Source organism: Aeromicrobium sp. Root472D3 (assembly GCF_001426485.1).
Classification (GTDB): Bacteria; Actinomycetota; Actinomycetes; order Propionibacteriales; family Nocardioidaceae; genus Aeromicrobium.
Window position 1 is genome coordinate 169,578 of the sequence record NZ_LMET01000002.1, and the last position, 110,970, is coordinate 280,547.

115 protein-coding genes, 1 other RNA gene and 2 pseudogenes (2 of these 118 running past the window's edge) are annotated in these 110,970 nt (G+C 71.4%); 68 read left to right on the plus strand and 50 right to left on the minus strand.

What is annotated here, in order from left to right; translation table 11 throughout:
* The 6 genes from ASD10_RS15540 to ASD10_RS15565 form a co-directional block, all read right to left on the minus strand.
* On the minus strand, positions 1-43 hold the beginning of the coding sequence (locus ASD10_RS15540; RefSeq protein ID WP_056610996.1) for a bifunctional 3'-5' exonuclease/DNA polymerase. The gene continues 1,613 nt to the left of window position 1, outside the view; only the first 43 of its 1,656 coding nucleotides appear in the window; the start codon lies at positions 41-43; its stop codon lies off the left edge, out of view.
* A gap of 124 nt (positions 44-167) precedes the next feature.
* Positions 168-776 (minus strand): hypothetical protein, encoded by a 609-nt coding sequence (locus tag ASD10_RS15545; protein WP_056610999.1) that lies wholly within the window; start codon positions 774-776, stop codon positions 168-170.
* Positions 773-2,116: an MFS transporter gene (locus tag ASD10_RS15550; RefSeq protein ID WP_056611002.1), complete on the minus strand. Its 1,344-nt coding sequence runs from the start codon at positions 2,114-2,116 to the stop codon at positions 773-775. Before ASD10_RS15550 ends, ASD10_RS15545 begins: the two co-directional genes overlap by 4 nt.
* A 38-nt stretch (positions 2,117-2,154) precedes the next feature.
* Positions 2,155-2,571, minus strand: coding sequence for a hypothetical protein (locus ASD10_RS15555; RefSeq protein WP_200938336.1), 417 nt, complete (start codon positions 2,569-2,571; stop codon positions 2,155-2,157).
* Positions 2,568-2,903 (minus strand): HNH endonuclease, encoded by a 336-nt coding sequence (locus tag ASD10_RS15560; protein WP_235502046.1) that lies wholly within the window; start codon positions 2,901-2,903, stop codon positions 2,568-2,570. The genes ASD10_RS15555 and ASD10_RS15560 overlap by 4 nt, the downstream gene beginning before the upstream one ends.
* A 48-nt stretch (positions 2,904-2,951) precedes the next feature.
* Positions 2,952-3,494 carry a hypothetical protein gene (locus ASD10_RS15565; RefSeq protein WP_056611005.1) on the minus strand — a complete coding sequence of 181 codons (543 nt, stop codon included), beginning with the start codon at positions 3,492-3,494 and terminating at the stop codon, positions 2,952-2,954.
* 99 nt (positions 3,495-3,593) lie between these two features.
* Between ASD10_RS15565 and ASD10_RS15570 the strand changes: the two genes are divergently transcribed.
* Entirely contained in the window at positions 3,594-4,007 is a 414-nt protein-coding gene (locus ASD10_RS15570; RefSeq protein WP_056611009.1) for an iron chaperone, read from the plus strand.
* A gap of 20 nt (positions 4,008-4,027) precedes the next feature.
* A complete protein-coding gene (gene rnhA / locus ASD10_RS15575) occupies positions 4,028-4,483 on the plus strand; it encodes a ribonuclease HI (protein ID WP_056611012.1) in 456 nt (151 codons plus the stop codon).
* A gap of 40 nt (positions 4,484-4,523) precedes the next feature.
* Here rnhA and ASD10_RS15580 read toward each other — a convergent pair whose 3' ends face one another.
* Positions 4,524-4,769 carry a hypothetical protein gene (locus tag ASD10_RS15580; RefSeq protein ID WP_056611015.1) on the minus strand — a complete coding sequence of 82 codons (246 nt, stop codon included), beginning with the start codon at positions 4,767-4,769 and terminating at the stop codon, positions 4,524-4,526.
* 119 nt (positions 4,770-4,888) lie between these two features.
* Here ASD10_RS15580 and ASD10_RS15585 point away from each other — a divergent pair, with 119 nt between their 5' ends.
* A complete protein-coding gene (locus ASD10_RS15585; protein WP_056611018.1) occupies positions 4,889-5,074 on the plus strand; it encodes a hypothetical protein in 186 nt (61 codons plus the stop codon).
* 65 nt (positions 5,075-5,139) lie between these two features.
* Here ASD10_RS15585 and ASD10_RS15590 read toward each other — a convergent pair whose 3' ends face one another.
* Together ASD10_RS15590 and ASD10_RS15595 are read right to left on the minus strand one after the other, a co-directional pair.
* Positions 5,140-7,266 carry a DEAD/DEAH box helicase gene (locus ASD10_RS15590; protein WP_056611021.1) on the minus strand — a complete coding sequence of 709 codons (2,127 nt, stop codon included), beginning with the start codon at positions 7,264-7,266 and terminating at the stop codon, positions 5,140-5,142.
* Positions 7,267-7,577: 311 nt separating this feature from the next.
* Entirely contained in the window at positions 7,578-8,828 is a 1,251-nt protein-coding gene (locus ASD10_RS15595; RefSeq protein ID WP_157432683.1) for a YibE/F family protein, read from the minus strand.
* 9 nt (positions 8,829-8,837) lie between these two features.
* On the opposite strand from ASD10_RS15595, the gene ASD10_RS15600 reads away from it, so the two are divergent.
* Both ASD10_RS15600 and ASD10_RS15605 read left to right on the plus strand, forming a co-directional pair.
* Entirely contained in the window at positions 8,838-9,587 is a 750-nt protein-coding gene (locus ASD10_RS15600; protein ID WP_235502053.1) for a phosphotransferase, read from the plus strand.
* Positions 9,588-9,594: 7 nt separating this feature from the next.
* Entirely contained in the window at positions 9,595-10,026 is a 432-nt protein-coding gene (locus ASD10_RS15605; RefSeq protein ID WP_235502055.1) for a cupin domain-containing protein, read from the plus strand.
* Positions 10,027-10,029: 3 nt separating this feature from the next.
* Here the strand turns inward: ASD10_RS15605 and ASD10_RS15610 are convergent, their stop codons facing one another.
* A complete protein-coding gene (locus ASD10_RS15610; protein ID WP_235502056.1) occupies positions 10,030-10,746 on the minus strand; it encodes a YqjF family protein in 717 nt (238 codons plus the stop codon).
* 116 nt (positions 10,747-10,862) lie between these two features.
* On the opposite strand from ASD10_RS15610, the gene ASD10_RS15615 reads away from it, so the two are divergent.
* Entirely contained in the window at positions 10,863-11,726 is an 864-nt protein-coding gene (locus ASD10_RS15615) for a bile acid:sodium symporter family protein (protein ID WP_082556337.1), read from the plus strand.
* A 2-nt stretch (positions 11,727-11,728) separates the two neighbouring features.
* On the opposite strand, the gene ASD10_RS15620 is transcribed toward ASD10_RS15615, so the two are convergent.
* The gene (locus ASD10_RS15620) at positions 11,729-12,970 is read right to left on the minus strand and encodes an FAD-binding protein (RefSeq protein ID WP_056611033.1); all 1,242 of its coding nucleotides are present in this window, start codon (positions 12,968-12,970) and stop codon (positions 11,729-11,731) included.
* Positions 12,971-13,032: 62 nt separating this feature from the next.
* Between ASD10_RS15620 and ASD10_RS15625 the strand changes: the two genes are divergently transcribed.
* Entirely contained in the window at positions 13,033-13,977 is a 945-nt protein-coding gene (locus ASD10_RS15625; RefSeq protein ID WP_056611036.1) for an NADP-dependent oxidoreductase, read from the plus strand.
* A 32-nt stretch (positions 13,978-14,009) separates the two neighbouring features.
* Positions 14,010-14,279, plus strand: coding sequence for a hypothetical protein (locus ASD10_RS18925; RefSeq protein WP_056611038.1), 270 nt, complete (start codon positions 14,010-14,012; stop codon positions 14,277-14,279).
* Positions 14,280-14,297: 18 nt separating this feature from the next.
* Here the strand turns inward: ASD10_RS18925 and ASD10_RS15635 are convergent, their stop codons facing one another.
* Positions 14,298-16,379: a prolyl oligopeptidase family serine peptidase gene (locus ASD10_RS15635; protein WP_056611040.1), complete on the minus strand. Its 2,082-nt coding sequence runs from the start codon at positions 16,377-16,379 to the stop codon at positions 14,298-14,300.
* A 59-nt stretch (positions 16,380-16,438) separates the two neighbouring features.
* Between ASD10_RS15635 and mshB the strand changes: the two genes are divergently transcribed.
* The 3 genes from mshB (at position 16,439) to ASD10_RS15650 (ending at position 19,903) form a co-directional block, all read left to right on the plus strand.
* Complete coding sequence (mshB, locus tag ASD10_RS15640) at positions 16,439-17,347, plus strand: N-acetyl-1-D-myo-inositol-2-amino-2-deoxy-alpha-D-glucopyranoside deacetylase (protein WP_056611042.1); 909 nt, start codon at positions 16,439-16,441, stop codon at positions 17,345-17,347.
* Positions 17,348-17,353: 6 nt separating this feature from the next.
* Positions 17,354-17,695, plus strand: coding sequence for a hypothetical protein (locus ASD10_RS15645; protein ID WP_056611046.1), 342 nt, complete (start codon positions 17,354-17,356; stop codon positions 17,693-17,695).
* A gap of 84 nt (positions 17,696-17,779) precedes the next feature.
* Entirely contained in the window at positions 17,780-19,903 is a 2,124-nt protein-coding gene (locus ASD10_RS15650) for a VanW family protein (RefSeq protein ID WP_056611050.1), read from the plus strand.
* 18 nt (positions 19,904-19,921) lie between these two features.
* Here ASD10_RS15650 and ASD10_RS15655 read toward each other — a convergent pair whose 3' ends face one another.
* Positions 19,922-20,881, minus strand: a complete 960-nt coding sequence (locus ASD10_RS15655) for a GNAT family N-acetyltransferase (RefSeq protein WP_157432684.1) — start codon at positions 20,879-20,881, stop codon at positions 19,922-19,924.
* A gap of 116 nt (positions 20,882-20,997) precedes the next feature.
* Here ASD10_RS15655 and fdxA point away from each other — a divergent pair, with 116 nt between their 5' ends.
* Together fdxA and dapC are read left to right on the plus strand one after the other, a co-directional pair.
* A complete protein-coding gene (fdxA, locus tag ASD10_RS15660; protein WP_056611057.1) occupies positions 20,998-21,321 on the plus strand; it encodes a ferredoxin in 324 nt (107 codons plus the stop codon).
* A gap of 5 nt (positions 21,322-21,326) precedes the next feature.
* Positions 21,327-22,439 carry a succinyldiaminopimelate transaminase gene (gene dapC / locus ASD10_RS15665; protein ID WP_056611060.1) on the plus strand — a complete coding sequence of 371 codons (1,113 nt, stop codon included), beginning with the start codon at positions 21,327-21,329 and terminating at the stop codon, positions 22,437-22,439.
* A gap of 120 nt (positions 22,440-22,559) precedes the next feature.
* On the opposite strand, the gene ASD10_RS15670 is transcribed toward dapC, so the two are convergent.
* Genes ASD10_RS15670 through ASD10_RS15680 form a run of 3 tightly spaced genes read right to left on the minus strand, consistent with a single transcriptional unit; the run spans position 22,560 to position 25,522 of the window.
* A complete protein-coding gene (locus tag ASD10_RS15670; RefSeq protein WP_157432685.1) occupies positions 22,560-23,384 on the minus strand; it encodes a hypothetical protein in 825 nt (274 codons plus the stop codon).
* A gap of 9 nt (positions 23,385-23,393) precedes the next feature.
* Positions 23,394-24,338, minus strand: a complete 945-nt coding sequence (gene dapD, locus ASD10_RS15675) for a 2,3,4,5-tetrahydropyridine-2,6-dicarboxylate N-succinyltransferase (RefSeq protein ID WP_056611066.1) — start codon at positions 24,336-24,338, stop codon at positions 23,394-23,396.
* A 41-nt stretch (positions 24,339-24,379) separates the two neighbouring features.
* Complete coding sequence (locus ASD10_RS15680; RefSeq protein ID WP_056611069.1) at positions 24,380-25,522, minus strand: LCP family protein; 1,143 nt, start codon at positions 25,520-25,522, stop codon at positions 24,380-24,382.
* A 161-nt stretch (positions 25,523-25,683) separates the two neighbouring features.
* Here ASD10_RS15680 and ASD10_RS15685 point away from each other — a divergent pair, with 161 nt between their 5' ends.
* A complete protein-coding gene (locus ASD10_RS15685) occupies positions 25,684-27,147 on the plus strand; it encodes an LCP family protein (protein WP_056611071.1) in 1,464 nt (487 codons plus the stop codon).
* 214 nt (positions 27,148-27,361) lie between these two features.
* Entirely contained in the window at positions 27,362-28,732 is a 1,371-nt protein-coding gene (locus ASD10_RS15690; protein WP_162248870.1) for an LCP family protein, read from the plus strand.
* A gap of 62 nt (positions 28,733-28,794) precedes the next feature.
* Here the strand turns inward: ASD10_RS15690 and ASD10_RS15695 are convergent, their stop codons facing one another.
* The 4 genes from ASD10_RS15695 to ASD10_RS15710 all read right to left on the minus strand — a co-directional run bounded on the left by ASD10_RS15695 (position 28,795) and on the right by ASD10_RS15710 (position 32,043).
* The gene (locus ASD10_RS15695; RefSeq protein ID WP_235502058.1) at positions 28,795-29,628 is read right to left on the minus strand and encodes an ABC transporter ATP-binding protein; all 834 of its coding nucleotides are present in this window, start codon (positions 29,626-29,628) and stop codon (positions 28,795-28,797) included.
* Positions 29,618-30,514: an ABC transporter permease gene (locus ASD10_RS15700; RefSeq protein ID WP_056611076.1), complete on the minus strand. Its 897-nt coding sequence runs from the start codon at positions 30,512-30,514 to the stop codon at positions 29,618-29,620. Before ASD10_RS15700 ends, ASD10_RS15695 begins: the two co-directional genes overlap by 11 nt.
* Before the next feature lie 81 nt (positions 30,515-30,595).
* Positions 30,596-31,261 carry a TIGR03089 family protein gene (locus ASD10_RS15705; RefSeq protein ID WP_056611079.1) on the minus strand — a complete coding sequence of 222 codons (666 nt, stop codon included), beginning with the start codon at positions 31,259-31,261 and terminating at the stop codon, positions 30,596-30,598.
* Positions 31,258-32,043 (minus strand): 2-phospho-L-lactate transferase CofD family protein, encoded by a 786-nt coding sequence (locus tag ASD10_RS15710; protein WP_056611080.1) that lies wholly within the window; start codon positions 32,041-32,043, stop codon positions 31,258-31,260. The genes ASD10_RS15705 and ASD10_RS15710 overlap by 4 nt, the downstream gene beginning before the upstream one ends.
* A gap of 118 nt (positions 32,044-32,161) precedes the next feature.
* On the opposite strand from ASD10_RS15710, the gene ASD10_RS15715 reads away from it, so the two are divergent.
* The 3 genes from ASD10_RS15715 (at position 32,162) to ASD10_RS15725 (ending at position 36,798) form a co-directional block, all read left to right on the plus strand.
* A complete protein-coding gene (locus ASD10_RS15715) occupies positions 32,162-32,416 on the plus strand; it encodes a WhiB family transcriptional regulator (RefSeq protein WP_056611083.1) in 255 nt (84 codons plus the stop codon).
* A gap of 201 nt (positions 32,417-32,617) precedes the next feature.
* Positions 32,618-35,428 (plus strand): glycosyltransferase family 2 protein, encoded by a 2,811-nt coding sequence (locus ASD10_RS15720; protein WP_056611086.1) that lies wholly within the window; start codon positions 32,618-32,620, stop codon positions 35,426-35,428.
* Positions 35,425-36,798: a DUF5719 family protein gene (locus ASD10_RS15725; protein ID WP_056611089.1), complete on the plus strand. Its 1,374-nt coding sequence runs from the start codon at positions 35,425-35,427 to the stop codon at positions 36,796-36,798. Before ASD10_RS15720 ends, ASD10_RS15725 begins: the two co-directional genes overlap by 4 nt.
* A gap of 10 nt (positions 36,799-36,808) precedes the next feature.
* Here the strand turns inward: ASD10_RS15725 and ASD10_RS15730 are convergent, their stop codons facing one another.
* On the minus strand, positions 36,809-37,291 hold the full coding sequence (locus ASD10_RS15730) for a metallopeptidase family protein (protein WP_056611092.1): 483 nt from the start codon (positions 37,289-37,291) through the stop codon (positions 36,809-36,811).
* A gap of 48 nt (positions 37,292-37,339) precedes the next feature.
* Here ASD10_RS15730 and ASD10_RS15735 point away from each other — a divergent pair, with 48 nt between their 5' ends.
* The 12 genes from ASD10_RS15735 to secA all read left to right on the plus strand — a co-directional run bounded on the left by ASD10_RS15735 (position 37,340) and on the right by secA (position 51,115).
* The gene (locus ASD10_RS15735; RefSeq protein WP_056611095.1) at positions 37,340-37,669 is read left to right on the plus strand and encodes a DUF3499 domain-containing protein; all 330 of its coding nucleotides are present in this window, start codon (positions 37,340-37,342) and stop codon (positions 37,667-37,669) included.
* Positions 37,666-39,030, plus strand: coding sequence for a phosphomannomutase/phosphoglucomutase (locus ASD10_RS15740; RefSeq protein WP_200938337.1), 1,365 nt, complete (start codon positions 37,666-37,668; stop codon positions 39,028-39,030). Before ASD10_RS15735 ends, ASD10_RS15740 begins: the two co-directional genes overlap by 4 nt.
* Positions 39,031-39,083: 53 nt before the next feature.
* Entirely contained in the window at positions 39,084-39,254 is a 171-nt protein-coding gene (locus ASD10_RS18470) for a Trm112 family protein (RefSeq protein ID WP_082556339.1), read from the plus strand.
* Positions 39,255-39,387: 133 nt separating this feature from the next.
* Complete coding sequence (ahcY, locus tag ASD10_RS15745; RefSeq protein ID WP_056611098.1) at positions 39,388-40,815, plus strand: adenosylhomocysteinase; 1,428 nt, start codon at positions 39,388-39,390, stop codon at positions 40,813-40,815.
* Between the two features lie 118 nt (positions 40,816-40,933).
* A complete protein-coding gene (gene mtrA, locus ASD10_RS15750) occupies positions 40,934-41,632 on the plus strand; it encodes an MtrAB system response regulator MtrA (protein ID WP_056611101.1) in 699 nt (232 codons plus the stop codon).
* Positions 41,633-41,642: 10 nt separating this feature from the next.
* Positions 41,643-43,172, plus strand: a complete 1,530-nt coding sequence (gene mtrB / locus ASD10_RS15755) for an MtrAB system histidine kinase MtrB (RefSeq protein WP_056611104.1) — start codon at positions 41,643-41,645, stop codon at positions 43,170-43,172.
* The gene (locus ASD10_RS15760) at positions 43,169-44,923 is read left to right on the plus strand and encodes an LpqB family beta-propeller domain-containing protein (protein ID WP_056611107.1); all 1,755 of its coding nucleotides are present in this window, start codon (positions 43,169-43,171) and stop codon (positions 44,921-44,923) included. The genes mtrB and ASD10_RS15760 overlap by 4 nt, the downstream gene beginning before the upstream one ends.
* A 58-nt stretch (positions 44,924-44,981) precedes the next feature.
* The gene (locus tag ASD10_RS15765; protein WP_056611111.1) at positions 44,982-45,638 is read left to right on the plus strand and encodes a ComF family protein; all 657 of its coding nucleotides are present in this window, start codon (positions 44,982-44,984) and stop codon (positions 45,636-45,638) included.
* A gap of 114 nt (positions 45,639-45,752) precedes the next feature.
* The gene (hpf, locus tag ASD10_RS15770; RefSeq protein ID WP_056611115.1) at positions 45,753-46,382 is read left to right on the plus strand and encodes a ribosome hibernation-promoting factor, HPF/YfiA family; all 630 of its coding nucleotides are present in this window, start codon (positions 45,753-45,755) and stop codon (positions 46,380-46,382) included.
* Positions 46,383-46,424: 42 nt separating this feature from the next.
* On the plus strand, positions 46,425-47,087 hold the full coding sequence (locus ASD10_RS15775) for a response regulator transcription factor (protein ID WP_235502060.1): 663 nt from the start codon (positions 46,425-46,427) through the stop codon (positions 47,085-47,087).
* Positions 47,088-47,106: 19 nt separating this feature from the next.
* Positions 47,107-48,324 (plus strand): winged helix-turn-helix domain-containing protein, encoded by a 1,218-nt coding sequence (locus ASD10_RS15780; protein WP_056611118.1) that lies wholly within the window; start codon positions 47,107-47,109, stop codon positions 48,322-48,324.
* Positions 48,325-48,397: 73 nt separating this feature from the next.
* A complete protein-coding gene (gene secA / locus ASD10_RS15785) occupies positions 48,398-51,115 on the plus strand; it encodes a preprotein translocase subunit SecA (RefSeq protein WP_200938352.1) in 2,718 nt (905 codons plus the stop codon).
* Positions 51,116-51,265: 150 nt separating this feature from the next.
* Here secA and ASD10_RS15790 read toward each other — a convergent pair whose 3' ends face one another.
* Together ASD10_RS15790 and ASD10_RS15795 are read right to left on the minus strand one after the other, a co-directional pair.
* Positions 51,266-51,760: an Rv3235 family protein gene (locus ASD10_RS15790; protein WP_056611125.1), complete on the minus strand. Its 495-nt coding sequence runs from the start codon at positions 51,758-51,760 to the stop codon at positions 51,266-51,268.
* Positions 51,757-52,380 carry a LysM peptidoglycan-binding domain-containing protein gene (locus ASD10_RS15795; protein ID WP_157432687.1) on the minus strand — a complete coding sequence of 208 codons (624 nt, stop codon included), beginning with the start codon at positions 52,378-52,380 and terminating at the stop codon, positions 51,757-51,759. Before ASD10_RS15795 ends, ASD10_RS15790 begins: the two co-directional genes overlap by 4 nt.
* Positions 52,381-52,488: 108 nt before the next feature.
* Between ASD10_RS15795 and ASD10_RS15800 the strand changes: the two genes are divergently transcribed.
* The gene (locus ASD10_RS15800; protein WP_157432688.1) at positions 52,489-52,992 is read left to right on the plus strand and encodes a hypothetical protein; all 504 of its coding nucleotides are present in this window, start codon (positions 52,489-52,491) and stop codon (positions 52,990-52,992) included.
* Here the strand turns inward: ASD10_RS15800 and ASD10_RS15805 are convergent.
* Entirely contained in the window at positions 52,976-53,227 is a 252-nt protein-coding gene (locus ASD10_RS15805) for a helix-turn-helix domain-containing protein (RefSeq protein WP_056611133.1), read from the minus strand. The genes ASD10_RS15800 and ASD10_RS15805 overlap by 17 nt on opposite strands.
* 108 nt (positions 53,228-53,335) lie before the next feature.
* Here ASD10_RS15805 and ASD10_RS15810 point away from each other — a divergent pair, with 108 nt between their 5' ends.
* The 4 genes from ASD10_RS15810 to ASD10_RS15825 are packed head-to-tail and all read left to right on the plus strand — an operon-like array spanning position 53,336 to position 56,911.
* Positions 53,336-53,995, plus strand: a complete 660-nt coding sequence (locus tag ASD10_RS15810) for a hypothetical protein (protein ID WP_157432689.1) — start codon at positions 53,336-53,338, stop codon at positions 53,993-53,995.
* A 1-nt stretch (position 53,996) separates the two neighbouring features.
* Positions 53,997-55,145 carry a hypothetical protein gene (locus ASD10_RS15815; protein ID WP_056611135.1) on the plus strand — a complete coding sequence of 383 codons (1,149 nt, stop codon included), beginning with the start codon at positions 53,997-53,999 and terminating at the stop codon, positions 55,143-55,145.
* A 40-nt stretch (positions 55,146-55,185) separates the two neighbouring features.
* Complete coding sequence (locus ASD10_RS15820) at positions 55,186-56,586, plus strand: wax ester/triacylglycerol synthase family O-acyltransferase (protein WP_056611136.1); 1,401 nt, start codon at positions 55,186-55,188, stop codon at positions 56,584-56,586.
* Between the two features lie 28 nt (positions 56,587-56,614).
* A complete protein-coding gene (locus ASD10_RS15825) occupies positions 56,615-56,911 on the plus strand; it encodes a hypothetical protein (RefSeq protein WP_056611137.1) in 297 nt (98 codons plus the stop codon).
* Here ASD10_RS15825 and ASD10_RS15830 read toward each other — a convergent pair.
* From ASD10_RS15830 to ASD10_RS15855, 6 genes are all read right to left on the minus strand, one after another.
* Complete coding sequence (locus ASD10_RS15830) at positions 56,908-57,393, minus strand: DUF2505 domain-containing protein (RefSeq protein ID WP_056611138.1); 486 nt, start codon at positions 57,391-57,393, stop codon at positions 56,908-56,910. The genes ASD10_RS15825 and ASD10_RS15830 overlap by 4 nt on opposite strands.
* Positions 57,390-58,130: a PspA/IM30 family protein gene (locus ASD10_RS15835; protein WP_056611139.1), complete on the minus strand. Its 741-nt coding sequence runs from the start codon at positions 58,128-58,130 to the stop codon at positions 57,390-57,392. Before ASD10_RS15835 ends, ASD10_RS15830 begins: the two co-directional genes overlap by 4 nt.
* Before the next feature lie 107 nt (positions 58,131-58,237).
* Positions 58,238-59,467: a bifunctional glycosyltransferase family 2/GtrA family protein gene (locus ASD10_RS15840; protein WP_056611140.1), complete on the minus strand. Its 1,230-nt coding sequence runs from the start codon at positions 59,465-59,467 to the stop codon at positions 58,238-58,240.
* Positions 59,464-61,512 (minus strand): glycosyltransferase family 39 protein, encoded by a 2,049-nt coding sequence (locus ASD10_RS15845; protein ID WP_082556340.1) that lies wholly within the window; start codon positions 61,510-61,512, stop codon positions 59,464-59,466. The genes ASD10_RS15840 and ASD10_RS15845 overlap by 4 nt, the downstream gene beginning before the upstream one ends.
* Positions 61,513-61,576: 64 nt before the next feature.
* The gene (locus tag ASD10_RS15850) at positions 61,577-63,016 is read right to left on the minus strand and encodes a cell wall metabolism sensor histidine kinase WalK (protein ID WP_056611142.1); all 1,440 of its coding nucleotides are present in this window, start codon (positions 63,014-63,016) and stop codon (positions 61,577-61,579) included.
* 1 nt (position 63,017) lies between these two features.
* Positions 63,018-63,734, minus strand: coding sequence for a response regulator transcription factor (locus ASD10_RS15855; RefSeq protein WP_304439569.1), 717 nt, complete (start codon positions 63,732-63,734; stop codon positions 63,018-63,020).
* A 129-nt stretch (positions 63,735-63,863) separates the two neighbouring features.
* On the opposite strand from ASD10_RS15855, the gene ASD10_RS19250 reads away from it, so the two are divergent.
* On the plus strand, positions 63,864-64,256 hold the full coding sequence (locus ASD10_RS19250) for a hypothetical protein (RefSeq protein WP_200938338.1): 393 nt from the start codon (positions 63,864-63,866) through the stop codon (positions 64,254-64,256).
* Between the two features lie 104 nt (positions 64,257-64,360).
* Positions 64,361-64,717 carry an Lsr2 family protein gene (locus ASD10_RS15865; protein ID WP_056611149.1) on the plus strand — a complete coding sequence of 119 codons (357 nt, stop codon included), beginning with the start codon at positions 64,361-64,363 and terminating at the stop codon, positions 64,715-64,717.
* Positions 64,718-64,739: 22 nt separating this feature from the next.
* Here the strand turns inward: ASD10_RS15865 and ASD10_RS15870 are convergent, their stop codons facing one another.
* From ASD10_RS15870 to ASD10_RS15880, 3 genes are read right to left on the minus strand one after another with little or no spacing between them, the layout of a single operon-like run.
* On the minus strand, positions 64,740-65,354 hold the full coding sequence (locus ASD10_RS15870) for a hypothetical protein (RefSeq protein WP_157432690.1): 615 nt from the start codon (positions 65,352-65,354) through the stop codon (positions 64,740-64,742).
* Between the two features lie 40 nt (positions 65,355-65,394).
* Positions 65,395-65,910, minus strand: a complete 516-nt coding sequence (locus ASD10_RS15875; protein WP_056611155.1) for a DinB family protein — start codon at positions 65,908-65,910, stop codon at positions 65,395-65,397.
* A 45-nt stretch (positions 65,911-65,955) separates the two neighbouring features.
* Positions 65,956-67,161: an MCE family protein gene (locus ASD10_RS15880; protein ID WP_082556342.1), complete on the minus strand. Its 1,206-nt coding sequence runs from the start codon at positions 67,159-67,161 to the stop codon at positions 65,956-65,958.
* A 200-nt stretch (positions 67,162-67,361) separates the two neighbouring features.
* Here ASD10_RS15880 and ASD10_RS15885 point away from each other — a divergent pair, with 200 nt between their 5' ends.
* From ASD10_RS15885 to ASD10_RS18485, 5 genes are all read left to right on the plus strand, one after another.
* Complete coding sequence (locus ASD10_RS15885) at positions 67,362-68,000, plus strand: ATPase, T2SS/T4P/T4SS family (RefSeq protein WP_082556376.1); 639 nt, start codon at positions 67,362-67,364, stop codon at positions 67,998-68,000.
* 90 nt (positions 68,001-68,090) lie between these two features.
* Entirely contained in the window at positions 68,091-68,822 is a 732-nt protein-coding gene (locus ASD10_RS18480) for a YfbU family protein (protein ID WP_082556343.1), read from the plus strand.
* A gap of 513 nt (positions 68,823-69,335) precedes the next feature.
* Complete coding sequence (locus ASD10_RS15895; protein WP_157432691.1) at positions 69,336-69,575, plus strand: hypothetical protein; 240 nt, start codon at positions 69,336-69,338, stop codon at positions 69,573-69,575.
* Between the two features lie 695 nt (positions 69,576-70,270).
* Positions 70,271-71,320: a DUF262 domain-containing protein gene (locus ASD10_RS15905; RefSeq protein WP_082556344.1), complete on the plus strand. Its 1,050-nt coding sequence runs from the start codon at positions 70,271-70,273 to the stop codon at positions 71,318-71,320.
* Positions 71,321-71,636: 316 nt separating this feature from the next.
* Positions 71,637-72,389: a hypothetical protein gene (locus tag ASD10_RS18485; RefSeq protein ID WP_082556345.1), complete on the plus strand. Its 753-nt coding sequence runs from the start codon at positions 71,637-71,639 to the stop codon at positions 72,387-72,389.
* Between the two features lie 391 nt (positions 72,390-72,780).
* Here the strand turns inward: ASD10_RS18485 and ASD10_RS18490 are convergent, their stop codons facing one another.
* The gene (locus ASD10_RS18490; protein WP_082556346.1) at positions 72,781-74,181 is read right to left on the minus strand and encodes a recombinase family protein; all 1,401 of its coding nucleotides are present in this window, start codon (positions 74,179-74,181) and stop codon (positions 72,781-72,783) included.
* A gap of 34 nt (positions 74,182-74,215) precedes the next feature.
* Here ASD10_RS18490 and ASD10_RS15910 point away from each other — a divergent pair, with 34 nt between their 5' ends.
* The 7 genes from ASD10_RS15910 to ASD10_RS15935 are packed head-to-tail and all read left to right on the plus strand — an operon-like array spanning position 74,216 to position 77,974.
* On the plus strand, positions 74,216-74,824 hold the full coding sequence (locus tag ASD10_RS15910) for a CpaF/VirB11 family protein (protein WP_255355154.1): 609 nt from the start codon (positions 74,216-74,218) through the stop codon (positions 74,822-74,824).
* Positions 74,812-75,672: a type II secretion system F family protein gene (locus ASD10_RS15915; protein ID WP_056611165.1), complete on the plus strand. Its 861-nt coding sequence runs from the start codon at positions 74,812-74,814 to the stop codon at positions 75,670-75,672. The genes ASD10_RS15910 and ASD10_RS15915 overlap by 13 nt, the downstream gene beginning before the upstream one ends.
* The gene (locus tag ASD10_RS15920; RefSeq protein WP_235502064.1) at positions 75,669-76,583 is read left to right on the plus strand and encodes a type II secretion system F family protein; all 915 of its coding nucleotides are present in this window, start codon (positions 75,669-75,671) and stop codon (positions 76,581-76,583) included. Before ASD10_RS15915 ends, ASD10_RS15920 begins: the two co-directional genes overlap by 4 nt.
* Positions 76,584-76,596: 13 nt before the next feature.
* Entirely contained in the window at positions 76,597-76,758 is a 162-nt protein-coding gene (locus tag ASD10_RS19255) for a hypothetical protein (RefSeq protein ID WP_200938339.1), read from the plus strand.
* Between the two features lie 3 nt (positions 76,759-76,761).
* Complete coding sequence (locus tag ASD10_RS15925; protein ID WP_056611168.1) at positions 76,762-77,142, plus strand: TadE/TadG family type IV pilus assembly protein; 381 nt, start codon at positions 76,762-76,764, stop codon at positions 77,140-77,142.
* Positions 77,139-77,564 carry a hypothetical protein gene (locus ASD10_RS15930; protein ID WP_056611170.1) on the plus strand — a complete coding sequence of 142 codons (426 nt, stop codon included), beginning with the start codon at positions 77,139-77,141 and terminating at the stop codon, positions 77,562-77,564. Before ASD10_RS15925 ends, ASD10_RS15930 begins: the two co-directional genes overlap by 4 nt.
* Before the next feature lie 11 nt (positions 77,565-77,575).
* Entirely contained in the window at positions 77,576-77,974 is a 399-nt protein-coding gene (locus tag ASD10_RS15935; RefSeq protein WP_056611173.1) for a pilus assembly protein TadG-related protein, read from the plus strand.
* Positions 77,975-77,979: 5 nt separating this feature from the next.
* On the opposite strand, the gene ASD10_RS15940 is transcribed toward ASD10_RS15935, so the two are convergent.
* Together ASD10_RS15940 and ASD10_RS15945 are read right to left on the minus strand one after the other, a co-directional pair.
* Entirely contained in the window at positions 77,980-78,540 is a 561-nt protein-coding gene (locus ASD10_RS15940; RefSeq protein ID WP_056611176.1) for a hypothetical protein, read from the minus strand.
* Positions 78,537-78,968: an HIT family protein gene (locus ASD10_RS15945; protein ID WP_056611179.1), complete on the minus strand. Its 432-nt coding sequence runs from the start codon at positions 78,966-78,968 to the stop codon at positions 78,537-78,539. Before ASD10_RS15945 ends, ASD10_RS15940 begins: the two co-directional genes overlap by 4 nt.
* Before the next feature lie 36 nt (positions 78,969-79,004).
* Here ASD10_RS15945 and ASD10_RS15950 point away from each other — a divergent pair, with 36 nt between their 5' ends.
* Positions 79,005-79,187 (plus strand): DUF5302 domain-containing protein, encoded by a 183-nt coding sequence (locus tag ASD10_RS15950; RefSeq protein ID WP_056611183.1) that lies wholly within the window; start codon positions 79,005-79,007, stop codon positions 79,185-79,187.
* Positions 79,188-79,224: 37 nt separating this feature from the next.
* Positions 79,225-80,331: a peptide chain release factor 2 gene (gene prfB / locus ASD10_RS15955; protein WP_056611187.1), complete on the plus strand. Its 1,107-nt coding sequence runs from the start codon at positions 79,225-79,227 to the stop codon at positions 80,329-80,331.
* Between the two features lie 139 nt (positions 80,332-80,470).
* Here the strand turns inward: prfB and ASD10_RS15960 are convergent, their stop codons facing one another.
* The 9 genes and pseudogenes from ASD10_RS15960 to ASD10_RS19380 all read right to left on the minus strand — a co-directional run bounded on the left by ASD10_RS15960 (position 80,471) and on the right by ASD10_RS19380 (position 91,097).
* The gene (locus ASD10_RS15960) at positions 80,471-82,567 is read right to left on the minus strand and encodes an iron ABC transporter permease (RefSeq protein ID WP_056611190.1); all 2,097 of its coding nucleotides are present in this window, start codon (positions 82,565-82,567) and stop codon (positions 80,471-80,473) included.
* Positions 82,568-82,595: 28 nt separating this feature from the next.
* On the minus strand, positions 82,596-83,606 hold the full coding sequence (locus tag ASD10_RS15965; RefSeq protein WP_056611193.1) for an iron-siderophore ABC transporter substrate-binding protein: 1,011 nt from the start codon (positions 83,604-83,606) through the stop codon (positions 82,596-82,598).
* Entirely contained in the window at positions 83,603-84,436 is an 834-nt protein-coding gene (locus ASD10_RS15970) for an ABC transporter ATP-binding protein (protein WP_304439573.1), read from the minus strand. Before ASD10_RS15970 ends, ASD10_RS15965 begins: the two co-directional genes overlap by 4 nt.
* A 42-nt stretch (positions 84,437-84,478) precedes the next feature.
* On the minus strand, positions 84,479-85,108 hold the full coding sequence (locus tag ASD10_RS15975; protein WP_157432694.1) for a hypothetical protein: 630 nt from the start codon (positions 85,106-85,108) through the stop codon (positions 84,479-84,481).
* Positions 85,109-85,180: 72 nt separating this feature from the next.
* The gene (locus ASD10_RS15980) at positions 85,181-86,188 is read right to left on the minus strand and encodes a sugar phosphate isomerase/epimerase (RefSeq protein ID WP_056611200.1); all 1,008 of its coding nucleotides are present in this window, start codon (positions 86,186-86,188) and stop codon (positions 85,181-85,183) included.
* A gap of 22 nt (positions 86,189-86,210) precedes the next feature.
* Positions 86,211-87,386 (minus strand): Gfo/Idh/MocA family protein, encoded by a 1,176-nt coding sequence (locus tag ASD10_RS15985; protein WP_056611203.1) that lies wholly within the window; start codon positions 87,384-87,386, stop codon positions 86,211-86,213.
* Positions 87,387-87,496: 110 nt separating this feature from the next.
* Positions 87,497-88,500: pseudogene (locus tag ASD10_RS15990) on the minus strand (substrate-binding domain-containing protein); the annotation flags it as partial.
* 57 nt (positions 88,501-88,557) lie between these two features.
* Positions 88,558-89,568: an ABC transporter permease gene (locus ASD10_RS18495; protein WP_157432695.1), complete on the minus strand. Its 1,011-nt coding sequence runs from the start codon at positions 89,566-89,568 to the stop codon at positions 88,558-88,560.
* Positions 89,565-91,097, minus strand: a complete 1,533-nt coding sequence (locus tag ASD10_RS19380; protein ID WP_082556347.1) for a sugar ABC transporter ATP-binding protein — start codon at positions 91,095-91,097, stop codon at positions 89,565-89,567. Before ASD10_RS19380 ends, ASD10_RS18495 begins: the two co-directional genes overlap by 4 nt.
* Before the next feature lie 109 nt (positions 91,098-91,206).
* On the opposite strand from ASD10_RS19380, the gene ASD10_RS16005 reads away from it, so the two are divergent.
* The 12 genes and pseudogenes from ASD10_RS16005 (at position 91,207) to ASD10_RS16050 (ending at position 100,066) form a co-directional block, all read left to right on the plus strand.
* Positions 91,207-92,403 (plus strand): ROK family protein, encoded by a 1,197-nt coding sequence (locus tag ASD10_RS16005; RefSeq protein WP_200938341.1) that lies wholly within the window; start codon positions 91,207-91,209, stop codon positions 92,401-92,403.
* A 56-nt stretch (positions 92,404-92,459) separates the two neighbouring features.
* Positions 92,460-93,149, plus strand: coding sequence for a cell division ATP-binding protein FtsE (gene ftsE / locus ASD10_RS16010; protein WP_056611212.1), 690 nt, complete (start codon positions 92,460-92,462; stop codon positions 93,147-93,149).
* A gap of 18 nt (positions 93,150-93,167) precedes the next feature.
* Positions 93,168-94,082 (plus strand): permease-like cell division protein FtsX, encoded by a 915-nt coding sequence (gene ftsX / locus ASD10_RS16015; protein ID WP_056611215.1) that lies wholly within the window; start codon positions 93,168-93,170, stop codon positions 94,080-94,082.
* Between the two features lie 106 nt (positions 94,083-94,188).
* On the plus strand, positions 94,189-95,511 hold the full coding sequence (locus ASD10_RS16020) for a M23 family metallopeptidase (RefSeq protein ID WP_056611218.1): 1,323 nt from the start codon (positions 94,189-94,191) through the stop codon (positions 95,509-95,511).
* Positions 95,508-95,990 carry an SRPBCC family protein gene (locus ASD10_RS16025; protein WP_056611221.1) on the plus strand — a complete coding sequence of 161 codons (483 nt, stop codon included), beginning with the start codon at positions 95,508-95,510 and terminating at the stop codon, positions 95,988-95,990. The genes ASD10_RS16020 and ASD10_RS16025 overlap by 4 nt, the downstream gene beginning before the upstream one ends.
* 23 nt (positions 95,991-96,013) lie before the next feature.
* Positions 96,014-96,220, plus strand: a 207-nt coding sequence (locus tag ASD10_RS19385) for an SsrA-binding protein (RefSeq protein WP_235502065.1), incomplete at its 3' end; no start/stop codon positions are given.
* Position 96,221: 1 nt separating this feature from the next.
* A pseudogene (locus ASD10_RS19390) lies at positions 96,222-96,427 on the plus strand (SsrA-binding protein); the annotation flags it as partial.
* On the plus strand, positions 96,427-97,308 hold the full coding sequence (locus ASD10_RS16035; RefSeq protein WP_056611227.1) for an amidohydrolase family protein: 882 nt from the start codon (positions 96,427-96,429) through the stop codon (positions 97,306-97,308). The pseudogene ASD10_RS19390 and the gene ASD10_RS16035, both read left to right, overlap by 1 nt.
* Complete coding sequence (locus ASD10_RS16040) at positions 97,305-98,720, plus strand: MFS transporter (RefSeq protein WP_056611229.1); 1,416 nt, start codon at positions 97,305-97,307, stop codon at positions 98,718-98,720. The genes ASD10_RS16035 and ASD10_RS16040 overlap by 4 nt, the downstream gene beginning before the upstream one ends.
* A gap of 157 nt (positions 98,721-98,877) precedes the next feature.
* Positions 98,878-99,247: a transfer-messenger RNA gene (gene ssrA / locus ASD10_RS18500) on the plus strand.
* A gap of 184 nt (positions 99,248-99,431) precedes the next feature.
* On the plus strand, positions 99,432-99,782 hold the full coding sequence (locus ASD10_RS16045) for a hypothetical protein (RefSeq protein ID WP_056611232.1): 351 nt from the start codon (positions 99,432-99,434) through the stop codon (positions 99,780-99,782).
* Positions 99,779-100,066 carry a 4a-hydroxytetrahydrobiopterin dehydratase gene (locus tag ASD10_RS16050; protein WP_056611234.1) on the plus strand — a complete coding sequence of 96 codons (288 nt, stop codon included), beginning with the start codon at positions 99,779-99,781 and terminating at the stop codon, positions 100,064-100,066. The genes ASD10_RS16045 and ASD10_RS16050 overlap by 4 nt, the downstream gene beginning before the upstream one ends.
* A 15-nt stretch (positions 100,067-100,081) precedes the next feature.
* On the opposite strand, the gene ASD10_RS16055 is transcribed toward ASD10_RS16050, so the two are convergent.
* Genes ASD10_RS16055 through ASD10_RS16065 form a run of 3 tightly spaced genes read right to left on the minus strand, consistent with a single transcriptional unit; the run spans position 100,082 to position 106,139 of the window.
* Entirely contained in the window at positions 100,082-100,705 is a 624-nt protein-coding gene (locus tag ASD10_RS16055; RefSeq protein ID WP_082556349.1) for a vitamin K epoxide reductase family protein, read from the minus strand.
* A gap of 36 nt (positions 100,706-100,741) precedes the next feature.
* A complete protein-coding gene (locus ASD10_RS16060; RefSeq protein WP_056611240.1) occupies positions 100,742-101,521 on the minus strand; it encodes a DNA-formamidopyrimidine glycosylase family protein in 780 nt (259 codons plus the stop codon).
* Positions 101,514-106,139, minus strand: a complete 4,626-nt coding sequence (locus ASD10_RS16065) for an ATP-dependent helicase (RefSeq protein ID WP_056611243.1) — start codon at positions 106,137-106,139, stop codon at positions 101,514-101,516. The genes ASD10_RS16060 and ASD10_RS16065 overlap by 8 nt, the downstream gene beginning before the upstream one ends.
* 113 nt (positions 106,140-106,252) lie before the next feature.
* Here ASD10_RS16065 and ASD10_RS16070 point away from each other — a divergent pair, with 113 nt between their 5' ends.
* Genes ASD10_RS16070 through ASD10_RS16080 form a run of 3 tightly spaced genes read left to right on the plus strand, consistent with a single transcriptional unit; the run spans position 106,253 to position 108,477 of the window.
* The gene (locus tag ASD10_RS16070; RefSeq protein ID WP_056611246.1) at positions 106,253-106,939 is read left to right on the plus strand and encodes a hypothetical protein; all 687 of its coding nucleotides are present in this window, start codon (positions 106,253-106,255) and stop codon (positions 106,937-106,939) included.
* Positions 106,940-106,942: 3 nt separating this feature from the next.
* Positions 106,943-107,401: a hypothetical protein gene (locus ASD10_RS19260; RefSeq protein ID WP_056611249.1), complete on the plus strand. Its 459-nt coding sequence runs from the start codon at positions 106,943-106,945 to the stop codon at positions 107,399-107,401.
* A gap of 56 nt (positions 107,402-107,457) precedes the next feature.
* Positions 107,458-108,477, plus strand: a complete 1,020-nt coding sequence (locus ASD10_RS16080) for a DUF3048 domain-containing protein (protein WP_157432696.1) — start codon at positions 107,458-107,460, stop codon at positions 108,475-108,477.
* A gap of 24 nt (positions 108,478-108,501) precedes the next feature.
* Here the strand turns inward: ASD10_RS16080 and ASD10_RS16085 are convergent, their stop codons facing one another.
* A complete protein-coding gene (locus ASD10_RS16085) occupies positions 108,502-109,161 on the minus strand; it encodes a TetR/AcrR family transcriptional regulator (protein ID WP_082556350.1) in 660 nt (219 codons plus the stop codon).
* 140 nt (positions 109,162-109,301) lie between these two features.
* Between ASD10_RS16085 and ASD10_RS16090 the strand changes: the two genes are divergently transcribed.
* Positions 109,302-109,814 carry a hypothetical protein gene (locus tag ASD10_RS16090; protein WP_056611255.1) on the plus strand — a complete coding sequence of 171 codons (513 nt, stop codon included), beginning with the start codon at positions 109,302-109,304 and terminating at the stop codon, positions 109,812-109,814.
* Between the two features lie 99 nt (positions 109,815-109,913).
* Here the strand turns inward: ASD10_RS16090 and ASD10_RS16095 are convergent, their stop codons facing one another.
* The gene (locus ASD10_RS16095) at positions 109,914-110,681 is read right to left on the minus strand and encodes a MerR family transcriptional regulator (RefSeq protein WP_056611258.1); all 768 of its coding nucleotides are present in this window, start codon (positions 110,679-110,681) and stop codon (positions 109,914-109,916) included.
* Positions 110,682-110,746: 65 nt separating this feature from the next.
* Between ASD10_RS16095 and ASD10_RS16100 the strand changes: the two genes are divergently transcribed.
* Positions 110,747-110,970: the 5' portion of a YqgE/AlgH family protein gene (locus tag ASD10_RS16100; protein WP_157432697.1), read on the plus strand. 337 nt of this gene lie beyond the right edge of the window; the window shows 224 of its 561 coding nt (coding positions 1-224); the start codon lies at positions 110,747-110,749; the stop codon falls past the right edge of the window.

Genomic DNA, 110,970 nt, shown 5'->3' on the forward strand with positions numbered 1-110,970 from the left:
GCACGCGGTCGCCGGGAAGGCGGGACAGCGACGGCCGGCTCATGGGCGTCCTTCGGGTCGGGGCACGGACGGTCGGGAATCTACCCCGCGCCACGGACACCCGACCGAGCGACCGGATCCGTGCAGAACGCGCGAGATCCGTCACCGCCACGCAGGCGGCTCCGGTGTCAGACGAGGTCGCGCAGGCGGGCCCTCAGCGAGTCCTTCACGGCCTGCGTCACGGCGGTCTCGATGCGGTCGTTCAACGCCGACGGGTCGTCGACGTCGTCCAGCACGGCGCGGACGTCGAGCTGGTCGATCGTGCGGTCCAGGACGTCGTCGGTCTTCAGCGCGCCGTCGATCACGGAGTCGGGCAGCGCCCGGATCACCCGTTCGAGCAGGCCGTTCAGGTCGGCCGAGTCGAGCACCTCGTCGACCAGTGCCGACGCCTCGGGCAGCGTGCCGTCGGCCTTCATGCGCGCCACCGCCGACCGCAGGCCGTCGCGGAGCGCGTCGACCTGGGCGCGCGTCGGCTCGTCCGAGCGGGCGAGCTGCAGGGTCAGCGACTCGCGGCTGGTGCCCAGCGTGCACGCGGCGTCGTCGAGCCCGATCAGCACGAGCCGCTCGGTCAGGCCGTCGATGCCGTCGGCCTGCGTCGTGACGGGACGCTCGACGCAGGCGTCGGCGGGCCGCAACGGCTCGTACGTCCCGCCGCCGTGCGCGAGCTGGGCGCCGATCGTCGCGACGACCAGCAGCACGGCCACGAGCGGCAGGCCGATCCAGCGCGGCGCCCTCACGACGTCCTCCGGCGTCGCGGCAGCACGACGGTCAGCAGGGCCGCGAGCGCGATCGCGGCCCCGATCAGGAACGAGTCGCGGAACGCCCGGTTGGCGGCCCGCTCGAGCTGGTCGTCGAGATCGCGCTCGAGCCGCGCGAGCGCCGGACGGTCCGACGCGTCGACGTCCAGCCGGGCGAAGGCCGGCGCCAGGTCGGGCACCTGGCCTCGCTGGCCGACGAGGGCGTCGCCGAGCGCCTTGGCGACCGCGATCCGGTCGTCGGCCGGGAGCGGCGCGTCGATCACGAGCGCCGTGACGGCCTGCTCGGCGGGTGCCTGCGCGTCCTGCAGGTCGGAGGTGAAGACGGGGGTCAGCACCGCGAGACCGACGACGACCCCGAGGTGCCGGGCACCGATCGTCCAGCCGGCATGACGCGCCCGCGGCAGGCGCAGGTCCATCGCCTGCGACGTGAGCCGGTCGACCGTGAGCCCCAGGCCCAGCCCCACCAGCACCTGCGGGGCGACGGTCCAGGCCAGGTCGGACGACGGCAGCAGCGCGAGGCCCGCGAGGCCGCCGGCGACCAGGAAGCAGCCGACCCCCACCTCGACCGTGGCGGGGGGACGGAACGGGCGCACCAGCACGGGTGCCGCGACCGCGGCGACCGCCACGACGGACACCGTGACGGCGGCGGTCGCGGGCGAACGTCCCCAACCCTCCACGAGCAGCAGCACCAGCAGGAACAGTGCCGCCGTCAGTGCCGCGGACATCAGCGCGAGGGTCACGTTCGCGCGGACGGCGGGGCGGTGCCGGTCGGTCGGGCGGGCGGGTCGGTCGGACGACGCGAGCGCCGCCGGCACCGCGAGCAGCGCGAAGGGGACCTGAACGACGAAGATCGCCTGCCACGAGATCGCCTGCGTCAGGAGCCCGCCCGCGACGGGCCCCGCGGCCGTGCCGACGACGCCGGCCGTCACCCACGTCGCGACGCCGCGGCGCTCGCCCCGTTCGGTGACGAGCTGCTCGAGGCACCCGACGAGGGCCAGGGCACCGCCCAGCGCCTGCACGCACCGGGCGAGCACCAGCACCTCGATCGAGCCGGCGACGGCGCACCACGCCGAGGCGCCCGCGAACACCGCGATGCCCACGGCGGCGAGCAGGCGCGGCTGCGTCCGCTCGAGCACGAGGGCAGCCGGCACGGCGGCGAGCCCGAGCACCAGGTTGTAGGCGATCAGCACCCACGCGACCTGACCGACCGTCGCGTCGAGGTTGAGCAGGATGTCGGGCAGCGCGAGCGTCACGACCGCCGAGTCGGCCAGCACCATCGCGACCGTCACGGCCAGCAGGGGAGTCACGGCACGACGCACCCGACCATCCTCGCAGCGGTGCGGACGTGCCGCGACCCTCAGGCCAGCAGCGCGGCGACGAACGCCGCCGCCGTCGCCGCGAGCCGGACGCGGTCGGCGACGAGCAGCCGCCCGACCTCCCGGTCCGACGGTCCGTCGCGCCCCAGACGGCCGTGCGCGGGTGCCGCCACGGCCGCGGTCGTCCCTGCCGCGACCGCATGACCTGCCAGGGCCGCGAAGGTCCACGCCGTGTGCGGGCCGGCGACCAGCACCCAGACGCAGGCGGCGGCCACGACGACGTACAGCGGTCCGACGACGTACGAGATGCGCCGCGAGTGCGCCGCGTGCACCTCGTGCCACCGGTCGGCAGTCGTCGACGCGAGCGCGGGGTACACGACGACCGTGACGACGGCCTGGAAGCCGAGGTGGAGACCGCTCGCGGCGAGCAGGGCCTCGGTGGCGGTCAGCCCGGTCATCGCAGCATCCCGACGACCTCGACCTGCCGCAGCAGGAACGTCCGCTCGTCGAGCTTCTTGCGGCGCATCCACGTCGTGACCTCGAGATTGCACTTGCTCGCGTTGCACGAGGCGCAGGCCGGCACGACGTTCGTCAGGGTGTACCGACCGCCTCGGGAGATCGGCAGCATGCAGTCCTTCTGCAGCGCGGCGCCGTCGCCGCCGCAGTAGGCGCAGCCGCCCCACGCCTCCATCAGCGCGTACCACTGGTCGGCGCTGAGGTCGTGCTCGACCGCGGCCATGCGGCGCTTGCGGCGTCGCGCGTGGGTCGCGGCCTTCCTGCTCGTCGGCACGGGGTCGATCGTACGGGCCCGCCGCGCCGGGAGACGACACCGCGGCGGTCAGTAGACCGGCAGGTCGGACTTCTCCTTCTCGCCCAGCGAGTCCTCGGTCGTGATGGTCCTGCGGCCGAGATCGACGTCCAGGCGCCGGACGGGGTCCCCGACCCTCGCCCGGTCGGTGCTGCGCCACACGCGGTCGTCCACCAGGTCGACCGTCGTGGACCACGAGCTCATGGACGTCGTCGTCGAGAACCGCAGGTCGACGTTCAGGTAGTCGCCGCCGAAGTACCGGCTGGCGAGCCGGTCGGGGTCGATGCGCACGACGTAGGCGCCGTCGTCGCCGGTCGTGACGGTCGGCAGGTCGAGGGTGTCGACGACCCCGCCCTCGGGGACGTCCGAGGTGTCCTCGGGCCACAGGGTCGCGACGACGAAGGCGCCTCGCAACGGCTTGCCGTCCATCGAGACGACCCCGTGCAGCGCCACGGTGCCGGTGTCGGGGCCGGCGGTCGCCACCGGGGTCGGTGGGGCGTCCGAGCCGCAGCCGCCCACGACGAGGACCGACACGAGAAGGGCGGCGAGGAAGAACCGTCGGGGGCCGGGCATGGCCGTGATCCTCCCACGTGCGGAGTGCGCGCGGTGCCGATCGCGGAGAAGGGTCGCAGGACCCGGGTCCTGCGACGGCCGGCTGACTATGCTCGGCGCATGCCCGCCCCCAAGGTCGCCAGCGTCGAGGAGTTCTTCGCGCGTCTCGACGACGTCCAGCGCCCCCACGTCGAGGCGCTGCGGGCGCTGAGCCTCGAGGCGGCGGAGGGCACCGAGATCGTCGAGGCGCTGAAGTTCAACGTCCCGGCCTATGCCGCGCAGACCATGGTGTGGACGCTGCAGGTGTTCAAGAACCACTGCTCGGTGCGGTTCCCGGTGGCGTTCTTCGTCGACCGTCGCGACGAGGCGATCGCGGCCGGCTACGACGCGATCGAGGGCGCGCTCAAGATCCGCTGGGACCAGGAGGTCCCCGAGGCGATCGTCCGCCGGCTCCTCGCCGAGCGCGTCGACGACTACGAGGCCGGCCACACGGCGTGGTCGACACCCGGGCAGCGCACCCGCCCGAAGACGTAGGCCCCTGCGAGGATGGTCCGGTGACCGAGGCACCCGTGATCATCCACACCGACGGCGGCTGCACGCCCAATCCCGGCCCGGGCGGCTGGGGGGCGGTGCTGCGCCAGGGCGAGCACGTGCGCGAGATGTTCGGCGGCGAGCCCACGGCGACGACCAACAACCGCATGGAGCTGACCGCGCCCATCATGGCGCTCGAGGCCCTGCGACGTCCCTTGACCGTGCACCTGCACACCGACAGCACCTACGTGCGCAGCGGCATCACGCAGTGGGTCGCGGGGTGGGAGAGGAACGGCTGGCGCACGGCGTCGAGGCAGCCGGTCAAGAACGTCGATCTCTGGCAGCGCCTCAAGGCCGCGTGCGACCGGCACGAGGTCGAGTGGTTCTGGGTCAAGGGCCACTCGGGCGTGCCCGACAACGAGCTCGCCGACGTCCTCGCGACCAAGGGCATGGTCGAGGCGATGGCGCAGACGGGCTGACGTCCGCGGTCGGGCATCCGAGCCTGCCCGACCGGGCCGCTCAGCTGCTGGCGTTGTAGACGAGGGCGCCGAGGACCATCCCGATGATCGTCGCGGCGATGCCGCCGATGCCCGCCCACAGGCCGAGCTTCTTCTCGCCCTGCGAGTACCCGACGAAGCCGAGGACGGCGCCGATCGGGCCGAGGATGATCGGCAGGAAGACCAAGGCGATGGCGTCGAGGACGAACGCCACGATGACGAGGACGCGCGCCGTGCTCGACGCGGGGGCGGTGGACGGGTTGGACATGAGGACCTCCTGGGTGCGACGGCGGGGTCTCGCCGTGTTGAGAGGGTCAATTCCCCCGAATCGCCGTCGTCAAACCCCGGGGGGCGTCTGGCCGTGCCCTGGCGGGGTACCTCACGACCATGACGACAGATCCCACGCAGGCCCGCAACGACAACACCGACGAGACGACCGAGGAGGACGGACAGCTGGCGAACCCCGGCCCCGTCCCGGTCGAGGCCGAGGACGCGTCCGACACCGGCGAGGGTCGTCCCGGCGACCTGACGGCCGAGGCCGGGCCCGACCAGGACGCCCACCCCGACCGCTGACCCGAGCGGCTCGCGCACCACGCTGGGCCCGTCCAACGCTCGCGTTGGACGGGCCCAGCGGTGCGTCAGGAGCGGGCCTGGAGCGCCTCGGTGAGCATCGCGACGAGCGCCTCGAGCTGGACGTCGGCGGACGACGAGATCTCCTCGTCCGAGCCGTCGAGCGCCCGGGCCGCCAGGCTCGCCTTGCTGTCGATCAGCTCGGCGATCTTGCCGTCGATCGTCTGCGCCGCGATGATGCGCCACGCAGTGACGGGCTCCTCCTGACCGATGCGGTGGACGCGGTCGATCGCCTGCGTCTGCTCGGCGTCGGTCCACGACAGCTCGGCGAGCACGACGTTGGACGCGACCTGCAGGTTGAGGCCGACTCCAGCGGCGGTCAGCGAGCAGACCACGATCTCGACGTCCTCGTCCTGGACGAACGCGTCGATGTTCGCCTGGCGCGTCTTCGCGGTCTGGTCGCCGCGGATCGAGGCGAAGCGGATGCCGCGACGCGTGAACGTCTCCTCGGCGACGTCCATGACGTCGATGTGCTTGGCGAAGAAGACGACCTTGCCGACGTTGCGCGACAGCTGGGCCGCGTAGTCGGCGGCGAGGCCGGCCTTGGCCTGGCCGATGCGACGCATCATGCCGAAGACGTTCTGGCCGGTCTTCTCGTCGTCGGCGTCCTCGCGCTCCCAGCGCGCGACGCTGCGGACGAGGTCGTGGTCGATGCCGTCGACCGTGACGCCCGACGTGCGGTTCTCGAGCGCCGAGTCGTAGCGGGCGACCAGGCGGCGCGCGAGCTCCTGCTCGGCCTCGCGGATCGACCGGCCGACGGCGTCGTCGAGCTCGACGGGCAGGTCGGCGATGCGGCGCGCGGGGATGTCGGCCGCGACGTCGACCTTGCGACGGCGGACGATGCCCATGCTGATGACGTTGGTGCGCGCCGACGAGTAGAACCCCGAGTCGGCCGGCGTGAGGCCGGTGTCCTCGAGCCGCTCCATGAGCTCGGCCAGGGGCTTCTTGTCGTCGATCCAGCCGAGGAACTGCCAGATCGCCCGGAAGTCCTCGATGTCGTTGATCAGCGGGGTGCCGGTCAGCGCCATCAGCAGCGGGCGCACCGTGCGGTGGCGGATGCGCTCGGACAGCTCGAGGGCGTGCTTCGAGCGCTGCGAGGTGCGGTTCTTGATGAAGTGCGCCTCGTCGACGACCATGCCGCGGAAGCCGAACTCGCCGAGCCAGCCGACGTGCCGGTCGAGCACCTCGTAGTTGACGACGACGATGTCGGCGAAGCCGTCGATCGAGTCGCCGTCGCCGTGGATCACGGTCGCCTTACGGCTCGGCGTCCAGATGTCGGCCTCGCGGGCCCAGTTGGTCTTGACGACGTTCGGCACGACGACCAGCAGCGGGTACGCGTCGGCGGCGTGCGCGGCCAGCAGGGCCTGTGCGGTCTTGCCGAGGCCCGGCTCGTCGGCGAGCAGGAACGTGCGGTGCCCCTCGGCGGCCGCGGCGACGACCTGGGCCTGGTGTGGCATGAGCTCGAGGCCGCCGAGCGTCATGAGGAACCCGGGCTCGGGCAGCGGCATGCACGACGACGCGCCGCCGTACTCGAACGCGCGGAACAGGGGGCCGAGCAGCTCCCACGTCGACAGGCGCTTGGGGCTCGCGGTGCGCTGGCCGACGGCGGAGAAGTCGGGCGCGAGGAACGGGTTGGCGAGCTGGCGTGCGACGACCGACTGCGGGACGACACGCCGCTCGGTCACGACGGCCGGGGCAGCGTCGGACGAGTCGGCGACGGGTGTCTCGACACCGGCGGCCTGCAGCATCTCGCTGCGTAGCGTGTCGGCGGCATCGGTGAAGACCGCGTTCTCGTCGAGCAGGGGGTAGACCGTGGGGTCGAGCGCGACGGTCTGGGCGAGGATCGTCGCGACGCCGTCGAGGCGCTTGAGCTGCTCGGCGCGGTGCGCCTCGCTGGCGTCCTTGTCGGCCTTGACGCGTGTGCGCTCCTCGCGGACCAGCACGGCCACGACCTGGAACTTCGTGCGTCCGGCGGGGGACAGGGGGCCACGCTGGGCCTTGGCCTCGACCTCGCGGACGGCGCGGGCGAGCACGCGGATGATGTCGCCCTTCTCGAGCGGTCGCTGGCCTGCGCCCCGCGCCTGCCGGGGGGCGGTGCGGGTCGTGCCGGACTGGCGCTGGCCTCGTCGAGCCAAGAGATCCTCCTGTGGAGTGCCGGACGTCGGTCCGGCGGTACGGCGGCACCGTCCTGCCCGTGGGCCGTGACGCACGACGTCCGGACGTCGTGGCCGGTGCGTCACCCGTCGTCGACCGCCGGGAAACCTGCGTCCGGCGGCGTCGGTCGTGCGGTGGGCCCGGGACGGGCCACGCACGACGGCCCGTGAGCAGTCATCGTCCCTCGGGGACACGCTGCGGGTCGGTGTGTCCCCATGCTACCCCCGCAGTCGTCGCCGCGTCCGCGAACCTCGACGGAACGCCGACCGGGCTGACGAGCGCAGGGCGGTCGTCAGCCGCCGACGGGGCCCGCGTGGCTGCCGCCCGAGCGCCGCGCCGGCGCCCCGACGGGCTCGTCGGTGCGCGGCGGGGCCAGCCAGACCGCGAACAGCGTCGTGATCGGCACCGCGAGCACGAGCCCGATCGCCCCCACGAGCGTGCGGACGATCTCCTGGCCGATCTCCTCGGTCGTGGCGAGGTCGGCCAGCCCGCGCTGGTACGCCGTCGCGAGCAGCAGGATCGTCATGGCCGAGCCCGCGTAGGCGAACACGAGGGTGTAGACGCTCGACGCGATGTGGTCGCGCCCGATCCGCATCGCCGACGTGAACAGCTCGGCACCGCGGGCGGCGGGCTTGAGCGCCCGCATCTCCCACACCGCGCTGGCCTGCGTCACCGTGACGTCGTTGAGCACGCCGAGCCCGGCGATCACCATCGTGCCGGCCACGATCGCCGACAGCGAGATGTCGGGGACCGTCGCGATCAGCCGCTGGTCGTCCTCGGACCCCACGCCGCTGAGCTGCGACCACCCCGTCGCGGCGACGCCGATCGCAGCCGTCAGCGCGATGCCGACGAGCGTGCCGAAGAGCGCCGACGTCGTGCGGATCGAGATGCCGTGCGCGAGGTACAGCACGACGATCATGATGACGGTCGAGCCGACCACCGCCACGGCCAGCGGCGACTCGCCGGCCAGGAACGCCGGCAGCATGAACTTGGTGACGGCCAGCAGCGTCACGCCGATCCCGACCAGCGCGAACAGCCCGCGCCACCGGGCGATCGCCACCACCAGCACCGCGAAGATCGCGGCCAGTGCGACGAGCGGCACGCCGCGCTTGAAGTCGAGGAACTCGTACGACGCCTCCTGGCCGGCCGGCTCGATGCGGATCAGCGAGATGTCGTCGCCGGGCTCGATGCCGGCCTTGTAGCGGGACGCGTCGAGCTCGAACGTGCCGGTGCCGCCGGGCACCGTGGCCGTGACGCGGGCGCAGTCGCCGGCGACCTCGATTGAGCCGTCGGGACCCTCGCCGCCGCTGTTGCACCCGAACGGCTCGACCTTCGTGACGGTGGCGTCGACCGTGCTGACGCCCTCGCCGCTGTACGGGTTCTGGTCCTTCGGCACCTGGTCGGCATCGGGCCACAGCAGGATCATCGCGACGACCGCGATCGCCGAGATCGTCATGACGACCATCGACAGGCCGACCGCGAGGCCGCGACGGGGCGGTCCGGCATCGACGGGTGCGTGGGAGTGCGAGTGCGAATGTGCCACGATGACAGCGTGCCAGAGGATGCTGAACACCTGCCCGGAGCGGTCGGTGGGGTCACCCGCATCGGCCGCACGGTGCGTCGCCCGACGGGCCCGTGGACGCCCGCGGTGCACGAGCTGCTGACCTTCCTCGACGCCGAGGGCCTGCGCGGCGTCCCGGCGCTGCACGGCGTCGACGACGAGGGCCGCGAGGTGCTCGAGCACGTCGAGGGTCGCGGGGTGCCGGTCGACGACGAGGTCGTGCTCGACACGGTCCTCGAGGAGGCCGTGACGTGGCTGCGCGACTTCCACGACGTCGTCGAGGGGTTCCGTCCGTCCGGGGTGCGGACCTGGCGCGGGGGCGATGCCGAGCTCGCCGCCGACCAGGTCGTCTGCCACAACGACCCCGGCGCGTACAACTGGATCATCCAGAGCGGGCACTTCGTCGCGATGATCGACTGGGACATGGCCGGGCCCGGACGCGCGATCGACGACCTCGCCTTCATGGCCTGGACCGCGATCCCGCTGTACCGCGAGATCCCGGTCGAGGACGTCGCCCGTCGCCTCGACATCCTGGTCGACGCCTACGGCGAGTGGGGCCCGATGACGGTGCTCGAGGCCGTCGTCGAGCGCATGTCGACGGCGTCCGACCGGATCGAGGCGGGCCAGGCCCGCGGCGACCAGGGGTTCGTCAACCTCGGGCGCGTCGGCGAGCCGCAGCGCACCCGCGACCGTGTCGCGGCCTTCCGTGCGCGAATCCCGGCGATCGAGGCGGCACTGTGAGCCGGTCGTGACGCAGCGTCCGCCGCTCGCCGAGATGCTCGACCTGCAGCCCCACCCCGAGGGCGGCTGGTACCGCCGCACCTGGGCCTCGGACGTCGAGGTGACCCTGCCGGACGGGCGGGTGCGACCCACGGCCACGACGATCCTGTTCCTGCTGCCGTCGGGGGAGTCGTCGGCGTGGCACCGGGTCGCCTCGGACGAGCTGTGGATCGCCCAGCAGGGCTCGGTGCGGCTCGAGCTCGGCGGCACGGGCGGGCGTCCCGCGGCGACGGAGGTGGTCGTGGTCGGGCTCGATCTCGGCGCCGGGGACGCCGCACAGGTTCTCGTGCCCGCCGGTGTGTGGCAGCGCACCGTCCCGTCGTCGACCGACGCGCTGGTCGGCTGCGTGGTCTCGCCGGGCTTCGACTTCGACGACTTCGAGCTGGCCGACGACGCGTGAGGCTCAGCCGCGCACGAGGCGCGGCATCCCGAACGCCGTGCGGACGCCCCGCGAGTGCAGCACCGAGTCGGGTGCGCGGCCGACGACCCCCGGCAGTCCTGCCGCCGCGACCAGGTCGTCGTCGAGGTGCTCCAGCTCGGCACGCCGCAGCGGCCACGGCTCGTGGTGGTTCGGGATCCAGAGCGTCCGGCCCATCCAGCGGGTGTGCAGGCCGAACCGGGCGGTGACGAACTCGTCCGCGGCCGACGGCCGGGTGATCGGGTCGCCCACGCGGACGCGCATCGTGCCCCCGGCCCCGTGCGGTCGCGGCCAGCGCCGGTGGGTCGTGTACTCGATCGTGTCGCCCTGCCTGGCGATGCTCATGCGCGCCCAGGTGTAGGGGGTGGCGAAGGCCAGGCGGGCGCCGATCGCGACGGCCAGCCGGACGGTCTCGAGGGACCGGAAGACCACGCCGTGGCGACCCTGCGCGTCGACGGAGTAGAGGCGGACGTTGGTCTCGGCGAAGTCGCCGAAGTAGGGCACGGCCGGTCCGCGGCCGAAGCCGGCGTGCCGCATGTCGAACGGGATCAGGCCGACGTACGTGACACCGTCGAGGACGTCTGGGCGCGTCAGCGGCGGCAGCAGCGGCGCGACCAGCTCGGGGTCGACCGCCCAGTGCACGAACGAGATGCGGGTCCAGTCCTGCTGCATGATGCGGGGGCCGCGGAGGGGTTCGGGCACAGGACTGAACGTGTTCACTTCTCGAGTATGGAGCCGTCCGGGCGTCCCGGCGCGGTGGACGGGCGCGGATCGCGTCACACGCGGGGTGTGACCGACATCACGTCTAGGGTGTCGTGATGGACTCCGCGCTCACGACCGTCGGCCTGCCGCTCGCCCTGGGCATCATCATGTTCGGCCTCGGGCTGTCGCTCACGGCCGACGACTTCCGTCGCGTCCGCCGGCAGCCCCGAGCCGTCGCGATCGCGCTGGTGTGCCAGCTGCTCGTGCTGCCCCTCGTGTGCTTCGGGCTGGTCGTGGTGCTTGACCTCGACCCCCTGCTGGGCATCGGCATGCTGCTGCTGGCGGCGTCGCCGGGCGGCACCAGCGCCAACCTGTTCAGCCACCTGTTCCACGGCGACGTCGCGCTCAACGTGACGCTCACGGCGATCAACTCGGTCATCGCGATCTTCTCGCTGCCGGTCATCACGAACCTCGCGATCGCCTACTACGACCGGCAGGACTCGGTGTCGCTGCAGTTCTCGAAGGTCGTCGAGGTGTTCGCGATCGTGCTCGTCCCCGTGCTGCTCGGGATGCTGGTGCGCTCGGCCAGGCCAGGGTTCGCCGGTGCCGCCGAGCGTCCGGTCCGCATCGGGTCGGCCGCGGTGCTCGCGATCCTCGTGATCGGCATCCTGGTCGACCAGCGCGAGCAGGTCGGCGAGTACGTCGGCGACGTCGGCCTGGCGACGGGGCTGTTCTGCGCCGCGAGCCTCGTGATCGGCTACGTCGTGCCGAAGGCCTTCGGCGTCACGGCGGCGCAGGCCATCGCGTCGTCGATGGAGATCGGCGTGCACAACGCGACGCTGGCGATCTACATCGCCGTCGAGGTGCTCGACTCCACGGAGGTGTCGGTGCCGGCCGCCGTCTACTCGATCTTCATGTTCGTCTTCGCGACCCTCTGGGGCCACGCCATCTCGCGCCGGGTCGCCCGCGAGCCGGCCTGACGTCAGAGGCCGAGCCAGCGGTCGGTGAGCTCGTTGGCGAACGTGCCGTCGGGGTCCCAGCGCCCGACCAGCGCCCGGAACTCGGGCAGGCGGGGGTAGGCGGCCAGCAGGCGCTCGGGCGTCGTCTCGAACACCTTGCCCCAGTGCGGTCGCGCCGCGAACGGGGCCAGGGCGTCGTCGAGCGTCGGCAGGAAGGCCTCGACCCCCTCGACGTCCATGCGCCACGTGAAGTGCAGCGCGACGCAGTCGACGTCGTGGCTGGGGCTCAGCCAGAGCCCGTCGCCGGCGACGGTGCGGATCTCGGAGACCAGCAGGATCGGCGCGAGTCCCTCGCGGAGGCCCCGCACCGCCCGGATCGCCTCGAGCGCGACGGTGCGCGGCACGAGGTACTCGGTCTGCAGCTCGTCGCCGTCGCTCGGCGTGAACTCGAGCCGGAAGTGCGGCAGGCGGTCCCACCACGGGCCCGGCAGGCCGAGCTGGCGGGTCGTGGCACCGGCGTCGACGTCCGGCAGGGGGTGCATCTCGCGGGTCGCGAGCGAGGCGCCGAACAGCTCGGTCACGGCGCCGTCGTCGACGCGCGACTTCGTCCAGACCTGGTGCGGCCCGCCGTCGGTCCAGTCGGTGAACATGCTGACGCTGTAGGCGCTCGAGGTGACGTCGTCGAAGTGCTCCTCGACGTCCGACCACGGCAGGTGCTCGAAGAGGTCCTGGCGCACCTCGAACCGCGGGACGACGTCGAGCGTCACGTGGGTCAGGATCCCGAGCCGTCCGAGGGAGACGACCGCGCCGTCGAACTCGTCGTCGCCCCGTCGCACGTCGACCAGCTCGCCGTCGGCGCGGACCAGCCGGATCGCGGCGACGGCGGCGGCCAGGCTGCCGTTGCGGTCACCCGAGCCGTGGGTGCCGGTGGCGATCGCCCCGGCGACCGAGATGTGGGGGAGCGAGGCCAGGTTCGGCAGCGCCCAGCCCGCGGCGTCGAGCTGCTCGACGAGCTCGCCGTAGCGCAGCCCGGCCGACACCGTCACGACGCGGGCGGGCTCGTCGACGCTGACGGTCACCGGCAGGTCGGCGACCGACACCTGCGCCTCGTCGGTGTCGGCGATGCGGTTGAACGAGTGACGCGACCCGACCGCACGCACGCGGGTCGCGTCGCGCACGACCTGCTGCAGCTCGTCGGTCGTCGTCGGGCGGTGGAGGGTGTGGGCGCCGTACGTCAGGTTGCCGGCCCAGTTGGTCGTGGTCACCGGTCCAGTGTGCGCCCACGGTCCGGACGGCGCGCGCTTGCCGCGAGGGGTTGACTGGACGCATGGCACCTCAGCGCAGCGGCACGGCACGTCGGTGGATGGCTCGCGAGCTCGGCTCGCCCGAGGGCTGGACGCTGGAGGAGCACGACCTGCCGGCCCCGGCCGCGGACCAGGTGACGATCGAGGTGCGCGCCGCGGGCATGAACCCCGCCGACGTCAAGCACGTCGCCGCGGGCACCGACGCCGGCCGGCTGCCGGTCGCGATCGGCTACGAGGTCGCGGGGGTCGTCGCCGCGGTCGGCTCGGCGGTCGAGGGCCGTGCGGTGGGCGACGAGGTCCTGGCCTTCCGGATCAGCGGCGGGTACGCGTCGGCCGTCAACGTCCCGGCAGCGGACGTGCTGGCGAAGCCGGCCTCGCTGGGGTTCGCCGAGGCGGCCAACCTGCTGCTCGCCGGTGCGACGGCCGCCGACATGCTGCGCGCCGCCCGGGTCGCCTCGGGCGACACGGTGCTGCTGCACGGCGCGTCCGGGGCGGTCGGCGTGAGCGTCCTGCAGCAGGCGCGGATGCTCGGCGCGACGGTCGTCGGCACCGCCAGCCCCGGACGGTTCGCGGTCGTGGAGGGCTTCGGCGGCACGGCCGTCGCGCACGGCGACGGGCTCGAGCAGCGGGCCCGCGACGCGGCGCCGTCCGGCTACGACGTCGCCCTCGACGCGGTGGGCACCGACGAGGCCGTCGACGTCTCGCTGGCCCTGGTTCCCGACCGCACCCGCGTCGTGACGATCGCGGCCAGGGCGAGGGCGCAGCAGGACGGCTTCACGGCGCTGGCCGGCGCCGATCCCGAGAGTGCCCGCTTCCGCGACGGCGTCCGCGCGCGGCTGGTCGAGCTGGCGGGCGGCGGCGAGCTCGTGGTGCCGGTCGCGCGCACGTACGCCCTCGACGACGCGCAGGCGGCCGTCGCCGAGCTGATGGGCGGCCACCCCGGCGGCAAGCTCGCGCTCGTCCCCTGACGCGGCCCGCGGCCGGGTCCTACGATGTGGGCATGGGCGAGGTCTACTTCGACGAGGACGACGACGCGGCCGAGCTCGTGGCCGCTCTCGACGCCGAGGGCTACTCCACGACGCTGCGGCGCGAGGCGTTCGCGGGCGAGGAGGACTGGGACGACCGCGCGTGGGTGCTGGTCGTCGAGCCCTTCGACGAACGGGTCGTCGACATGGTCGACGTCTACGGCGGCTGGCTCCCCGGCGATCCTCAGGAGACCGCGGCGGAACCGCCCCCGCTCCCGGGCCAGCCCCGACGTCTCAAGCACTGACGTCACCGCCGGGCCCGCTCAGACGCCGAGGTGGTCCTTCAGGAACTGCACCTGCAGCAGCTTGAGGTTCTCGGCCACGACCTCCTGGGGCGTCATGTGGGTGACGCCCGACAGCGGCAGGACGGTGTGCGCTTTGCCCGCCGCCAGCAGGGCGGACGACAGCCGCAACGTGTGCGCCGCGACGACGTTGTCGTCGGCGAGCCCGTGGATCAGCATCAGCGGACGCTCCAGCAGCGGTGCCAGGGGGATCAGCGAGTTGCGGTCGTAGACGTCGGCGTTCGTCGCGGGGTCGCCGAGGTAGCGCTCGGTGTAGCACGTGTCGTAGAGGCGCCACTCGGTCACGGGCGCCCCGGCGACCGCGGCGTGGAACACGTCGGGACGCTTCAGCACCGCGAGGGCCGAGAGGTAGCCGCCGTACGACCAGCCCGTGATGCCGACGCGCGACGTGTCGACGTCGTCGGGGTACGCCGCCGCGACGGCCTCGAGCGCGACGACCTGGTCGTCGAGGGTCGCCCCGGCGAAGTCGTGGTGGATCGTGTGCTCCCACGCGGGGCCGCGTCCCGGGGTGCCCCGCCCGTCCGCGACGACGACGCAGAAGCCCTGGTCGGCCAGCCACTGGGCCTCGAGGAAGCCGCGGGCCGAGGCGAGCACGCGCTGGGCGTGCGGACCGCCGTACGGGTCCATCAGCACGGGCAGCCGCACCGATCCGCGCTCGTGGCCGCGGGGGAACAGCACGGCCGTGCGGATCTCGTCGTCGCCGGCCCGCAGCATCGTGACCTGCGGCTCGAACGGTGCCGGCTCCGCCACGACCCGGACGCTCGTGGGCTCGGCGCCGTCGCGGTGCACCGTGACGGTCGTGCCGACGACGTCGAGCGCCGACCTGACCACGACGGTCGTCGGACCACCGACGACGGCGCCGTGCACCGCCGCGCCGCGGGTCAGCGGCTCGACGGACCCGTCGAGGCCGAACCGCACGACCTGCACCTCGGCGGGCTCCTCGGACGCCGTCGCCACGACGCAGTCGTCGTACACCTCGACGATCGACCGCACCTGCCAGTTGTCGGGGGTGACGGGCTGGCCGTCGACCGCGACGTGCCACGACGTCCCCGCCTCGACCGTGACGAGCCGTCCGTCGGGCGTCCACCGCGGGGCGGACGTCAGCTCGACCCAGAAGTCGGAGCGGGTCGTGCGCAGCACCGTCGTGGCGCCGGTCGAGACGTCGACCGACAGCACCTGCGACGAGACCTGGTCGCGGCTCATGACCTGCAGCAGCGGCGCCCCGTCGGCCGACCAGGTGACCCGGCCGAGGTACTCGTGCTCGGCGCGGTCCCAGACGATCTCGGTGCGGCGGCCGTCGAGGCCGACGTGCCACAGCGTCACGTCGGCGTTGGGCGTGCCCGCCGCGGGGTAGCGCTGGGCGACAGGCTCGCGCTCGGGGTTCTCCGGGTCGGCGACGAACCACGTCCGCACCGGCGCGTCGTCGAACCGCTCGACCAGCAGCGACTCGCCGTCGGGCGCCCACCAGAAGCCACGGAAGCGGTCCATCTCCTCGGCCGCGATGAACTCGGCCTGTCCCCACACCTCGGTGCCGGACTCCGGCGACACGAGCGCCCGCTCGTCCTCGCCGTCGACGCCGACGACCCGCAGGGCGCCGCCCGAGGCGTACGCGATGCGGCGGCCGGTCGGGTCGAGACGGGGGTCGATGACGGCTCCGACGCTGGGCAGGGCGTGCACGGCCCCGCCGTCTCCCAGGCGCACCGCCCACAGGCGTCCGGACAGGGCGAAGCACGCCCAGCGCCCGGTCGCGTCGACGTCGTAGGCCACGAGGCCGGCCGCCGACTCGCGACTGCGCTCGCGGCGCGATCGCTCCTCGGCCGAGAGCTGCTCGCCGTCGTCGCCGAGCAGCTCGGCGGGGTCGACCAGGACGGTCTCGGCACCGGTCGCGACGTCGTGCTCCCACAGCTGGCCCGTGCGGGTCACGCCGTCGGGGGTGCGGATGAAGCGCACCGTGCCGCCGTCGGGCGACACCGTGATCGAGCGGGGGACGCCGAGCGTGAAGCGCAGGGTCCGGGCGGCCAGGCGGGGGTACGAGACGGTCATGCGTCGAGTCAATCATTGTCGGCGTCGGCGGACGCGCTCCGGCCAGTAGCCTTGGGCCCATGACGACCCCCGACCGCCGCCTGCTGCTCGTCCACGCCCACCCGGACGACGAGTCGCTCAACAACGGCGCGACGATGGCCAAGTACGTCGCCGACGGGGCCCGGGTGACGCTCGTGACGTGCACGCTCGGCGAGATGGGCGAGATCCTCGTGCCCGAGCTCGAGCACCTCGCGGCCGACCGCGACGACGCACTGGGCGAGCACCGGGCCGGCGAACTGGCCGCGGCGATGGCCGAGCTCGGCGTCACCGACCACCGGCTGCTGGGCGGTGCCGGACGCTTCCGCGACTCCGGCATGAAGTGGGACGAGAACGGTCACGCGACGGCCGCCGACGAGATCCACGACAACGCGTTCTGGAACGCCGACCTGCTGGTCGCCGCGACCGAGCTGGCCGCGGTCATCCGCGAGGTGCGCCCCCAGGTGCTCGTGACGTACGACGACTTCGGCAACTACGGCCACCCCGACCACGTCCAGGCGCACCGCGTCGCGCACTACGGTGCCGACCTCGCCGCCGCGCGCTCGTACCGCCCCGACCTCGGCGAGGCGTGGGACGTCGCCAAGATCTACTGGGTCGCGATGTCGGCGTCGCGGTTCCGCGAGGGCCTGCGGGCCATCCGCGCGACGGGCGACACCACGACGTTCGAGGGCATGGACCCCGATCACCTGCCGCCGTTCGCGATCGAGGACGAGCACCTCGACGCCGTCATCGACGCCCCCGAGCACGTGCAGGCCAAGCTCGCGGCGATGAAGGCGCACCGCAGCCAGATCACCGAGGACGGCATGTTCTTCGCCGGCGGCATGGACATGGCGGCGGTTGTGTGGGGCAGCGAGTTCTACCGCCTCGTCAAGGGCGCCCGCGGGCCGGTCGGCGACAGCGGGCTCGAGGAAGACCTGTTCGCAGGTCTGTAGGCCGACGTGCTGCGTGTCGCCCTCGTCGTCGTCGGGGCCTACGACTGCCTGCTGGGGGCCGTCGTGCACCGGCAGGTGTGGGTCGCGGGGGGCGTGACGTGGCCGTGGGGGCTCGTCGCGACGGTCGTCGTCACGGCCCTCGTGACGGTCGCGGCCAACGACGCGACGCGCGTGGGAGGGGCGTGGCTGGCGATCGGCTGGGCGGGTGCGCTGCTGGCGTTGCAGTGGTCGCCCGGCGGCAGCTACCTCGTCGCCTCCGACGGTCTGGGGATGGCGTTCACGGCCGGGTCGCTGGGGGTCATCGTGCTTGCCGTGGCGGCGCGAACTAGGCTCGGACCACGATCGTGACGGGGGACGGACAGCCTTTCGCGGCACATCCCGCCGCTGTGGCCCCGCCCCGCGTGGCGAGATGCTGATCCAGGGGAGACACGCATGACCGACCAGACGCCAGACCGTCCGCGCGACGACGACGACGCGACGGCCGACGACGTGACGGTCGACCCGGAGTCCGGGTTGGTCCTCGAGAACGACGAGCTCGACCTGACCGCCGCCCCGCCCGCCGACGAGTCACCCACGCCCGCCGAGGAGTCGCCCACGCCCGTCGAGGAGTCACCGACGCCCGTCGAGGAGTCACCGACGCCCGTCGAGGAGTCGCCCGCGCCGGTCGGGCGCACCCCGGTCGAGGACGGTCCGGCGCCCGAGACCCGCGTGGCCCGCGACGACGACCTCGTCATCCCCGCCCACGCCGTCAGCGACGACTGGGACGACCGCCCCCAGGCATCCGCGACGTCCGCCGACGGCGGCGACCACGCCGGCGGCGGCAGCGGCATCGGCACCGGGTCGGGATCGTCCCGCCACTGGGGCCGGTACGCGCTGCTCGCGGTCGTCGCGCTGGTCGGCGCCGCCTACGTCACGGGCTACTTCCTGACGGGCACGCGCATGCCGTCCGACACGACGATCGCCGGCGTCGACGTCTCGGGCCAGTCGCCCGCCGACGCGCGCGCGACGCTCGAGCAAGCCCTGGCCCCCGTGGCCGATCGCGAGATCGACCTGACGTACGGCCGCAAGACGTTCGCGATCAAGCCCGCCGACGCCGGTCTGGCGCTCGACGCCGACCGGTCGGTCGCCGAGGCGGGCGGCGCCCGCAGCTGGGACCCGCGCGACATGGTCGCGCTGTTCGTCGGCGACCGCGAGCACGCCCCCGTGCTCGACGTCGACGACGCCGCGCTGGCGAGCTCGGTCGCGGCGATCAGCGAGGGCATCGACGAGGAGGTCGTCGAGCCGCAGATCACCTTCCCGAAGGCCACGCCCACGGCGCGTCAGCCGAAGGCCGGCCTGGTCGTGTCGCGCTCCGACGCCGCCGACGCGATCCGCGCCGCGTACCTCGTCAGCGACGAGCCGATCGAGGTGCCGACCGCCGCGGTCGAGCCGACGGTCGACGCCGACGGACTCGCGGCCGCCATGACGCAGATCGCCGAGCCGGCCGTCAGCGGTCCGGTGACGCTGAAGGTCGGCGACGCGTCGGTCGCGCTGCCGGTCACGGCGTTCGCTCCCGCCCTCACGGTGCAGGTGCAGGACGGCTCGCTGAAGCCCGTCATCGACGCCGAGGAGCTCGCCGGGCCCCTGACCGACTCGACCACCGGCATCGGCACCAAGGCCGTCGACGCGACGGTCCGGATCGAGGGCGGCAAGCCCGTCGTCGTCCCGGGCAAGGAGGGCCTCGGCCTGCAGCCCGAGGAGATGGCGACCGCGCTCGTCCCGGCCCTGACGCAGACCGGCGACGCGCGCTCGGTCGCGGTCGAGGCCAAGGTCGTCCAGCCGCAGTTCACGACCGCCGACGCCGAGGCGCTCAAGATCACCGAGAAGATCGGCGAGTTCGAGACGAAGTTCCCCTACGCCGAGTACCGCAACACCAACCAGAGCCGCGGGGCCGAGCTGATCGACGGCACGATCGTCAAGCCCGGCGAGACGTTCAGCTTCAACGACACGGTGGGCGAGCGCACCGAGGCCAACGGGTTCGTGACCGGCACCGTCATCAACGGCGGGGTGTTCCGCGAGGAGCTCGGCGGCGGCGTCTCGCAGGTCGTCACGACGCTCTACAACGCGGGCTTCTTCGGTGGCATGGACGACGTCGAGCACCACCCGCACGCGTTCTACATCGACCGCTACCCGGTCGGGCGCGAGGCGACGGTCTACTACGGCAGCCTCGACCTGCGCTTCAAGAACCCCACCGACTACGGCGTCCTGATCCGCGCGTACGTCAACAAGAGCACCCCGGGAACGCAGGGCGAGATGCACGTCGAGCTCTGGAGCACCAAGGTCTGGGACAAGGTCGAGGCCGACGCGTCACCGCGCCGCAACGGCCGGTCGCCCGGCACGCAGTACGACGACACCGACCGGTGCGTCGCCCAGGCGCCCATCGCCGGCTTCGACATCGACATCGTCCGCACGTTCTTCAAGGACGGCAAGGTCGCCAAGACCGAGACCGACACCGCCAACTACCAGGCGGCCGACCGCGTCATCTGCGGCAAGAAGCCCGAGCCGAAGGACGACTGACGCCGCCGGCGGCCGCCCTCACGCCGACGGCTCGCGGTAGACGTAGTCGTGGTGGTCGACGAAGCCGAACGGCCGGTAGAGCGCGAGCGCGGCCTCGTTGCTGCGCATGGTCTGCAGGTACGCCTTGTCGGCACCGTGCCCGACGGCCCACGCCAGGGACGTCTCGACGATGCGGCGCGCGAGCCCGCGCCGCCTCGCCTCCGGGGCCACCTCGACGGCCGACAGGCCCGCCCACTCGCCCGTGACGACGACGCGTCCGATCGCCTCACCCGGTGCGCCGATCGCGACGAAGCCGACGTGCGCCGGGGCCTCCATGACGGCGCGCGCGTCGGCGGGGTCGCTGACGCGTCCGTAGCGCGAGAGCCACGCGTCGTCGGCGACGGGGGAGACGCGCGCGTCGGCGTCGTGCGCGTAGGTGCCGGGCGGGGCGAGGTCGGCGACCTGGACGACCGCGCCGCCGTGGTACCCGTCCATCGGCGCCCACCCCGCGGCCGCCAGCAGCCGGTCGTGCTCCGAGCCGACGACGACCTGGGCCAGCGCAGGGGCCGAGCGCTCGCGGTAGAAGTCGCGCACCCGCGCGAGCGCGTCGTCGAACGGCATGCCGGGGGAGCCCGTCACGGCGACGGAGTTGGCGCGGCCCGTGAAGCGTCCGGCCGCGCGCAGCTCCCACTCGCCCAGCGGGACCGACTCGATCGCCGGCCAGCCGCGCGAGGTGATGCGGGTCAGCTCCTCGGCGTCGACCGCGACGGCCCGGCGGCGCCGCACCGGACGGTCGGGGACGCGCTTCCAGGTCGTGACGGTCGCCCGGTCGACGACGCGCGGGCGTCCGTCCCGCTGCTCGATCGTGAGCGAGACGTCGTCGACGGCCAGGACGTGCCCCACGACGTCGGTCATCTGCGGGCCGCCGGTCGGGCCGACACCGCCCGTCTCATGCCGCACGACGATGCGGGTGCCCACCTCGGGAGCGTCTAGAGTCATGGTTCAAGCCTTCCACGAGATGTGAGGCGGACCCAACTAGTCCCTCCGTCCGACCGGGCGGGATACTGGTCGGAGCTCGCCGCAGTAGCTCAAGCAGTCGTTTAGGAGACGCCCCCGTGACGTACGTGATCGCTCAGCCGTGTGTGGACATCAAGGACCGCGCCTGCGTGGACGAATGTCCCGTCGACTGCATCTACGAGGGCAAGCGGATGCTCTACATCCACCCCGACGAGTGCGTCGACTGCGGCGCCTGCGAGCCCGTGTGCCCCGTCGAGGCGATCTTCTACGAGGACGACACGCCGCCGGAGTGGAAGGACTACTACGACGCGAACGTCAACTTCTTCGACGACCTGGGCTCGCCCGGCGGCGCCGCGAAGCTCGGCGTGATCGACAAGGATCACCCGATGATCGACGCGCTGCCCCCGCAGAACCAGGAGTAGTCCGCATGGGCGCACCGGACGCATCGCGGGTGTCGACCCGGTTCCCCGAGTTCCCGTGGGACACGCTGGCCGGTGCCAAGGAGCGCGCGGCCGAGCACGTCGACGGCATCGTCGACCTGTCGATCGGCACGCCGGTCGACCCGACGCCCGACGTCGCGCGCGAGGCCCTCGTGGCCGCGGCCGACGCGCCCGGCTACCCGACGGTGTTCGGCCCCGAGTCGCTGCGGCAGGCCGCCGTCGACTGGCTCGAGCGGCGGTTCGGCGTCACGGGCCTGACGGCGTCGCAGGTGCTGCCGACGGTCGGCTCGAAGGAGCTCATCGCGAACCTGCCGATGCAGCTGGGCCTCGGGCCGGACGACCTGGTCGTCGTCCCCGAGCTCGCCTACCCGACCTACGAGGTGGGCGCGCGCTACGCCGGCTGCCGGGTGCTGGCCGCCGACTCGCCGGACGTGATCGCGCAGCACCGTCCCGCGCTGGTCTACGTCAACTCGCCGGCCAACCCGCACGGCCAGATCCTCGGCGCCGACCACCTGCGCGCGATGGTCGAGCTCGCCCGCGACCTCGGCGCCCTGCTGGTGTCGGACGAGTGCTACCTCGAGTTCGCGTGGGACGGCGAGCCGGTCTCGGTGCTGCACCCCGACATCTGCGGCGGGTCGTCCGAGGGCCTGCTCGCGGTGCACTCGCTGTCGAAGCGCTCGAACCTGGCCGGCTACCGCGACGCGTTCGTGACCGGCGACGAGTCGGTCGTCACCGAGCTGCTGGCGGTGCGCAAGCACCTCGGCTTCATGCTGCCGACCCCCGTGCAGGCGGCGATGACCGCGGCGCTGGCCGACGACGACCACGTCGCCGAGCAGCGCGAGCGCTACGCCGCGCGGCGCAGCGACCTGCGCGCGGCACTGGAGTCGGCGGGCTTCACGGTCGAGCACTCCGAGGGCGCGCTGTACCTCTGGGCGACGCGCGGCGAGCCGTGCCGCGACACGATCGCGTGGCTGGCCGAGCGTGGCGTCCTCGCTGCTCCCGGCGACTTCTACGGCACGGCCGGCGCCCGGCACGTGCGCATCGCCTTCACGGCCACCGACGAGCGCGTCGCGTCGGCCGTGCGGCGCCTCACCGCCTGACCCGCGTCCGTCGTCCACGGGCGGTGCTCCAGCGACCTGACGCCGCCCGGGGCGGTGAGCGAGCGACCCGTCCGGCCCCGGCACACGTCGCTCAGTCACCGCCCACGACGGGGGCCCGCGTCAGTTGGTCGAGACGCGGACGGTCGTCGATCGGGGCACGTCGCCCCGGGTCCACCCCTCGTCGGAGTCGGCGGACGTCCACCGGTAGCCGTCGAACGTCACCTCGGCGATGCCGAGGAACGCCGCCTGCCCGACGAGGTACTGCGCGATGGCCCACCCGCGGGCCTCGATGTCGGCGGCCCGACCGCTGAGCGGGTACGACGCGTCGTCGCCGTTGCGGACGACCGCGATGTCGCCGAACGCCTCGCGGACGTCCTCGACGACGGCCGTGGTGCTGCCGCTGCCGCCGGCGTTGACCTGGCACGTGAACCGGGCCGGGCTGTAGCCGCGCAGGGCCGAGGCGAGCGCACGCGAGTAGTCCTCGTGCTGCGCGTACGCCTGCGGGAAGCCCGATCGCTGCACCAGCTGCGCCGCGTCGTTGATGACCATGTCCTGGTAGCCGTCGATCTTGACCAGGGCGTCGTAGAACTCGCCGATCGCGTAGTGGGGGTCCATGATCTGCTCGACCGTGCCCCAGCCCTGCGACGGACGCTGCTGGAACAGCCCCACGGAGTCGCGGTCGCCGTAGTCGATGTTGTGGATCCTCGACTCCTGGAAGGCCGTGGCGATCGCGATCGTCGTCGCCCGCGGCGGCAGCCCCCGCTGCTGCGCGATCGCGGCGATCAGCGACGCCCACCGCCCCTGCTCGAGGTCGAGCTGGGCGCGCGTGTCACCCACCGTCGCGACGCAGAACTCCGCCCGCAGCGGGGCCCGGTCGCGCACGACCGTCGCGAACAGCACCAGGGCCGTCACGAGACCCGCCACGACGAACCAGCGCAACCTCACGCCGGCGCCCTAGTTGGCGTGCAGGGCCGCGTTGAGCTCGATGCCGGTGCGCTCGCCGCGCGGACGTGCCTCGAGCACGCCCGTCGCGCTGTCGACCAGGAACAGGATGCCGTCCTGTCCCGAGAGCTCGGAGGCCTTGACGACCGAGCCGTCGGGCGTCGTGACCTTCGAGCCGGCCGTCACGTAGGTGCCCGCCGCGACGACGCAGTCGTCGCCCAGCGAGATGCCGATGCCGGCGTTCGCGCCGATCAGGCAGTTGCGACCGACCCGGATGACCTCCTTGCCGCCACCCGACAGCGTGCCCATGATCGACGCGCCGCCTCCGACGTCGGAGCCGTCGCCGACCGTGACGCCGGCCGAGATGCGTCCCTCGACCATCGCGTGGCCCAGGGTGCCGGCGTTGAAGTTGACGAAGCCCTCGTGCATCACCGTCGTGCCCTCGGCCAGGTGCGCCCCGAGCCGGACGCGGTCGGCGTCGCCGATGCGGACGCCGCTCGGCACGACGTAGTCGGTCATGCGGGGGAACTTGTCGACGCTCGTGACCTGGACGTGCTGGCCGGCCGCGCGGGCCCGGGCGCGGGTCGCCTCGAAGTCGCCGACCGCGCAGGGACCGATCGACGTCCACACGACGTTGGCCAGCAGGCCGAACTGGCCGTCGAGGCTCAGCCCGTGGGGGCGGACGAGGCGGTGCGACAGCAGGTGCAGGCGCAGCCACACGTCGTAGGCGTCGGTGGGAGCGGCCTGCAGGTCGTCGACGCGGGTCAGCACGACGGCTCTCGTCACCTGGCGGACGGGGTCGTCGCCCTCGAGTGCCGTCAGCTCGGCGGGCTCCAGCCCGTTGTCGGGTGCTGCGCCCAGTCGGGGCTCGGGGTACCAGACGTCGAGCACCGTGCCGTCGGCGGTCAGGGTCGCGAGACCGTAGGCGTGGGCGCCGGGGTGTTCCTCGGAAGTCATGGGTCCCAATCTATCGAGGCGGTGGTGGGTCTCTGCCGCGGCTACGACTTCGGGAGACCGTCCTTGGTGCACAGCGAGCCGATCTCCGAGCTCTTGTCCTGGGCGATGAGCTTGAACATCCGCGGAGCACGTTCGGGGTCCCACGTCACGGCGAAGTCGCGCAGCGGCACGGTGCAGTTGAGGCCCTTGCCGCCCATCGACGACGACAGCGCGAGCGCGAACTTGCCGAGCGAGATCGGTCCGACGTCCTCGCCGATCGTCAGCGAGCCCGAGGCGCCGGAGGCGACGCTCAGGTAGCGCAACGGGTTGAGGACGGTCCAGGGCGACTTGGCCTCGCCGGCGATCGAGCCGAGCACCTCGCGCTGGCTCTGCACGCGCTGGATGTCCTGCGTCGCGTACGAGTGGCGGTTGCGCGAGTACGCCAGCGCGGTGCGTCCGTCGGCGGTCTGGCATCCCTTCTTGACGTCGAGCCCCGAGTCCTTGTCCTTGATGTTCTCCGTGGGACAGATCTCGACCCCGCCCAGGGAGTCGACGACCTTGACCAGGCCGCCGAAGCCGACCTCGACGTAGTCGTCGACGCGGATGCCGGTGTTGTCCTCGATCGTCTTGACCAGCAGCTTGGGTCCGCCGTACGCGTACGCCGCGTTGACCTTGGTGCGGCCGTAGCCGGGGATGTCGACGAGCGAGTCGCGCGGGATCGACATCAGGACGTCGGGCCCGGCACCGGTGTGCAGCATCATGATGGTGTCGGTGCGGCCGCGCCCACCGCCGTCGCCACCGGTCGACAGCTCCTTCTGCTCGGCCTTGGTCAGGCCGCGGCGGCTGTCGGAGCCGACCAGCAGGTACGTCGTGCCGGGCTGGTCGGCGGGACGGTCGCCGCCCGGGTCGGCGTCGACCTTGGCGATCTTGCCCCACGCCCAGATCGGGACGGCGACGAGGAAGACGATCCAGGCCAGCACCAGGATGCCGACGACGCGTCGCTTGGTGCGTCGCTTCTTCGGCCGGGGAGGCTCGCCGCCGGGCGTGCCGGCCGCCGGACGGCCACGGCCACCCGGCGGGGGGAGGTTGGGGGGCGGGAGCTGCGGCGGGGGCAGCTCGGAACCGTCCGCACGGGGCGCGGGACGCGTGGTGTCGTCCTCGCCGTAGAGCCACCCGTAGTTGCCCTGGGGGCGCTGATCTGACATGGAGACGACCGTACCGGACCCCGCGTCGCCGACGCCGCAGCCGACCGCGGGGCAGCGCGTCGAAATTGCGCGGCGCGTCGCGGCGCGCCCTCAACCTCCGATTGAGGGTTTGCGTGAATACTGATGCCACCTCAGCTCTTCCCCATCACCGCGAGGACCCCATGTCTGACGTTCCATCGAGTGTCCTGGGCGGGTCGTACGACCGCCCGGCCGACACCTCGGCCCGTATCCAGTTCCGTCGCGCCCTGACGCTGACCGCCATGACGCTCGTCATGCCCGGGTCGGCGCAGCTCGTGATGGGCAACAAGAAGGTCGGACGGATCAGCCTGCGCATCTGGCTCGCGTTCCTGGCCGTCGGAGCCGCGCTGCTGGTGGTCTCGCTGACCTCGCGCACGGGCCTGTTCTCGCTCATGACCAACCCGACCGTCCTCACGCTGGGGCGCTGGACCCTCATCGCCGGCGCGATCGCCTGGGTGGCCCTGATGATCGACGCGTGGCGCCTCGGGCGCCCGCTCGAGATGGCCCGCAAGCACCGTCTGTGGATGACGGGCCTCAACAGCGCCCTGTGCTTCGTCACGGCCGGTGTCATGTTCTTCGCGGCCCACATGGTCAGCACGTCGCAGTCGTTCGTCGGCACGGTGTTCTCGGCCAGCACGACGTCCGCCCCCGAGTCGGGCCGCTACAACGTCCTGCTGCTCGGCGGCGACTCCGGCCCGGACCGCAGCGGTGTCCGTCCCGACTCGCTGACGGTCGCGTCGATCGACAAGGACACCGGACGCACCGTGCTGATCGGCCTGCCCCGCAACCTCGAGGACGTCCCGTTCAAGCCCGGCACCGTCATGGACAAGGAGTTCCCGAACGGCTTCGACTGCGACGGCTGCTACCTCAACTCGGTCAACACGTGGGCCAACGACCACGCCGACCGCTACGGGACGAAGTCGCCCGGCATCAAGGCCACGATGGACGCCGTCGAGGAGATCACGGGTCTCAAGCTCAACTACTACGCGATGGTCAACATGAAGGGCTTCGCCAAGCTCATCGACGCCGTCGGCGGCGTGACGCTGGACGTCCGCGAGCGCACCGCGATCGGCGGCATCGGCTCGCCCGTGCGCGGCTACATCGAGGCCGGCAAGCAGAAGGTCACGGGCGACCAGGCCCTCTGGTATTCCCGCAGCCGGGTGCTGAACAACGACTTCTCCCGCATGGGACGCCAGAAGTGCGTCATCAACGCGATGGTCCAGCAGATGAGCCCCCAGAAGGTCCTGCTGAACGTCGGCAAGATCGCCAAGTCGGGCAAGGAGCTGCTCAGCACCGACATCCCGCAGAAGGACCTCGACGTCTTCATGGACCTCGCGCTGAAGGCCAAGTCGCAGAAGATCTCGACGGTCTCGCTGGTCCCGCCGGTCATCTACACCGGCAACCCCGACTACGTGAAGGTCCGCACCATGGTCGGCGCGGCGATCGACGAGGCCGAGGGCACCAACGCCGCGGCCAAGACCCACCTCGCGAGGGCGGCGCTCTCGGTGCCGCCGACCCAGGAGCAGCAGGTCGAGGCCAAGGCCGCCGCGAAGAAGAAGGACCCGATCGAGGCCAACCAGAGCTCCGACCTGGCAGCGGCCTGCTGAGGTCCCGGCTGAGGACTGGCTGAGATCCCGTGGTGGATGCGGTGACGAGAGCCCCCATCAGCGATACTGGGGGCTCCGCCCGGCGGCGTCCGTCCGCCAGGCACGATCACGAGGAACCATGACGCATCGGGCCAGTCTGCTGGGCCGCGGCTACCAGGACCGCCACCTGGACTCGCCGCGTGTCCGTTTTCGTCGTGTCCTCACGCTGTGCCTCATGACGATGGTCGTGCCGGGCTCGGCGCAGGTCGCGATGGGCAAGAAGATCATCGGCTGGACCGCGATCGTCGCGTGGTGCGCGGCGATCGCGGGAGCCGGCTACGCCTTCTCCACGTTCCGCACCGACCGGGCCCGGGTGCTGGGCTGGTTCACCGATCCCGACGTCCTGCTGGCCACGCGCGTCTCGATGGTCGTGGCGGTGCTGCTGTGGCTCGTGCTGTTCGTCGACGCCTGGCGTCTCGGCTCGCCCGTGCGCCTGACGTTCGTGCGGGCGGCGGTCGTGACGGTCGTCAACCTCGCGATCATCGGCAGCGTGGCGGGGTCGACGGCCTTCGCGTCGCAGCTCATCCAGGTGCAGCGCAACGTCGTCAAGACGGTCTTCCCCGAGACCGAGGTGACCCCGCCGCTCGCGGGACGCTTTAACATCCTGCTGCTGGGCTCGGACGCCCGCGCCGACCGCACGGGCGTCCGCCCCGATTCGATGACGGTGCTGAGCATCGACGCCGACACCGGCAAGTCGGTCATGGTCTCGCTGCCGCGCAACCTCGAGAACGTCCCGTTCCGCAAGGACTCGCCGCTGGCCGCGGTCTACCCGTACGGCTACAACTGCGGCGACGAGTGCCTGCTGAACGCGGTGCACACGATGGCGCAGGACCGCAAGGACCTCTACCCCGACAGCAAGGACCCGGGCCTCGACGCCACGATCGACGCGATCGAGGGCGCGACCGACCTGACGATCAACTACTACATCATGGTCAACCTCAACGGCTTCAAGGGTCTCGTCGACGCCGTCGGCGGTGTCGAGATGGACGTCAAGACCCGCATCGCGATGTTCGGCCACGACGACGCCTACAAGAACGTCTACATCGAGCCGGGCCGGCAGAAGCTCGACGGGCAGGAGGCGCTCTGGTACGCCCGCAGCCGGGTGCAGTCCGACGACTACGCCCGCATGGGACGCCAGAAGTGCCTGATGGCGGCGATGGCCGATCAGCTGAGTCCCGCCAAGGTGCTGACGAACGCGACCAAGATCGCGAGCTCCGGCAAGCAGCTGCTCAGCACCAACATCCCCCAGACCGAGCTCGGGCGCTTCGCCGACCTGGCCCTGAAGGCGCGGGGCAAGCAGATCCGCACGGTCTCGATCGTCCCGCCGCAGTTCAACACCCAGACGCCCGACTTCGACGCGATCCACGCCGCGATCAAGACCGCGATCGACGAGTCGGAGGGCGACGCCGCGAAACCCGCCGCCGGCGGCGGGACGGGCTCGACGACCGGCACGCCGACGACGCCGGCGCCGACCACCCCGACGACGCAGTCGCCCACCGAGGGCCGCGCGGCCAACAACGCCGAGGACCTGCAGACCGCCTGCTGAGCGTCAGCAGTCGACCTGCCGGCAGCGGGGGTCGCCACCCCGGGCCGAGCGAGCGCTGCGCGTCACTTGTCCTGGGCGGCGTGGTAGGCGGCGATGACCTCGTCGGGCTCGCCGTCCATCAGCAGCGTGCCCTGGTCGAGCCAGATGACGCGGCTGCACGTGTCCTTGATCGACTGCATCGAGTGGCTGACGAGGAACACCGTGCCGGCGTCGTCGCGGATCTCGCGGATGCGGGCCTCGCTGCGCTTGCGGAACGTGCGGTCACCGACGGCGAGGGCCTCGTCGACGATCAGGATCTCGTGCGTCGCCATGCTCGCGATCGCGAACTTGAGACGGGCCGTCATGCCCGAGGAGTACGCGCGCATCGGCAGGTCGATGAACTTCTCGAGGCCCGCGAAGGCCACGACGTCGTCGTAGCGGGCCTCGATCTCGTCCATCGTGAAGCCCATCGCGAGCCCGCCGAGGATGATGTTGCGCTCGCCGGACAGGTCCTTCAGGAGTGCCGCGCCGACGCCCAGCAGGCTCGGCCGCGACTCGGAGTAGATCGCGCCGCTGCTGGTGGGGGTGAGGCCCGCGATCGCCCGCATGAGCGTCGACTTGCCCGAGCCGTTGGTGCCGATCACGCCGATGCTGTCGTTCTGGTACGCCGTGAACGAGACGCCCTTGAGCGCGTGGACGGTGCGCATCTGCTTGCCACGGCCCTTGAGGCGCAGCGACTTGCGGTCGGCGGCGGACGGGCGCTTGCCCGTCGCGAACACGTTGTACTCGACGTGCACGTCGTCGACGATCACGACGGGGGCGCGGGTGCCCTTCGGGACGTGCACGGGCGGGTGGGCCATGCCGAGGTCGTCGAGGTCGTCGATCGGCCTGGACTGCTCGGTGGGGTCAGTCGACACGTCCGTACCTCTCCTCGGCGCGCCAGAAGAACCAGACCCCGAACGCCAGCACGCCGATCGTCCACAGGATCGCGTAGACCCAGTAGTCGGTGTTGGTGTCGTAGAAGGGGCCGTCGAGCAGCGCCGCGCGGGCGATGCTGAGGAACTCGTGGACGGGCTGGTAGTCGGTCAGGGTCACGAGCCACGGGTGGCCGGGCGTGCCCTCGGGGTTGGCGGCCGACGGCGGCTTGGGGCCGAACCGCTCCTCGATGCTGAAGAAGATGCCGGTCGTGTAGAAGAAGAAGCGCGTGATGAACGGCAGGAAGTTGTTGAGGTCGCGCCAGTGGACCGCGAGGCGGGCCGTGATCAGCACGATGCCGCACGTGAACGCGAAGAACAGGGCGAAGATCGGGATGATCAGCAGCCAGTGCCACGTGATCGGGTTGCCGGTGGCGACCAGGAACACGAGCATGATCGCGACGGTCGGCAGGAACTTCAGGAAGCGCTCGGTCACGGCGGCCAGCGGCAGCACCATGCGGGGGAACGCGAGGCTCTGCACCAGGGCCGAGTTGTTCGTGATGGCCCGTCCGCCCGCGGTCCACGACTGGGCGAAGAACTCGAAGACGAAGATGCCGATGATCAGGAACTCGACGAAGTGCGGCGGACGGCCCTGGGGGCCGATCAGGACGCCGAAGACCGCGCCGTAGATCAGCGCGTTGAGCAGCGGCTTGAGGATGACCCAGAACATGCCGAGCGAGTTCTGCTGGTTCTCGGACTCGATCCGGAACCTGGCCATCGAGAAGATGAACGACCGCCTGCGCCACACCTCGGTGACGTACTCGCGCAGCGAGGGGCGTCCGCCCACCTTGGTGAGGCCTGCGCTGGCGGCCTCGTCGGCGATTGTCATTGCGTGTCGGGTCCCTACTGTTCGGACGATCGTGGCCTCGGGAGGTACCGCGTCAGCCTCGGACGAGTGTAGAGGATCGATCTACGTCGGGGTTCCGCCCTCTTGGGCCGCCACGCGGGCCAGCTGCTCGGGCGTGGCCCCCGCGACGACGACCAGTGAGCCGCCGCCGAGGCACGCCGCGGCGAGCATCCGGGCGTCCCGGGCCGTCGGGCCCGGCGTCACGACGAGCCGGGCCGGGGACGGTGCCGTCCCGGCCAGGACGTCGGCATGCGTGCTGGTGCGTCCCTCGAGGTCGAGGGCGACGGAGTCGGCGGTCGGCGGGTCGAGGGCCACGAAGTGGTCGCCGTGACCCGGTACCTCGGCGCCCAGGTCGAGGAAGCCCGCCGGTGCCTCGGCGAACCGCCCGCCGAGGGGCCGCAGCGAGGCCGCCAGGCGGTGCGGCTCGTCAGCTTGCAGCTCGGGCCCGCTGACCCCGATCCCGGCGTCGTGGTCGACGACCGCGGCACCGACGTTCCAGGCCGTCAGGATCCAGACCATCGTGAGCCAGTGGCTCGGCAGACCCAGCCGGATGCGGGCGCCCGGCTCGACGTCGAGCTCGTCGACCAGGAAGTTGCTGGTCTTGGCGACCCAGTTCGCGGTCGTCGTCGTGCTGAGCTCGACGCGCTCGCCCGTCGACATGTCGTAGTAGGTCACGAGGGGCTGCGAGGGATCGGCCGCCGCGCGCAGCAGGTGGTCGAGCGTCCTCACGAGGCCACCACCTCGCGCAGCATCGCGACGACGGCCGTGACGTCCGCCTTGACGGTCCGCGCCTCACCGGGCACGTCGGCCCGCAGGCCCGCGACCCGCACCAGCTCGTCCGGCGCGGTGTCGTCGTGCTCGACGACCAGCACCTGCGCGGGGCCCCGGTCGTCGAGGGCGTCGAGCAGCCCCGGCGTGCGCAGCACGGGATCGATCGCCAGGGTGCGGCTCGACGGACCCAGCACCACGACGTCGCTGTCGCGCAGCTCGTCGGCGACCAGGGACGACACGCCCCACGCCTCGGCGACCAGCACCGTCTCGCTCGCGACGTGCGTCGACGGCGCGGCCAGGTACTCCTCGACGTGCACGGCCCGCGGCTGCTCGTCGTCGCCCTCGACCACGACGTGCAGCTCGGCCCGGTCGTCGCTCATCGGCAGCAGCCGGTAGCCCAGCCCGCCACGTGACGCCGCCGCCAGCGTCGCCTGCGACAGGGAGTAGCCGGTGCCCAGCAGCTCGGTGCGGACCAGGCGCGTCGCGACCGTCTGGTCGCTGGCCCGCTGCCACGCGGGGGAGTAGTCGATCGACCGCAGCTGGTCGGCCACCGCGAACGTCGGCGTCACGCCCGGCGGGCTGAGCAGGGCGTCCAGGTCGGGGCACGCCTTGAGCCAGGCCGACCAGTGGTCGCGGACGATCGGGGCGACGACCGTCAGCTCGTCGTCGGGCCCGAGGGCCGCCGCGAGCTCGTGCACGAAGGGTGCGCCGTCGGCGCCGGAGATGAGCGTGATCCGCATCGAACCATTGTGTCCTGACGCGGCACACCGCCGACCGGCGGCCACGACACGCCGCGAATCGCGTGGATCTTGCCAATCGGCTTGACATGTGAGAGGTCACGGGACTGTAATTCCACCTATGTCATTCGATCTGGAACTGTCGCACGAGCCCGATGAGGAACTCATGTGGCAGGAGCGTGCGCTGTGCGCCCAGACCGACCCCGAGGCGTTCTTCCCCGAGAAGGGCGGCTCGACCCGCGAGGCCAAGCGCGTCTGCCTGACCTGCGACGTCCGCGGTGAGTGCCTCGACTACGCCCTCGCCCACGACGAGCGCTTCGGCATCTGGGGCGGGCTGTCCGAGCGCGAGCGCCGCAAGCTCAAGAAACGCGCTTAGCGCGGCGTCGCATCCTGACTGGCGGCGTTGCTCGTCGGTCGGCGCACAAGACCGGTGCGCCCCTCCGGCTGGGGGCACCTCCCGCTTGCGGGGGACTTGCCAGTCGGGCGCGACCCCACGCCAAGCCGGGTCAAGTCCTCGACTACTGGTCGCACGCTCCATCCTGACTTCGATTGGGGAGATGGCCTAGGGTTGGCCGTTGTGGACGGGGTCGGTGAGGACGAGGTCGGCGCGACGCGCCACTGGCTCGACGACCCGCCCACCGTCGGTGCCGTGCTGGTCGCCCACAACGGGGCCCGCTGGCTGCCGAAGGTCCTCGCGTCCCTGACGCACATGTTCCACGCGCCCACCGCCTGGCGGGCCGTCGACGTCGGCTCGACCGACGGCAGCGCCGAGCTGCTCGCCGAGTTCTTCGGCGCCGATCGCGTGACCCACGCCCCCGCCGGCACCGGGTTCGGCGACGCCGTCCGGCTCGGGCTGTCCGATCTGCCCCAGACCGACTGGCTCTGGCTCCTGCACGACGACGCCGCGGTGCTGCCCGGCACGCTGTCGGGCCTGCTCGACACCGCCACCTCGGCCACCGACATCGCGATGGTCGGCCCCAAGATCCGCGAGTGGCCCTCGCTGCGTCGCCTCCTCGAGGTCGGCGTGACCGTCACGTCGACCGGCGCGCGCGAGACGGGCCTCGAGACGGGCGAGCCGGACGCGGGGCAGCACGACCGTCCCCGCGACGTCCTCGCCGTCAACACCGCCGGCATGCTGGTGCGGCGCGACGTCTGGGACGAGCTCGGCGGGCTCGACCCCGACCTGCCGCTGCACTTCGACGACGTCGACCTCGGCTGGCGCCTCGCCCGCGCCGGCTACCGCACCCGCACCGCGCCGACGGCCGTGCTGTTCCACGCCGAGTCCAGCCGCCGCGGGACCCGCCCGCACGCGCCGGGCGACCGTCCGCACTGGGAGCTGCGCCGCGCGGCGCTGCACACGCTGCTCGCCAACACCCCGATGCCGCACTTCGTGTGGCAGTACGTCCGCCTGTTCGTCGGCTCGCTCGTGCGCGTCGTCGGGCTCCTGGTCGGCAAGGACCCCGAGGCCGCGGGCGACGAGCTGCTGGCCCTGCGGTCGACCTACCTGCACCCCGTCCGGCTCCTGCGGGCACGCCGCCGCAGGGCCCGCACCAGCCGCCGGTCGCACCGCGCGATCCGCGACCTGTTCCCGCCGTACTGGCTGCCGTACCAGCACGGCTACGACGTCCTGCGCGAGACCGTGACGGCCCTCGTCAAGCCCGAGGCCGCCTCGTCGATCGGCCGCCGCTCGACCGCCGTCGAGCACGCGCCCGACGAGGCGGTCGACCTCGACGACGGTCCGTCGCTGCTGCTGCGACGGCCGTGGCTGACCGCCGTCCTGACGCTCGTCGTGCTGTCGCTCGTCGCGGGGCGCGGCCTGCTCGGGGGCGGCCTCGACGGTGGCGCCCTGCTGCCGGCGCCCGGGACGGCCGGCGGCTGGTGGGGCCTGCTGTTCGAGCAGCGTCACGACGTCGGCCTGACCAGCACGTCCCTGCCGCCGCTGTTCGCGCTGCCGCTGGCCGTCGTCGCGACCCCGGTCTGGTTCCACCCCGGTCTCGTCGTCACGGTCGTCATGGTGCTCGCCGTCCCGCTCGCCGCGCTCACGGCGCACCGGCTGGGCCGGCAGATCAGCCCGCACCGGCTGCCGCGTCTCGTGTGGGCCGTGTCGTACGGCCTGGCCGTCGTCGCGACGGGTGCCGTCGCCCAAGGACGCATCGGCACCGTCGTGGCGCTGATGGTCCTGCCGATCGTCGTCAACACCGCGTGGCAGCTCGCCGAGCAGCCGGGGTGGCAGCTGGCCCTGCGCCTCGGCATCTGGATGTCGCTGGCGGCGGCGTTCGCCCCGATCGTCCTGGTGCTCGGGCTCGCGGGCCTGCTGGTGCTGTGGTGGTCGGAGGGCCGCTGGGTGAGCCGTCAGCTGCTCGTCGCCCTGGTCACGCCCCTCGTGCTGCTCGGGCCGTGGCTCGCGCAGCGCGCGCTCCGTCCGTGGCAGATGTGGTGGGAGGCGGGCCTGCCCGTGCCGGGCAGCGCCTCGGTCGCCGACGTCGTCCTCGGACGCGCGGGAGGTCCCGGCGCCGCTCCCGGCGTGCTGACGGCCGGCCTGCTGGTGCTCGCGGTCCTGGCGCTCGTGCCCGCACGCACCCGCGCGGGCGTGCAGCTGGCCTGGACCGTCGCGCTGATCGGGCTCGGCGTCGCGCTCGCCGGCACGTTCGTGAGCTATTCGTCCGCCGACGGCGCCGCGTCCGTGACGGCCTGGGTCGGCGTGCCGACCGGGCTGTGGATCGGCGGGCTGGCGACCGCCGTGCTGCTGGCCGTGCCTGCCGTCGTCGACCGCGGGCGTCCCGTGGTCGTCGCCGCCGTCGTCGTCGCGCTCGTGATGCCGATCGGCACCGGCGTGTGGTGGATCGCCCGCGGCACGGCCGACCCGCTCGACGACGAGCCGCGGGCCGTCGTCCCGGCGTTCGTCGCCGACCGTCCGGGCGACACCCTCGTGGTGACGGGCTCGATCGCGTCCGGCGTCGAGATCGACGTCGTGACGGGTGACGGACCCTTCCTCGGCCAGGAGGCCGTCCCGCCCTCGTCCGAGGCGACCGAGCGCGTCGCCCGGGCCGTGCGCCGCCTGCTCGCCCAGTCCACCGGCGCCGAGGTCGAGCGGCTCGCCGCCGCGGGTGTCGACGCGATCTACGCGCCGCGGGCCGACCCCGAGCTCGTCCGTCGCATCGACGCGACCCCGGCCCTCGAGCCGTCCGGCAGCGACGACCCCGACTCGCGCGTGTGGACCCTCGAGTCGGCCCCGGCCGCCGACCGGGCGTCCGCACCGTGGTGGCACCGGCCGCTGACGGGCCTGCAGGTGCTGCTCTGGCTCGTCGCGATCGTGCTGACCGCGCCGGTGCGCCGACGCGCCGAGCCCGCCCCGCTGCCCGGCGACGTCGAGGAGGTCTCCGCATGACCCCGTCCCACGGACCGCTCGACGTCCTGAAGGCGGCGGCCTTCCCGCTGCTCGCCGCCGTCCTCGTGCTCGCCGCCGTGCTGGTGCCGGGCGACGACGGCGACGACGACGGTGCCCGCCGTCCGACGTCGGTCCCGGTGACGCAGTCGTCGTACGCGTGCCCCGCGGGCTCGATCATCACGGTGGCGTCGGGGCAGGTCGAGGCCGGGACGTCCGCGACGGCCGAGGTCCTGCCGTCCCGCACGCCCGCGGCGGCGCTCGCGGGCGCCGACGGGTGGCGCACGGCGGTCGTCGACGGCGAGGGCGTCGTCGTCGACCAGCAGGGCACGGGATCGGGGGCCGTCGGCTACTTCTCCGGCACCGCGCCCGCCTCGGGTGGCGGGGGCCTGGTGGTGGGCGCGTGCACGGGCATCGTCGACGACGCCTGGCTCCTCGGTCTCGGCTCGGGCAACGGTCACTTCTCGACCCTCATCCTGACGAACCTCGCGGGCTCGGCCGCCTCGGTCGACCTGTCGCTGTACGGGCCCGAGGGCCCCATCGACGCCGTCGACGCCGACGGCATCGTCGTCGAGCCGCACTCGGTGCGGCGCATCCGCCTCGACGAGCTGGCCGCGGGGGAGTCCGAGGTCGCGGTGCACCTGACCCGGCGCCGGGGATCGGTGTCGGCGGTCGTCAACGACACCTCGACGTCGGCGCCCCGGGGCACCGAGCCGATCTCGGCCGCGCAGTCGCCGCGTCGCAGCCAGGTCGTCGGCGGGCTCGTCGAGGGTGCCTCGGGGCGCACGCTGCTCGTGCTGAACCCCGGCACGTCGACCGCCCGGGTCGACGTCGAGGTCGTCGGGCAGAAGGGCACGTTCACGCCCGAGGGCCTCGAGCAGGTGTCGGTCGCGGGCGGCACGGTGCAGGCGGTCACGATCCCCGCCTCCGCCGGGGCCGAGCCGCAGGCGCTGCGGCTGACGTCCGACCAGCCCGTGTCGGCGACCGTCAGGTCGGCGCCGACGGCCACCGACGTCGCGTACGCGGAGTCGACTCCGGCGCTGTCGGGGCCGACCGTCGTCCCGGTCGCGCTGGGCGACCGCTCGTCGGTGCCGCAGCTCGTGCTGACGGCGGCCGGGCGCGCGGCCTCGGCCGAGGTGCAGGCCTTCGACGCGTCGATGGCGCCCGTCGGGTCGCCGACCACCGTGACCCTGGCCGCCGGGACGACGACCGCCGTGCGGCCCGACGTCGAGGGGGCGGCCTACCTCGTCCTGCGACCGACGGGCCGGGTCGTGGCCGCCGCCACCTACACCGACGGCGACCGGGTCAGCTCGCTGGCGCTGTCGGCGGCACCCGTGTCGGCGCAGGCTCCCCAGGTGCGGCCGGCGCGCTGAGCGTCGCCGGTCAGCGGGGGCGCGGGTCGAGGTCGTCGGGCGACATGTGCCACACCTCGGCGAGCCGGTCGAGGATCACCGACCACACGATCTCCTCGAGGTCGCGCTCGGTCACGCAGCGGTGCGTGATCGGGATGCGGAACACCAGGATGCGGTGACCGCCGGGTATCACGGAGACGATGCTGAGCGGCACCTCGTCGGTCCACTCGGGCGGCAGCAGGGGAGCCTCGTCGACGACGATCTCGACGTGGTCGGGCTCGACCGTGAAGTGCGGCTCGAGCGCGGTGCAGATCTCCTCGACGAGCAGGCCGAACGACTCCCGCGACGGGCGGTGGGTGGGGATGCTGTCGGGCGACAGCGGACCGGGCAGCGCGACGGGTCCGCGGGGCCCGCGACCACGGCGGTCTCGCATGCGTCCGGGCCGGGGACCGCTGACGACGCCTCCCCAGCGGGACGTCGGGCCGGAGGCCTCGCCGTCGGTGCGCGATGTCATGCGGTGAGCCTAACGCCGTGGTGCGGACCGGCCCGCTAGCCTCGCCACGTGGGAACAGTTCGACGGTGCACGCGCTCGACGTGCTCGCAGGCCGCGGTGGCGACGTTGACGTACGTCTACGCCGACCAGACCGCTGTCCTCGGGCCGTTGGCGACGTACGCCGAGCCGCACACCTACGACCTGTGCGAGGCGCACGCGCAGCGCATGTCGGCGCCTCAGGGGTGGAGCGTCCTGCGGCTCGCCCCCGACCCGACCGCGGCCGAGCCGAACCGCGACGACCTGCTGGCCCTGGCCGACGCCGTCCGCGAGGCGGGTCGCCCGCCCGCCGCGACGCCCGACGGACCACCTTCCCTTCGACTCGTGAGGCCTGATCAGTGATCGACCCCCGCCTGGAGCAGGTGGTCAAGGCGTACGACGTGCGCGGCCGCTCGCCCCAACAGCTCGACCCCACCCTGACCCGTGCCCTCGGCGAGGCCTTCGCGGTCGAGACCGGCATCGACGGCGGACGCGGCGCGGCCGTCATCGGCCACGACATGCGCGACACCTCGCCCGTGCTGGTCCAGGCCTTCTCCGACGGCGTGCGGGCCCAGGGCGGCGACGTCGTCGCGATCGGGCTGGCATCGACCGATCTGCTCTACTTCGCCTCGGGCGACCTCGACCTGCCGGGCGCCATGATCACGGCCAGCCACAACCCGGCCGAGTACAACGGCATCAAGCTGTGCCGGGCCGGCGCCAAGCCGATCGGCTACGACACGGGGCTGTCGGCGATCGCCGAGCACGCCACGACCCTGCTGCAGCGCACCCGGCTGCCCGAGCCGACCGGCTCGTACAGCGAGCGCGACGCGCTGAGCCGCTACGCCGAGTACCTGCACGAGATCGTGCCGGTTCCCGCGGGGCGTCGCCTGAAGGTCGTCGCCGACGCCGGCAACGGCATGGCGGGCCACACCGTCCCGTCGGTGTTCGCCTCGCTCGACGTCGAGCTCACGCCGATGTACTTCGAGCTCGACGGCACGTTCCCGAACCACGACGCCAACCCGCTCGACCACACGACGCTGGTCGACCTGCAGGCGAAGGTCCGCGAGACCGGCGCCGACATCGGGCTGGCCTTCGACGGCGACGCCGACCGCTGCTTCGTGGTCGACGAGCGCGGCGACGTCGTGTCGCCCTCGGCCATCACGGGCCTGATCGCCCACCGTGCGCTCCTGACGACGCCCGGCGCGACGATCCTGCACAACGTCATCACGTCCAGGGCCGTGCCCGAGATCGTCGCCGAGAACGGCGGCACCGCGGTGCGCACGCCGGTCGGCCACTCGCTGATCAAGGCCGAGATGGCCCGCACCGGAGCCGTGTTCGGCGGCGAGCACTCGGGGCACTTCTACTTCAAGGACTTCTTCCTCGCCGACTCCGGCATGATCGCGGCCCTGCACGTCATGGCGGCTCTCGCCGAGACCGACGGCACGGTGTCTCAGCTCATGGCGCAGTACGAGCGGTACGTCGCCTCGGGCGAGATCAACAGCACGGTCGACGACGGCCCCGCGATCCTCGACCGGCTCCGCGCCGACTACGCCGAGCTCGACCAGGACACGATGGACGGGCTGACGGTCACGGCCGACACGTGGTGGTTCAACGTGCGGGCGTCCAACACCGAGCCGCTGCTGCGCCTGAACGTCGAGGGCGACGACGAGGCGACGATGGCCGCGGTCCGCGACGACGTCCTCGCCGTCATCCGCGGGGACTGAGCGCGCCCCGCGGGCGACCGCGCATCGGCCCCGGCACCGACTAGGGTGGGCGCATGAACCTCGACCCGGCTCTCCTCGAGATCCTCGTGTGCCCGCAGTGCCGCGCGACCCTGTTCGTCGACGACGACGCGAGCGAGCTCGTCTGCAACGCGTGCGCCCTGGCGTACCCCGTGCGTCGCGACATCCCGGTCATGCTGGTCGACGAGGCCCGGTCGCTGGCCTGATCGGGCCACAGCAACCCCCGTTGGACCAACGAGCACGACGCGCCGACGTCCCGCCCGCGGGACGCGCGAAGCGTCACACCGTCGAGGCCTCTCCAATTCGGCCATAATGCCCACCCGGCGTTAGGCTGGAGGCATGGATTACAACGTCGCAGACCTCTCCCTCGCGGAGTACGGTCGCAAGGAGATCGACCTCGCCGAGCACGAGATGCCGGGCCTGGTGGCCATGCGTGAGCGCTACGGCAAGAGCAAGCCGCTCGCCGGCGCCCGCATCGCCGGTTCGCTGCACATGACGATTCAGACCGCCGTGCTCATCGAGACGCTGGTCGAGCTGGGCGCCGACGTGCGCTGGGCCACCTGCAACATCTTCTCGACGCAGGACCACGCCGCCGCGGCGGTCGTCGTCGGTCGCGACGGCACCCCCGAGAACCCCCAGGGCACGCCCGTCTTCGCCTGGAAGGGCGAGACGCTGGCCGAGTACTGGGACGAGGCCGAGAAGGTCTTCGACTTCGCCGAGGGCGGACCCAACGTCCTGCTCGACGACGGTGGCGACATCACGATGCTGCTGCACCTGGGCGTCGAGTTCGAGAAGACCGGCGTCGTCCCCTCGCAGGACAGCACCGACAACGAGGAGTTCAAGGAGGTGCTGCGCGTCCTGGCCCGTTCGGTCGCCGCGAAGCCCGACCACTGGACCAAGATCTCGAAGGACATCAAGGGCGTCTCCGAGGAGACCACCACCGGCGTCCTGCGTCTGTACGACCGCTTCCGCGAGGGCACGCTGCTGTTCCCCGCCATCAACGTCAACGACTCGGTCACCAAGAGCAAGTTCGACAACAAGTACGGCTGCCGCCACTCGCTGATCGACGGCCTGAACCGCGCCACCGACGTCATGATCGGCGGCAAGGTCGCTGTCGTGTGCGGCTACGGCGACGTCGGCAAGGGCTCGGCGGAGTCGCTGCGTGGCCAGGGTGCTCGCGTCATCGTCACCGAGATCGACCCGATCTGCGCGCTGCAGGCCGCGATGGACGGCTACGAGGTCAAGCGCCTCGAGTCGGTCGTCGAGACCGCCGACATCTTCATCACGACGACCGGCAACTTCGACATCATCACGGTCGAGCACTTCCAGAAGATGAAGCACCAGGCGATCGTCGGCAACATCGGCCACTTCGACAACGAGATCAACATGGCCGGCCTGGCCAAGATCCCGAACATCGTCAAGGACGAGATCAAGCCGCAGGTCCACCAGTGGATCTTCGAGGACGGCAAGAAGATCATCGTGCTGTCGGAGGGACGCCTGCTGAACCTCGGCAACGCGACGGGCCACCCGTCGTTCGTCATGTCGAACTCGTTCACCAACCAGGTCCTGGCGCAGATCGAGCTGTTCACGAAGGCCGACGAGTACGAGCTCGGCGTCCACGTGCTGCCCAAGCACCTCGACGAGGAGGTCGCCCGCCTGCACCTCGACGCCCTCGGTGTCGAGCTGACGGAGCTGACCAAGGAGCAGGCCGCCTACCTCGGCGTGCCGATCGAGGGCCCGTTCAAGTCGGACCTCTACCGCTACTGAGCGGTCGGCACGACGCACGACGCACCACCCAGAACGAGCGCCCGGGTCACGATCCGGGCGCTCGTCCTGTTGTCGGCTCCGTATCATGGGACGTCTATGAGCGAGCGGGTGTGACGACATGAGCTACAGGCGGACCAAACGCGACCGTGTGCTCGTCGTCGACGACGACGCGTCCCTGGCCGAGATGCTGACGATCGTCCTGGAGGGCGAGGGCCTCACGACCGCGGTGTGCCGCTCGGGCGACCGCGTCATGGCCGCGTTCACGCAGTTCAAGCCCGACGTCGTGCTGCTCGACCTGATGCTGCCGGGTCTGGACGGCATGAGCGTGTGCCGGCAGATCCGTGCGACGTCCGAGGTGCCGATCATCATGCTGACGGCCAAGGCCGACACCCCCGACGTCGTAGCCGGGCTCGAGGCCGGTGCCGACGACTACATCACCAAGCCGTTCAAGAACACCGAGCTCGTCGCCCGTCTCCGGGCCCGTCTGCGGCGCTCCGACCAGCTCGCCGAGCCGCTCGAGTTCGGCGACATCGTGCTCGACCCCGCAGGCCACACGGTCTCGCGCAAGGGCGAGCCCCTCGAGCTCACGCCGCTCGAGTTCGACCTGCTGGCGTGCCTGCTGAGCGATCCGTCGCAGGTCTTCACGCGCGAGACCCTGCTGCAGAAGGTCTGGGGCTACCACCACCCGGGCGACACCAAGCTCGTGAACGTCCACATGACGCGGCTGCGGTCCAAGATCGAGGACGACGCCGACGACCCCCGGGTCATCCGCACGGTCCGGGGCGTCGGCTACCAGGCGATCCTCCCGGACGCATGACGGTCGTGTGATGGGGCGCCTCGCCCGCGTGTGGCGCCGTTCCATCCAGACCCGGGTCGTGACCAGCACGATCCTGCTGAGCACGCTCGTCGTGGCGCTGACGGGGTGGGCGCTGCTGCGCGACGTCGCCAGCGGGCTCGCCGACAGTCGCCGGGCGGCCGCCGTCTCCGAGGCGCGGTCGGGCTTCGACTACGCGCAGACGCAGCTCGACGCGACGGTCGAGACCGAGCAGTCGACGCAGTCGCAGGCGCTGACGCAGATGGTCGACTCGCTGACCCGTTCGCGCGGGGCGCAGCGCACGTACGAGCTGGTGCTCGAGGGCCCGCTGCTGACCGACGACGGCGAGGTGCCGGTGCGGTCGTCCGCCGCGATCGGTGCCGGCTCGCTGCCGACCGACCTGGCCGACGCCGTCCGCACGGGCCCCGGCACGTTCTGGCGGTACTCCGACCTCGCGCTGCTGGGCTCGTCGACGAGCGAGCCGTCCGTCGTCGTGGGCAGCCAGCTGCGGGCGCCCGGCAGCGGCGACACGTACGCCCTGTTCTACCTGTTCTCGCTGGAGGACCAGCAGGAGACGCTCGACCTCGTGCGACGTGCCCTGCTGCTGGGCGGTCTCGCGATGATCCTGATGGTCGGCGGCGTCGCCTGGCTGGTGTCGCGGCAGGTGCTCGACCCGGTCCGCATGGCGCGGCGCATCGCCGAGCGCTACGCGAGCGGCAACCTCGAGCAGCGCATGCACGTCAGCGGCGAGGACGACATCGCGCGACTCAGCACGTCGTTCAACCAGATGGCCGCGAGCCTGCAGCGCCAGATCAGGCGGCTCGAGAACCTGTCGCGCCTGCAGCAGCGCTTCGTGTCCGACGTCTCGCACGAGCTGCGCACGCCGCTCACGACGGTGCAGATGGCCAGCGAGGTGCTGTACGACTCGCGCGAGGGCTTCGACCCGCAGACGGCGCGGTCCGCCGAGCTGCTCAAGGGCGAGCTCGACCGGTTCGAGAGCCTGCTGTCCGACCTGCTCGACCTGAGCCGCTTCGACGCCGGCGCGGCGCAGCTCGAGCTCGACACGATCGACATGTCCCAGGTCGCCCGCGCGGCGGCGGGCGACGCGGGGCTGGCGCGTGCCGGCATCGGCGTGCGCCTCGTCGGCGTCGAGGCGCCGGCCGTCGTCGAGGCCGACATGCGCCGCATCGACCGCATCGTGCGCAACCTGCTGACCAACGCCGCCAAGTACAGCGGGTCGGACGTCGTCGAGATCGAGGTCGCACAGAACGACGAGTCGGTCTCGCTCGCGGTGCGCGACTTCGGCGTGGGGCTGTCGGGCGACGAGAACGTCCGCGTGTTCGACCGCTTCTGGCGCGCCGACCCGGCCCGGACGCAGGGCGGGACGGGCCTGGGCCTGGCGATCTCGCGGGAGGACGCCGCGCTGCACGGCGGGACGCTGCTGGCCTGGGGACGCGCCGGCGAGGGCAGCGAGTTCATCCTGACGATCCCGAAGCCCGAGGGCTCGGCCAGGAACCCCGCCCTCGACCCGGTGTACGCATGACGCGCCGGAGCGTCGCCGGGGCGGTCGCGGCGGTCGTCACCGCCGCGGTGATGGCGGGCTGCGCCGGCATCCCGTCGTCGGGTCCGGTCGTCAAGGTGGCCGACGACGGCGACCTCGGCCAGAGCGCGGTGCGCTACGCGCCGGCCCGGCCCCAGCAGGGGGCGACGCCCGAGCAGGTCGTGCGCGGGTACCTCGACGCGATGCTGGCGTTCCCGTCGTCGTCGCGCACGGCGTCGGCGTTCCTCACGCCCGAGGCGGCCCGGGGGTGGGCGCCCACGTCGCAGGTGCGCGTCTACTCGCAGTCGGCGGTCTCGGCCACGCCGCAGTCGTCGGCGCGCAACGACCCGGACGAGCAGGTCGCGGGCCGCGCCACCGTGCGGCTGGGGTTCATCGAGGAGGCGCAGCTCGACCGGCAGGGGCGCTACACCGGCGTGGGTCGCCCGCGGTCGATGTCGTACTCCCTCGAGCAGGTCGACGGCGAGTGGCGCATCACCGACCCGCAGGACGGCCTGCTGGTCACCCAGAAGTTCTTCACCGACTACTTCCGCTCGTTCGACCTCTACTTCTTCGACCGTCCCGGGCGCCGCCTGGTGCCCGACCCGGTGTACCTCGTGGTCGGCGACCAGCTCGCGACGAGCCTGGTGTCGAGCCTGGCCGGCGGACCGGCGTCGTCGGGCCGCGAGGCCACGCGCACGTACGTGCCGTCGCGCACCGTTCTCCGACCGTCGGTGCCCGTGTCGTCGCGGGGCGTCGCCGACGTCGAGTTCACCGACGACTTCGCCGAGCTCAGCGGGTCGGCGCGCGACCGCCTGTCGGCGCAGGTCGTGTGGACGCTCCGGCAGGTCCCCGGCATCGAGGCCGTGCAGGTCGTCGGCGGGACGACCGCGCTGTCGGCCGGCGGCGACGAGGCGCAACCCGTCCAGGCCTGGGGAGGGTTCGGTCCCAGCACGGCCCGCGGCCGGGCCTACGCCGTCGTCGACGACAGGGTCGTCGAGGTCGCCGACGGCCAGATCGAGCCGATCAGCGGGTCGTGGGGTCGCGACGCGCGCGGCGTGGAGCAGGTGGCGGTCGCCGAGTCCGGTGTCGCGGGGGTCCTGCCGGGCGGCGACGCGGTGCGGCTGACGACACGGCAGGGCACGAGACCGCGCACGATCCGCGGCAACGACCTGATCGCGCCCGACTGGGACCCCGACGGCAAGCTGTGGCTCGTCGACCGCTCGGGCGGCACCACCAGGGTCAGGATCGTCGACGGCAGCGCCGACGAGCGGGCGCTCGACGTCCGCGGTGTCGCGGGGCTGGCCGTCGACGACCTCACGATCTCGCCCGACGGCACCCGCTACGCCGTCACCGCGAGGGGAGCGGGTGGCGGGGAGCTCTACGTGGGCCGCGTGCTGCGCGACGTGACCGACCAGGTCATGGGGCTGGGCGACCCGGTGCGCGTCCCGACGACCGTCACGTCGCCGCGCTCGGCGTCGTGGTCGTCGACGACCGAGCTGTCGTTCCTCGGCGACAGCCAGGCCGGCACGCAGGTCTACCAGGTCGCGATCGACGGCTCCGCGACGACCAGCGAGGTGTCGCGCAGCGGGTCGCTGCTGCCCGACGTCGGAGCGGCCACGCTCGCGATCGGCCAGGGTCGGTCGGAGTTCCTGTACGTCACCGACCGGGACGGTGCCCTCTGGTACCTGGCGCCCGGCGGCTCGTGGCGCGTCCTCGACACCCCGCCGGTCACGGCCCTCGCGACGGGTCGCTGAGTGCACAGGTCGGCGCCGCGGTCTGGTGCCGGGCCCGGCCGCGGGGGACGCTCGAGCGGTGCGCTCGCTCGTGGTCCCCGCTGCCGACCTGCTGCTCGGCGCGCGGTGCGCCGGCTGCGGGGGTCCGGCCCTCGTGCTGTGCCGCTCGTGCGGGCTGCTGGTGCGTCCCGACCCGACGCCCGTCGAGGCCGGCGACGTGCCCGCCGTGGCGGCCGGCCTCAACGTCGGCGTGCTGCGCCGGGTCGTCGTGGCGTGGAAGGAGGAGGGCGTCACCCGGCTCACCGACGTGCTGCGCCACCACGTGGCCGCCGCCGTCGTCCCGCTCGTGCCCGACGGGGTGCCCGTGGCGATCGTGCCGGTGCCGACGTCACGGCGCAGCAGGCGACGGCGCGGCGCCGACCTCGTCGACGACGTCGCCCGCGCCGGGGCGAGGCTGCTGGCCGAGGTCGGTGTCGACGCGATCGTCGTGCAGGCCCTGACGTACACGCGCCGGACCGACGACCAGGCGGGGCTCGACGCCGCCGCACGCCGCGCGAACCTCGACGGCGCCCTGGCGGCACGCCCGCGCACCGGCTCGTCGCCCCGTCGGGTCGTGGTGGTCGACGACGTCCTGACGACCGGGGCCACGACCCGCGAGGCCGTCCGCGCGCTCTCGGCGGCGGGTCGCCCGCCCGTCGGCATCGCGGTCGTCGCGGCCACGCCGCGTCGTTCCTGAGACGTGCGGATGAACTTCGGACCAATGCTGGTCCTCAGCACGAGGGTGGACTAACGTCCTAGACATGGCATGAAGCAGCGCCCCAGAAGCGTGACACCGACACGAGGAGTCCACATGGAAATTGTCGTCAACGGTCGCAACAGCGAGATCTCCGAGCGCTTCAGGGAGCACGTCGAGGAAAAGCTCCTCCGGCTCGAGAAGTACGACGCGCGCCAGAAGATCAACCGCGTCGAGGTCGAGGTCACGCACGAGAAGAACCCGCGCCAGCACGACAAGGCGGCCAAGGTCGAGATGACGTTGCGCTCGCGCGGTCCGGCGGTGCGGGCCGAGGCGGCCTCCACCGACCAGCACTCGGCGCTCGACGCCGCGATCGACAAGCTGGAGTCCCGTCTGCGCAAGGCCGGTGACCGCCGGCGCATCCACCACGGCGACAAGCGGCCCACGTCGGTCGCCGAGGCCACGGCCTCGCTGCCGATCGAGGACCTCGTCCTCGAGGAGCCGTCCTCGGACGAGGTGCCGTGGACCAAGGTCGGCCCGATCGACGTGCAGGGCGAGAGCCCGCTGGTCGTGCGCGAGAAGACCCACCAGGGCAGCCCGATGACGCTCGACCAGGCGCTGTACGAGATGGAGCTCGTCGGTCACGACTTCTTCCTGTTCCTCGAGAAGGACTCGATGCGCCCGAGCGTCGTCTACCTGCGCAGGGGCTACGACTACGGGGTGATCCACCTCGATGTCGTCGAATGAGTCAGACGCACAACTTCCCGTGTTCCGTGGCATGATCGACGCGTGACTTCCCGGGCCGACAGCATCCGCGTCCTGCTGGTCGACGACCAAGAGCTCTTCCGACGCGGCGTCAAGATGGTCCTGGGCGCCGATGACACGCTCGAGCTCGAGGAGGTCGACGACGGCGACAAGGCACTCGAGCTGGTGGCCGAGAACCCGTTCGACATCGTGCTGCTCGACGTGCGGATGCCCGGGCGCAGCGGGGTCGAGGTCTGCGCCGCGATCAAGCAGATCTCGCCGACGACCGGCATCATCATGCTGACGGCCAGCGACGACGAGTCCGATCTGTACGAGTCGATCCGCAGCGGCGCCTCCGGCTACCTGCTCAAGGACGGTTCCACCTACGAGCAGGTGGCCGAGGCGGTGCGGCTCGTCGCGTCCGGGCAGTCCCTCATCAGCCCCAGCATGGCGACGAAGCTGCTCGACGAGTTCGTCCAGATGTCCAAGAGCCCGGCGCCGACCACGAACCTGACGCCGCGCGAGCTCGGCGTGCTGCGGCACGTTGCCCGCGGTCTGAGCAACCGCGAGATCGCCGAGGCGCTGTTCATCAGCGAGAACACGGTCAAGAACCACATCCGCAACATCCTCGAGAAGCTGCAGATGAAGTCGCGGATGGAGGCTGCCATGTACGCCGTGCGCAGCAAGCTCGTCGACGACCTGCCGTGACCGTCCCTGCACGACCGGCGTGACCCGGCAGCTCACGGTCCTCCAGGCCCGACGCATCGCGCTGGCCGCGCAGGGCTTCACCCGTCCTCGCCCGGGCCTCGAGCGGCCGGTCACGGCTCGCCACGTCGCGGCGGTCGTCGAACGGCTCGGCTTCTTCCAGATCGACTCGGTCAACGTGCTGCAGCGCGCGCACTACCTGCCGCTGTACTCGCGCCTCGGTCCGTACGACGTCGACCTGCTGCACCGTGCCGCGTCGCGGGCCCCCCGCCGCCTGTTCGAGTACTGGGCCCACGAGGCGGCGCTCGTCGACGTCCGGCTGTGGCAGGCGTTCCAGCTCCGCATGGAGAGCGGCGCGCGGATGTGGGGCGGCATGGACCGCATCGCCCGCGAGCGACCCGAGCTCGTCGCGTGGGTGCTCGACGAGGTGCGGTCGCGCGGGCCGCTGACGGCGCGCGAGATCGAGCACGACGTGCCCCGCGTCCGCGACCACTGGGGCTGGAACTGGTCGGAGGTCAAGCTCGCGCTCGAGTACCTCTTCTACAAGGGGCAGGTCACCGCGGCCCGGCGCAACGCCGCGTTCGAGCGCGTCTACGACCTGCCCGAGCGCGTCATCCCGCGCGCCCGCCTCGACGAGTCGCCGATGGACGCCGCCGAGGCGCACCGGGTGCTGGTCAGCCACGCTGCCGGCGCACTGGGGGTGGGCACGATGCAGTGCCTGCGCGACTACTTCCGGATGGATCCGGCGCAGACCAGGGCTGCGGTCGAGGACCTCGTCGAGACCGGCGAGCTGCTGCCCGCGACGATCGCGGGCTGGAAGCGGCCCGCCTACCTGCACCGCGACGCCGTCCTGCCGCGCCGGGTCGCCGCCCGGGCGCTGCTGAGCCCGTTCGACCCGCTGGTGTTCGAGCGCACCCGGACCGAGCGGCTCTTCGACTTCCGCTACCGCATCGAGATCTACGTGCCGGCCGACCAGAGGGTCCACGGCTACTACGTCCTGCCGTTCCTGCTGGGCGACCGGCTCGTGGCGCGGGTCGACCTGAAGGCCGATCGACGCGAGGGCGTCCTGGTCGTGCACGGCGCCTGGGCCGAGACGCACGCCCCCGAGAGCACGGCGGCCGAGCTCGCCGCCGAGCTGCGGCTCCTGGCCCGCTGGCTGGGTCTCGAGACCGTCGCCCCGCCCGCGAAGGGCGATCTGGCCGGGGAACTCACGGCCCGTCTGGCCTCTGGCCTAGACTGACAAGGCTTACCGTCCGCTCAGTCGCCACTGTGCGGTCCACGCCGTTCCAGGAGTGCATTTCGTGCCCAAGGTCATCGACAAGATCCTTCGCATGGGCGAAGGCAAGGTCCTCAAGCAGCTCGAGGCGATCGCCAAGCAGGTCAACGCGATCGAGGACGAGTTCCGCGCGATGAGCGACGACGAGCTGCGCGGCATGACGCAGGAGTTCCGCGACCGCCTCGAGGCGGGGGAGTCGCTCGACGACCTCATGCCCGAGGCCTTCGCGACGGTCCGCGAGGCCGCGTTCCGCGTGCTCGGCCAGCGTCACTTCGACGTCCAGATCATGGGCGGCGCCGCGCTGCACCTCGGCAACATCGCCGAGATGAAGACCGGTGAGGGCAAGACCCTCGTCTCGACGCTGCCGGCCTACCTCAACGCCCTGTCGGGCAAGGGCGTCCACGTCGTGACGGTCAACGACTACCTGGCCAAGTACCACGCCGAGTGGATGGGACGCGTCCACCACTTCCTCGGCCTGACGGTCGGTCAGATCCTGCCCAGCATGTCGCCCAACGAGCGGCGCGAGTCGTACGCCGCCGACATCACGTACGGCACCAACAACGAGTTCGGCTTCGACTACCTGCGCGACAACATGGCCGACGACATCGACGACTGCGTGCAGCGCGGCCACAACTTCGCGGTCGTCGACGAGGTCGACTCGATCCTGATCGACGAGGCCCGCACGCCGCTGATCATCTCGGGCCCCACCGAGGACGAGGTCAAGTGGTACGGCGAGTTCGCCCGCATCGTCGGTGCCATGTCGATCGACGAGCACTACGAGGTCGACGAGAAGAAGCGCACGATCTCGGTCACCGAGGAGGGCATCGACAAGGTCGAGGACCAGCTCGGCATCGACAACCTCTACGACGCGGTCAACACCCCGCTCATCAGCTTCCTGAACAACGCGATCAAGGCCAAGGAGCTGTTCAAGAACGACAAGGACTACGTCGTCATGGAGGGCGAGGTCCTGATCGTCGACGAGCACACGGGCCGCATCCTCGACGGCCGCCGCTACAACGAGGGCCTGCACCAGGCGATCGAGGCCAAGGAGGGCGTGCGCATCCGCGAGGAGTACCAGACCCTCGCCACGATCACGCTGCAGAACTACTTCCGCCTCTACGACAAGCTCGGCGGCATGACCGGCACGGCGATGACCGAGGCCTCCGAGTTCGACAAGATCTACAAGCTCGGCGTCGTCCCGATCCCGACCAACCGCACCGTCGCGCGCGTCGACGAGCCCGACCTCGTGTACCGCACCGAGGAGGCCAAGTTCAACGCCGTCGTCGAGGACATCGTCGAGCGTCACGCCAACGGCCAGCCGATCCTGGTCGGCACGACCAGCGTCGAGAAGAGCGAGCGCCTGAGCAAGCAGCTCAAGAAGCGCGGAGTCCCGCACGAGGTCCTCAACGCCAAGCAGCACGACCGCGAGGCCGCGATCGTCGCGATGGCCGGTCACAAGGGCGCCGTCACCGTGGCCACCAACATGGCCGGGCGAGGCACCGACATCATGCTCGGCGGGAGCGTCGAGTTCCTGGCCGACGCGGCACTGCGCAAGAAGGGTCTCGACCCGCTCGAGGACTCCGAGGCGTACGAGGCCGCATGGCCCGAGACGCTCCAGCAGATGGAGGACCAGGTCAAGGCCGAGAAGGTCGCGGTCGCCGAGGCCGGAGGTCTGGCCGTGATCGGCACCGAGCGCCACGAGTCGCGTCGCATCGACAACCAGCTGCGCGGTCGGTCGGGGCGTCAGGGCGACCCGGGCGTGACCCGTTTCTACCTGTCGCTCGAGGACGACCTGATGCGCCTGTTCAAGGCCGACTGGGTCAACTGGGTGCTGCAGACCATGAAGATCCCCGACGACGTGCCGATCGAGAACAAGCGCGTCACGGGTGCCATCGCCTCGGCGCAGGCCCAGGTCGAGGCGCAGAACTTCGACACCCGCAAGAACATCCTCAAGTACGACGACGTCATGAGCCGCCAGCGCGAGGTCATCTACACCGAGCGCCGCGAGGTGCTCGAGGGCAAGGACATGAGCGAGTGGGTCCGCACGCGGATCTCCGAGGTCACGGGCGCGTACGTCGCCGGCGCGACCGAGGGCTTCCCCGAGGAGTGGGAGCTCGAGCAGCTGTGGACGGCGCTCGGCACGCTGTACCCCGTCGGCCTGACGATCGAGCAGGTCGAGGACGAGGCCGGTGGCCGCGAGGGCCTGAGCCGCGAGCTGCTGACCGACCAGGTCACCGAGGACGCCCTGGCGGCCTACGGCCGGCGCGAGGACGAGCTGGGGTCCGAGGTCGTGCGCGAGCTCGAGCGTCGGGTCGTGCTGAGCGTGCTCGACCGCAAGTGGCGTGAGCACCTCTACGAGATGGACTACCTGCGTGAGGGCATCGGCCTGCGCGCGTACTCGCAGCGCGACCCGCTGGTCGAGTACCAGCGCGAGGGCTTCGAGCTGTTCAACGCCATGATGGAGGGCATCGCCGAGGAGTCGGTCGGTTTCCTGTTCAACCTCGACGTCCAGGTCGAGGAGAACGACGACGAGGCCGACGAGGTCATGCAGCTCTCGGCCAAGGGTCTCGGCGTGAAGTCCGCGCCGCAGAACCTGACGTACTCGGCGCCCACCGAGGACGGCGACGTCGAGGTGCACGGCGAGACCGTCGAGGACGACTCGCCCGAGTCGGAGGCGCGGCGGGTGGCCAACAGCAAGAACAAGGCCCGTCAGAAGTCCAAGCAGCAGCGCAAGAGCCGCAAGAACAACCGCTGAGACCGAGGCCGCTTGCGGCCGAGCGTCGAAGCGCGCCAGCGAAGCGTGAGCGTCTCACGCCGAAGGCGTCGGCCTGCGAGGCGTGGCAAGGGATCAAGCTCGCTCGACCCATGGTCACCTCATGGGGCGGGCGAGTTCTGTCGTCGTGCCTCAAGCCCAGACGAGGGCCGTGCACTTCCAGACCTTCTCGCCGCGATGCGTGGTCTGCAGCTCGAGGCGCACCGCGATGGCCCGCGAGCGGCCGCGGTGCACCATGCGCCCGGCGATCTCGGCCGCCTCGTCGTGCACCATCGCCACGTGCACCGAGACGATGCGGGCGCCCCGTCCGGAGCGGGCGCGCAACGGCACCCGGGCGTGCAGGGTGAGTCGTGCGGTGAGCTGGGCGTAGACGTCCGGGGCCATCCAGGCGGCCATCTGGCGGACGGGCCGCTCGCCCGACAGCACCTCGACGAGCGCCTGCATGAAGCGGGCGGCCCGCTCCCGGATGGCTCGCGCGTCTCCCCGTTCGACGGGGGCGGGCAGGACGGGACTCATGCCCGGGAACGGCAGGGGGATCTGGCCCGGGGACGGTTCGACGGCTTCGGTGGTGGGTCCGGCGAAGGGCGTGACGGGCACGGGCGCGAGCAGCGTGGTCGCATTCTTCATGAGGGCTCCTTCGTGGACGGCGGCACGAGCAGCTGATCCGGTCTGATCAGATCGGGGTCGGCGCCGATGACGTCGAGGTTGGCGCGGTGCCACGCGGCGGTCGCGTCGGCGACGGCGGCGTCGGACGCCTCGGAGTCCAGGGACTGCGCGGCGATCGCCCAGAGCGTGTCGCCGGGGCGCACCCGCACCTCGGCCGCGGGGCGACCGGGGGCCGGGGCGGCGGACGTCGGGTTCCGGTGGGACGTCGCGGGGGAGTCGGGCCGGTCGGGCAGCGCGAGCCCGCTGACGACGTGCCGTGGTGCGGCGGGTGCCGGCACCTGCTCGGCGTGCGCCGGCGCGATCGTGAGCGCTCCGGCCGCCCCCACGAGCAGCGCGCGTCGCAGCGCGACGGGCGTGACCGCGGTGACGACGCGGGACGACGTTCCCAGCACGACTGCCGCTGCGACCAGGAGTGTCCAGCACGCGAGGCCGAGCAGCACCAGCGAGGCCGCAGCGACCGCGGCGACCGGGAAGGACCGCTCCGTCAGGTCGGACGCCAGGGACGGCGCGGTCGGGGCCAGCAGGGCCGATGCGACGACGGAGGCCGCCACGAGGGTCCATCCGCTGGCTGAGATCCGCATGAGCACGCTCCGTGACGTTTGATGACGTTTGATAACATCGAAGTACGAAACAAGACACCTGTCAACGTCTTGCCGCCGAGGGGTGTGGACATCCGGTAGCGTGCGGCCGTGCGATGGGACAGGTTGTTCGACGATCTTGAGGCGCAGGCCGAGGAGATCGAGCGCGATGAGCGTGACGCGCTCGCCGACGAGCTGCGGGACGGCGACTGGGCCGAGACGGGTTGGCGCGACCTGCTGGGCGGCGTCGTGACGCTCGAGCTGGTCGGGGGTGCACGCCTGACCGGCACGGTCACGCTCGTCAACCAGACGCTGCTCCAGGTGGCGGGCGACCGCGCCGACCACGTCGTGTCGGCGGGCGCGGTGTCCGTGGTGCACGCCGCCGAGCGACGCGCCGACGGCACGGGACGCGTCGCGGCGGCCCTCGGGTGGGGCCACGTGTTCCGCGCCCTGCGCGACGCGGGGCAGGACGTCGTGCTGCGCCTGGTCGACGGCGGCTCACGCGAGGGCGTCGTCGCGGCCGTCGGTGCCGACTTCGTGCGGGTCGTGACGCCGGCGGGGCTGGCTCAGGACGTCGTGTGGGCCGCGATCGCGGTGGTCAGCGGTCGGACGTGACGTCGTCGTCGGCCGAGGCGTCGAGCATCTCTCGGGCGTCGTGGTCGGCCCGTGCGTACTGCCGGGAGATGTAGTCCTCGAGCTGGTCGTTCTCGATGCGCCACTGGCCGCGACCGCCGATCTGGATGCCGCGCAGCTCGCCGGAGCGGACGAGCGCGTAGACCTGGCGCACCGTGACGTTGAGCACCTCGGCGACGTCCGCCAGCGTGAGGAACCGCTGGCTGGAGGAAGGCATGTGTCCAGTTTCCCATGCCCCGGTGTCAGGTGTCCGCGAGGTCGTGAGATCTGTGGACGACGCCGAGGGGGTCTGGACGGGACGCGCCGAACTCGGTAGAACCGTGCCATGACGAACTGGCGGGGGCCTGCGAGCACAGGCAGAACGGCACCACGACTGCAGATCAGACGCTGGCGCGACCCGCGCCTCGTCCTCGGGATCATGCTCGTGCTGGGCGCGACGGTGCTGGGCGCGCGCCTGGCCGCGGCGGGCGACGACCGGGTCGAGTACTGGGCCGTCGGCGACGGCGCCACGCCGGGCGACACGGTCTCGCGCGACGACCTGCGAGCCGTCGAGGTGCGGCTTCCCGAGGGTGCCGCCGGCAACTACATCCGCACCGACGAGACGTTCGACGCGCCGCTGGAGGACCTGGTCTGGGCGCACCGGCTGACGTCCGGCTCGTTGGTGGGACGCGACGCCCTGGTCAGCCGGTCGTCGACGCCCCGCGGCGAGCTCCCGCTGAGCGTGGCCCAGGGCGCGGCGCCGTCCGACCTCGCCCACGGCGACGTCGTCGACGTCTGGGTGGGTCCGGGTCCGGGCGACGACTCCGGAGGGCCTGCCGTCCGGGTGCTCGAGGGCGTGCGGGTGCTGCGCACCGGTGGCGACGCCGTCGCGGCGGGCGGGTCGCTGGCCCGGACGGTGCTGGTCGACGTCGACCAGGACCGGCTCGGCACCGAGGTCGTCAGCGCCGTCGCGACGGGGCACGTCACCCTCGTCAGGATCGTCTGACGTGGACGTCGTGATCGCGGCCGGCGGCGCCGCGTGGGAGGAGCCGGCGATCCGCGAGGTCGAGGCGTCCACGGCGCTGCGCCTCGCCCGCCGGTGCGTCGACGTCGCCGACCTGCTCGCGATCGCGCACACCGGGCGCGCCGCCGCCGCGATCGTCTCGGTCGATCTCGCGGGGCTCGACGTCGACACGGTCGCGCGCCTGCGGGGCGACGGCATCGAGGTCGTGACGATCGGGCCCGCCACCGAGCGGGTCGCCGCGCTCGGCATCGCCCGCACGCTGCGCCTCGGCGACCTCGACGAGCTCGCTCGTGAGCAGTGGACGCCGCCCGCCCCGGACGCCGCACGTCGCGCGCCGCTCGTCGCCGTCTGGGGGCCCGGAGGGGCGCCCGGGCGCAGCACCGTAGCCCTGGGCCTGGCATCGTCCGCCGCGGCCCGCGGCGTCGACACGGTCCTCGTCGACGCCGACACCCACGGCGGTGCCCTGGGCCAGATGCTCAGCGTGCTCGACGACGTCAGCGGCCTCGTGGCCGCGTGCCGGGCCGCCAACAACGGACGCGCGAGCGAGGTCGCCGACCACCTGCTCCGGATCGACCCGTCGCTGCGGCTGCTGACCGGGCTGCCGCGGGCCGACATGTGGTCGCAGGTGCGCACCGCGGCGATGCAGGTCGTGCTCGACGAGCTGCGCGACCGGTCGCAGCTGGTGGTCGTCGACGTCGGCGCGCCGATCGAGACGGCGCCGGGACCGGGGCCGTCTCGCCACCAGACGACCCGGCAGGTGCTCGAGTCGGCCGACGTCGTCGTGGTCGTCGGGCGGCCCGATCCCGTCGGGCTGTCACGCCTCGTCCGCTCGGTCCACGAGCTCGCGGAGGCCCTCCCGGACGTCCGGCCCGTCGTGGTCGTCAACCAGATGCGCTCGACGCTCGGCTGGCACGAGCGCGAGGTCCGCGCGACGGTGCTGCGCCTGGCCGGTGTCGAGCCCGTCGTCCACCTGCCGCACGACCAGTCGGGCCTCGACCTGGCCGCCGTCAGCGGTCGCAGCCCGCGCGAGGCGGCCCCGTCGTCGCCGTTCGTGGCCCGCGTCGAGGTGCTGACGTCGCACGTGCTCGACCGGCTCGTCTCGCCCGACGCGCTCGCGGGGTCGACCCACTGACCCGGTGGTAACTTCTCTGCAAGTCGTCTTGAGGAGAGTCATGCAGAGGTTGAGCCCCCTGGACGCGATGTTCCTGCAGCAGGACAGCCCGACCGTCCCCCGCCAGGTGGCCTCGCTCGCGATCCTCGAGGCAGGGGGTCGGCTCGACTACGACCGGCTGATCCACGTCATCAACGAGCGCATCGACCTCGTCCCCCGGTACCGGCAGATCCCGCGCTCCGTCCCCGGCGCACTCGGAACCCCGGTGTGGGTCGACGACGAGAGCTTCGACATCTCCCTGCACGTGCGCCGCTCGGCGCTGCCGCGTCCCGGCACGGTCGACGCGCTGCACGAGCTGGTCGGGCGGCTCATCGCCCGTCGGCTCGACCTCGACCGCCCGCTGTGGGAGCTTTACCTGATCGAGGGCCTCGAGAACGGACGCGTCGCCCTGCTGTTCAAGTCGCACCAGGCGCTCGTCGACGGCTCGGAGACCGTCGACCTCGCGCAGGTGCTGCTCGAGGAGACCGCGCACGAGCGCGACATCCCGTTCGAGGAGTGGAACCCGCGACCCGCGCCCAACGGCGCCGAGCTGCTGGTCGAGACCGTCAGCCGCAACGTCCGTCGCCCCGCCGAGGCCCTGCGCATCACCGAGCACAACCTCGGACGCCTGGCCCGCAAGCTGCCCGTCGTGGGATCGGACGCCCAGGCGCCCCACGGCGTCCTGTCGACCGAGCTCAGCCGTCACCGGCGCTTCGCCTCGCTGGCCGTCAGCCTCGGCGACCTGCGACGCATCCGCGAGTACCACGGCGGCACCGTCAACGACGTCATCCTCGCGTGCATCGCCGGCGGCATCCGCGGCTGGATGCTGACCCGCGCCGAGCCCGTGACCGCCAAGACGAGCTTCCGGGCGATGGTGCCGATGTCGGTCGTCGCGAAGGACGGCCTGCCGACGTCGCTGGGCTCGAAGGTGCGCGGCCACCTGCTCTCGCTTCCGGTCGGCGAGTCCAATCCCGTCGTGCGCCTGCACCAGGTGTCGTACGCGCTGAAGGACCACCGCGAGACCGGCTCGGCCGTCGCCGCGAGCAAGCTGGCCGGCCTGCCGGGCTTCGCGACCTCGACGTTCCACGCCGTCGGGGCGCGGGTCGCCGATGCGGGCGCCGGACGCGGGCACCAGATCGTCATCACGAACGTGCCCGGCCCGCAGGAGGCGCTGTACCTGGCCGGCGAGGCGGTCGCCGAGGTCTACCCGTGCATCCCGCTCAGCGGTCGGCGCGCGGTCGCGATCGGCGTGACGTCGTACCACGGCCAGGTCTTCTTCGGCATCGTCGCCGACCGCGAGGCGATCCCGGACGTCGACGTGCTCGCGCAGTGCGTCGAGGACGCGCTCGCCGAGCTCGTCGAGTCGGTCGAGGACCGGCGCACCCGCGCACCGCGTGGACGTCAGCGTCCGGCACGCCCATGAGCAGCACGCACCCCACGAGAGGACGAGCATGAGGGTCTACCTGGGACTCGACGTCGACGAGCTGGTCGCGCTCGAGGCCGGCGGGTCGGTGACGCCCGCCGAGTCGTTCGTCGCGGCCTCGACCGACGAGGAGGACGAGCTCGCGGCGCTCGAGGAGGCGGCCGAGCACGGCGTCGTCGCGGCCGCGGCCGAGGTCGACGACCCCGACGGGCCCGTCGCGCTGGTCGACGTCGCTTCGCTGCACCTCGACCTCGACGACAGCGGCGACCTCGCGTGGTTCGCACCACAGGAGATCGCCGCCGTCATCGAACTGGTGCGTCGCTAGAGCTTCGACATCCCGTACTCGACCTCTTCGCGCAGCGAGGCGCGGATGGCCTTGGCGACCTCGGGCTCGATCTTCTTGCCGAGGAACGGGATCTTGACCGTCACGTCGCCGTCGACCGTGAAGTCGGCGCCGCCCTCGACGGCGAAGAGCCTGGCCTTGCCCACCATCTCGGCGGGCTGACCGATGATGCTGACCTTGACGTCGGCGGTGCGGTTGCCCGACGCGTCGGGCCCGCTCCAGACCTCGGTCTGCTTGACCTTGACGGTGCTGCCCGTGAGCTTCTTGACGAAGTCGGGCATGTCGGCGGGCTGGGTGCGCACGATCGTGACGGTCGCGCCCTCGCCCTTCGGCTCGACCGTGACCTCGTAGTCGCTGGCGCCCTGGTTGACGCACGACTCGGTGCGGAACGCCTGGTCGACGAGCAGGCCGTAGACCGCGTCGACGCCGGAGTCGCGGTAGGAGAACTTCTCGGTCAGCTTCATTCGGCGGCCTGCTGGTCGCCGGCGGCGAGGGCCTTGAGCTCGGACAGGCGAGCCTCGACCTCGGTCTGCGTCGTGTCGCCCTCGAGCTCGGCGAACTGGGCGTCGAGGCTCGACGCGGCGAGCTCGGCCTGCCCGGCGACCTGCGCCTCGTCGCGGCGCACCTTCTCCTCGAAGCGGGACAGCTCGCTCGTGGGGTCGAGCACGTTGATCGACGACACGGCGCTCTGCACCTTGGCCTGTGCCTCGGCGGTCTTGGCGCGGGCGACGAGCTGGTCGCGCTTGGTCTTGAGCTCGCCGAGCTTGCCCTGCATGTTGACGAGACCGGCCTTGAGCTGCTCGACCGTCTGGTTCTGGGCGGCGATCTGCGGGGCGGCGGCCTTGGCCTCGTTCTCGAAGCCGATCTGCTTGCTCAGCGCGACCTTGGCGAGCGAGTCGAACTTGTCGGCCTCGCCGGCCTGGCCGGCGGCGCGCAGGGCGTCGGCCTTCTGCGAGGCGGCGATGGCCTTGCTGCCCCACTCCTTGACGGCGGCGACGTCCTCGGCGTGATCGGCCTCGGCGAGCCGCAGGTTGCCGATCGTCTGGGCGACGGCGTCCTGCGCCTCGGCGATCGAGGACGTGTAGTCGCGCACGAGCTGGTCGAGCATCTTCTCGGGGTCCTCGGCCTTGTCGAGGAGCGAGTTGATGTTGGCGCGGGTCAGCTGACCGATGCGCCCGAGGATGGACTGTTTCTGTGCCATCAGGGGTCCGTCACTTTCGTCAGTCGGCGAACTCTGGGGGATGCCGTCGCCCTCGATCTTGCTGCATCACCGGTGACGAGACAACAGATCGAGGGCCGGGGGGCGTCTCAGGCGACGGACGGGAGGTGCCGCCGGGACGTCCTGAAGATCCACGTGCGCATCAGCACGAAGCGCATGACGGTCACGAACAGGTTCGCGGCGGTCAGCACGACGACCTCGACGAGCGGGTGCCCGTCGCCCTGCAGCGTCCGCAGCACCCAGATCGCGCCGCTCGTCACGGCGAGGCCGCAGCCGAACACCAGCAGGCCCTGCAGCTGGTGCCGCAGCGCTCCGGCCGGCCCGCGCAGGCCGAACGTGAACCGCCGGTTGGCGGCGGTGTTGGCGATCGCCGTGACGGCCAGCGCCACCGCATTGGCCTCGAACGCGCCGAGGCTGCCGCGCAGCAGCACGTACAGCAGGCCGTACGCGGCGGTCGACAGGACGCCGATCAGGGCGAAGACGACCATCTGGGCGCTGAGCCGCCCGCCCGCGCTGCTGGTCGTGGCGCGGCCGAGGGCCTCGGCGACGTCGGCGAGCGGGATGCGTCCGCGCACCAGCGACCACCCGAGCCGTCCCATGCCGCGCAGGTCGGCCGCTGCCGTCCGGACGATGTCGACCCGGCTGTCGGGGTCGTCGACCCAGTCGACGGGCACCTCGTGGATGCGCAGGCCGGCGCGCTCGGCGACGACCAGCAGCTCGGTGTCGAAGAACCACTCGTCGTCCTCGATCAGCGGCAGCAGCTGCGCGGCGACGTCGCGCCGGATGGCCTTGAAGCCGCACTGGGCGTCCGAGAACCGGGCCCGCAGGGCGCCGCGCAGCAGGACGTTGTAGCCGCGCGAGATGACCTCGCGACGCGGTCCGCGGGTCGTCCGCGACGTGCGGGCCAGCCGCGAGCCGATCGCCAGGTCGGAGTGGCCCGACAGCAGGGGGGCGACGAGTGGCAGCAGGGCGTTCAGGTCGGTCGACAGGTCGACGTCCATGTAGACCAGCACCTCGGCGTCCGAGTGCGACCACGCCTCCTTCAGCGCCCGGCCCCGTCCCTTGCGGGTCAGGCTCACGACGCGGACGTCGTCGAAGCGGCTTGCCAGCTGGTGGGCCAGCAGGCTCGTCGCGTCGGTGCTGGCGTTGTCGGCGATCGTGACGCGGTGCTCGAACGGCAGGGTGCGCAGGTGGTCCCTGACCTTCTCGACGGAGGCGACGAGCGCCTTCTCCTCGTTGAACACCGGGATGACGATGTCGAGGACGGGTGCGCGGCCGGGGGAGGGGCGGCTGCCGGGAGCCGTGGCCGTGGCGGTCACTGGACACCTCCGCTCAGGTCGTAGAGCGTGACGCCGTCGACGGTCTGGGCCGTGAAGTTGTCGGCGACCCAGGTGGCGATGTCGGAGCTGGAGCTGCTGCCGCCGGTCTGCCCGCCTCCTCCGCCGAACCCGCCACCGCCGATGAAGTAGTGGATCTCGCCGTCGGCGACCCGCTGCTCGAACTCGGCGAGCGTCGGGCTGGGGTCGGAGCCGTTGAAGCCGCCGATCGCCATGACGGGCAGCTCGGTCGCGAGCTGGTAGCCGGCCGCGGTGTTGGAGCCGACGGCCGCGGCGACCCAGGTGTAGGAGTCGGCGTCGGTCTCGAGCAGGGCGTTGATCTCGGCGGTCGACTCCGAGCCGTTGAGCAGTCCGCCCGCGCCTCCTCCGCCGCCGCGGGACGGTGTCCCGTTCGGCGCGGTGGGCGTCTGCGTCTGGCCGCCGGTCTGGCCCTGCCCCTGCCCCTGCGTCATGCCCGGGGGGCGGCCCATGCCGCCCATGCGTCCGCCGCCCGGGCCGCCCATGCCGCCCCCGGTGCTGGGACCGGCCGACGGGATCGAGCCCGTGTGCGCGGTCGACGCGGTGTCGACCGCGTAGGCCGCCGGTCCGACGAGGACGGCTGCGAGGGACGTCGCGATGACGGCGATGACGGCGCGACGCGGCAGCAGCCGGTGCAGGACGAGCAGGAACGCGGCGGCCGTGCCCGCGGCGACCACGACGTACTTGAGCCACGGCACGAAGTCGGTCGCGCGGTCGAGCAGGACGAAGCTCATGACGGACGTCATCGCGATGACGAACGCCGCGCCGAGCGTCGCGACGGGCGACTCGCGCCTCTCCCACAGGATGCTCGCGCCGATGCCGACCAGTGCGGCGATCGCCGGTGCCAGCGCCACGGTGTAGTAGGCGTGGAAGATGCCGGCCATGAAGCTGAACGTCAAGCCCGTGACCAGCAGCCAGCCGCCCCACACGACCAGGCCCGTGAGCTGACGGTCGGAGCGTCCGGCGCCCTTGCGGAACCACAGGCCGAGACCCAGCAGCACCAGCGCGGCGGGCAGCAGCCAGACCACCTGGCCGCCGATCTCGGACGTGAAGAGGCGCAGGATGCCGGTCTCGCCCCAGCCGCCCCCGCCGCCGACCGAGCCGGTCTCGTTCCCGTTGAGGCGGCCGAGGCCGTTGTAGCCGAGCGTCAGCTCGAGGATCGAGTTGTCCTGCGAGCCGCCGATGTAGGGGCGGCTCGAGGCGGGCCACAGCTCGACGATCGCGATCCACCAGCCGCCGGCCAGGATCATGGCCCCGAAGGCGACCAACAGGTGCTTGAGCCGCGTCACGACGCCGACGCGTGCGGCGATGAGGTAGACCAGCGCCAGCGGGGGCAGCACGAGGAAGGCCTGCAGCATCTTGGTCAGGAAGGCGAAGCCGACCAGGGCGCCGCCGAGCGCGAGCCACCGCACGGCGCGTGCGGGGTTCTCGATCGCGCGGATCGTCGCGTACACCGAGCCGATCAGCAGGAGCGTCAGCAGGGCGTCCGGGTTGTTGAACCGGAACATCAGCACGGCCACGGGGGTCAGGGCGAGGGCCGCTCCGGCGAGCAGCGACGCCCAGGCGTTCTGCGTCGTGCGGCGGACGGTCGCGTACAGCAGCCCGACCGATGCGACGCCCATCAGCGCCTGCGGCACGAGCATGGCCCACGACGACAGGCCGAAGAGGCGCACCGACAGCGACATGGGCCACAGCGACATCGGCGTCTTGTCGACCGTGATCGAGCTCGCGGCGTCGGACGAGCCGAAGAAGAACGCCTTCCACGACTCCGACCCGGCCTGCACGGCAGCGGCGTAGAACGAGTTGGCCCAGCCCGAGGCGCCGAGGCCCCACAGGTAGAGCAGGGCCGTGGCCAGCAGCAGCCCCAGCAGGGCCGGCCGGACGAGCGGGGAGTCGTCCTCGCGGCCGCGCCAGAGGCGGTGGGCGCGGGACGGGGCCGGGGGAGCGGCCGGTGCGGTGGCGTCGCGCCGGGGTGTCGGCGTGGGGGCCGAGATCGTGGTCTGGGTCATGCCCCCACGATGCGATCGCAGGTTGGGGCGGGGGTGTGCTGAGTCTGTGCCGAGTCTGTGAGCGTCAGGCGGTCGGCAGCGTCAGCGTGAACGTCGTGTCGCCCGGCACGCTGCGGACGGTCGCGTCCCCGCCGTGGGCGTGCATGATCGCCTTGACGAGCGACATGCCGAGCCCCGCGCCGCCCGATGCGCGGGTGCGCGACGAGTCGCCGCGGGTGAAGCGCTCGAACACCGTCGGCAGCAGGGTCGGGTCGATGCCGGGGCCGTCGTCGTGGACGTCGACGCGCACGACGTCCGCGCTCGAGAGCCGCACCGAGACCGTGGTGCCCGGGGGCGTGTGGCGGGTCGCGTTGGTGACGAGGTTCGTGACGGCCTGGTGCAGCCGCTGCTCGTCGCCCGTGACGGTGACGGGCTCGCCGGGGACGTCGAACGTCCAGCGTCGCTCGGGGTCGCGCACGCGGGCGTCGTCGACGGCCTCGACGACCAGGCGCGTCACGTCGACGGGGCGGCGGTCGACGCCGCGTCCCGCGTCGAGGCGGGCCAGCAGCAGCATGTCCTCGACGAGCGTCGACATGCGTCCGGCCTCCGACTCGACCTTCGCGAGGATCTGGTCGGGGTCGGCGCGGCCCGTGCGCCGGCTCAGCTCGGCGTAGCCCTTGATCGTCGACAGGGGGGTCCGCAGCTCGTGCGACGCGTCGGCGAGGAACTGGCGCACCTGCTGCTCGCTCTCGTGGCGGGCGTCGAGCGCCTGCTCGACGTGGCCGAGCAGCTGGTTGAGCGCCTCGCCGACCTGGCCGACCTCGGTGCCGGGGTCGGTCAGCGTGTCGGGGACGCGGACGGTCTCGCCGACCTCGCCCGACGACAGCGGCATCGCGGTCACCTGGTGCGCGGTCTGCGCGACGTCGCGCAGGGGCTGCAGCTGGCGGCGGACGAGGATGCGTCCGGCGACGGCGGCGACGCCGATGCCGAGCACCGCGAGCAGCGACTCCCACCAGACGAGCGCCTGGATCGTGCCGTCGACGTCCTCGGTGGGGATGCCCTGCACCAGCACGTCGCCGCTGCTGAGGGTCGTCGCGGCGACGCGGAACGAGCCGAGGCCCGTCACCTGCACCGTGACCGGGTCGCGTCCGGGGACGACGTCCTCGAGCGTGTCGAGCGCCGACGTCGACATCTCCCGGCGGCTGCCCGACGACGTGATCGACCGCCCGGTGGCCGAGCCGTCGCGGTAGACGGCGGTCAGGCTGCCCTCGCGGTTGCCGCGGGCGTCGGGCGGCGGTCCGATGCCCGAGCGCGGCGTCGTCGGGTCGATGCCGGGCACCCCGCCGTTGGCGGCCATGCTGCTGCGCTCGAGCGATCCCTCGACCTGCCGGTCGAGCTGCCCCGTCAGGTACGACCGCATGACGAGCGTCGCGGTCAGCGCGACCAGCACGCTCACGACGGCGACCAGCGCGACGACCGTGACGACGAGGCGTCCGGTCAGGGACGACGGCAGCAGCCGGCGCACGTCAGCCGACCGGCTTCAGGACGTACCCCGCACCGCGCTTGGTGTGGATCATCGGCTCGTGGCCGGCGTCGATCTTCTTGCGCAGGTACGAGATGTAGAGCTCGACGACGTTGTCCTGCCCGCCGAAGTCGTAGTCCCACACCCGGTCGAGGATCTGCGCCTTCGACAGCACCCGGCGGGGGTTGCGCATCATGAAGCGCAGCAGCTCGAACTCGGTCGCGGTGAGGTCGATCTCGCGCCCGGCGCGGACGACGTCGTGGCTGTCCTCGTCGAGGGTGAGGTCGCCGACCTCGATGACCGAGCTGGGGCGCTCGTCCATCGCGCCGGCGCGGCGCATCAGGCCGCGCAGACGGGCGATGACCTCCTCGAGGCTGAACGGCTTGGTGACGTAGTCGTCGCCGCCCGCGGTGAGCCCCGCGACGCGGTCCTCGACCGAGTCGCGGGCCGTCAGGAACAGCACGGGGATCCCGGGCGCGAAGGCGCGCACCTTGCGCAGCACCTCCATGCCGTCGTAGTCGGGCAGCATCATGTCGAGCACGATCGCGTCGGGGGCGAACTCCTTGGCCGCCGCGACGGCCTTGCGGCCCGTGCCGGCGGTGCGGATCTCCCACCCCTCGTAGCGCAGGGCCATCTGGAGCAGCTCGGCGATGTTGACCTCGTCGTCGACGACGAGGACGCGCAGCGGGAACCCGTCGGCGCGAGTCAGTGAGGGTGCCATGAGAACAGTGTGGACGGGCTGACCGGGCATCGCATGGGCGTCCGCTGTGAGAAGCCTGTGAACTCTCGACCCAGCCGGCGGCGAGCGTGCGCACAGGTTCCTGACAGGTGGGCGACGGACCGTGGGGCCATGAGTGATGTGCAGAGGTCAGAGGTGCAGGACGCGGAGCGGTCGTCGTCGGGCGCGTGGTCGACCCGGACGCTCGTCGTCGCCGCGGTCGTCACGGTGGCGCTGGGCGCGGGGGCCGGTGCGGCCCTCGGCGCCGCGGGCGGGGACGCCGGGAGCGGAGGCTTCGGTGGCGGCCGGGGCGGGTTCCCCGGCGGCGCTCCGGGCCAGATGCGCGGGCAGCTCGGGCAGCTCGGGCAGCCGGGCATCGGCCAGGGTCAGGGACAGCAGCCGGGACAGCTCCCCGGTCAGCCTCCCACGCAGGGTCGGCAGCAGGTGCCCGGGCAGGCACCCGGCACCGGCGGCGCGCCGTCGGGCGGCGACCCGGTGGACGACGGCAGCACTGCCACGATCTAGTCGGCCGGGGTCCACCGGCGCGAAAGTGCGATTCCAACCGGCGTCACGGGATCGCGGGACCTTATACTCGGTCACGACAACCGCCCATCGACAGGAGCAGTGCCGTGGCGAAGAGGACCATCGAAGTCATCACCAGTGATCTCTCGGGCGACGAGCTCGAGCCGGGTCAGGGCGAGACGATCATCTTCTCGGTGGGCGGGGCCGACTACTCGATCGACCTGACGGACGCCGAGGCCGACGAGTTCCGCTCCACGTTCGACCGCTACGTCAAGGTCGCGTCGCGCGCGAGCTCGCGCGGCACGCAGTCGTCCTCGTCGGCCCGCAAGCCGTCGGGATCGGGACGTTCGTCCGAGGAGCTCGCGCACATCCGCGCGTGGGCCAAGGACAACGGCCACGAGGTCAGCGAGCGCGGCCGCATCAAGGCCGAGGTCATCGAGGCGTTCGACAAGGCCCAGGGCTGAGCAGGCCCCGGGCCTCGACCCGTCAGTTCGTGTAGGGCCGGGAGTCGCCGCCGGCGTCGCACGTGCTGCCGGCCAGCCGCGACGGGAAGTCGTACCGCTCGAGCGTCGCGCAGTCGACGAGCGACTGGCCCGTCCACGCCTGCGTCCACGCACCGCCCGACTTCGCCCACAGCACGGCCGAGCCGCCGCACCCCGGGGCGGAGTAGGCGCCGCGGGCCCAGCCGCCGGTGTCGAGCTGCGTCACGGTGATGCGGGGCGCCTCGGTGCAGCCCTCCACGCCGTCCGCGGACTGCTTCGCGATCGAGGCGGCGATGAAGGTCTTGAAGTCGAGGGGCGCGCCGGAGAGCTTCGAGGTGTCGGACACCGCGGCGATCGTGATGCCGTCCTCGTCGACGGCCTCGTAGTCGATGAAGGTGCCGGGCTTGACGGCCGGCTCCTTCGTCGTCTCCGTCGGGGACGGCTCCCGCGTCGTGCTGGTCCTCGTGGGTGCCGGGGTGGTGGGCGCGTCGGTCGCGGTGGGGGAGTCGGTGGACGTCGAGGGGGCCGCCGTCTGGGCGTCGCCGTCGGATCCGCAGGCGCCGAGCATCAGCACCGTCGAGGTCGCGAGGGCGAGGGCGACCAGTCGTGTACGCGTCATGAGCACATGATGCCTCGTCGCCGCCGTGCGCCGCGTGAGGCTAGCGGCCGGTCGTGCCGTCGATCGCCTCGCGCAGCAGGTCGGCGTGGCCGTTGTGCCGCGCGTACTCCTGCACCAGGTGGACGTAGACCATGCGCAGCGACATCGCGTGGCCGTGCACGTCGATCGTGTGGTCGAGGTCGATGCCCGCGACCGCGCGGTCGGCGTGCGCCCACTCGTCGCGCAACTGGTCGACGGCCCCCGGTGCCTCGGCGGGGTCGATCTGGTTGAAGTCGGTGTCGTCGTGCGCCTCGAAGTCGTGCAGGTGCTCGACGTCCTCGCCGGCGACGCGCTTGCGCAGCCAGATGCGCTCGACCTTGGCGAGGTGCCGCACGAGGCCCAGCAGGCTCAGGTTCGACGAGCCGACGGGGCGCAGGGCCAGCTGGTCGGCCGTCAGCCCGGCGCAGACGTTGACGAGCGTGCGGCGCTGGTGCGACAGCATGCCCTCGAGGATCGGTCGCTCGGCACCCGCCATGGGGCCGTCGACGGGGTCGGGGGTGGGTGAGAGCCAGGTCATGGCTCGATCGTCCCACCTCGGTCGTGGTGCGCCGTCCTGGCGGGGTCAGCGGACGGCGGGCTGCAGGAGGACGTCCGAGAACGTCGCGACCGAGGCGGTGCCGGCGCGGTTGAGCGAGGCCTTCGACGGCTGCCGCGCGATGTCGTTGGGCACGAGGCAGTCGGTGCCGGGCGGCAGCTCGCGGTCGCTGATCGCGCCCTCGGGACGACGCTTCTGGTAGCCGCTCGCCGCGCCGCCGTCCTTGGCGTAGGTGCACGTGGGGGTCGTGTCGGTGAGGGCGAGGCCGAAGGCCGCGTCCCAGTTGTCGCCGTTGGGTTCCAGCACCGAGAACGTGCCCTCGAGCAGGTAGGGGTAGAGCACGAAGATTGTCTGGATGCCCGTCAGGTTGGCCAGCAGCGGCTCGTTGACGGTGCGCAGGTCGCGCAGGATCGTGCCGAGGTCGGCCGCGTTCTCGTCGACCACGGCGTTGACGGTCGCGGCCGCGTCGCCGCCCTTGTCGAGCAGGCGTCGCACGTCGGGGTCGGCGTCGACGAGGGTGTCGGAGAGCTTGGCGAGGTTGTCGGAGAACTCCGAGATCGCGCCGCGCTGGTCGATCTGCGTCTGCAGCACGGTGTCGGAGTTGCGGATCAGCGAGCGGGTCACGTCGATGTTGGCGTCAGCGGTCTGGATGAACGTCGACGTCGTGTCGAGGATGCGCGCGAGGTCGGGGCCGGTGCCCTCGAACGCCTGGCCCAGCTCGGAGATCACGGTCTGCAGGTTGTCGGTGTCCACCGAGGTGACGAGGCTGTTGACGTCCGTCAGCAGCTGGGTCGACGAGATCGGGATGGCGGTGTTCTCGACCGTGATCTCGGTGCCCTGCGCGAGGTAGGGGGCCGCGGTGCCGCGGGGGCGGATGTCGACGAACTGCTCGCCGATCGCCGACTTGTTGGCGACGACGAGCTGGGCGTCGGCCGAGATGCGGGGCGCGCTGTTCTCGATGTCCAGGTCGACCAGGACGCCGTCGGGCTCGGGTGTCAGACGTCCGACGCGTCCGACCTCGATGCCGCGGTACGTCACGGGGGCGCCGTCGAAGATGCCGCCGGAGTCGGTGAAGTGGGCCTGCACGGTGTAGGTGCGGTCGACCACGAGCCGGTCGAGCTGGGCGTAGCGCCCGCCGACGAACACGCCGCCCAGCAGGGTCACGAGGGCGAAGATCATCAGCTGGATCTTCGTGCGCCGCACGATCACTCGGCGGCCCCCTTCCTCGTCCATACCGCGAGTATGTTCGCGTTCAACCTATCGGCAGGTACCGGCGATCGGGCGTCCGGGAGCACGTGAGCCCGGTCACGTCCGGCTCGTTATTTGTCATGCGCGTGACAAGAAATCCCCAGGCGGGCAGACGGTGTCTTCCCAACCCGCGGGGGTTTCGCCACTCTGATCGCAGGCATTCCTGCGGGGAAGGGGTGATCGCGATGCAGTCGTCGACGTCGGCGCTGACCGAGCGCGTGCGCGACCTGGTGCGCCAGCGACGCGTCGACCCGCGCACCGATGCCGCCTCGGTGCGGCTGGCGGCGCGCGACGCGATCGCCGAGCACGAGGCCCGCAGCCTGACCGGTGCGGTCGCGACGCTCGACGACCCCGAGGTCGTCATCGGCCAGATCGTCGCCGACGTGTCGGGCTTCGGGCCGCTGCAGTCACTGCTGGACGACGAGACGGTCGAGGAGATCTGGATCAACGAGCCGTCGCGAGTGTTCGTCGCCCGGCACGGACGCCATGAGCTGACGCCGCTGATGCTGACCCCCGAGCAGGTGCGCGAGCTCGTCGAGCGCATGCTGTCGTCGTCGGGGCGGCGGCTCGACGTCAGCCAGCCGTTCGTCGACGCGATGCTGCCGGGCGGGCACCGGCTCCACGTCGTCCTCGACGGCATCGCCCGCGGGTTCGCCGCCGTCAACGTCCGCAAGTTCGTGGCCCGGGCCCACTCGCTGACCGACCTCGTGGGCCTCGGCACCCTCGACGCCCCCACCGCGGCGTTCCTCGACGCCAGCGTCAGGGCCGGGCTGAACATCGTCGTCTCCGGCGGCACCCAGGCGGGCAATGCCACAAATTGCTAATACACCCTGTGGCTACGGAAACACCTCGGACGTCCTCACTTTGATGTAAGACGGTGCTACGATCTGTAGGACGGTCTTACAGGAGGACTTATGGCCACCATCAGCATCCGTGTGGATAACGAGACGCGGGATCAACTCGAGTCCTATGCCCGCGCTCGGGGCAGCAGCTTGAGCGACCTCCTGCGGCGAGCCATCGACACGGTTCTCGAGCGCGACCCTACGCGGCCATGGGATCGCTCAGATGTGCCGCCAACATTGAGTGTCTTGGACCGTCGGATTCTGCAACTCCACCATCAGACTCTTGCTCTCGTCGCGAGCGATCCGGTGGAACGAGAGGAATCAATGCGTCAAGCCTACGTTCTAGAGCGCGGATACACGCTGGAGTATGCGAACGAGTTTGGCCGACTTGAACCGGAGCTGTCTCGCGCAGACTGCCTGTTCGTATTTGATGTGCTTGACATGTTCCGAATTCTCGACGCGAGTTTCCGGAAACTTGCTGCTAGCGGCTTTGTCCATGCTGGGACGGTGTCGAACTATGTCCGATTTCGCGGTTTCGACGTGAACGACAGCTACGAGCATGCACTCGCTGGGTACGTGCACTTCCTCACGCTGACTGATCGCTGGCCGGAGCATCGGGAGTTCGTCGAAGAGACGGGCGGGAACTCGCACATGCCGATGGCGGATAGGTATCGTCGGATGCTTTCGGTCTACAAGCCCATGCGGACTCGTCGCGTTCACGGAGCAGGATCGTCTCCCTCCGACATGCTGCTCTCGTCCGAAGAAGTTCGACGAGTGGTTGACGCGGCAGTTGGTCCCGAATGACCGAGGAGCCACGGACGCACCCCGGTGTGACTCCGGCAACTGTAGCCGCGCGTCTGTCTACGATGCGCCGGGAGATCCGCCTGCCTGACGGGGCTCTGATTTTGCGCGGTGGAACGTTGCAGCTGGGTGACCTTGAGAAGGCGGTTTTGGTTGCCGAAGTGAAGATGAAGCGGCCCGGACTGTCGGTCTATGGAGCCGACGTTCCCGACCCTCAGTCGCTTCTCGATCTAGTAGCTGGTCAGGTCATGCACGCGTCAGTGAGCTTCACGACGGTGGAGTGCTTGAGGGAGAAGGGCTTCGAGCTTGAGCAGACCGGTGACCCACCGCACCACACAGTGTGGCTTCCCGAGACGGACGATCGGGAGTACTGGTTGCGAGAATTTCGCAACTCATTCGAACTGCCGAGGAACCGGGACGGGCTTGCGGGCTACAGTGTCGGATCCCACTAGTGCTATGCGAAGTGTGCTGCGCCGAGCTATGGTCCTCGTAGAGACACTTGAGAGAGGGTGCAGCATGCGTGAGATTTGGGTTGACTTCAACAGCGTCGACGCTCATGGCTTGGCTACGACCCTTGCTGCCTTCGCTGAGGATGGCGTCATGTTGTCGATTGGCCAGCAAGTACTGGCCGGTGACGACGACGGGCACCTCTGCGAAGCAAGCATTGTGGACATGGGTTCGGATGGCTCAGTCACGCTCGCTGTTGACCTTGGCAAGTTCCGCCAGTCGCAGCGTCACGTGCGTGTCGCAGTCTGACCACATACCTCGTAGCTACTTCTTCGCTGGACGCCCGGGCTGCTGTCCGGGCGTTTGTTAGTGGGCGTGATTGTCCGGGTGGGCTGTTGCAAGCGACTAGTCGTGACTCGATAGGCATCGGATCGAAGGGTCAAGTGATCCGCTCGCCCGCTACGCTCCATTCGACAGGCTGCTGAGTGGAGGGCGCGAGTGACGACCGGGGATATTGGAGTCTTCCGCGATCGTCTCGCGCAGCATGGGCCTCAACAGACGGTCCAGCGGTACATCACTTCCGGATCGTGTGTCCACCTGGACGAGAACGACTACGGAGAGTTGCGCCAGCGAGTCTCGGCACGCTTTGGATTGCATCCGACGAATGTCCTGGTGGTGGGATCAGCCAAGCTCGGCTTCTCTATCGCTCCGACGAAGCGCTGGCAATTGTTCAATGATGAAAGTGACATCGATGTCGCCATTGTGTCGTCGCACCTCTACTTGTCCATTTGGCGCCAGGTCGGTGAGTTGCTCGCGAAGGATCCTCTCTTCGCCTGGGACAGGAAGTCACTGTTATCGCGCAAGCATCTCCAGGGCTGNTTCCGGCAACTCACTGAGACGGGGATCTGCGGTCCATACAAGATAAATGCAGGCATCTACTATGACGTGCAGTTCCTGGAGCTGTACCAGGAGCAGGCAGTGCGGGAATGCCTAGAGGGAGAGTAATGAAGACCGCTGGTACAAACCGAAGGCTTCGCACAATTTTGACCGGTCTGCGAACAGGGTCGCTTGTTCCCAACCCCGCGTTTCAACGTCGGCTCGTGTGGTCGAACCGACACAAGAACGCGTTCTTGGAGACGGTTTTGGCAGGACTTCCATTCCCAGAAATCTTCATCGCAGCTGGCACTGTCGACACTGAAACGGGCGAGGGGACTGAATTGATCGTGGATGGTCAGCAGCGCATCACGACTTTGAATCAGTACTTCACTGCGTCGCCCGACTTGAAGCTGGTATCCATCCCGGCGTACGTCGATCTTCCAGAGAACGAGAAGGCGGACTTCCTTGAGTATGAAGTGGTGGTTCGGGACCTCGGCGCTCTGACGAACGACCAAACGCGTGACCTCTTTTACCGAATCAACTCAACCTCTTACAGCCTGAACGCGATGGAGGTGAACAACGCGCGGTTTGATGGCGCACTCAAGGCTTACTGTGATGGCCTGAGTGAACACGGCTTCTTCTCCGATCACAACGTCTTCAGTGCCTACGACGCGAAACGGATGAACGACGTCCGATGGATCTTGACACTCGTTGCGACTTTGCTCTCGACGTACTTCAACCGCGACTCGGAGCACGAAAGGTTCTTGGAGATTTATAACGACGAGTTTCCGGAGGCGGCGACGCTGACGGCTCGGTTGTCGAACACGTTTAAAGCAATCGACGATATGAACTTCGGGCGTGATAGCCGAATCTGGCAGAAGTCGGACCTTTTCACCATCGTGGTCGAGGTCGATCGGTCCCTCCGTACCGGAGGCTTCCCGGGGGTGAAAGCGGCGGCGGACCGCCTTGCCCCCTTCTACGACCTGGTCGATCGCGTCGCTCGCGGGGACGAAACAGTGCGTGACCGTCGTCCCAATGAGTATTTCGCAGCCACCAGGTCCGGCACGAACGATAGGTCGAGCAGGATCAGGCGTGGACGGGTGATCTCCGCAGTGTTGGAAGGCAAAACCGCGACCATCGATGCAGAGATGGAACGCACTCTTTTCGACGACATCTAGACCCATCGGGCGACCCGAAGGGTCGCCCCTTGACTTGATACTGCAACGAAACTCGTTTTGGCTGATTTTGCTCACCAGATGACTCTCATCGGTGTAGTTTTTGTTCTGGAAGCCGGAGGCGGTTGTTCGATCCAGCCGCGCACGAATCAAACCTAAGGTCATCTCCTCAGACCTAGCGCAAGTCCCAATGAGCGGGGCAGGGGACCATCCGGACAAATACTGATCGCGGGGCGGCGCGCCGTCATTGGCGAAGCGCGGGCCTGGACTGAGTCCGCGCAGATCGGGTTCTATCCCGACGCGTCCAAGTAGGTTCCCCGTGAGTTCGTCTATTCTGTTGTCCCCTGACGCTGGTTGGCGTCTGTCGCTGTACCCGACCGCTGGTGAAGCGGGGTGTTCCTTCCAGTCCTCCATACGCGCTGAGCGGCGCTACGTCGCACCCGGGGCGGCGGCGGATCCCGCGCGATCTCGTGCTGAGGCCGCTCGTCGCGCGCGCTCGAAGGTTCGACGCTACGCGGCCTCGAATCTCCTGGACCGTTTCGGAACGCTCACGTACGGGCCGCCATTCTGTCTTGATCCGGCGCAAGCTCGACGCGATGTCGCCGTGTTCGTCCGGGATCTGCGGACGGAACTAGGTGGAAGTCCTTTCCCGTACATCTGGGTTCCGGAGTGGCACAAGGATGGCAAGAAGCTTCATCTGCACTTTGCGCTTGGGAATTACGTCCGCCAGTCGGTGTTGTCGGATGTGTGGGGTCGCGGTTGGGTGTGCATCAAGAGGATCAGCGGTCAACGGCACAACGCTCCTCGTGTCGAGGGTGCGCGGATCGCTGCGCGGTACCTCTCGAAGTACGTGGCGAAAACCTTCGAGTCCGAGAGCCTCGGTGGGCGTCATCGCTACGAAGTCGGACAGGGGTTCCAGCCTCAGGCCGTCCGCTTCAGCGGCACCAGTGACGCGCAAGTCCTGTCCGAAGCCGTCGACGTCATGGGCGGCAAGCCCCCTTCTCGGTCATGGGCGTCATCTGAGAACGAAAACTGGCAGGGCCCGCCTGCGCGGTGGTTTCAATGGGATTGAAATCTCGGGACCCTGACGAGGAATTCGATGCCTGGCTCCGTGAGTCCTGCGCTTCCTCCGGTGTTCCTGTCGATGTCACTGACCCTGAGAAGATCCGTCAGATCCTGACGCTGCTGAAGCGGAGCGCTTGACCCACGGGGCGGTGGTGGTGGCGGCTCTCGGGAGCGCAGAGGCTCCGCGCGCCGCCGGGTTTGCGGCGCGTGGAGGGGCGCTCGCTGCCACCGCCGCCATACGCAGGAAGATTGGCTAGGTCTGGAAAGACTCTGTGACTGCTGGGCCGGGGCAGGATGGAGTGCGTTCGGGCGGACGGGCCGCGCGCAGCCGCGGAGCGGGAGCACGGACCGCCCGAACGGACGTGCTCGGCCTGACTCGGATTGGCGGTCGCAGTTGCTCAGACGATCCACTCTGGGTCGATGCGACTCAGATCGACGCGATTACTCGGTTTCTTCGCTGGATGGATGACCACGCGACTCATAATCGCTCCGATGACAGCTGCTTGGCGCTGAAGAGTCATGTCCGGCGCGTCCCACGCAGCGGCGACGCTCTGGGCGTCTCCAAGGAATTCGGACAGTCCGGTTCCAGTGTCAAGACGCGCCAGTTGACGTCGTGTTGAGTCGATCCGAGTCGCGATGCGTGTCTGAGCTGGAACCAGTTCGCGCTTCGTGAGGGTGCCGTCAATCCACATCTCGAGCAACTCCTCCTGCTTGCGGTACAGCGCTGACAATTCGTCGCTCAGTGTCACGCCGACGCTGTCTGGCTGTTCTGCATCCCGGATGGCCTTGGCAGTCGCCGGTGAACTCAAACGTGTCAGGACGGCGCGAACGATGAACTCTTCTAGCGGCTCAGCATTGATAAACACCTTGGCGCACCCACCGAAGTCTGGTCCTTTACGGCATCCGTAGCGTCGACGCCCACCATCGGGCGAAGAGGCCATCTTGGTCCCACAGGCACCGCAAAAGACTTTGCCCGAAAGTAGGTAGCGCCTAGGCGAGCGCTGGTTCCGTGCAGCCGACTCTGCGAGGCGACTCGTGATTTGTTCGTGCTGCTGACGTGTGATGATCGCCGGCCATGCTGCTTCGCCAACTACCTCGCCGCGATGTTCCCGCAGGCCGGCGATGCGTGGCGACTTCAGCAAGTTTCTGAGAGTCGGTGTCCGCCATTCATTCATCCCGGTGGCTGTGCGGATGCCGTCGGCCTGAAGCCACGCAGCCACGGACACCAGTGATTCACCTGCGAGGAACCGACGCGCTGCTTCGCGGATGACCTTCGCTTCGGATTCCACGACGGTCATGCGGTCGAGCTCGTAGCCGTAGGCGCGTTGACCGGTCTTGTGCGGCTTGCCTGCAGCGGCGTTCTCGTCGTTCTTGCGGCGGATACGTCGTGCTGCTGCGTCGGATTGGTTCGCTGCAACTGCTGCCATGATCCGCGCGATCAAGATTCCGTCGCCCTGGCCTATGTCAGTCTCGCCGGAGACGGTCGCGAATTGCTTGACTCCGAATCGCTGGCACTTGTCGATAAAGTCCTCGAACTCGGCAGGACGGCGAGTCAGGCGGTCCTGGTGATAGACCACTACCGCGTCGAATTCACCAGCTTCGATTGCCGACAGCATCTCGGAGAACGCTGGTCGGGATTTGCCCGAGTAGGCCGACAGGTCGTTGTCAGTGAACTCGGCAGTGACCGTCCATCCACGGTCCTTCGCCAGTTTGCGACAGTCTTCCTTCTGGCGAGCTACGCCTAGACCCTCTCCTCGACGATCATCAGAGATACGCGCGTAAAGGGCTGCTCGAATCATGCAGGTACATTAACAATTCTTTGGCAAGACGACGCTGCTCAACTGCCTCGCCGCCTCGATCCCCGGCGCGCAGCGGCTGATCTCGGCCGAGGAGGTCTTCGAGCTGCAGACGGGACACCCCGACTGGGTCGCGATGCAGACGCGCCAGGCCGGGCTGGAGGGCACGGGCGAGATCGACCTGCGGGCGCTCGTCAAGGAGGCGCTGCGCATGCGTCCGTCGCGCATCATCATCGGTGAGGTGCGGGCGGCCGAGTGCCTCGACCTGCTGCTCGCCCTCAACGCGGGCCTGCCGGGCATGGCGAGCATCCACGCCAACTCGGCCCGCCAGGCGCTGGTCAAGCTGTGCACGCTGCCGCTGCTGGCCGGCGACAACATCGGCTCGCGCTTCGTCGTGCCGACCGTGGCGGCGTCCGTCGACCTCGTCGTCCACACGGGCCTCGACGCCGACGGCAGCCGCGCGGTCCGCGAGGTCGTCGCCGTCACCGGCCGGGTCGAGAACGGGCTGATCGAGGCCGACCCGGTGTTCGTCCGCCGGTCCGGCCGTCTCGAGCGCGGGCACGGCGTGCCGCTGCGCCGCGAGGCGTTCGAGCAGGCCGGCATCGATCTCGACGAGGTCATGGGGGTCGGCCGATGGGCGCCCTGACCGGCTTCATGGCGGGCTTGGGGCTCCTCCTGGTCGCCTGGACGATCACCGATCCGCACTGGCGACCGACGGGTCGGAGGCGCCGAGGGCCGGGACGACTCGCCGACCTGTTGGCGCGGGCCGGGGTGCAGGGCATCGCGCCGGCCCGGGTCGTCGGTCTGTGCGCGGTCGCCTTCGTGATCACGGCCGTCGTGATGACCGGGGTGTCCGGCGTGGCGGCGATCGGTCTGGTGTTCGGCCTGATGGCGGCGGCGTCCCCGGTCGCGATCCTGCGCGGCCGGGCGCAGCGGCGGTTGCGCGAGCACGCCGCGGTGTGGCCGGACGCCGTCGACAACCTGACCTCGGCGGTGCGGGCCGGGCTGTCGCTGCCCGAGGCGCTGATCCAGCTGGGTGAGCGCGGCCCGGACGGGCTGCGCGACGCGTTCGTCCAGTTCGGCCGCGACTACCAGGCGACGGGGCGCTTCCACGAGTCGCTCGACCTGCTGAAGGACCGCCTGGCCGACCCCGTCGGCGACCGGGTCGTCGAGGCGCTGCGCATCGCCCGCGAGGTCGGCGGCGGAGACCTCGGACGCATGCTGAGATCCCTCTCGGGATTCCTGCGCGACGACCTCCGGACGCGCGGGGAGCTGGAGTCACGACAGTCGTGGACGGTCAACGGTGCCCGGCTGGCGGTGGCGGCACCGTGGCTCGTCCTGCTGCTGATGTGCCTGCAGGGCGAGGTGGTCCAGCGCTTCGCGACCGGTGTGGGGCTCGTGGTCCTGGTGACGGGCGCCGGACTGTGCGTGACGGCGTACCGGCTGATGATGTGGATCGGACGGCTTCCGACCGAGCGGCGGATCCTCGCGTGACGGGCGCGGTGATCGGCTTCTGCCTCTCCAGCGGGATGCTGCTGGTCGTGTCCGGCTGGGCGCGCACGCGGCGGCCGTCGATCGAGCAGAGGGTGCTGCCGTACGTCCGCGACGTCCTGCCGCAGCTGCCCGCTCCTGCGCGGGCCTCGTCGACGGTGGAGGCGGTGCTCGGCCCGTCCGTGCGGCGCGTCGGAACCGTCGTGGGCGAGGTGCTCGGCGGCAGCGCCAGCGTCTCGCGCCGCCTGACCCGGATGGGGTCGACGACGACGGTCGACGAGTTCCGGGTCCGGCAGGTCGTGTGGGGCACCGCGGGTCTGGGCGCCGCGGTGGCGCTCTCCAGCGTGCTCTGGACGACGGGACGAGCCGGCGGGCCGGTGCTGCTGGTCGTCTGCGCGCTCGGTTTCGTGGCCGGGGTGCTGTGGTGCGACCAGCACCTGTCGACCCGTGTCGCCGCGCGGGAGCAGGCGATGCAGGAGGAGTTCCCGGTCGTCGCCGACCTGCTGGCCCTGGCGGTCGCGGCCGGCGAGAGCCCCGTGGCCGGCCTCGACCGCGTCATGCGGGTGTGCCGGGGCGCGCTCGCCGACGAGCTCGGTGGTGTCGTCGCCGACATCCGTACCGGCACGCCCATCGCCGACGCCTTCGACGCCCTGGCGTCGAGGACGGGGGTGGGCAGCATCGCGCGCTTCGCGGAGGGCCTCGCGATCGCGGTCGAGCGGGGCACGCCGCTGGTCGACGTCCTGCACGCCCAGGCCGCAGACGTCCGGGAGTCCGCCCGCCGCGAGCTCATCGAGGCGGGTGGGCGCAAGGAGGTCGCGATGATGATCCCCGTCGTGTTCCTCATCCTGCCGGTCACCGTCGTGTTCGCGTTCTTCCCCGGATTCGTCGGCCTGCACCTCACCTCAGGCACCTAGGAAAGGAACTGTCATGTCGATCCTCGAGTCACACCGCCACGACGAGCGGGGCGACGTCCCGGGCTGGGTCATGATCACGGTCATGTCGGCCGGGCTCGTCGCGCTCATCACGGCGATCGCCGGGCCGCGGCTGCAGACGATGCTGACGCAGGCGTTGTCGGCGGTCGGCGGCTGAGACGTGACCGGTCGCGAGCGCGGTGCCGCCGTGGTCGAGTTCGTGCTGGTGATGGTGCTGCTCGTCCCGCTGGTGCTGGGCATCGCCCAGGTCGCGCTCGTCCTGCACGTCCGCAACACGCTGGCTGCTGCGGCCTCCGAGGGGGCACGGGCGTCCTCGCCCTTGGGTGCCACGCCGGCGGACGGGGCGGCGCGCACCCGGTCGATGATCCGCGCGGCGCTCGACGACCGCTACGCCCAGCAGGTGACGTCGTCGTGGACGTCCGTCGACGGGCTGCCCGGTGCCGTGGTCGAGGTGCGCACGCGGGTTCCCGCCCTGGGCATGTTCGGGCCGTCGGTGCCGCTGACGGTGACGGGTCACGCGGTCCGCGAGGTCGAGCCGTGAGGCGCGACGACGGCACCGCGACGGTCGAGTTCGTCTGGCTGTCGTTGCTGCTGCTGGTGCCGCTGGTCTACGTCGTGGTCGCGGTGTTCGACGCGCAACGCGCCACCTACGGGGTCTCGGCCGCGAGCCGCGCGGCGGCGGTGGCGTTCCTGCAGTCGACCGACCCCGCGTCGGGTGAGCAGCGGGCGCGGGTCGCGGCCGATGCGGCGCTGGCCGACCAGGGCATCGACGGTGCCAGCGTCCGGGTGACGTGCCTGCCCGCGCCGACGGAGTGCTTCGAACCCGGCTCGTCGGTGCGGGTCGTCGTGCGGGCGACGCAGCGGCTGCCGCTGACACCGCGGGCGCTGGGGTCGCAGCTCGGGGGCGTCACGGTCGACAGCACCCACACCGAGCCCTACGGCAGCTACCGGGCGCGGCGGTGACCAGGCCGTCGGTGGACCGCGAGGCGGGGACGATCACGGTCATGACGATCGGGTTCCTGCTGTTCCTGGGGCTGCTGACGGTCGTGGTCGTGAACTCGTCCGCCGCGTTCCTGCAGCGCCAGCAGCTCGACAACCTGGCCGACGGGGCGGCGCGATCGGCGGCCGACGGGTTGAGCCGCGAGGTGTTCTACCGCGAGGGGACGATCGAGCTCGACGGCTCGCAGGCCCGCGAGCTCGTCGCGGGCTACGTCGGCTCCCCGGACGTCCGCATCGCCTGGGTGCGCACCGACGGCGACCGGGTGCGAGTGCGCCTCGAGCGGTCGGTCGACCTGGCCCTTGCCCCGCCGGGGTGGCGGTCGCGCACCACGATCGTGTCCGAGGCCACCGCCCAGCTCAGGACGGGGCAGTGATGGCGTCAGTCCGCGCGCTGCACCACGACGCCGCCGAAGCGGGCTTCGGTGATCGTGCACGCGATGCCGTCGATCCAGCAGCGTCCGGTCTCGAGGACGTCGCCGGCGATCTCGGTCTGCGGGCCGGACGGCGACTCGGCGTAGAAGACGATCAGCCCGCCGCCGAAGCCTTCGTTGTGGCCGACGATGCGCCGTCCGTCGTGGTCGGCGGCACGGCGCTGGCAGTCGGCGCACACCGCGGCGGGGTAGCGGTCCTCGTGCGCGGTGGGGGTGCCGCAGATTGGGCACGGGTGGGTCGCCCCGACGGGTGCCGCGATGCCGTACTCGTGCCGCTGCTCGACCAGCCAGCCGAGGATCAGCGTCTCGATCGTCTCGCCCGACTCCTCGAGCAGGCTGGTCTGGTAGCCGCCGCGGTGGCCGATGATCGCGGCCACGTCGCCGGCCACGAACGCGAAGCCGCCGCACACCGCGTCGTCCTCGAGCTCGCTGTCGGGGTACGGCTCGACGGCGTCGACGCCCAGCACCTGCCGGGCCTTCGCCGCCGCCAGGTCGCGGGTCGTCGTCATGCCAGGGCCTCCTCGATCGTGGCGGCGTAGGTCGCGGCCTCGCCGTCGGCGTACTTCGTGCGCGGCCAGAAGAACCCCCGCAGCCCGTCGCCCTTCGTGCGCGGGACGACGTGCACGTGCAGGTGCGGCACGCTCTGCGACACGACGTTGTTCATCGCGACGAACGTGCCCTGGGCGCCCAGGCCCGACGTCAGCGCGTCGGCGACCCGCTGCGCGGTCGAGAACAGCGGCACGATCAGGGGCTCGGGCAGATCGGGCAGCGTCGCGACGTGCTCGCGCGGCACCAGCAGCACGTGCCCCTTGAACACGGGCCGTACGTCGAGGAAGCCCACGACGTCGTCGGTCTCGAGCACCCGGTGCGCCGCGGCCTCGCCGGAGACGATGCGGCAGAACAGGCAGCCGTCGTCGGCAGGGCGGGTGGCGCTCATGGGTCGAGTCCATCACATCCGGGGTTAGGGTGAGACATGGCTGACACCGAAGGCAACGACGCGAAGACCGACATGAAGGCCAAGTTCCGCGAGGCGCTCGACAAGAAGAAGAACCAGCACCACGCGACCGCCGAGGGCGCCGAGCACGACGGCAGCGAGAAGTCGCACGGAGCCACGGGGCCCACGACGGCACCGGAGTTCCGCCGCAAGAGCGTCTGACGGTCGGCGCCACGTCCCGAGCCTGTAACCTCGGGACGTGGCAGCACCAGACTTCGCAGAGCAGACCAAGGCCCTCGACGCGACCCTGACGTCGATCGAGAAGGTGCTCGACCTCGACGCCGTCCGCAAGGAGATCGACGACCTGCAGGTCGAGGTCGGCGACCCCCAGCTGTGGGACGACCAGGCCAACGCCCAGCGCGTGACCAGCCGGTTGTCGACGCTGCAGGCGCAGGTCGAGCGGGTCACGGGCCTGCGCACGCGCCTCGACGACGTCACCCTGATGCACGAGATGGCGGTCGAGGAGGGCGACGACGAGACGGCGGCCGAGGTCGACCGCGAGCTCGTCCGCATCAAGAAGACGATCGACTCGCTCGAGGTGCGCACGCTGCTGTCGGGCGAGTACGACGAGCGCGACGCCCTCGTGTCGATCCGCTCGGGCGCCGGTGGCGTCGACGCCGCCGACTTCGCGCTGATGCTGCAGCGCATGTACATCCGCTGGGCCGAGCGCCACGGCTACACCGTCGAGGTCTACGACACGTCGTACGCCGAGGAAGCGGGCCTCAAGTCGACGACGTTCGCCGTCAAGGCCCCGTACGCCTACGGCACGCTGTCGGTCGAGGCCGGCACCCACCGCCTCGTGCGCATCTCGCCGTTCGACAACCAGGGTCGCCGCCAGACGTCGTTCGCGGCGATCGAGGTCGTGCCGGTGCTGGAGCAGACCGACGAGATCGACGTGCCCGACGAGGAGATCCGCGTCGACGTCTACCGCTCGTCGGGCCCCGGCGGCCAGAGCGTCAACACGACCGACTCGGCGGTGCGCCTGACGCACATCCCGACCGGCACGGTCGTGAGCTGCCAGAACGAGAAGAGCCAGCTGCAGAACAAGGCCAGCGCGATGGTGATCCTCAAGGCCAAGCTGCTGGCGCTCAAGAAGGCCGAGGAGCGCGCGCACCTCGACGAGCTGCGCGGTGACGTGCAGGCGTCGTGGGGCGACCAGATGCGCAACTACGTCCTCAACCCGTACCAGATGGTCAAGGACCTGCGCACCGAGTACGAGAGCGGCAACACGCAGGGCGTCCTCGACGGCGAGATCGACGACTTCATCGAGGCCGGCATCCGCTGGCGCCGCAACCAGGTCGCGTAGACCGGGCGAGCTCCGCGAGCGTCGGAGCGCGCCAGCGGAGCTGGGGGCACCTCCCGCTTGCGGGGGAGAGCGTCTCGCGGCGAAGCCGCCAGCCAGCGAGGCGTGGTGAGCGATCGAGCTCGGGCGATCGGACGCCGGCTCAGTGCCGGCGCGAGCGGTGCAGCAGGAACAGGAAGTACGGCGTGCCGATCGCCGCGGTGAGCAGGCTCGCCGACAGCTGGGTCGGTGCGACGACGGTGCGGCCGAGCAGGTCCGACAGGCTCAGCACGATCGCGCCGAGCAGCGCGGCGACGGGCAGCACCAGGCGGTGACGGCGTCCGACCAGCGCCCGCGCGGCGTGCGGCGCGACGAGCCCCACGAAGCCGACGACGCCGATGACCGCCACGGCGGCCGCCGCCATCAGGGTGCCGCTGCCGAGCAGCAGCAGGCGGGCGCGGGCGGGGTTCACGCCGAGCACGCGGGGCGTGTCCTCGTCGACCGACAGCAGGTCGAGCCGGCGCGCCGCCGTCCACGACAGCGGCAGCAGGACGGCACACGCCACGACGAGCGGCCAGAGGTGCTCGTACGCCCGCCCGTACGTCGACCCCGACAGCCACGTGAGCGCCTTCGCGGCGTTGAAGGGGTCGGTCGCGACGATCAGCACGGTGACCGTCGCGGTGGCGGCGTAGGCGACGCCGACGCCCAGCAGCACGAGGCGGTCGGTCGCGAAGCCGCTGCGGGCCGCGAGCCCGAACACGATGACGGACGCGACGACCGCGCCCGCCGCGCTGGCTCCCGAGATGGCCCAGAAGCTCGCGGTCGGCACCGCCGTCACGACGATCACGGCGCCGACCGACCCGCCGCCCGAGACGCCGAGCAGCGTCGGGTCGGCGAGCGGGTTGCGGGTGACGGCCTGGATCAGCACGCCCGACACCGCCAGCGCGACGCCGGCCAGCACGGCCGCCAGCACGCGGGGCGCCCGGGCGTCCATGACGTTGGTCGTGATGGGCCCGGCACGTCCGGTGACCCAGTTGACGAGGTCGCCGAGCAGGAACATGCGGTCGCCGACCAGCATCGACGCCCCCGCCACCGCGACCAGCAGCGCGACGAGCGCGGCGATCAGGACGACCGGGTGCCTGAGCCCCAGCCCCCGGACGTCGAGCGCGTTGCCGCCCTCGTCGAGGCGCGACGCGCGCAGGCGCAGCGCGAACGCGACCAGCACGACGGCGCCGAGCAGCGTCGTGGCGACCCCCGTCGGCACCTGCACGGCGCGCTGCGAGCCCATCACGGCCCGCACGACGACGTCTGCGAGCAGGACGATCGCAACACCCGCCAGGCCCGACAGCGGCACGAGGGCCCGGTGGCGGTGCAGCCCCCTCACGCGTGACGTGCCGAGGCGGACGAGCGCCGGTGCGACGAGCCCGATGAAGCCGATCGGCCCGGCGACCGTGACCGACACGGCCGACAGCAGCACGGCCAGGACGATGACGGTCAGCTGCGTCCGGCGCACCGGCACGCCCAGCGACCGGGCCTCGTCGTCGCCCAGCGTCAGCAGGTCGAGCCGGCGGCAGAAGACCATGACGGCCGCCACGACGACGACCATCAACGGCGCCATCAGGCGCAGCGTGCCGAAGCCGTTCTGGCTCAGGGTGCCGGCCTCCCAGGCCTGCAGGCCGATCGCCTCGAGCGGGTTGAGGATGATGAGCATCGTCGAGATCGCCGTGAACCCCAGCGAGATGACGGTGCCGGCGAGCACGAGCCGCACCGTGCCGTACTCGGTGCCGGCCAGGACGAACACGACCAGCGCCGCGACGAGACCGCCGCCGAAGGCCAGGACCAGGTCGCCCGCGATCGCCGACGGCACGCCGACGGTCGCGCCGACCGTGACGGCCAGGTAGGCGCCGGAGTTGACCGCCAGGGTGTCGGGCGACGCCAGCATGTTGCGCGCCACCGACTGCATCGCGGCGCCCGCGACGCCGAGGCAGACGCCCACGACGAGCCCGGCGGCGAGCCGCGGGAGCCGGGACTCGACGACGACGGCGGCCGACTGGTCGGACCCCGAGCCGGTCAGCCACCCCCACAGCTCCGGGACGCCGACCGCGGCGGTGCCCTGGACGACGTGGATCGCCGACACCACCGCGATGACGACGACCAGCCCCGCGGCGACCGCCGCGAGCCGCCACGGCGAGGTCGGCTCGTCGACCGGCGCCGACGAGACGAGCTCGTCGGCGCCGGGGCGGTCGTCCGTCAGGGTCATGGTGAGGGAGTCGTCAGGGCGGCGTCGGTCAGCTGACCGTCGCGCTGACCGCGTCGAGGAACTGCTCCATCGACTTCGGCCCGCCGAACATCCAGATGCTGTCGGGGAAGCGGACGACGCCGTCGTCCGCGACGAACGGCAGCGACGTCCACACCGCGTTGTCCTTCAGGGTGTCGACGTACGGGTCGGTCTCCGACTCGTTGGCGATGTACCAGTACTTCGTGTCGGCCGGCAGCTTCGTGAGCCCCTCGACGTCGGTCTGCGCCAGGCCGTACGCCTTGTCGGGCTCGAGCCCGTCGATCGAGTCCCACGCATTGGTGAAGCCCAGCTCGCCCAGCAGGGTGCCGAGCTGCGACGTCGCGGTGTACGGACGCACCGAGACGGCGTCGCCGGTGTCGTAGGCGTCGCTGAACGCCACCGTCGCGCCCGCGAAGTCGGAGTCGGCGACGGTCTTCTTCGTCTCGTCGAGCGCGGCGTCGAACTCGGTGCGCAGCGTCGCGGCCTCGTCCTCGGTGCCCGTGACCTTGGCGACGGTGTCGATGTTGTCGAACATCTGCGTGATCTGCTCGCCGGCCTTGCCGCCCGGCAGCACGACGACCGGGATCGTCTTCTCGATCTGCTCGACGGCGTCGCCCGTGAGGCTGTCGGTCACGAAGAGGACGTCGAGGTCGAGCGAGGCGAGCTGGTCGATGCTGGGCTCGCCGCGGGTGCCGAGGTCGGTCACGTCGGCGTCGAGGGTGACGGCGCTGTCCCACGTCGTGAAGCCCTTGACGTCCGACACGCCGACGGGCTGCACGCCGAGCGAGACCAGGTACTCCGCGGCGTTCCACTCCGTGGCGCCGACCCGCTCGGCCGGTCCGTCGAGGGTGACCTTCTTGCCACGGGCGTCGGTGACGGTGATCTTCTCCCCGCCGCCGCCGCCGGCGCCGGAGCCGGACGTCGACGAGCCGTCGTCGGACGACTCGGTGGTGCCGCAGGCGGCGAGCGTGGTTGCGAGCAGCGCGGTGGCGGCCAGGATCGAGAGACGGGTGGACTTCACGGGTTCTCCTTCGAGGTGGTGGCACGGGTGTGGTGCCGGGCCACGGCGCGGGTGCGCACGTGGCCGGTCGCGGGGTCGACGGCGACGTCGACCCGGATGCCGTAGGCGGCGCTGAGGCGCTCGGACGTCAGGACCTCGGCGGGCGTCCCGGCGGCGTCGACGCGGCCGTCGACGAGCAGGACGATCTCGTCGGCGATCGCCGCCGCCTGGTCGAGGTCGTGCAGGACGACGCCGACCGCGATGCCGTGATGGTCGGCGAGGTCGCGGACCGTGTCGAGCAGCTCGACCTGGTAGCGCAGGTCGAGGAACGTCGTGGGCTCGTCGAGCAGCAGCACCGCGGTGTCCTGGGCCAGGCAGCTGGCCAGCCAGACGCGCTGCAGCTGACCGCCCGACAGTGCGTCGACGGGGCGTCCGGCCAGCTCGTCGACGCCGCACATCGCCATGACGCGGTCGACGACCTCGTGGCCGTCGGGGTCGGAACCGCTCCACCGGGCGCGGTGCGGGTGCCGTCCGTACTCGACGACCTCGCGCACCGAGACGCCGCCGGGCACGCTGCGCGACTGCGACAGCAGCGTCAGGCGCGTGGCCAGGTCGCGTCCCGACAGGTCGGACACGGGGGTGCCGTCACCCAGCTCGACCCGGCCGTCGCTGGGGGAGTGCAGGTCGGCCATCGACCGCAGCAGCGTCGACTTGCCCGAACCGTTGGGGCCGATCAGGGCCGTGACGCATCCGGCGCGCAGTGCCACGTCGACCCCGTGCACGACGGTCGAGCGGCGGTAGCCGGCCACCAGGCCGGTCGCGCGCAGCTGGATCGCCGAGGGGGAGGTCACCCGACCAAGGTAAGGCAAGCCTCATCTTGGTCGGGTCGCGGGTCAGCCCTCGGACGCCTGCTTGTCCTCGACCCGCTGGCGGATGCGGCCCATGCCGGGGATCTTGGCGATCATCTCGTTGAGCTCGTGCATCGTGTCGAGCATGTCGTGGATGTCGGGTGCCACGGACTGCATGTTCTCGACGATCGGCAGGATGTCGGCGACCAGGCGGTCGACCAGCTCGGGGGTGTGGTCGATGAGCCGCACGAGCGCCTCGACCTCCTCCGGGCTGGTGCTCTTGGCCAGGCGGTCGAGGGTCGGCTGCAGCATCTCGAGCGACGGGGCGAACGAGTCGAGCAGGTGCTGGGCGCGGTTGACGGTGGGCTCGATGCTGCCGACCAGGCCCGCGGCGCGCAGCACGAGCTTGTCGGCACTCGTGATCGTCCGGTCGATGCGCTCGACCGACTCGTCGGCCCGGTCGATCGTCTCGCCGACGCGCACCACGACGTCGTCGGCCGAGCGGCGGGTCTGCTCGATGCGGTCGATCAGGCCGTCGACGCGCGCGATGAGCGCCTCGGCCTGACCCAGCAGCGTCAGGGCGCGGGGGAGGGCGCCCGCGACGTCCTCGACCAGCTGGCGGGCCTGACCCATGAGCGTCACGGCGTCGCGGGGATCAGGAAGAGGCAGTCGCATCCGCCCACGTTATCGGGGTCGTCCCCACCCCGCTCATGTCCGTCAGGGCAACTCCCGTTTACCGCGAAGGGGTCAGGACCGGGTGCTGAAGGCGGCGTCGAAGGCGGCCGTCGGGGCGTCGAACAGGTTGGCCCTGACGTACGCCAGCGCCTCGGGCGCGCCGAGCAGGCGGTCCATGCCGGCGTCCTCCCACTCGATCGAGACGGGGCCGTCGTAGCCGATCGTGTTGAGCATCCGGAAGCACGCCTCCCAGGGGACGTCGCCGCGTCCCGTCGACACGAAGTCCCACCCGCGTCGCGGATCGGCCCACGGCAGGTGCGAGCCGAGGATCCCGTTGCGCCCGTTGCCGACCTGCTTCTTCGCGTCCTTGCAGTCGACGTGGTAGATCCGGTCCTTGAAGTCCCACAGGAACCCCAGCGGGTCGAGGTCCTGCCACATGAAGTGCGACGGGTCCCAGTTGAGCCCGAACGCCTCGCGGTGGCCGATCGCCTCGAGCGCGGCGTGCGTCGTCCAGTAGTCGTACGCGATCTCGCTGGGGTGCACCTCGTGGGCGAAGCGCACGCCCTCCTCGTCGAACACGTCGAGGATCGGGTTCCAGCGGTCGGCGAAGTCCTGGTAGCCCGCCGCGATCATCGCCTCGGACGCCGGCGGGAACATCGCGACGTACTTCCAGATCGACGAGCCCGTGAACCCGACGACGGTGTCGACGCCGAGCATGCGGGCGGCCCGAGCGGTGTGCTTCATCTCCTCGGCGGCACGCTGACGGACGCCCTCGGGGTCGCCGTCTCCCCACACCCGCGCCGACAGGATGTCGTGGTGACGCTCGTCGATCGGGTCGTCGCAGACCGCCTGGCCCTTGAGGTGGTTCGAGATCGCGTGCACCTGCAGGCCGTGCTCGTCGAGGATGTCGAGACGGGTCTGGATGTACGCCGGGTCCTCGACCGCGGCCCACGGGTCGAGGTGGTCGCCCCAGCACGCGATCTCGAGGCCGTCGTATCCCCATCCGGCCGCGAGTCGTGCGACCTCCTCGAACGGCAGGTCGGCCCACTGGCCGGTGAACAGGGTGATCGGACGCGTCATGCGGAGCTCCTGGGTCGGGTGGTCAGAGGGTCTGGGTGGTGCCGCTGGCGGCGGACGCCTCGACGGCGGCGAGCACGCGCTGCACCGCGAGCCCGTCGGCGAACGACGGCGCCGGGTCGGCGCCCTTGGCGATGTCGGTGACGAGGTCGACGACCTGGTGCGTGAAGCCGTGCTCGTAGCCGAGCCCGTGGCCTGGTGGCCACCACGCGGCGACGTACGGGTGGCTCGCCTCGGTGACGATGATGCGTCGGAAGCCCGCGACGGACGGGTCCTCGGTGGCGTCGAAGAACTCGAGGACGTTCATGTCCTCGAAGTCGAACGACAGCGAGCCGAGCGTCCCGTTGATCTCGAGGCGCAACGCGTTCTTGCGGCCCGTGGCGAAGCGCGTGGCCTCGAAGACTCCGATGGCGCCGCCGACGAAGCGGGCGGTGAAGGCGGCCGCATCGTCGACGGTCACCGGACCGCGCTCGGCGTCCACGGAGGAGGAGCCGCCGAGCGTGGCGTGGTCGCCCCCGAGGGGGCGGGTCTGGACGAAGGTCTCCATGAGACCGCTGACCGACGCGATCGACGTGCCGGTCACGAACTGCGCCATGTCGATCACGTGGGCGCCGATGTCGCCGAGCGCGCCGGAGCCCGCGAGCGACTTGTCGAGGCGCCAGCTGAGCGGCGCGTTCTCGTCGGCGAGCCAGTCCTGCAGGTACTGCCCGCGGACGTGGCGGATCGTGCCGAGCCGGCCCGACGCCACGAGCTGGCGGGCCAGGGCCACGGCGGGGGTGCGGCGGTACGTGAAGCCGACCATCGCCCGGACGCCGCGCTCGGCGGCGGCTGCGGCGGCGTCGGCCATCGCCTCGGCCTCCTCGACGGTGTTGGCCAGGGGCTTCTCGCACAGGACGTGCTTGCCGGCCTCGAGGGCCGCGATCGCGATCTCGGCGTGGGTGTTGCCGGGCGTGCAGACGTCGATGACGTCGACGTCGTCGCGGGTCAGCAGGGCGCGCCAGTCGGTCTCGACCGACTCCCAGCCGAAGCGGCGGGCAACCTCGCCGGCGGCGTCCTCGTTGCGTCCGCAGACGGCGCGGAGGCGAGGACGCAGGGGCAGGTCGAAGAACGCGGGGGCCGTGCGCCAGGCCTGCGAGTGGGCGGCGCCCATGAAGGCGTAGCCGACCATCGCGATGCCCAGGTCGGGCCGTGTGTCGGTCATGAGGATTCCTTGGGGCGGCGGTGGAGGACGGAGAGGGGCCGGGGCCCGCGGCGGTGGCCGCGGGCCCCAGCCGATCAGATCAGGACCGGAAGGCCGACGGCAGGTACGTNGTCACGACGGGCGCGGCGAGCTTGAGCTGGCGCGGCACCTCGATCTCGGCGAGGTCCGACAGCGACTTGTCCTGCACCAGCAGGCGGGCCAGCTTGACGCCGTCGGCGGCCTGCGTCGACGGGTAGACGACGGTGGCCTTGAGCACCGAGTCGCCGGCCTTGATGGCCTCCATGACGTCGGCCGAGCCGGCGCCGCCGATCATCGTGAACTCGTCGCGGTTGGCGTTGTTGATCGCCGCGAGGACGCCGACGCCCTGGTCGTCGTCGTGGTTCCACAGGTAGTCGATCTTCGGCGCGGCCTGCAGCAGGTTGGAGGCGACCTTCTCGCCCGACTCGACCGTGAACTCGGCGGCGACACGGTTGTCGACGTCGAGACCGCAGGCCTTGAGCGCGTCCTCGAAGCCCTGCGAGCGCTCCTGGGTCAGCGGCAGCGAGTCGATGCCGGCGATCTCGGCGACGACCTTGTCCTTCGAGCCCTTGGCGTCCTCGCAGACGAAGGTGCCGGCCGAGACGCCCATGCCGTAGTTGTCGCCCAGCACCGTCGTGCGGGCGGCGAACGGGGAGTCGAACTCGCGGTCGACGTTGACGACCGTGATGCCGGCGTCCATGGCCTTGCGGGCGACCTGCGTCATGGCGGCGCCGTCGAACGGCAGCAGCACGATCGCGTCGACCTTGTCGTTGATGAAGGTCTCGACCTGCGAGATCTGCAGGTTGACGTCGTTGGTGCCCTCGGCGACCTTGAGCTCGACGTCGTCGTACTGCTCGGCCTGTGCGACGGCGGCCTTCGTGATGGCACCCATCCACCCGTGGTCGGCGGCCGGGGCCGAGAAGCCGATGACGACCTTGTCACCGCTCTTGTCGTTGTCGGTGCCGCTCTTGGTGACGGCGGCGCTGGTGTCGTCACCGTCGCTCGAGCTGTTGGTGCAGGCGCCGAGGACGAGCGTGGCGGCGGCGAAGGCGCCGGCGACGGCGAGTCCGCGACGGCGGGACGGGATGGTGGACATGTGTACTCCTGGTGGGGGTGAGGTGGTGCGATGGTGCGGGGCTGTGCGGGTCTTCCGTTACGGCTTGCGGTTCGCGATGCGCTGCTGCAGGAGCACGGCGATCACGATGATCACGCCCTTCGCGACGTTCTGGGTCGACGTCGAGAGGTTGTTCAGCGTGAAGACGTTGGTGAGGGTCGTGAAGATCAGGACGCCGAAGAGAGTGCCGACGACCGTGCCGCGTCCGCCGCTCAGCAACGTGCCGCCGATGACGACGGCAGCGATGACGTCGAGCTCGAGGAGCGTGCCGTGCGTCGACGAGCCGGTCGTGGTGCGTGACATCACGATCAGGGCGGCGATGCCGCAGGTCATGCCCAGCAGCGCGTAGAGGTAGACCGTGTGGCGCTGCACCTTGATGCCGGCCAGGCGGGCGGCCTCCGGGTTGCCGCCGACCGCGAACGTGCGGCGGCCGAAGGTCGTCCGGTTCAGCAGGAACCAGCCACCGACCGTCACGAGCGCGAAGATGATGACGATGACGGGGATGCCGAGCGGCTCGGCGCCGAAGAAGTCGGTGAAGCCCTGGTTGCGCAGGATCTGCGTCTTGCGGTCCGCGATGAGCTCGGCGAGCGCGCGGGCCGACGCGAGCATCGCGAGGGTCGCGACGAAGGGCACGATCCTGCCGTAGGCCACCAGCAGGCCGTTGATGACCCCGCAGGCGGTGCCGACCAGGAGCGCGCTGAGCACGATCACGATCCAGTGCACGTCATCGGCCATGGCCTGGGTGCCGGTGGTGGTGGCCCAGACGGAGGCGAGGGCGACGATCGCGCCGACGGACAGGTCGATGCCACCGCCGGTGATCACGAACGTCATGCCGATCGCGACGACACCGGTGACGGTGGCCAGACGCAGGATCGTGACGATGTTGTCGGTGCTCGCGAAGCGCTCCCCAGCCGTCACGACGCCGACGACGCACAGGACGACGAGGGCGATGACGAGGCCGAGGTTGCGCGCGATGCCGACGGAACCGCCACGATCGCCCTTCGGCGGGGTGGGGACGGTCAGGGACGGGTCCTTCAGGGAGGCGCTCACGCTGCCCCTTCCTTGTCGTGGTCGTGGGTGGCGAGGATGCGGTCGAGGACGCCGGCGGCGTCGATGGCGTCGCTGGGACCGTCGTGGACGACGGAGCCCTCGGCGACGACGAGCACGCGGTCGGACAGGCCGAGCACTTCGTCGATGTCGCTCGAGACGACCACGACGGCGACGCCGGAGTCGGCCAGCTCGCGGATCAGCGAGTAGATCTCGGCCCGCGCGCCGACGTCGACACCGCGGGTCGGCTCGTCGAGCAGCAGGATCGTGCACGACCGCAGCAGCCAGCGGGCCAGGACGACCTTCTGCTGGTTGCCGCCCGAGAGTGTGCGGATGATCCGGTCGGGGGCGTCGGGCCGTACGTCGACGGAGCGGGCCGCGTCGTGGGCGGCGCGGCGTTCGGCCGCCTCGTTGGAGAAGCCGCCGCGGGCGAAGCGGGAGAAGCTCGCGAGCGAGATGTTGCGGTAGACGGCCTCGTCGAGGATCAGGCCCTGCGACTTGCGCTCCTCGGGGCATAGGCCGAGGCCGGCGCCCACCGCGGCGTCGACCGACCCGTTGCGCAGCGTCGTGCCGCCGACCGTGACCGTGCCGCTCGTGGCCCGCCGCGCGCCGTAGATCGTCTCGACGATCTCGCTGCGGCCGGCTCCCACCAGACCGGCCAGGCCGATGATCTCGCCGGGGCGCAGGTCGAACGACACGTCCGTGAACTCGCCGACCCGTGAGAGGGAGTCGACCGACAGGACGGGTGCGGCATCGGGGACCGGCTCGGTGCGCCGCGGGAAGACCGACGTGACGGTGCGACCGGTCATGAGCGTGATGAGCTCGGACGTCGGGGTGTCCTGCGCCGAGAGATCCGTCGCGACCGTCGCGCCGTCCTTCAGGACCGTCAGGCGGTCGCCGATGCGACGGATCTCCTCGAGCCGGTGCGAGATGTAGATGATCGCGGTGCCGGAGGCGCGCAGGTCGTCGACGACGCGGAACAGGCCGTCGACCTCGTCGGCGTCGAGCACCGCCGAGGGCTCGTCCATCACGATGACCTTGGCGTCGCGCGACAGCGCCCGGGCCATCGACACGATCTGCTTCCCTGCGGCCGACAGGCTGCCGACCTCGCGGGTCGGGCGGATCTCGGAGTGGCCCAGCGTGGCGAGCAGCTCGCGGGCGGCCCGGTTCATCTCGGCGTCGCGGGTCATGCCGCCGCGCGCCCGCTCGTGCCCGAGGAAGATGTTGTGGGCGACGGTGAGGCCGTCGACGAGGTCGAGCTCCTGGTAGATCGTCGCGACGCCGGTGGCCAGGGCGTCCTGGGGGTTCGCGAACGAGATCGGCTCGCCGTCCCACAGGATCGTGCCCTCGTCGATCGGGTGGGCGCCGGCGAGCACCTTGATCAGCGTCGACTTGCCGGCGCCGTTCTGGCCCAGCAGGCAGTGCACCTCGCCGGCGCGGACCACGAGGTCGACGCCGTCGAGGGCTCGGACCCCGGGGAACTGTTTGACGATGCCGCGCATCTCGAGCAGCGGGGTGACGGTCTGTCGCATGGGAGTGACCCTAGTCACAGGTTTTGTCGGCCGTCAAGCAAAAGTCAGAAGTTCGCCGACGGGGTTGCTTGACGTCGGCGTCGAAACACGGTCTGGTTGACTCATGACCATGACTGCGCCCGTCGGGCTGCCGCCGGCGCTCGTCGGCACGGGAGACCTGTTCCAGCTGCTGCGCGACGGTCGTCCACGGACCCGGGGCGAGCTGTCGACGCTGTCGTCACTCGCCCGCTCGACCATCACGACGCGCGTCGACGCCCTGCTGGCCTCGGGCCTGCTCGCGCCCGTCGGCGAGGCCGCGTCGACCGGGGGACGTCCGCCCACCCGCTTCGCGCTCAACCGCCACGACCGGGTCGTCCTCGCGATCGACCTCGGAGCGTCGCACGCGACGGTCGCCGTCAGCGACCTGTCGGGCGAGGTGCTGGGCGAGCGCACCGTCGCCTGCGACATCGCCGACGGACCCGAGATCGTGCTCGACCGCGTCGCCGACATCGGCACCGAGCTGCTGGCCGACCTCGGCCGCACCGTGCCCGACGTCGCCGGTGTCGGCATCGGCGTGCCCGGCCCCGTCGAGCACGCCACCGGGCGTCCCGCGAACCCGCCGATCATGCCCGGCTGGCACGACGTCGACGTCCCCGAGCGGCTGGGCCGGCGCTTCAGCGGCCCCGTCCTCGTCGACAACGACGTCAACCTGATGGCGCTGGGCGAGTACGTCACGTCGTGGCAGTCGTCCCGCCACCTGCTGCTCGTCAAGGTCGCGACGGGCATCGGAGCGGGCATCGTCACCGACGGACGGCTGCTGCGCGGTGCGCTGGGCTCGGCCGGCGACCTCGGGCACGTCCAGGTGGCCGGCGCGCCCGCCGACGTCGTGTGCCGCTGCGGCAACATCGGCTGCCTCGAGGCCGTGGCCGCGGGTCCCGCGATCGCGGCGACCCTGCGGGCCAAGGGCCTGGACGTCGAGGGGTCGCAGGGCATCGTCGACGCCGTCGCGGCCGGCGAGGTCGCCGCGCTGCAGGCCGTCCGCGAGGCCGGGCGCGACCTCGGCTCGGTGCTCGCCACGTGCGTCAACCTGCTGAACCCGTCGGTGATCGTGATCGGCGGCAAGCTGTCGGAGGCGGGGGAGTACCTGCTGGCGGGCGTCCGCGAGGTCGTCTACCAGCGGTCGCTGCCGCTCGCGACCAACGACCTGCGCATCGTCAGCACCTCGGCCGGCAGCCGCGGCGGCATCCTCGGCGCGAGCGCGATGGTCATCGACGCCGTGCTGGCGCCGAGGGCCGTCGACGCCTACGTCGCGAGCCGCACCGCCTGACCCGTCCACGGCGCGACGTCCCACGACTCTGGGTCCCGGCTGCCTACAGTGGCTCAGTGATTCGATTCGACAAGGTCACCAAGACCTACCCCGGCCAGAAGCGCGCCGCGCTCGACGGCGTCGACCTCGAGATCGAGAAGGGCGAGTTCGTCTTCCTGGTCGGTGCCTCGGGCTCGGGCAAGTCCACGTTCCTGCGGCTGATCCTGCGCGAGGCGCGCCCCACGAGCGGACGCGTCTACGTCGCCGGCAAGGAGATCAACAAGCTGTCGAGCTGGAAGGTGCCCAAGCTGCGCCGCCAGGTCGGCACGGTCTTCCAGGACTTCCGCCTGCTGCCCAACAAGACCGTCACCGAGAACGTCGCGTTCGCGCTGCAGGTCATCGGCAAGTCGCGCGCCGAGATCAACTCCCTCGTGCCCGAGACGCTCGAGATGGTCGGCCTCGAGGGCAAGGGGCACCGCATGCCCGACGAGCTGTCCGGTGGCGAGCAGCAGCGTGTCGCCGTCGCCCGCGCGTTCGTCAACCGTCCGATGATCCTGATCGCCGACGAGCCCACCGGCAACCTCGACCCCGCGACCAGCGTCGGCATCATGAAGCTGCTCGACCGGATCAACCGCACCGACACCACCGTCGTCATGGCCACGCACGACTCGACGATCGTCGACCAGATGCGCAAGCGCGTCATCGAGCTCGAGTCGGGGCTCATCGTCCGCGACGAGGCCCGTGGCATCTACGGCTACCAGAACTGACCCGGCGAAGAGGACCACATGCGTAGCACTCTCAGCGAGCTGGGCCAGAGCCTGTCTCGCAACAAGTCCATGACCGTCTCCCTGATCGTCACGATGACGGTGTCGCTGCTGCTCGCCGCGCTCGGCCTGCTGATCCTGGCCCAGTCGCAGCGCACCGAGAAGTACTTCGGCGACAAGCTGCAGCTGCAGGTCAACCTGTGCACCAAGAACTCGCTGGCCCCGACGTGCATCGGCGGCGCCGCGACCGACGACCAGCAGGACGCGGTGCAGGAGGCCCTGCGCGGCAACTCGCAGGTCAAGTCGTTCGACATCCGCACGCCGCAGGAGAACTACGACCAGGCACGCGTCCTGTTCGGCCAGTCCGAGACGGGTCGCAAGCAGCTCGAGACGCTGAGCCCCGACTCGTTCCCCGTGTCGTACTTCGTGACGCTCAACGACCCGCAGAAGTACGACGCGGTCGTCAGCCAGGTGTCGGGCATGGACGGCGTCGGCAACGTCAGCTCGCTCAAGGAGCTGCTGGGGCCGCTGTTCTCGGCGCTCGACAAGCTGCGCAACGGCGCCCTGGCCATCTCGGCGCTGCTGATCTTCGCCGCGGTGCTGCAGGTCTCCAACACGATCCGCATGACGGCGTACGCGCGACGCCGCGAGATCGGCATCATGCGGCTGGTCGGTGCGTCGAGCTGGCACATCCAGCTGCCGTTCATCCTGGAGTCGATGCTGGCGGCCCTCATCTCCGCCGCGCTGGCCGCAGCAGGGCTCGCCGCGTTCGTCCACTTCGTCGTCTACGGCTACCTGCGCGACACCCTCGGCAAGATCACGACATGGGTCGGCTGGGGCGACGCGGTGCAGGTCATGGGCATGACGACGGTGCTCGCGCTGCTGCTCGCGCTGATCCCGACACTCTTCCTGACGCGCAAATACCTCGACGTGTGAGGTTCATAGCCTAAAGTCGGGCTTGATACTTTCAGCACGACACCTCAGCACGCTCATCGACACGTCTCCGGGCCCGCCCGGGGATCCTTCCCCCAAGGTCGAGGTCATGTCTTCCCACACCCGCTCCGCGCTGCTCGCTGCGCTGCTCTCGGTCGCGCTGCTCGCTGGCCTGACGTCGCCGTCGTTCGCCGACCGCAAGGACGATCTCGAGCGCCAGAAGAAGGAGGCGAGCGGCGCGGCACAGCAGGCGCAGAAGGACCTCGACGCATCCACCAAGGAGTTCGCCGAGGCCGCCGCAGCCCTGCAGGACGCCGAGGCGAAGCTCGGCTCGGCCCAGGCGACGCTCGACCAGACGCGCGGGAAGGTCGCGGTCGCGGCGGCGTTCGACACCCAGATGCAGGCCAAGCTCGAGAAGAGCCAGGCCGCGCTCCGGTCGGCGCGCAAGGAGCTCGACCAGGGCGAGAGGCGACTCGTGCGGTCCGAGAAATCGGTCGAGGAGTTCGCGGTGCAGGACTACCTCGAGGGCGATCGCGGGCTGCGCGCGCTCAGCGGCCTGCTGCAGGGGGAGGACCCCTCGACGTACGGCGAGGAGGTCAGCCTCAACGGCGCCGTCAGCGACGACCAGCTCGCGACGATGCAGCGCCTCGAGGCGACGCGCGTGATCCTCAAGCTGAACCGGCAGAAGGTGCAGAAGCTGCGCGACAAGGTCAAGGTGCAGCGCGCCGAGGCCGCCGCCAACCTGGTCGAGAAGCAGCAGCTCGAGGCCGCCGCCGAGCAGCAGGCCACCGAGGTCGCCTCGCTCGTGACGGTCCGGGAGGGGGCCGCCTCCACGGCGGCCGCGGCCCAGGCCGACGACGAGCGGATCGTCCGCGAGCGCGAGGCCGAGACGTCACGGCTCGCCGCCGAGCTGCAGAAGATCGCCGACGAGGAGCTGCGCAAGGCCAAGGAGCGCGCCGAGCGCGAGCGCCAGCGCAAGGCCAAGGGCGGCGGGGGCAGCAGCACGGAGGACCCCGATCCACCGACCGGCGACAGCGGCGGCACGCTCACGCGTCCGGTGTCGGGCCCGATCACGTCGCCGTACGGCATGCGCGTGCACCCCATCACGGGCGTCTACAAGCTGCACGACGGCATGGACTTCGGCGTGGCCTGCGGCACCCCCGTCAAGGCGGCCGCGGCCGGCACGATCATCCAGCAGTACTTCAACGGCGCCTACGGCAACCGCATCATCCTCAACAACGGCGTCAAGCGCGGCGTCAGCGTCGTCACGACCTACAACCACCTGACGCGCTTCGCGCTGAAGGCCGGCACGAAGGTGCAGCGCGGCCAGGTCATCGGCTACTCGGGCTCGACCGGGTACTCGACCGGCTGCCACCTGCACTTCATGGTCCTGGTCAACGGCTCGACCACGAACCCCGCCGGCTGGTTGTGACCCGCACCGGGTCGAGCGTCGTGGTCGACGTCGATCCGGCGACGGCGTTCGCGGTCTCGCAGTCGACGGGCGCCACCCGCCTGCGGTGGGACCCGTTCATCCACGAGCAGCACTTCCTCGACGGCGCGACGGCCCCCGGCAAGGGGGTGCGCACGCAGACGCGACACCGCTCGGGCCTGCGCATGGTGAGCGAGTACGTCTCGTACAACCCACCCACCAACGTCGGCATGACGATGGTCCAGGGGCCGTGGTTCTTCGCCTCGTTCGCGGGCGGCTGGCGCTTCGCCCCCGAGCCGGACGGGCGGTGTCGCGCGACCTGGCGCTACAGCTTCACGTGCCGGCCGTCGTGGCTCGCGCCGCTGGCCGAGCGGGTCGGCGTCGTCGTGCTGCGCCGTGACATCGACCGGCGCATCGCCGGCTTCGCCCGCGGGTGCGCCGACCCCGTCGTCGTGGCGGCGGTCGGTGCCCGCGACGCCTGACGGGCGCGTGACACAATGGAGGGATGGCCAAGGAGACGGGGCGAAAGCTCGTAGCGCAGAACAAGAAGGCGCGCCACGACTACCACATCGAGGACACGTTCGAGGCCGGCATGGTGCTGACCGGCACCGAGGTGAAGTCGCTGCGCGCGGGACGCGCGTCCCTGGTCGACGGGTTCGGCGAGATCGAGCGCGGTGAGGCGTGGCTGCTGGGCGTCCACATCCCCGAGTACNAGATCGACCGCATCGAGCGTCGGACGTCCGAGAAGGGCCTGACGATCGTCCCGTTGTCGCTGTACTTCAAGGACGGACGCGCCAAGGTCGAGATCGCCTTGGCCCGCGGCAAGAAGACGTACGACAAGCGCCACGCGATCGCCGAGCGCACGGCGACGCGCGAGGCCGAGCGCGACCTGGGCCGGCGGCTCAAGGGCATTCACTAGTGGGAGGCGGGCTCCAGGACGACGACCTCCCCGGGCTCGTCGCCGCGCTGGGCCTGCCCGGCATCGTCGACGTCCACACGCACTTCATGGCGCCGCAGATCCTCGAGAAGGTGTGGGCCTACTTCGACGCCGCGGGACCGATGCTCGGTCGTCCGTGGCCCATCACGTACCGGTGGAGCGACGAGGAGCGCGTCGCCCACCTGCGGTCGATCGGCGTGAAGCGGTTCTCGGCGCTGTCGTACGCGCACCGACCCGGTGTCGCGGGCTTCATGAACGACTGGACGCTGGCGTTCGCCGACCGCACCCCCGACGCGCTGCGCTCGGCGACGTTCTACCCCGAGCCGGACGCGGCGCAGTACGTCCCGCGGCTGCTCGACGAGGGGGTCGAGGTCTTCAAGGTGCACGTGCAGGTCGGTGACTTCGCCCCGAACGACCCGTTGCTCGAGCCGGTGTGGGGGGTGCTCGCCGAGAGCGGCACCCCGATCGTCCTGCACGCGGGCTCCGGGCCGGCCCCGGGCCACCACACGGGCCCCGCGGGGGTCGCCGACGTGCTGTCGAGGCACCCCGACCTGGCGCTCGTCATCGCCCACCTCGGCATGCCCGAGATCGACGAGTTCCTCGACCTCGCCGAGCGGTACCCGAACGTCCGGCTCGACACCACGATGGCCTTCGTCGACTTCTGGGACGCGCCCGTGCCCGACGGCGTCCCGGCGCGGCTGGGCCAGCTGCAGGACCGGGTGCTGTTCGGCACCGACTTCCCGAACATCCCGTACGCGTACGCCCACCAGGTCGAGGTGCTGCAGCGGCTCGAGCTGGGCGACGACTGGCTGCGCAGCGTGCTGTGGGGCAACGGTTCGCGGTTGTTCGGGGTCGCCGTGTGAGTGCCGACGCCGGCACGATCCGCCTCGCGACCGCCCAGGGGCGGTGGCTGCTCGCCGCGATGATCCTCGGCTCGGGGATGTCGTTCCTCGACGGCTCGATCGTGGGGCTCGCGCTGCCGTCGATGCGGTCCGACCTCGAGGCGGGGGCAGCGGGCGTGCAGTGGATCGTGAACGGCTACACGTTGATGCTCGCCGCGCTGATCCTCGTCGGGGGGTCGCTGGGCGACCGGCTCGGACGGCGCCGCGTGTTCGTGGCCGGGGTCGTGCTGTTCGCCGCCGCGTCGGTGCTGTGCGCGGCGGCTCCGACGCTCGAGGTGCTGGTCGCGTCGCGCGGCCTTCAGGGCGTGGGCGCGGCGCTCCTGACGCCCGGCAGCCTCGCGATCATCTCGGCGTCGTTCGCGCCCGAGGACCGGGGGAGCGCGATCGGCCTCTGGTCGGGGCTGGCCGGCGTGACGACCGCGATCGGTCCACTGGTCGGCGGCTGGCTGGTCGACACCACGGGGTGGCGCGGGATCTTCTGGATCAACGTCCCGCTGGCCGTCGCGGTGGTGTGGCTGGCCGTGCGGCACGTGCCCGAGACGACCGGCGAGGACGACCCGATCGACTACGTGGGGGCCGCGCTGACGGCGCTCGGGCTCGCCGCGCTGACGTACGGGCTGGTCGACGGGTCGTGGCTGTGGGGTGCTGTCGGCGCGGTGCTGATGGTGGTGTTCGTGCTGCACCAGCGGGTCACGCCGCACGCGCTGGTGCCGATGCAGCTGTTCGCCGACCGGGTGTTCACGGCCGCCAACATCTGCACGTTCGCGATCTACGGGGCGCTGGCGGCGTCGAGCTTCCTGCTGGTGCAGCAGCTGCAGTACGTCTCGGGGTTCTCGCCCCTGGTGGCGGGGATGGCGAGCGTGCCGATGACGATCATCATGCTGCTGTTCTCGTCGCGCGCGGGAGCGCTCGGCACGCGCATCGGTCCGCGGCTGCCGCTGACGATCGGCCCCCTGGTCGCGGCGGCCGGTCTGCTGCTGATGCTGCGGATCGGCGACGACGCGAGCTTCGTGACCGACGTGCTGCCCGCCTCGATCGTGTTCGGCATCGGCCTGACGGTGCTCGTCGCACCCCTGACGACCGCGGTGCTGGCGGCCGCGCCGATGCAGCAGACCGGCATCGCGTCGGGCATCAACAACGCCGTCTCGCGCACGGCGTCGCTGCTGGCGGTGGCCGCGATCCCGCCGATCGCGGGCATCACGGGTCGCGACTTCGCCGACCCGGCCGTGTTCGGCCCGGGCTTTCGCACCGGCACGCTGATCTGCGTCGGCATGCTGGTGCTCGCCGCCGCGTGCGCCGTCACCCTGATCCACCGCCTCCCCGCCCCCGCCCCCGGACCCGGACCCGCGAGTGGTGCGGAGTGGACGGACTGAGACGGCGAGTCCGACCACACTGCACCACTCGGACCCGGGAACGCACCACTCGACCGACGTCGTGGAATGATCGGCTCGGCCCTGACGTTGGGCAGGAGTAGGATGGATACTCGGTCGCGGCACGAAGCTCGATGCGACGGTGGTTGACAACTCAAGAGGGGCTGATCGGTTTCGACTAAGGTCGTTCGATTCAGGTGAAGCGGGTAGAGGATCCAGGGTTATCTCTCAAACGATCTCTGGAAACCAACAAGTGCCGATTCAAAGCGCACTGACTTCGCCCTCGCTGCTTAAGCGATAGGTGAAGGGCTGGCCCGGGGGAGCTTCCGCTCCGGATCGCCAGTCTCATTTAGGAGGCTTGCTGGTCACACGGCGTCACAGCGTGTGATCGGGACTTTTCTGTGACTGAGCCTGTCGGCGACGCGTCTGTTCGAGCGCCGGGGCTGAGAAAAGCGACCAGACAGACTGCACCCGGAGAAGCCCTGACTCAGCGCCGTAGGACCGGGGTTCGATTCCCCGCAGCTCCACTGAACGACAGAGCCCCGCTCGCCCTGATGATGGGGCGAGCGGGGCTCTGTCGTGCCGTGCGGCAGCACGATGAGTCGGGTGGACCCCATCGACGCCTAGAGTCTGGTGGGCGACGGCGCAACGGGGTTCCGGTCGCGCGAACCGAGAGGTCGGACGCTCATGACCAGGTCTGGGTGGGCTGCGACTGTGGCGGCGATCGTCCTCGCGGCCTCGCTCGTGTGGGGCTGGCAGATCCTGTCGTCCGAGGCACAGGCGCGGACGGCCGGCGGCGTCGAGCAGTGCGGCAGCGTGCTGCACGTGCTGGTCACGGGCGACGCCTACCGTGGCGGCGAGCTGCGACCGGACCAGGCGGCGCACGACGGCGCCTGCGTGTCGGACGCGCGCGACCACGTCCGGGTGGCCGCCGTCCCGGCCTCGGTGACGCTCGTGTCGGTCCTGATCCTGCTGCCGAGCCTGCGCGTCGGGCACCGCCGGGCGCGGTCGGATCGTGAGCACCGCCTTGCCCCTCACCGTCCCGGCGATAGCGTGGACGAATGACGTCCTACACCGATGCCCAGATCGAAGAAGCGCTCGACGGACTGCCTGGGTGGTCGCAGGAGGGCGAGGCGATCGTGAAGTCGTTCGAGTTCGCCGACTTCATGGCCGCGATCTCGTTCATCAACAAGGCGGCGGGGTCGATCGACGAGATGGACCACCACCCCGAGTGGACCAACGTCTACAACCGGGTCGACATCCGGCTGAGCAGTCACGACGTCGGCGGCGTCACCGATCGCGACGTGCAGCTGGCCCGCGTGCTGGAGCGCGTCGCCGCCGCCAGCTGAGCCGCGCGGACGGGCTCAGGCCCAGAGGTTCGAGCCGAACTTGAACCAGATGGCCGAGATGACGGCGACGTACCAGAGCACGGTGATCAGCAGGGTCCAGTCGCCGACGAACCGGGAGACCGGGTTGCCGGGTGCGAAGACCGCCAGGTTGCGCGCCGTGAGCCACACGAAGATCGGGATCATGACGGTCCAGACGACCATGCACCAGGGGCAGAGCTTGCCGATCTCGTAGATGCTCTGCGACTGCAGCCACGTCACGAAGCCGATGCCGAACAGGGCGCCCGCCTGCAGGCCGAGCCAGACGAAGTCGGGCAGCTGCACCCGCGCGACCATCAGGACGCCGAGGGTCAGGACGATCGCGAAGCCGGCCACACCGATGATCGGGTTGGGGAAGCCGAACGCCGAGGCCTGGTCGGTGTTGATGACCCCGCCGCAGCTGACGAAGGCGTTGATGTCGCACGCCAGCTGGGCCGTCTTGCCGTCGGCCTCGTCCTGGAGGAACTTGACCTTGTCGATCAGCAGCACCGCGGCCGACAGCAGGCCGATCGCACCACCGATCAGCAGCAGCAGGCCGAGGCCGCGATCGGAGCGCTCGTACGTGTCGAGGTCGGTCCGGTCGGCCACCATCGCGTCAGTCATGACAGTGATCCTAGAACGAGCCCGCAACCATCTGCGTCAGGTCTGGCAGTGGGGGCACCAGAAACAGTCGCGCTCGGTGGTGGGGCGGTCGCCGAGCTTGCCGTTGCGCAGCCGGGTGCCGCACCGGCGACAGCGGGCGCGCTCGCGGTTGTAGACCCAGCGGTCCTCCCCGGTGCGGGTGCTGCCGGTGAACGAACGCTCGACGCGCGCCTTGTTGACGTCGAGCATGCGCTGGCCGCGCGAGATGACGCGCGTCAGGTCGGGCACCTCGCCGATCGGACGGGTCGGCAGCAGACCCATGATGAACAGCAGCTCGTTGACGTACTCGTTGCCGAAGCCCGCGAGGTTGCGCTGGTCGAGCAGGGCCAGGAAGACCGGACGGTCGGGATCGGCGGCGGTGTTGGCGACGGCCAGCTCGAGGTCCCAGTCGGCCCCGAGTAGATCGGGGCCAAGGTAGCCGATCGCGGACTCCTCGTCGTCGATGTCGAGGACCTCGAGGATGCCCAGGGAGTAGCCGATCGCCTGCCACTCGTCGTTCTCGAGCACGGCGCGTGCCGAGTGGCCGGGTCGCCGCCACGGCGACTCGAGCCGCTGGACGTGCCAGGCGCCCTCCATCTTGAGGTGGGAGTGGATCGAGTGCCGGGGCGTGCGAATGAGCAGGTGCTTGCCGTGGCTCGCGACCTCGTCGACGACCTCGCCCGACAGGTCGAGCGTCGCGAAGGCGGGCACCCGGAAGTCGGTGCGCGTCAGCTCGCGCCCCGCGAGGGCCTCGTGCAGGTGGTGGGCCGTGCGCCAGACGGTGTCTCCCTCAGGCATCGATCCGTACCCCCTTGATGGTCTGCTCGAAGCCGGCCTCGAGCAGGGCGGCGCCGAGCGGCGAGGACGCGACGGGACGTCCGTCGGCGGTCTCGACCGTCAGTCGGCTCATGCGGCGGGCCCGCACGAGGGTCGCGAGCGAGCGACCCGCCGCCTCGAGCCGTGCCGGGTCGTCGTCGAACACCAGCGCCTTCTTGCCGCCGCGCTCGAGGTACAGCACGAGGTGACCGTCGTGCAGCACGACGAGCGAGCCGGCCTTGCGGGCGGGACGGTGCCGAGTGCTCGCCTCGTCGACGGGCCGGTCGGGCCACGGCAGCGCGGCACCGTACGGATTGGCCGGGTCGGTGGCGGCCAGCGTGACGGCCGCGGCATCGGTGGGCCGGTCGTCCTCGAGGACGAAGGCGCGCATGCGGTCGACCGTGGCGGGTGCCCCGAACTGCGCGGCGCCGAGCGTCTCGATGTAGTAGCCGCGCAGCACCGAGCCGCTCTGCTCGAGCTCGCGCAGGACGCGGTAGATCGCCGCGAAGCCGCCGGGTGTCTGCTCGGCCATGACCGATCCGCGGGTCACGACGCCGTACCGCCCGACGAGCGACTCGGCGCGGGACAGCTGCAGGGTCGTCGGGTCGTCGGCGGTCTCGGTGAGCGAGAACCACCGGCCGCTGACGGTCGGGGGGCCCTGCTGGGCGACCCGCGGCGAGCGGATGCGGCGTCCGTGCAGCCGGGCGCGGGGAGCCAGCCGCGTCGTGCGGTGGGCGCCGCCGCGTCCGACCAGCGTGCGCACGGGGGCGAAGGTGTCGTTGCTGATGCGCCCCGACCACACGAGGTCCCACAGCGCGGCGGCGACGTCGGCGTGGTCGACGGTGTCGGGCCCCTGCGCACCCAGCACCTCGACGAGCTGGCGGAACAGGAACGCCCCTCCGCCGTCGAGCGCCTGGGCGATCGTGGCCGGCAGCGCGTCGGGGTCGAGGGGCTCGACGCCCTGGGCGCCGGCGGCGCGCAGCACGAAGTCGGCGGGGTGCAGCTGCACCCAGCCGTCGTTGCCGGGCAGCGAGCCGGCTCCCGACCAGACGACCTCGCCGGCCGAGGTGAGCTCGTCGAGCATCGCGGGGGAGTAGTCGCGCACGCGGGCGGGCAGCACGAGCGACTCCCACGACGAGGCGGGCAGCGCCAGGCCCGCGAGCTGGTCGATCGTGGCGAGCACGCCCTCGGTGCCGCGCACGGTGCCGCCGACGCCCTGCCACGCGGGCAGGAACCGCGCGAACGTCAGCGGGTCGACGGGCTCGACCTGCTGACGGGCCGCCGCGAGCGAGCGTGAGCGCAGACGGCGCAGCACGCCGGGCTCGACCCACTCGCTGCCGGTGGCCTGCGGCCGGAACTCGCCCTCGGTGAGCCGGCCGTCGCGCGACAGGCGACGCAGCACCTGGTCGGCGATCGCGACGCCGATGCCGAAGCGGGCCGCGACGTCGGCGCTCGTGAACGGGCCGTGGGTGCGGGTGTGCCGCGAGACGAGGTCGAGCAGCGGGTCGGCGACGACCTCGAGGTGCGCCTCGGAGACCCCCATCGGCACCACGACCCCGAGCGCGTCGCGCAGCCGGCCGGCGTCCTCGACGACGGCCCACCGCACGTCGCCGGCCACCGCGACCTCGATCGCGCGGCGGGCGGTCTGCAGCTCGCCGAGCCATCCGTCGACCTCGCCGGACAGGTCGGGCTGCACGCGGGCACGCACCTCGTCGGACGACAACGGGCCCAGCAGGCGCAGCAGGTCGGCGACTCCCTCGACGTCCTTGGCCTGGCGGTCGTCGGTGAGTCGCTGCAGCTCGAGCTCGAGGTGCTCGAGCACCTCGGGGTCGAGCAGCTCACGCAGCTCGGCGCGACCCAGCAGCTCGGCCAGCAGCGTGGGGTCGAGGGTCAGGGCCGAGGCGCGGCGCTCGGCCAGCGGCGTGTCGCCCTCGTAGAGGAAGGCCGCCACGTAGCCGAACAGCAGGTTCTGCGCGAAGGGGGACGCCCGCTCGGTCGTGACCTCGGCGATCTGCACCTCGCGGGAGGTCAGCTTCTTCGACAGCATCGTGAGCGCCGGCAGGTCGTAGACGTCCTGCAGGCACTCGCGGGCGGTCTCGAGCAGGATCGGGAACGACGGGTACTTGCGGGCGACGTCGAGCAGCTGCGCCGACCGCTGCCGCTGCTGCCACAGCGGTGCGCGAGAGCCGGGGTTGCGGCGCGGCAGCAGCAGGGCGCGCGAGGCGCACTCGCGGAAGCGGGACGCGAACAGCGCCGAGCCTCCGACCTCGGCCGTCACGATCGTGTCGAGCTCGTCGGTCTCGAACACGAACAGCTCGGCGCCCGGTGGCTCGGTCTCGGTGTCGGGGATGCGCGCCACGATGCCGTCGTCGCTGGCCACGACCGAGCCGTCCATGCCGTAGCGCTCGATGATGCGGGCGGCCACCGCGAGGGCCCACGGGGCATGCACCCGACGGCCGAAGGGGGAGTGCAGGACGACCCGCCAGTCGCCGAGCTCGTCGCGGAACCGCTCGACCAGCAGGGTGCGGTCGGACGGCACCTGGCCCGTGGCCTCCTTCTGGTCGCGCAGGTACGCGCCGAGGTTGTCGGCCGCCCGGCGGTCGAGGCCCAGGGCGGCGGTGCGCTCGGCGAGGGCGTCGGGAGCCAGGGCCGAGGCCTCGCGGACGAACGCGCCGATCGCCTCGCCGAGCTCGTAGGGCCGCCCGATCGCGTCGCCCTTCCAGAACGGGAGGCGGGCCGGCTGACCGAAGGCGGGGACCACGTTGACGCGGTCGTGGGTGATCTCCTGGATGCGCCAGCTCGTCGCGCCGAGGGCGAAGACGTCGTTGATGCGCGACTCGTAGACCATCTCCTCGTCGAGCTCACCGACCTTGCGCGAGCCGCTCTCCTCGGTGCCGGCGGCCAGGAACACGCCGAACATGCCGCGGTCGGGGATCGTGCCGCCGCTCGTGACGGCGAGCCGCTGCGCACCGGGGCGGCCCGTGATGGTGCCGGCGTCGCGGTCCCACACGATGCGGGGACGCAGCTCGGCGAACTCGTCGGACGGATAGCGGCCCGACAGCAGGTCGAGCGTGGCGTCGTAGGCCGAGCGCGGCAGCGTCGCGAACGGCGCGCTGCGGCGCACGGTGTCGAACCACTCCTCGACGTCGATGCCCTCGAGCGCCGTGGCCGCGACGGTGTGCTGGGCCAGGATGTCGAGGGGGTTGGCGGGGATGTCGAGCCGCTCGATCAGGCCGGCCTGCATGCGCGAGGTCGTGACGGCCGAGCCGAGCAGGTCGGGGCGCGACGTCGGGTAGGTGACGCCCTGCGACACCTCGCCGACCTGGTGGCCGGCTCGTCCGACGCGCTGCAGGCCGCTGGCGACCGACGGCGGCGACGACACCTGGATGACGAGGTCGACCGCACCCATGTCGATGCCGAGCTCGAGGCTCGACGTCGCGACGACGCAGCGCAGACGGCCGGACTTGAGGTCGTCCTCGATCAGCGAGCGCTGCTCCTTGCTGACCGAGCCGTGGTGGGCCCGGGCCAGCACGAGCTCGGGGTCGTCGGACGACGCGGCGGTCGTCTGGGTGCTGCTGCCCTTCTGCGCGGGCGCGCGGGCCGACGTGGCGCCGTCGGGGGAGTCGACGTGCCCCAGGTGCGCCGCGTAGGCCTCGTTGAGGCGTGCCGTGAGCCGCTCGGACACCCCGCGCGAGTTGACGAAGATGATCGTCGAGCGGTGGCCGAGCACGCGGTGCATGATCGCCTCCTCGACGTGCGGCCAGATGCTGCCCCGCGGCTGCTCGTCGTCACCGGGCGCGAGCGAGCGGGCGCCGCTGCCCTCGTCGCGCGGCGGCGCCGGGATCTTGGTCATGTCGTCGACCGGCACCTCGACCTCGAGCGCCAGGCGGGTTGGCGCCTCGGGGGCGACGACCGTGACCCGCGCCGAGCCGGCCAGGAAGCGGGCGACCTCGTCGTGCGGGCGGACCGTGGCGCTGAGCCCGATGCGTCGCGCCGGTGCGTCGAGCAGCGCGTCGAGCCGCTCGAGCGAGACCGCCAGGTGGGCGCCGCGCTTGGTGCCGGCGACGGCGTGGATCTCGTCGATGATGACGGTGTCGACGTCGCGCAGCGTCTCGCGCGCCGCCGACGTCAGCATCAGGAACAGCGACTCGGGGGTCGTGATGAGGATGTCGGGCGGTCGGGTGATCAGCGCGCGCCGGTCGCGCTGGGTCGTGTCGCCCGAGCGCACGCCGACCGTGACGTCGCGGAACGAGTCGCCCCGGCGTGCCGCCGCCTGCGTGATGCCGACCAGGGGCGACCGCAGGTTGCGCTCGACGTCGACGGCCAGCGCCTTGAGCGGCGAGATGTAGAGCACGCGGGTGCCGGGCGCCCGCTCGTCGGGCGACGGGGCCCCGGCCGGGTCGCCGGCGTGCATGAGCCGGTCGATCGCCGACAGGAACGCCGCCAGGGTCTTGCCCGAGCCGGTGGGCGCGACGACCAGGACGTGCTCGTCGCCCTCGACGCCGAGCCAGGCACCCTCCTGCGCGGGGGTGGGCCCGTCGAACGACTCGCCGAACCACGCACGGGTGGCGGGGGCGAAGCGATCGAGTGCCGACGTCATGTGCCCATCGTCCCAGCCGCCGCCGACATGTGCTCGAGACCGCATCCGGGACGGGGGTGCCGGCCGGTACGGTGGACCTTCGTCGTGCCGATCTAGCCGGGAGACCTCGCTCCGTGTCCGATCCGAACCCCGCGGGCCCAGCGCTCAAGCGACTCGTCGCGGCCGTCGCGGCGTGCCTCGTCGCGGTGATCGGCGTCGGCGCCGTGATGGGGTCGCGATCGGTCGCCGCCGACCTGGGCGATCGGTCCACGGCGGCGCTGCGGGCCGCCGACCTGGCCGACGTGCGCGTCGACTTCACGGGCCGCGAGGCCGAGCTCCGCGGCGGCAACGACGTCGAGGCGCGGCTCGCCGCGTCGCTGGTGCGCACCCTGCCCGGCGTCCGGCGGGTCGAGGTCGACCGCCGCCCGCGTCCTGTCGTCGCGGACGCCGCGCGCTTCGAGCTCGACCGGGCGGGCGACGACGTCGAGATCAGCGGCGCCGTCCCCTCGCCCGACGACGCCGCCGCGATCAAGGTCGCTGTCGCGACGACGCTGCGCACGACCGTCACGGGCGACGTGAGGGTCGTCCGCTCCGTGCCGTCCGAGCCGTGGGTCGCCGCCGTGCCGGACGTGCTCGAGATCGTGGCCGGGGTCGAGGGCCTGGCGCTCGACGTCCCGGGCGACGGCACGGTCGTGCTCGGCGGGCAGGTCGCCGACCGCACGACGCGCGCCCGGGTCGTCGAGCAGGTCGCGCAGGCGCTGCCGGGGCTGCGGCTCGTCCAGACGCTGCGGGTCGCGTCGGCCCCGCGGAAGGGGGCCTGAACGATGTCGGGGTACACGATCGGCGAGATCGGCCTGTGGCTGCTGCTCGCCGCGGCGCTCGGCTTCGTGCTGGGCTGGCTCGTGCGCGAGCTGGTGCTGCGGGCGCGGCACCAGCCGACCCCGGCTCCGGCACCGACCCCGGCTCCCGCTCCGGCACCGACCCCGACGCCCGCACCCGAGGTCGTGACGGTGGAGGGGGCCGCGCCGGAGCCGGCGGCCGGGCCGCCGGCCTCCGAGCCCGACGCGCGACCGCCGATCGTCCCCGGCCCGCACCCCGGTTCGGCGCTCCCGCTGGCCGACGGCGCCGCCCCCTCGGACGAGTACGTCGTCAAGGTCAGCCGCGGCTCGAAGATCTACCACGCGTCGACGAGCCCCGCCTTCGCCCGCACGACCGCCGCGCTGTGGTTCACGAGCGCCGAGGCCGCTGAGCAGGCGGGTCTGCGCCGCCCCAAGAACGGCTGACGCCCCGACAGAGTGGCACCACCGCCAGGCCCGTCGCGTGAGGCATGCTGTCGCCCATGAAGCTGCGTCTCGTCGCGGCGGTGTCCGCCGCTGCCCTGGCCCTGTCCGCGTGCTCGTCGTCCTCGTCGGACGGCGGCGAGAAGCCCGCGGCCCCCGACGCGTCCGCGGCCACCGCCACCCCGCTCGTCGAGATCTCACCGCTCACGGGCCTGGCGCTCTCGAAGGGACGACCCGACAACCCCGTCTTCGTCGTCAAGATCGAGAACACCGCGGCCGGTGCCCCGCAGTACGGTCTGGACAAGGCCGATCTCGTGCTCGAGGAGCTCGTCGAGGGCGGGTTGACCCGCCTCGCGGCGTTCTTCTACTCCAGCATCCCGTCGAAGGTCGGCCACGTCCGGTCGCTGCGCACCAGCGACATCGGCATCGCCGGCCCCGTCGGCGGCCAGATCGTCGCCTCGGGCGGCGCCAACGGCGCCTACAACAAGGTCGAGAAGTCCGGCATCACGGTCTTCTCGGAGGACGCCGGATCCGCCGGCTTCAGCAGCGACCCCGCCAAGTACCGCCCGTACAACCGGTTGATCAACCTCAAGACGGTCGCCAAGAAGGCCAAGCGCAGCACGATCAAGGGCCCGTACCTGCCGTGGACGCCCGCCGACGCGCCCGCCGCCGCTGCCGCTGCCGCGACCGGCAGGGCGGCGACGTCGGCGACGGTGCGGTTCTCGAACGCGACGTCGACGACGTGGAAGCTGGCCGGCGGCAAGTGGACGCGCACCAACGGGCACGCTGCCCCGAACAAGGACTTCGAGGCCGACACGATGGTCGTCGTGTTCGCCAAGGTCGGCGACGCGGGCTACACCGATCCGGCCGGCAACCCCGTCCCCGAGACGGTATTCGAGGGCAAGGGCGACGCCATGGTGTTCCACGGCGGTCAGGTCGACACCGTGACGTGGCGCAAGCCGAGCCTCGACGAGGGGCTGTCGTTCACGGCGGCCGACGGCTCGCCCTACACGATCGATCCGGGCAAGGTGTTCATCGAGCTCGTGCCGAAGGACGCCGGCTCGGTCACGCTGCGCTGAGCGGCACGGCGTCCGCGCCGGCCCTCACTCGACGGTCGGCAGGAGCCGCAGACCGGCCAGCAGGGCGCCGATCGTGGCCTGGACGTCGTCACTGGCGGCCTCCGGGTCCTCCGCGTCGGAGACGTACTCCGACGCCGACCGGATGGCGCCGTAGAACACCGCCGTGAACGCCTCGCCGAGCTGGTCGGCGTTGCCGAGATCGGCCAGGAGCTCCTCGACGATGCTCTGCACGATGCCGTACGACGACGCCTTCTCGGCCTCCTGCCAGCGCTCGTGCCCGAGTGCCACGGGGCCCTCCTGCATGCAGATGCGACGGAACTCGGGCTGGCGGCACACCTCGAGGAACTTCTGCAGGCCCGTCTGGGCGCGCTCCCACGGGTCCTTCGACGTGTTGATGGCCTTGCCGATCTCGGTCGTCGTGGACTCCTGAACGCGCAGGAAGACGTTCTCGAACAGGGCCAGCTTGCTGGGGAAGTGGTGGTAGAGCGCACCCTTGGTGACCCGTGCGGCGGCGACGACCTCGTCGAGCGAGGTGCCGGCGTAGCCGTGGTCGGTGAACAGGGTCGTGGCGCTGTCGAGCAGGGCCCGCTTGGTGCTGGAGGAGTAGTCCTGCCGCCGCGAGGTCTTGGTGGTCTTGCGGGCGGTGCGCAGGACGCTCTTGGTCACGCGTGCGGGGTGGGACATGGGTCCGAGTCTACGGGGACGCGCGCGTCGTGCGCCGAATCACATACCTGCGGTTTGCCATGGCCCGGACGCCCCAACATACTGAGAGTACGTACCGAGGGTATGTGGCCCCGGTCCGACGGACCAGAAAGGAGCACACCATGACCTGGGATGCTTACAACCGTCGCAAGAACGCCCTCCGCGAGATGCTGGAGGTCGCCGACCGGCGCCCCGGCACGACGCTCACCGAGCTGCTCGACACGGCCGACGGGGCCCGCGAGGCCTTCCCGACCGAGACCGATGCGCTGTTCGACCTGCAGATGACCTGGTTCCAGCGACTCAGCGGCCAGATGGACCGCCTGCTGTCCGGCGACTCCGAGACGCCCGAGCTCGTCCCCGTCACGGCGTGGGTCACGACCGCGGCCGAGCTGCCCGGCGCCCGCGCCCTGCTCGACGCCCACCGCGACGACCCCGCGCTGCGCAAGGCGATCGCCAAGGAGCTGGCCTACCTCGCGATCTCCGCCGGCTCGGTCGTCGGCGCCGACCTGACGACGCACGGTCGTCGCATCCAGGAGACCGCCCGCGAGCAGCTCGCGGCGGCCCCGGTCGTCCCGCTCCGGGACGACGCCCGGCCGGGTCTGATCACGCGCCTGCGCAACGCGATCGCCGCCTGAGCGGACCCCACTCGTCCCCGTCCGGCACGCTCCCTCCCTCCTGTGCCGGGCGGGGATCTCCGCCTCCAGGCGGGCGGGGCCGGGCAGGGCTCGAGCCGCCTAGTGGCGCTGTGACGCCAGGCCGGTGATCTGCTCGCCGATCTCGACGTCGATCGACTGGCGGAACTCGCTGCGGAACACGCCGAGCGTGACCTGGCTGGCGATCGGCAGCAGCCCGTCGACCAGCGCGATGATGCGCTCCCAGTCGTCCTCGGGGAAGCCGGCGTCGATGAACGGCTGGATCAGCTCGGTGACGACGTCGCGCACGAACGTGTCGGTGATGGCCCGCAGGTGCTCCTGCAGCGTCGGGAACAGGCCGATGACGGTGCTGGGCGCCAGCCCCATCGACACCGCGGCGGCGCCGGCCCGGACGACGGCGGGCTCGACGAGCCTCACGCGGTCGCCCTCGAGGGCCTCGACCAGGCCCAGCTCGACCATCGAGTCGACGAGGGAGGCGTCGCGCGCCACGCCGGCCAGTGCCGCGAGGTCGTCGCGCGACATGATCTCGGCCTCGTCCGCCTCGGGCAGGTCGAGGATCGTCATCAGGTCGAGCGTGTGTCCCGCGGCGCTCTGCGGTGCGCTCTGGATCGCCTTCTCGACCGCGGCGAGCGTGAAGCCCCGGTCGAGCAGCTGCCGGATGAGCTGGAGGCGCTGGAGGTGCTCGCGGTTGTAGTAGCCCGTGCGCCCGGCCAGCCGGGGGGCCTCGATGAGACCGCGCCCCGCGTAGGCCCGCACGTTGCGCACCGTCATCTGTGCCCGTGCCGCGAGCTCGTCGACCGTGTACTCCTGAGGGGCGTTCTCCTCGGGGGAGGTGGCGTCGGCGGGCATGGACGCATCATAGGCCGCAGGGTGGCTCCTGCCGTGCCGAGCGTCGCGGGGGCATGATGGACGCCATGGACGAGCTGATCGGCAGGCTGCTGGTGGCGACCCCGGCGATCGACTCGGGGCCGTTCCTGCGCAGCGTCGTCTTCGTGCTCGACCACGACGCCGACGGGACCCTCGGCGTCATCGTCAACCGCCCGCTGCCGTCCGACGTCGAGGACGTCCTGCCCGACTGGGCGGGGCTCGTCAACGCGCCCGTGTGTCTGTTCGACGGCGGTCCGGTGGGGGTCGACTC

Coding starts and splice junctions, on each gene's coding strand:
- ASD10_RS15555 (WP_200938336.1), bottom strand. CDS start 2,571: ATGACCGGGCTGACCGCCACCGAGGCCCTGCTCGCCGCGAGCGGTCTC.
- ASD10_RS15565 (WP_056611005.1), bottom strand. CDS start 3,494: ATGCCCGGCCCCCGACGGTTCTTCCTCGCCGCCCTTCTCGTGTCGGTC.
- ASD10_RS15570 (WP_056611009.1), top strand. CDS start 3,594: ATGCCCGCCCCCAAGGTCGCCAGCGTCGAGGAGTTCTTCGCGCGTCTC.
- ASD10_RS15580 (WP_056611015.1), bottom strand. CDS start 4,769: ATGTCCAACCCGTCCACCGCCCCCGCGTCGAGCACGGCGCGCGTCCTC.
- ASD10_RS15585 (WP_056611018.1), top strand. CDS start 4,889: ATGACGACAGATCCCACGCAGGCCCGCAACGACAACACCGACGAGACG.
- ASD10_RS15615 (WP_082556337.1), top strand. CDS start 10,863: ATGGACTCCGCGCTCACGACCGTCGGCCTGCCGCTCGCCCTGGGCATC.
- ASD10_RS15625 (WP_056611036.1), top strand. CDS start 13,033: ATGGCACCTCAGCGCAGCGGCACGGCACGTCGGTGGATGGCTCGCGAG.
- ASD10_RS18925 (WP_056611038.1), top strand. CDS start 14,010: ATGGGCGAGGTCTACTTCGACGAGGACGACGACGCGGCCGAGCTCGTG.
- ASD10_RS15635 (WP_056611040.1), bottom strand. CDS start 16,379: ATGACCGTCTCGTACCCCCGCCTGGCCGCCCGGACCCTGCGCTTCACG.
- mshB (WP_056611042.1), top strand. CDS start 16,439: ATGACGACCCCCGACCGCCGCCTGCTGCTCGTCCACGCCCACCCGGAC.
- ASD10_RS15650 (WP_056611050.1), top strand. CDS start 17,780: ATGACCGACCAGACGCCAGACCGTCCGCGCGACGACGACGACGCGACG.
- ASD10_RS15655 (WP_157432684.1), bottom strand. CDS start 20,881: ATGACTCTAGACGCTCCCGAGGTGGGCACCCGCATCGTCGTGCGGCAT.
- dapC (WP_056611060.1), top strand. CDS start 21,327: ATGGGCGCACCGGACGCATCGCGGGTGTCGACCCGGTTCCCCGAGTTC.
- dapD (WP_056611066.1), bottom strand. CDS start 24,338: ATGACTTCCGAGGAACACCCCGGCGCCCACGCCTACGGTCTCGCGACC.
- ASD10_RS15680 (WP_056611069.1), bottom strand. CDS start 25,522: ATGTCAGATCAGCGCCCCCAGGGCAACTACGGGTGGCTCTACGGCGAG.
- ASD10_RS15685 (WP_056611071.1), top strand. CDS start 25,684: ATGTCTGACGTTCCATCGAGTGTCCTGGGCGGGTCGTACGACCGCCCG.
- ASD10_RS15690 (WP_162248870.1), top strand. CDS start 27,362: ATGACGATGGTCGTGCCGGGCTCGGCGCAGGTCGCGATGGGCAAGAAG.
- ASD10_RS15700 (WP_056611076.1), bottom strand. CDS start 30,514: ATGACAATCGCCGACGAGGCCGCCAGCGCAGGCCTCACCAAGGTGGGC.
- ASD10_RS15710 (WP_056611080.1), bottom strand. CDS start 32,043: ATGCGGATCACGCTCATCTCCGGCGCCGACGGCGCACCCTTCGTGCAC.
- ASD10_RS15715 (WP_056611083.1), top strand. CDS start 32,162: ATGTCATTCGATCTGGAACTGTCGCACGAGCCCGATGAGGAACTCATG.
- ASD10_RS15725 (WP_056611089.1), top strand. CDS start 35,425: ATGACCCCGTCCCACGGACCGCTCGACGTCCTGAAGGCGGCGGCCTTC.
- ASD10_RS15730 (WP_056611092.1), bottom strand. CDS start 37,291: ATGACATCGCGCACCGACGGCGAGGCCTCCGGCCCGACGTCCCGCTGG.
- ASD10_RS18470 (WP_082556339.1), top strand. CDS start 39,084: ATGAACCTCGACCCGGCTCTCCTCGAGATCCTCGTGTGCCCGCAGTGC.
- ahcY (WP_056611098.1), top strand. CDS start 39,388: ATGGATTACAACGTCGCAGACCTCTCCCTCGCGGAGTACGGTCGCAAG.
- mtrA (WP_056611101.1), top strand. CDS start 40,934: ATGAGCTACAGGCGGACCAAACGCGACCGTGTGCTCGTCGTCGACGAC.
- mtrB (WP_056611104.1), top strand. CDS start 41,643: ATGGGGCGCCTCGCCCGCGTGTGGCGCCGTTCCATCCAGACCCGGGTC.
- ASD10_RS15760 (WP_056611107.1), top strand. CDS start 43,169: ATGACGCGCCGGAGCGTCGCCGGGGCGGTCGCGGCGGTCGTCACCGCC.
- hpf (WP_056611115.1), top strand. CDS start 45,753: ATGGAAATTGTCGTCAACGGTCGCAACAGCGAGATCTCCGAGCGCTTC.
- ASD10_RS15790 (WP_056611125.1), bottom strand. CDS start 51,760: ATGAAGAATGCGACCACGCTGCTCGCGCCCGTGCCCGTCACGCCCTTC.
- ASD10_RS15795 (WP_157432687.1), bottom strand. CDS start 52,380: ATGCGGATCTCAGCCAGCGGATGGACCCTCGTGGCGGCCTCCGTCGTC.
- ASD10_RS15805 (WP_056611133.1), bottom strand. CDS start 53,227: ATGCCTTCCTCCAGCCAGCGGTTCCTCACGCTGGCGGACGTCGCCGAG.
- ASD10_RS15810 (WP_157432689.1), top strand. CDS start 53,336: ATGACGAACTGGCGGGGGCCTGCGAGCACAGGCAGAACGGCACCACGA.
- ASD10_RS15820 (WP_056611136.1), top strand. CDS start 55,186: ATGCAGAGGTTGAGCCCCCTGGACGCGATGTTCCTGCAGCAGGACAGC.
- ASD10_RS15825 (WP_056611137.1), top strand. CDS start 56,615: ATGAGGGTCTACCTGGGACTCGACGTCGACGAGCTGGTCGCGCTCGAG.
- ASD10_RS15830 (WP_056611138.1), bottom strand. CDS start 57,393: ATGAAGCTGACCGAGAAGTTCTCCTACCGCGACTCCGGCGTCGACGCG.
- ASD10_RS15835 (WP_056611139.1), bottom strand. CDS start 58,130: ATGGCACAGAAACAGTCCATCCTCGGGCGCATCGGTCAGCTGACCCGC.
- ASD10_RS15845 (WP_082556340.1), bottom strand. CDS start 61,512: ATGACCCAGACCACGATCTCGGCCCCCACGCCGACACCCCGGCGCGAC.
- ASD10_RS15855 (WP_304439569.1), bottom strand. CDS start 63,734: ATGGCACCCTCACTGACTCGCGCCGACGGGTTCCCGCTGCGCGTCCTC.
- ASD10_RS19250 (WP_200938338.1), top strand. CDS start 63,864: ATGAGTGATGTGCAGAGGTCAGAGGTGCAGGACGCGGAGCGGTCGTCG.
- ASD10_RS15870 (WP_157432690.1), bottom strand. CDS start 65,354: ATGACGCGTACACGACTGGTCGCCCTCGCCCTCGCGACCTCGACGGTG.
- ASD10_RS15875 (WP_056611155.1), bottom strand. CDS start 65,910: ATGACCTGGCTCTCACCCACCCCCGACCCCGTCGACGGCCCCATGGCG.
- ASD10_RS15880 (WP_082556342.1), bottom strand. CDS start 67,161: ATGGACGAGGAAGGGGGCCGCCGAGTGATCGTGCGGCGCACGAAGATC.
- ASD10_RS15885 (WP_082556376.1), top strand. CDS start 67,362: ATGCAGTCGTCGACGTCGGCGCTGACCGAGCGCGTGCGCGACCTGGTG.
- ASD10_RS18480 (WP_082556343.1), top strand. CDS start 68,091: ATGGCCACCATCAGCATCCGTGTGGATAACGAGACGCGGGATCAACTC.
- ASD10_RS15895 (WP_157432691.1), top strand. CDS start 69,336: ATGCGTGAGATTTGGGTTGACTTCAACAGCGTCGACGCTCATGGCTTG.
- ASD10_RS15905 (WP_082556344.1), top strand. CDS start 70,271: ATGAAGACCGCTGGTACAAACCGAAGGCTTCGCACAATTTTGACCGGT.
- ASD10_RS18490 (WP_082556346.1), bottom strand. CDS start 74,181: ATGATTCGAGCAGCCCTTTACGCGCGTATCTCTGATGATCGTCGAGGA.
- ASD10_RS15915 (WP_056611165.1), top strand. CDS start 74,812: ATGGGCGCCCTGACCGGCTTCATGGCGGGCTTGGGGCTCCTCCTGGTC.
- ASD10_RS19255 (WP_200938339.1), top strand. CDS start 76,597: ATGTCGATCCTCGAGTCACACCGCCACGACGAGCGGGGCGACGTCCCG.
- ASD10_RS15940 (WP_056611176.1), bottom strand. CDS start 78,540: ATGACGACGACCCGCGACCTGGCGGCGGCGAAGGCCCGGCAGGTGCTG.
- ASD10_RS15945 (WP_056611179.1), bottom strand. CDS start 78,968: ATGAGCGCCACCCGCCCTGCCGACGACGGCTGCCTGTTCTGCCGCATC.
- ASD10_RS15950 (WP_056611183.1), top strand. CDS start 79,005: ATGGCTGACACCGAAGGCAACGACGCGAAGACCGACATGAAGGCCAAG.
- ASD10_RS15960 (WP_056611190.1), bottom strand. CDS start 82,567: ATGACCCTGACGGACGACCGCCCCGGCGCCGACGAGCTCGTCTCGTCG.
- ASD10_RS15975 (WP_157432694.1), bottom strand. CDS start 85,108: ATGCGACTGCCTCTTCCTGATCCCCGCGACGCCGTGACGCTCATGGGT.
- ASD10_RS15980 (WP_056611200.1), bottom strand. CDS start 86,188: ATGACGCGTCCGATCACCCTGTTCACCGGCCAGTGGGCCGACCTGCCG.
- ASD10_RS15985 (WP_056611203.1), bottom strand. CDS start 87,386: ATGACCGACACACGGCCCGACCTGGGCATCGCGATGGTCGGCTACGCC.
- ASD10_RS19380 (WP_082556347.1), bottom strand. CDS start 91,097: ATGCGACAGACCGTCACCCCGCTGCTCGAGATGCGCGGCATCGTCAAA.
- ASD10_RS16005 (WP_200938341.1), top strand. CDS start 91,207: ATGACTGCGCCCGTCGGGCTGCCGCCGGCGCTCGTCGGCACGGGAGAC.
- ftsX (WP_056611215.1), top strand. CDS start 93,168: ATGCGTAGCACTCTCAGCGAGCTGGGCCAGAGCCTGTCTCGCAACAAG.
- ASD10_RS16020 (WP_056611218.1), top strand. CDS start 94,189: ATGTCTTCCCACACCCGCTCCGCGCTGCTCGCTGCGCTGCTCTCGGTC.
- ASD10_RS16050 (WP_056611234.1), top strand. CDS start 99,779: ATGACGTCCTACACCGATGCCCAGATCGAAGAAGCGCTCGACGGACTG.
- ASD10_RS16055 (WP_082556349.1), bottom strand. CDS start 100,705: ATGACTGACGCGATGGTGGCCGACCGGACCGACCTCGACACGTACGAG.
- ASD10_RS16060 (WP_056611240.1), bottom strand. CDS start 101,521: ATGCCTGAGGGAGACACCGTCTGGCGCACGGCCCACCACCTGCACGAG.
- ASD10_RS16065 (WP_056611243.1), bottom strand. CDS start 106,139: ATGACGTCGGCACTCGATCGCTTCGCCCCCGCCACCCGTGCGTGGTTC.
- ASD10_RS19260 (WP_056611249.1), top strand. CDS start 106,943: ATGTCGGGGTACACGATCGGCGAGATCGGCCTGTGGCTGCTGCTCGCC.
- ASD10_RS16080 (WP_157432696.1), top strand. CDS start 107,458: ATGAAGCTGCGTCTCGTCGCGGCGGTGTCCGCCGCTGCCCTGGCCCTG.
- ASD10_RS16085 (WP_082556350.1), bottom strand. CDS start 109,161: ATGTCCCACCCCGCACGCGTGACCAAGAGCGTCCTGCGCACCGCCCGC.
- ASD10_RS16090 (WP_056611255.1), top strand. CDS start 109,302: ATGACCTGGGATGCTTACAACCGTCGCAAGAACGCCCTCCGCGAGATG.
- ASD10_RS16095 (WP_056611258.1), bottom strand. CDS start 110,681: ATGCCCGCCGACGCCACCTCCCCCGAGGAGAACGCCCCTCAGGAGTAC.